This window comes from Streptomyces sp. NPDC048171 (assembly GCF_043202655.1).
Classification (GTDB): Bacteria; Actinomycetota; Actinomycetes; order Streptomycetales; family Streptomycetaceae; genus Streptomyces.
In genome coordinates this window covers 167,776-277,152 of record NZ_JBIDAU010000013.1, presented here as the reverse complement: position 1 = coordinate 277,152, position 109,377 = coordinate 167,776, and the positions used below count along the sequence as shown (strand labels likewise).

Annotated in this window: 113 protein-coding genes and 1 pseudogene (2 of these 114 cut by a window edge); 52 read left to right on the top strand and 62 right to left on the bottom strand. The window is 72.7% G+C overall.

Annotation, left to right across the window (positions count from 1 at the left end; genetic code table 11):
* Positions 1–364: the 3' portion of a hypothetical protein gene (locus ACGF3J_RS33190; RefSeq protein ID WP_393855499.1), read on the top strand. Its footprint begins 50 nt before the window's first position; only the last 364 of its 414 coding nucleotides appear in the window; its start codon lies beyond the left edge, outside the window; its stop codon occupies positions 362–364.
* Between the two features lie 24 nt (positions 365–388).
* Here the strand turns inward: ACGF3J_RS33190 and ACGF3J_RS33185 are convergent, their stop codons facing one another.
* Both ACGF3J_RS33185 and ACGF3J_RS33180 read right to left on the bottom strand, forming a co-directional pair.
* Positions 389–589 carry a ferredoxin gene (locus tag ACGF3J_RS33185; RefSeq protein WP_161331359.1) on the bottom strand — a complete coding sequence of 67 codons (201 nt, stop codon included), beginning with the start codon at positions 587–589 and terminating at the stop codon, positions 389–391.
* A gap of 10 nt (positions 590–599) precedes the next feature.
* Entirely contained in the window at positions 600–1,802 is a 1,203-nt protein-coding gene (locus ACGF3J_RS33180; RefSeq protein WP_393855498.1) for a cytochrome P450, read from the bottom strand.
* 363 nt (positions 1,803–2,165) lie between these two features.
* On the opposite strand from ACGF3J_RS33180, the gene ACGF3J_RS33175 reads away from it, so the two are divergent.
* Entirely contained in the window at positions 2,166–2,615 is a 450-nt protein-coding gene (locus tag ACGF3J_RS33175) for a nitroreductase family deazaflavin-dependent oxidoreductase (protein WP_122615218.1), read from the top strand.
* Positions 2,616–2,678: 63 nt separating this feature from the next.
* Here the strand turns inward: ACGF3J_RS33175 and ACGF3J_RS33170 are convergent, their stop codons facing one another.
* Positions 2,679–3,641 (bottom strand): cation diffusion facilitator family transporter, encoded by a 963-nt coding sequence (locus ACGF3J_RS33170; protein WP_346346268.1) that lies wholly within the window; start codon positions 3,639–3,641, stop codon positions 2,679–2,681.
* Between the two features lie 223 nt (positions 3,642–3,864).
* Here ACGF3J_RS33170 and ACGF3J_RS33165 point away from each other — a divergent pair, with 223 nt between their 5' ends.
* Positions 3,865–4,890: a glutathione S-transferase family protein gene (locus ACGF3J_RS33165; protein WP_161331351.1), complete on the top strand. Its 1,026-nt coding sequence runs from the start codon at positions 3,865–3,867 to the stop codon at positions 4,888–4,890.
* A gap of 44 nt (positions 4,891–4,934) precedes the next feature.
* Complete coding sequence (locus ACGF3J_RS33160) at positions 4,935–5,234, top strand: DUF4235 domain-containing protein (RefSeq protein ID WP_161331350.1); 300 nt, start codon at positions 4,935–4,937, stop codon at positions 5,232–5,234.
* A 66-nt stretch (positions 5,235–5,300) separates the two neighbouring features.
* Here ACGF3J_RS33160 and ACGF3J_RS33155 read toward each other — a convergent pair whose 3' ends face one another.
* Entirely contained in the window at positions 5,301–5,696 is a 396-nt protein-coding gene (locus ACGF3J_RS33155; protein WP_161331349.1) for a VOC family protein, read from the bottom strand.
* A 242-nt stretch (positions 5,697–5,938) separates the two neighbouring features.
* Here ACGF3J_RS33155 and ACGF3J_RS33150 point away from each other — a divergent pair, with 242 nt between their 5' ends.
* On the top strand, positions 5,939–6,880 hold the full coding sequence (locus ACGF3J_RS33150) for an NADP-dependent oxidoreductase (RefSeq protein ID WP_393855497.1): 942 nt from the start codon (positions 5,939–5,941) through the stop codon (positions 6,878–6,880).
* A gap of 146 nt (positions 6,881–7,026) precedes the next feature.
* Positions 7,027–7,413, top strand: a complete 387-nt coding sequence (locus ACGF3J_RS33145; protein ID WP_393855496.1) for an anti-sigma factor antagonist — start codon at positions 7,027–7,029, stop codon at positions 7,411–7,413.
* On the opposite strand, the gene ACGF3J_RS33140 is transcribed toward ACGF3J_RS33145, so the two are convergent.
* Positions 7,379–8,332, bottom strand: coding sequence for a ribose-phosphate pyrophosphokinase (locus tag ACGF3J_RS33140; RefSeq protein WP_161331346.1), 954 nt, complete (start codon positions 8,330–8,332; stop codon positions 7,379–7,381). The genes ACGF3J_RS33145 and ACGF3J_RS33140 overlap by 35 nt on opposite strands.
* Positions 8,333–8,539: 207 nt before the next feature.
* Between ACGF3J_RS33140 and otr(A) the strand changes: the two genes are divergently transcribed.
* From otr(A) to ACGF3J_RS33115, 5 genes are all read left to right on the top strand, one after another.
* On the top strand, positions 8,540–10,420 hold the full coding sequence (gene otr(A), locus ACGF3J_RS33135; protein WP_393855495.1) for a tetracycline resistance ribosomal protection protein Otr(A): 1,881 nt from the start codon (positions 8,540–8,542) through the stop codon (positions 10,418–10,420).
* Positions 10,421–10,529: 109 nt separating this feature from the next.
* A complete protein-coding gene (locus ACGF3J_RS33130; protein ID WP_161332450.1) occupies positions 10,530–11,213 on the top strand; it encodes a DUF4230 domain-containing protein in 684 nt (227 codons plus the stop codon).
* An 86-nt stretch (positions 11,214–11,299) separates the two neighbouring features.
* Positions 11,300–11,854, top strand: a complete 555-nt coding sequence (locus tag ACGF3J_RS33125) for a VanZ family protein (RefSeq protein WP_161332449.1) — start codon at positions 11,300–11,302, stop codon at positions 11,852–11,854.
* 1,355 nt (positions 11,855–13,209) lie between these two features.
* Positions 13,210–13,707, top strand: a complete 498-nt coding sequence (locus ACGF3J_RS33120) for an FBP domain-containing protein (RefSeq protein ID WP_393855494.1) — start codon at positions 13,210–13,212, stop codon at positions 13,705–13,707.
* 206 nt (positions 13,708–13,913) lie between these two features.
* Positions 13,914–15,158 carry a lectin gene (locus tag ACGF3J_RS33115; RefSeq protein ID WP_393855493.1) on the top strand — a complete coding sequence of 415 codons (1,245 nt, stop codon included), beginning with the start codon at positions 13,914–13,916 and terminating at the stop codon, positions 15,156–15,158.
* Between the two features lie 27 nt (positions 15,159–15,185).
* On the opposite strand, the gene ACGF3J_RS33110 is transcribed toward ACGF3J_RS33115, so the two are convergent.
* Positions 15,186–15,422: a hypothetical protein gene (locus ACGF3J_RS33110; RefSeq protein WP_161331518.1), complete on the bottom strand. Its 237-nt coding sequence runs from the start codon at positions 15,420–15,422 to the stop codon at positions 15,186–15,188.
* A gap of 113 nt (positions 15,423–15,535) precedes the next feature.
* On the opposite strand from ACGF3J_RS33110, the gene ACGF3J_RS33105 reads away from it, so the two are divergent.
* The 3 genes from ACGF3J_RS33105 (at position 15,536) to ACGF3J_RS33095 (ending at position 18,634) form a co-directional block, all read left to right on the top strand.
* Complete coding sequence (locus ACGF3J_RS33105; RefSeq protein WP_393855492.1) at positions 15,536–16,567, top strand: PHP domain-containing protein; 1,032 nt, start codon at positions 15,536–15,538, stop codon at positions 16,565–16,567.
* A gap of 53 nt (positions 16,568–16,620) precedes the next feature.
* Positions 16,621–17,277 carry an HAD family hydrolase gene (locus ACGF3J_RS33100; RefSeq protein WP_161331520.1) on the top strand — a complete coding sequence of 219 codons (657 nt, stop codon included), beginning with the start codon at positions 16,621–16,623 and terminating at the stop codon, positions 17,275–17,277.
* A 325-nt stretch (positions 17,278–17,602) separates the two neighbouring features.
* Positions 17,603–18,634 carry an SDR family oxidoreductase gene (locus ACGF3J_RS33095; protein ID WP_393855491.1) on the top strand — a complete coding sequence of 344 codons (1,032 nt, stop codon included), beginning with the start codon at positions 17,603–17,605 and terminating at the stop codon, positions 18,632–18,634.
* A gap of 84 nt (positions 18,635–18,718) precedes the next feature.
* Here the strand turns inward: ACGF3J_RS33095 and ACGF3J_RS33090 are convergent, their stop codons facing one another.
* Together ACGF3J_RS33090 and ACGF3J_RS33085 are read right to left on the bottom strand one after the other, a co-directional pair.
* On the bottom strand, positions 18,719–19,042 hold the full coding sequence (locus tag ACGF3J_RS33090) for a hypothetical protein (protein WP_393855490.1): 324 nt from the start codon (positions 19,040–19,042) through the stop codon (positions 18,719–18,721).
* Between the two features lie 70 nt (positions 19,043–19,112).
* Positions 19,113–20,402: an ROK family protein gene (locus ACGF3J_RS33085; RefSeq protein WP_393855489.1), complete on the bottom strand. Its 1,290-nt coding sequence runs from the start codon at positions 20,400–20,402 to the stop codon at positions 19,113–19,115.
* Positions 20,403–20,615: 213 nt separating this feature from the next.
* Here ACGF3J_RS33085 and ACGF3J_RS33080 point away from each other — a divergent pair, with 213 nt between their 5' ends.
* From ACGF3J_RS33080 to ACGF3J_RS33065, 4 genes are all read left to right on the top strand, one after another.
* Positions 20,616–21,110, top strand: coding sequence for an FBP domain-containing protein (locus ACGF3J_RS33080; protein WP_161331524.1), 495 nt, complete (start codon positions 20,616–20,618; stop codon positions 21,108–21,110).
* Between the two features lie 95 nt (positions 21,111–21,205).
* Positions 21,206–22,462 (top strand): FUSC family protein, encoded by a 1,257-nt coding sequence (locus tag ACGF3J_RS33075; protein ID WP_161331525.1) that lies wholly within the window; start codon positions 21,206–21,208, stop codon positions 22,460–22,462.
* Positions 22,463–22,494: 32 nt separating this feature from the next.
* Positions 22,495–23,541: a hypothetical protein gene (locus ACGF3J_RS33070; RefSeq protein WP_393855488.1), complete on the top strand. Its 1,047-nt coding sequence runs from the start codon at positions 22,495–22,497 to the stop codon at positions 23,539–23,541.
* A gap of 52 nt (positions 23,542–23,593) precedes the next feature.
* Complete coding sequence (locus ACGF3J_RS33065; protein ID WP_393855487.1) at positions 23,594–24,808, top strand: lactonase family protein; 1,215 nt, start codon at positions 23,594–23,596, stop codon at positions 24,806–24,808.
* On the opposite strand, the gene ACGF3J_RS33060 is transcribed toward ACGF3J_RS33065, so the two are convergent.
* Complete coding sequence (locus ACGF3J_RS33060) at positions 24,776–25,501, bottom strand: DUF2470 domain-containing protein (RefSeq protein WP_161329244.1); 726 nt, start codon at positions 25,499–25,501, stop codon at positions 24,776–24,778. The genes ACGF3J_RS33065 and ACGF3J_RS33060 overlap by 33 nt on opposite strands.
* A 161-nt stretch (positions 25,502–25,662) precedes the next feature.
* Positions 25,663–26,271, bottom strand: coding sequence for a TetR/AcrR family transcriptional regulator (locus ACGF3J_RS33055; protein ID WP_122615239.1), 609 nt, complete (start codon positions 26,269–26,271; stop codon positions 25,663–25,665).
* 120 nt (positions 26,272–26,391) lie between these two features.
* On the opposite strand from ACGF3J_RS33055, the gene ACGF3J_RS33050 reads away from it, so the two are divergent.
* Entirely contained in the window at positions 26,392–27,954 is a 1,563-nt protein-coding gene (locus tag ACGF3J_RS33050) for a cytochrome P450 (RefSeq protein WP_393855486.1), read from the top strand.
* Here ACGF3J_RS33050 and ACGF3J_RS33045 read toward each other — a convergent pair.
* The 10 genes from ACGF3J_RS33045 to ACGF3J_RS33000 form a co-directional block, all read right to left on the bottom strand.
* Positions 27,916–28,746: a pentapeptide repeat-containing protein gene (locus ACGF3J_RS33045; RefSeq protein ID WP_161329242.1), complete on the bottom strand. Its 831-nt coding sequence runs from the start codon at positions 28,744–28,746 to the stop codon at positions 27,916–27,918. The two genes, ACGF3J_RS33050 and ACGF3J_RS33045, sit on opposite strands and share 39 nt — an antisense overlap.
* 56 nt (positions 28,747–28,802) lie before the next feature.
* Entirely contained in the window at positions 28,803–29,723 is a 921-nt protein-coding gene (sigJ, locus tag ACGF3J_RS33040) for an RNA polymerase sigma factor SigJ (protein ID WP_393855485.1), read from the bottom strand.
* A gap of 4 nt (positions 29,724–29,727) precedes the next feature.
* Positions 29,728–30,471: a PIG-L deacetylase family protein gene (locus ACGF3J_RS33035; RefSeq protein ID WP_161328981.1), complete on the bottom strand. Its 744-nt coding sequence runs from the start codon at positions 30,469–30,471 to the stop codon at positions 29,728–29,730.
* A gap of 58 nt (positions 30,472–30,529) precedes the next feature.
* Positions 30,530–31,831 (bottom strand): alpha/beta fold hydrolase, encoded by a 1,302-nt coding sequence (locus tag ACGF3J_RS33030; RefSeq protein WP_161328982.1) that lies wholly within the window; start codon positions 31,829–31,831, stop codon positions 30,530–30,532.
* Positions 31,832–31,946: 115 nt separating this feature from the next.
* Complete coding sequence (locus ACGF3J_RS33025; protein ID WP_122615442.1) at positions 31,947–32,972, bottom strand: LacI family DNA-binding transcriptional regulator; 1,026 nt, start codon at positions 32,970–32,972, stop codon at positions 31,947–31,949.
* An 87-nt stretch (positions 32,973–33,059) separates the two neighbouring features.
* The gene (locus ACGF3J_RS33020) at positions 33,060–33,380 is read right to left on the bottom strand and encodes an L-rhamnose mutarotase (protein ID WP_122615244.1); all 321 of its coding nucleotides are present in this window, start codon (positions 33,378–33,380) and stop codon (positions 33,060–33,062) included.
* A 30-nt stretch (positions 33,381–33,410) separates the two neighbouring features.
* Positions 33,411–34,493 carry a rhamnose ABC transporter substrate-binding protein gene (gene rhaS, locus ACGF3J_RS33015; RefSeq protein WP_393855484.1) on the bottom strand — a complete coding sequence of 361 codons (1,083 nt, stop codon included), beginning with the start codon at positions 34,491–34,493 and terminating at the stop codon, positions 33,411–33,413.
* A gap of 125 nt (positions 34,494–34,618) precedes the next feature.
* Complete coding sequence (locus ACGF3J_RS33010; RefSeq protein ID WP_161328984.1) at positions 34,619–35,596, bottom strand: ABC transporter permease; 978 nt, start codon at positions 35,594–35,596, stop codon at positions 34,619–34,621.
* A complete protein-coding gene (locus ACGF3J_RS33005) occupies positions 35,589–36,629 on the bottom strand; it encodes an ABC transporter permease (protein ID WP_161328985.1) in 1,041 nt (346 codons plus the stop codon). The genes ACGF3J_RS33010 and ACGF3J_RS33005 overlap by 8 nt, the downstream gene beginning before the upstream one ends.
* Positions 36,626–38,143 carry a sugar ABC transporter ATP-binding protein gene (locus ACGF3J_RS33000; protein WP_393855483.1) on the bottom strand — a complete coding sequence of 506 codons (1,518 nt, stop codon included), beginning with the start codon at positions 38,141–38,143 and terminating at the stop codon, positions 36,626–36,628. Before ACGF3J_RS33000 ends, ACGF3J_RS33005 begins: the two co-directional genes overlap by 4 nt.
* Positions 38,144–38,419: 276 nt before the next feature.
* Here ACGF3J_RS33000 and rhaI point away from each other — a divergent pair, with 276 nt between their 5' ends.
* From rhaI to ACGF3J_RS32965, 7 genes are all read left to right on the top strand, one after another.
* Positions 38,420–39,580 carry an L-rhamnose isomerase gene (gene rhaI / locus ACGF3J_RS32995; protein WP_393855482.1) on the top strand — a complete coding sequence of 387 codons (1,161 nt, stop codon included), beginning with the start codon at positions 38,420–38,422 and terminating at the stop codon, positions 39,578–39,580.
* Positions 39,581–39,695: 115 nt separating this feature from the next.
* Positions 39,696–41,735 carry a bifunctional aldolase/short-chain dehydrogenase gene (locus ACGF3J_RS32990; RefSeq protein WP_393855481.1) on the top strand — a complete coding sequence of 680 codons (2,040 nt, stop codon included), beginning with the start codon at positions 39,696–39,698 and terminating at the stop codon, positions 41,733–41,735.
* On the top strand, positions 41,732–43,192 hold the full coding sequence (locus ACGF3J_RS32985) for a rhamnulokinase family protein (protein WP_161328989.1): 1,461 nt from the start codon (positions 41,732–41,734) through the stop codon (positions 43,190–43,192). Before ACGF3J_RS32990 ends, ACGF3J_RS32985 begins: the two co-directional genes overlap by 4 nt.
* Before the next feature lie 78 nt (positions 43,193–43,270).
* On the top strand, positions 43,271–44,026 hold the full coding sequence (locus ACGF3J_RS32980) for a (Fe-S)-binding protein (protein WP_161328990.1): 756 nt from the start codon (positions 43,271–43,273) through the stop codon (positions 44,024–44,026).
* Positions 44,023–45,516, top strand: a complete 1,494-nt coding sequence (locus ACGF3J_RS32975; RefSeq protein WP_393855480.1) for a LutB/LldF family L-lactate oxidation iron-sulfur protein — start codon at positions 44,023–44,025, stop codon at positions 45,514–45,516. Before ACGF3J_RS32980 ends, ACGF3J_RS32975 begins: the two co-directional genes overlap by 4 nt.
* Positions 45,513–46,169, top strand: a complete 657-nt coding sequence (locus ACGF3J_RS32970) for a lactate utilization protein C (RefSeq protein ID WP_393855479.1) — start codon at positions 45,513–45,515, stop codon at positions 46,167–46,169. The genes ACGF3J_RS32975 and ACGF3J_RS32970 overlap by 4 nt, the downstream gene beginning before the upstream one ends.
* Positions 46,170–46,395: 226 nt before the next feature.
* Positions 46,396–47,550: an ABC transporter ATP-binding protein gene (locus ACGF3J_RS32965; RefSeq protein ID WP_393855478.1), complete on the top strand. Its 1,155-nt coding sequence runs from the start codon at positions 46,396–46,398 to the stop codon at positions 47,548–47,550.
* Positions 47,551–47,569: 19 nt separating this feature from the next.
* Here the strand turns inward: ACGF3J_RS32965 and ACGF3J_RS32960 are convergent, their stop codons facing one another.
* Genes ACGF3J_RS32960 through ACGF3J_RS32950 form a run of 3 tightly spaced genes read right to left on the bottom strand, consistent with a single transcriptional unit; the run spans position 47,570 to position 49,880 of the window.
* Positions 47,570–48,535 carry an ABC transporter substrate-binding protein gene (locus tag ACGF3J_RS32960; RefSeq protein WP_393855477.1) on the bottom strand — a complete coding sequence of 322 codons (966 nt, stop codon included), beginning with the start codon at positions 48,533–48,535 and terminating at the stop codon, positions 47,570–47,572.
* Positions 48,532–49,203: an ABC transporter permease gene (locus tag ACGF3J_RS32955; RefSeq protein WP_393855476.1), complete on the bottom strand. Its 672-nt coding sequence runs from the start codon at positions 49,201–49,203 to the stop codon at positions 48,532–48,534. Before ACGF3J_RS32955 ends, ACGF3J_RS32960 begins: the two co-directional genes overlap by 4 nt.
* Positions 49,200–49,880: an ABC transporter permease gene (locus tag ACGF3J_RS32950; RefSeq protein WP_161329247.1), complete on the bottom strand. Its 681-nt coding sequence runs from the start codon at positions 49,878–49,880 to the stop codon at positions 49,200–49,202. Before ACGF3J_RS32950 ends, ACGF3J_RS32955 begins: the two co-directional genes overlap by 4 nt.
* 186 nt (positions 49,881–50,066) lie before the next feature.
* On the opposite strand from ACGF3J_RS32950, the gene ACGF3J_RS32945 reads away from it, so the two are divergent.
* The 4 genes from ACGF3J_RS32945 to ACGF3J_RS32930 all read left to right on the top strand — a co-directional run bounded on the left by ACGF3J_RS32945 (position 50,067) and on the right by ACGF3J_RS32930 (position 54,562).
* Positions 50,067–50,858: an ABC transporter ATP-binding protein gene (locus ACGF3J_RS32945; protein ID WP_161329248.1), complete on the top strand. Its 792-nt coding sequence runs from the start codon at positions 50,067–50,069 to the stop codon at positions 50,856–50,858.
* Between the two features lie 3 nt (positions 50,859–50,861).
* Positions 50,862–52,172: an FtsX-like permease family protein gene (locus tag ACGF3J_RS32940; protein ID WP_393855475.1), complete on the top strand. Its 1,311-nt coding sequence runs from the start codon at positions 50,862–50,864 to the stop codon at positions 52,170–52,172.
* A gap of 135 nt (positions 52,173–52,307) precedes the next feature.
* Positions 52,308–53,165: an AAA family ATPase gene (locus ACGF3J_RS32935; protein WP_393855519.1), complete on the top strand. Its 858-nt coding sequence runs from the start codon at positions 52,308–52,310 to the stop codon at positions 53,163–53,165.
* Positions 53,162–54,562 (top strand): VWA domain-containing protein, encoded by a 1,401-nt coding sequence (locus ACGF3J_RS32930; protein ID WP_393855474.1) that lies wholly within the window; start codon positions 53,162–53,164, stop codon positions 54,560–54,562. Before ACGF3J_RS32935 ends, ACGF3J_RS32930 begins: the two co-directional genes overlap by 4 nt.
* A gap of 97 nt (positions 54,563–54,659) precedes the next feature.
* Here ACGF3J_RS32930 and ACGF3J_RS32925 read toward each other — a convergent pair whose 3' ends face one another.
* Positions 54,660–55,250: a dihydrofolate reductase family protein gene (locus tag ACGF3J_RS32925; RefSeq protein WP_393855473.1), complete on the bottom strand. Its 591-nt coding sequence runs from the start codon at positions 55,248–55,250 to the stop codon at positions 54,660–54,662.
* A 41-nt stretch (positions 55,251–55,291) separates the two neighbouring features.
* The gene (locus tag ACGF3J_RS32920; RefSeq protein WP_393855472.1) at positions 55,292–55,417 is read right to left on the bottom strand and encodes a hypothetical protein; all 126 of its coding nucleotides are present in this window, start codon (positions 55,415–55,417) and stop codon (positions 55,292–55,294) included.
* Here ACGF3J_RS32920 and ACGF3J_RS32915 point away from each other — a divergent pair.
* Complete coding sequence (locus ACGF3J_RS32915; RefSeq protein ID WP_393855471.1) at positions 55,407–55,874, top strand: hypothetical protein; 468 nt, start codon at positions 55,407–55,409, stop codon at positions 55,872–55,874. The genes ACGF3J_RS32920 and ACGF3J_RS32915 overlap by 11 nt on opposite strands.
* Positions 55,875–55,916: 42 nt before the next feature.
* Here the strand turns inward: ACGF3J_RS32915 and ACGF3J_RS32910 are convergent, their stop codons facing one another.
* The 3 genes from ACGF3J_RS32910 to ACGF3J_RS32900 all read right to left on the bottom strand — a co-directional run bounded on the left by ACGF3J_RS32910 (position 55,917) and on the right by ACGF3J_RS32900 (position 58,033).
* Positions 55,917–56,276, bottom strand: a complete 360-nt coding sequence (locus ACGF3J_RS32910) for a cupin domain-containing protein (protein ID WP_122615267.1) — start codon at positions 56,274–56,276, stop codon at positions 55,917–55,919.
* Positions 56,277–56,366: 90 nt separating this feature from the next.
* Entirely contained in the window at positions 56,367–57,344 is a 978-nt protein-coding gene (locus tag ACGF3J_RS32905; RefSeq protein WP_393855470.1) for a pyridoxal-phosphate dependent enzyme, read from the bottom strand.
* Positions 57,341–58,033, bottom strand: coding sequence for a transcriptional regulator (locus tag ACGF3J_RS32900; RefSeq protein WP_393855469.1), 693 nt, complete (start codon positions 58,031–58,033; stop codon positions 57,341–57,343). The genes ACGF3J_RS32905 and ACGF3J_RS32900 overlap by 4 nt, the downstream gene beginning before the upstream one ends.
* 171 nt (positions 58,034–58,204) lie before the next feature.
* Here ACGF3J_RS32900 and ACGF3J_RS32895 point away from each other — a divergent pair, with 171 nt between their 5' ends.
* The 3 genes from ACGF3J_RS32895 (at position 58,205) to ACGF3J_RS32885 (ending at position 62,410) form a co-directional block, all read left to right on the top strand.
* Positions 58,205–59,005 (top strand): class I SAM-dependent methyltransferase, encoded by an 801-nt coding sequence (locus ACGF3J_RS32895; RefSeq protein WP_161329254.1) that lies wholly within the window; start codon positions 58,205–58,207, stop codon positions 59,003–59,005.
* 159 nt (positions 59,006–59,164) lie between these two features.
* Positions 59,165–60,829 carry an alkaline phosphatase D family protein gene (locus ACGF3J_RS32890; RefSeq protein ID WP_393855468.1) on the top strand — a complete coding sequence of 555 codons (1,665 nt, stop codon included), beginning with the start codon at positions 59,165–59,167 and terminating at the stop codon, positions 60,827–60,829.
* Positions 60,830–61,030: 201 nt separating this feature from the next.
* Complete coding sequence (locus ACGF3J_RS32885; RefSeq protein ID WP_393855467.1) at positions 61,031–62,410, top strand: alpha-lytic protease prodomain-containing protein; 1,380 nt, start codon at positions 61,031–61,033, stop codon at positions 62,408–62,410.
* Positions 62,411–62,473: 63 nt separating this feature from the next.
* Here the strand turns inward: ACGF3J_RS32885 and ACGF3J_RS32880 are convergent, their stop codons facing one another.
* The 7 genes from ACGF3J_RS32880 to ACGF3J_RS32850 form a co-directional block, all read right to left on the bottom strand.
* Positions 62,474–63,616 (bottom strand): serine hydrolase domain-containing protein, encoded by a 1,143-nt coding sequence (locus ACGF3J_RS32880; protein ID WP_393855466.1) that lies wholly within the window; start codon positions 63,614–63,616, stop codon positions 62,474–62,476.
* Complete coding sequence (locus ACGF3J_RS32875; RefSeq protein WP_386933414.1) at positions 63,613–64,533, bottom strand: DUF6895 family protein; 921 nt, start codon at positions 64,531–64,533, stop codon at positions 63,613–63,615. The genes ACGF3J_RS32880 and ACGF3J_RS32875 overlap by 4 nt, the downstream gene beginning before the upstream one ends.
* A complete protein-coding gene (locus ACGF3J_RS32870) occupies positions 64,530–65,474 on the bottom strand; it encodes a DUF6895 family protein (protein WP_393855465.1) in 945 nt (314 codons plus the stop codon). The genes ACGF3J_RS32875 and ACGF3J_RS32870 overlap by 4 nt, the downstream gene beginning before the upstream one ends.
* Positions 65,471–66,178, bottom strand: coding sequence for a hypothetical protein (locus ACGF3J_RS32865; protein WP_393855464.1), 708 nt, complete (start codon positions 66,176–66,178; stop codon positions 65,471–65,473). The genes ACGF3J_RS32870 and ACGF3J_RS32865 overlap by 4 nt, the downstream gene beginning before the upstream one ends.
* Before the next feature lie 21 nt (positions 66,179–66,199).
* Positions 66,200–66,388, bottom strand: coding sequence for a hypothetical protein (locus ACGF3J_RS32860; protein WP_161327945.1), 189 nt, complete (start codon positions 66,386–66,388; stop codon positions 66,200–66,202).
* Positions 66,389–66,525: 137 nt separating this feature from the next.
* Positions 66,526–67,161: a bifunctional 2-polyprenyl-6-hydroxyphenol methylase/3-demethylubiquinol 3-O-methyltransferase UbiG gene (locus ACGF3J_RS32855; RefSeq protein ID WP_161327944.1), complete on the bottom strand. Its 636-nt coding sequence runs from the start codon at positions 67,159–67,161 to the stop codon at positions 66,526–66,528.
* Positions 67,162–67,298: 137 nt separating this feature from the next.
* The gene (locus ACGF3J_RS32850; RefSeq protein ID WP_393855463.1) at positions 67,299–68,300 is read right to left on the bottom strand and encodes a mechanosensitive ion channel family protein; all 1,002 of its coding nucleotides are present in this window, start codon (positions 68,298–68,300) and stop codon (positions 67,299–67,301) included.
* Between the two features lie 227 nt (positions 68,301–68,527).
* Here ACGF3J_RS32850 and ACGF3J_RS32845 point away from each other — a divergent pair, with 227 nt between their 5' ends.
* Positions 68,528–68,743: a hypothetical protein gene (locus ACGF3J_RS32845; RefSeq protein ID WP_393855462.1), complete on the top strand. Its 216-nt coding sequence runs from the start codon at positions 68,528–68,530 to the stop codon at positions 68,741–68,743.
* 91 nt (positions 68,744–68,834) lie between these two features.
* A complete protein-coding gene (locus ACGF3J_RS32840) occupies positions 68,835–69,260 on the top strand; it encodes a TIGR03618 family F420-dependent PPOX class oxidoreductase (protein ID WP_161327942.1) in 426 nt (141 codons plus the stop codon).
* Between the two features lie 13 nt (positions 69,261–69,273).
* Here the strand turns inward: ACGF3J_RS32840 and ACGF3J_RS32835 are convergent, their stop codons facing one another.
* Positions 69,274–71,367: an MMPL family transporter gene (locus ACGF3J_RS32835; RefSeq protein WP_393855461.1), complete on the bottom strand. Its 2,094-nt coding sequence runs from the start codon at positions 71,365–71,367 to the stop codon at positions 69,274–69,276.
* A gap of 142 nt (positions 71,368–71,509) precedes the next feature.
* Positions 71,510–72,016: a MarR family winged helix-turn-helix transcriptional regulator gene (locus tag ACGF3J_RS32830; RefSeq protein WP_393855460.1), complete on the bottom strand. Its 507-nt coding sequence runs from the start codon at positions 72,014–72,016 to the stop codon at positions 71,510–71,512.
* 103 nt (positions 72,017–72,119) lie between these two features.
* On the opposite strand from ACGF3J_RS32830, the gene ACGF3J_RS32825 reads away from it, so the two are divergent.
* Together ACGF3J_RS32825 and ACGF3J_RS32820 are read left to right on the top strand one after the other, a co-directional pair.
* Positions 72,120–73,658 carry an SDR family oxidoreductase gene (locus ACGF3J_RS32825; RefSeq protein WP_393855459.1) on the top strand — a complete coding sequence of 513 codons (1,539 nt, stop codon included), beginning with the start codon at positions 72,120–72,122 and terminating at the stop codon, positions 73,656–73,658.
* Positions 73,659–73,716: 58 nt separating this feature from the next.
* Positions 73,717–75,093, top strand: a complete 1,377-nt coding sequence (locus ACGF3J_RS32820) for a cryptochrome/photolyase family protein (protein ID WP_393855458.1) — start codon at positions 73,717–73,719, stop codon at positions 75,091–75,093.
* A 24-nt stretch (positions 75,094–75,117) separates the two neighbouring features.
* Here ACGF3J_RS32820 and ACGF3J_RS32815 read toward each other — a convergent pair whose 3' ends face one another.
* Genes ACGF3J_RS32815 through ACGF3J_RS32805 form a run of 3 tightly spaced genes read right to left on the bottom strand, consistent with a single transcriptional unit; the run spans position 75,118 to position 76,152 of the window.
* On the bottom strand, positions 75,118–75,549 hold the full coding sequence (locus tag ACGF3J_RS32815) for a hypothetical protein (RefSeq protein ID WP_161328615.1): 432 nt from the start codon (positions 75,547–75,549) through the stop codon (positions 75,118–75,120).
* Between the two features lie 36 nt (positions 75,550–75,585).
* The gene (locus tag ACGF3J_RS32810) at positions 75,586–75,918 is read right to left on the bottom strand and encodes a DUF3140 domain-containing protein (RefSeq protein WP_161328616.1); all 333 of its coding nucleotides are present in this window, start codon (positions 75,916–75,918) and stop codon (positions 75,586–75,588) included.
* A gap of 6 nt (positions 75,919–75,924) precedes the next feature.
* On the bottom strand, positions 75,925–76,152 hold the full coding sequence (locus tag ACGF3J_RS32805; protein WP_161328617.1) for a DUF2945 domain-containing protein: 228 nt from the start codon (positions 76,150–76,152) through the stop codon (positions 75,925–75,927).
* 169 nt (positions 76,153–76,321) lie between these two features.
* Here ACGF3J_RS32805 and ACGF3J_RS32800 point away from each other — a divergent pair, with 169 nt between their 5' ends.
* A complete protein-coding gene (locus ACGF3J_RS32800) occupies positions 76,322–77,122 on the top strand; it encodes a thioesterase family protein (protein ID WP_161328618.1) in 801 nt (266 codons plus the stop codon).
* A gap of 21 nt (positions 77,123–77,143) precedes the next feature.
* On the opposite strand, the gene ACGF3J_RS32795 is transcribed toward ACGF3J_RS32800, so the two are convergent.
* Complete coding sequence (locus ACGF3J_RS32795; protein ID WP_393855457.1) at positions 77,144–78,145, bottom strand: zinc-binding dehydrogenase; 1,002 nt, start codon at positions 78,143–78,145, stop codon at positions 77,144–77,146.
* Complete coding sequence (locus tag ACGF3J_RS32790; RefSeq protein ID WP_346345931.1) at positions 78,142–78,681, bottom strand: DUF2269 family protein; 540 nt, start codon at positions 78,679–78,681, stop codon at positions 78,142–78,144. Before ACGF3J_RS32790 ends, ACGF3J_RS32795 begins: the two co-directional genes overlap by 4 nt.
* Positions 78,682–78,994: 313 nt before the next feature.
* Here ACGF3J_RS32790 and ACGF3J_RS32785 point away from each other — a divergent pair, with 313 nt between their 5' ends.
* Positions 78,995–79,669, top strand: coding sequence for a hypothetical protein (locus ACGF3J_RS32785; protein WP_393855456.1), 675 nt, complete (start codon positions 78,995–78,997; stop codon positions 79,667–79,669).
* Here the strand turns inward: ACGF3J_RS32785 and ACGF3J_RS32780 are convergent.
* The 4 genes from ACGF3J_RS32780 to ACGF3J_RS32765 all read right to left on the bottom strand — a co-directional run bounded on the left by ACGF3J_RS32780 (position 79,651) and on the right by ACGF3J_RS32765 (position 83,449).
* On the bottom strand, positions 79,651–80,649 hold the full coding sequence (locus ACGF3J_RS32780; protein WP_393855455.1) for a sugar kinase: 999 nt from the start codon (positions 80,647–80,649) through the stop codon (positions 79,651–79,653). The genes ACGF3J_RS32785 and ACGF3J_RS32780 overlap by 19 nt on opposite strands.
* Positions 80,650–80,773: 124 nt before the next feature.
* Positions 80,774–81,406, bottom strand: a complete 633-nt coding sequence (locus ACGF3J_RS32775; protein ID WP_393855454.1) for a bifunctional 4-hydroxy-2-oxoglutarate aldolase/2-dehydro-3-deoxy-phosphogluconate aldolase — start codon at positions 81,404–81,406, stop codon at positions 80,774–80,776.
* 117 nt (positions 81,407–81,523) lie between these two features.
* On the bottom strand, positions 81,524–82,669 hold the full coding sequence (gene dgoD / locus ACGF3J_RS32770; RefSeq protein ID WP_393855453.1) for a galactonate dehydratase: 1,146 nt from the start codon (positions 82,667–82,669) through the stop codon (positions 81,524–81,526).
* A complete protein-coding gene (locus ACGF3J_RS32765) occupies positions 82,670–83,449 on the bottom strand; it encodes a FadR/GntR family transcriptional regulator (RefSeq protein ID WP_393855452.1) in 780 nt (259 codons plus the stop codon).
* 181 nt (positions 83,450–83,630) lie between these two features.
* On the opposite strand from ACGF3J_RS32765, the gene ACGF3J_RS32760 reads away from it, so the two are divergent.
* Positions 83,631–84,029, top strand: a complete 399-nt coding sequence (locus ACGF3J_RS32760) for a hypothetical protein (protein ID WP_161327959.1) — start codon at positions 83,631–83,633, stop codon at positions 84,027–84,029.
* Positions 84,030–84,053: 24 nt separating this feature from the next.
* On the opposite strand, the gene ACGF3J_RS32755 is transcribed toward ACGF3J_RS32760, so the two are convergent.
* The 3 genes from ACGF3J_RS32755 to ACGF3J_RS32745 all read right to left on the bottom strand — a co-directional run bounded on the left by ACGF3J_RS32755 (position 84,054) and on the right by ACGF3J_RS32745 (position 85,360).
* Positions 84,054–84,632, bottom strand: coding sequence for a dihydrofolate reductase family protein (locus ACGF3J_RS32755; protein WP_161327958.1), 579 nt, complete (start codon positions 84,630–84,632; stop codon positions 84,054–84,056).
* 103 nt (positions 84,633–84,735) lie between these two features.
* Positions 84,736–84,984, bottom strand: coding sequence for a hypothetical protein (locus ACGF3J_RS32750; RefSeq protein WP_161327957.1), 249 nt, complete (start codon positions 84,982–84,984; stop codon positions 84,736–84,738).
* Positions 84,985–85,135: 151 nt separating this feature from the next.
* Entirely contained in the window at positions 85,136–85,360 is a 225-nt protein-coding gene (locus ACGF3J_RS32745) for a hypothetical protein (protein ID WP_393855451.1), read from the bottom strand.
* Positions 85,361–85,514: 154 nt separating this feature from the next.
* On the opposite strand from ACGF3J_RS32745, the gene ACGF3J_RS32740 reads away from it, so the two are divergent.
* From ACGF3J_RS32740 to ACGF3J_RS32730, 3 genes are all read left to right on the top strand, one after another.
* Positions 85,515–86,702 carry a serine hydrolase domain-containing protein gene (locus ACGF3J_RS32740; protein ID WP_393855450.1) on the top strand — a complete coding sequence of 396 codons (1,188 nt, stop codon included), beginning with the start codon at positions 85,515–85,517 and terminating at the stop codon, positions 86,700–86,702.
* A gap of 404 nt (positions 86,703–87,106) precedes the next feature.
* Positions 87,107–88,405, top strand: coding sequence for a globin domain-containing protein (locus ACGF3J_RS32735; protein ID WP_393855449.1), 1,299 nt, complete (start codon positions 87,107–87,109; stop codon positions 88,403–88,405).
* On the top strand, positions 88,402–89,055 hold the full coding sequence (locus tag ACGF3J_RS32730; RefSeq protein WP_161327954.1) for a pyridoxamine 5'-phosphate oxidase family protein: 654 nt from the start codon (positions 88,402–88,404) through the stop codon (positions 89,053–89,055). Before ACGF3J_RS32735 ends, ACGF3J_RS32730 begins: the two co-directional genes overlap by 4 nt.
* A 51-nt stretch (positions 89,056–89,106) precedes the next feature.
* Here the strand turns inward: ACGF3J_RS32730 and ACGF3J_RS32725 are convergent, their stop codons facing one another.
* Positions 89,107–90,213, bottom strand: a complete 1,107-nt coding sequence (locus ACGF3J_RS32725; RefSeq protein WP_393855448.1) for a PP2C family protein-serine/threonine phosphatase — start codon at positions 90,211–90,213, stop codon at positions 89,107–89,109.
* A gap of 201 nt (positions 90,214–90,414) precedes the next feature.
* Between ACGF3J_RS32725 and ACGF3J_RS32720 the strand changes: the two genes are divergently transcribed.
* Positions 90,415–91,557, top strand: a complete 1,143-nt coding sequence (locus tag ACGF3J_RS32720) for a PP2C family protein-serine/threonine phosphatase (RefSeq protein ID WP_161328936.1) — start codon at positions 90,415–90,417, stop codon at positions 91,555–91,557.
* Positions 91,558–91,588: 31 nt separating this feature from the next.
* Here the strand turns inward: ACGF3J_RS32720 and ACGF3J_RS32715 are convergent, their stop codons facing one another.
* The 3 genes from ACGF3J_RS32715 to ACGF3J_RS32705 form a co-directional block, all read right to left on the bottom strand.
* Positions 91,589–93,097 carry an FG-GAP repeat protein gene (locus ACGF3J_RS32715; protein WP_393855447.1) on the bottom strand — a complete coding sequence of 503 codons (1,509 nt, stop codon included), beginning with the start codon at positions 93,095–93,097 and terminating at the stop codon, positions 91,589–91,591.
* A 232-nt stretch (positions 93,098–93,329) separates the two neighbouring features.
* Positions 93,330–93,665: a GNAT family N-acetyltransferase gene (locus ACGF3J_RS32710; RefSeq protein ID WP_161328938.1), complete on the bottom strand. Its 336-nt coding sequence runs from the start codon at positions 93,663–93,665 to the stop codon at positions 93,330–93,332.
* Positions 93,666–93,687: 22 nt separating this feature from the next.
* The gene (locus ACGF3J_RS32705; protein ID WP_393855446.1) at positions 93,688–94,677 is read right to left on the bottom strand and encodes a pirin family protein; all 990 of its coding nucleotides are present in this window, start codon (positions 94,675–94,677) and stop codon (positions 93,688–93,690) included.
* A 123-nt stretch (positions 94,678–94,800) separates the two neighbouring features.
* Between ACGF3J_RS32705 and ACGF3J_RS32700 the strand changes: the two genes are divergently transcribed.
* Positions 94,801–95,289, top strand: coding sequence for a carboxymuconolactone decarboxylase family protein (locus ACGF3J_RS32700; RefSeq protein WP_161328940.1), 489 nt, complete (start codon positions 94,801–94,803; stop codon positions 95,287–95,289).
* An 11-nt stretch (positions 95,290–95,300) separates the two neighbouring features.
* Here ACGF3J_RS32700 and ACGF3J_RS32695 read toward each other — a convergent pair whose 3' ends face one another.
* Together ACGF3J_RS32695 and ACGF3J_RS32690 are read right to left on the bottom strand one after the other, a co-directional pair.
* Positions 95,301–95,546: a (4Fe-4S)-binding protein gene (locus ACGF3J_RS32695; protein WP_161328941.1), complete on the bottom strand. Its 246-nt coding sequence runs from the start codon at positions 95,544–95,546 to the stop codon at positions 95,301–95,303.
* Between the two features lie 28 nt (positions 95,547–95,574).
* Positions 95,575–95,883 carry a GNAT family N-acetyltransferase gene (locus tag ACGF3J_RS32690; protein ID WP_161328942.1) on the bottom strand — a complete coding sequence of 103 codons (309 nt, stop codon included), beginning with the start codon at positions 95,881–95,883 and terminating at the stop codon, positions 95,575–95,577.
* A gap of 178 nt (positions 95,884–96,061) precedes the next feature.
* On the opposite strand from ACGF3J_RS32690, the gene ACGF3J_RS32685 reads away from it, so the two are divergent.
* Positions 96,062–96,529 carry a MarR family winged helix-turn-helix transcriptional regulator gene (locus ACGF3J_RS32685; RefSeq protein ID WP_161328943.1) on the top strand — a complete coding sequence of 156 codons (468 nt, stop codon included), beginning with the start codon at positions 96,062–96,064 and terminating at the stop codon, positions 96,527–96,529.
* Between the two features lie 80 nt (positions 96,530–96,609).
* On the opposite strand, the gene ACGF3J_RS32680 is transcribed toward ACGF3J_RS32685, so the two are convergent.
* Positions 96,610–97,005, bottom strand: coding sequence for a nuclear transport factor 2 family protein (locus ACGF3J_RS32680; protein WP_161328944.1), 396 nt, complete (start codon positions 97,003–97,005; stop codon positions 96,610–96,612).
* A gap of 118 nt (positions 97,006–97,123) precedes the next feature.
* Between ACGF3J_RS32680 and ACGF3J_RS32675 the strand changes: the two genes are divergently transcribed.
* On the top strand, positions 97,124–98,431 hold the full coding sequence (locus ACGF3J_RS32675) for a glutaminase (RefSeq protein ID WP_161328945.1): 1,308 nt from the start codon (positions 97,124–97,126) through the stop codon (positions 98,429–98,431).
* 102 nt (positions 98,432–98,533) lie between these two features.
* Positions 98,534–98,929, top strand: a pseudogene (locus ACGF3J_RS32670) (alpha/beta fold hydrolase); the annotation flags it as partial.
* 134 nt (positions 98,930–99,063) lie between these two features.
* On the opposite strand, the gene ACGF3J_RS32665 reads toward ACGF3J_RS32670, so the two are convergent.
* Both ACGF3J_RS32665 and ACGF3J_RS32660 read right to left on the bottom strand, forming a co-directional pair.
* A complete protein-coding gene (locus tag ACGF3J_RS32665; RefSeq protein WP_161328946.1) occupies positions 99,064–99,720 on the bottom strand; it encodes a hydrolase in 657 nt (218 codons plus the stop codon).
* Between the two features lie 353 nt (positions 99,721–100,073).
* Entirely contained in the window at positions 100,074–100,874 is an 801-nt protein-coding gene (locus ACGF3J_RS32660) for an NADPH-dependent F420 reductase (RefSeq protein WP_161328947.1), read from the bottom strand.
* Between the two features lie 177 nt (positions 100,875–101,051).
* On the opposite strand from ACGF3J_RS32660, the gene ACGF3J_RS32655 reads away from it, so the two are divergent.
* Positions 101,052–101,903, top strand: a complete 852-nt coding sequence (locus ACGF3J_RS32655) for a helix-turn-helix transcriptional regulator (protein WP_161328948.1) — start codon at positions 101,052–101,054, stop codon at positions 101,901–101,903.
* A gap of 435 nt (positions 101,904–102,338) precedes the next feature.
* Here ACGF3J_RS32655 and ACGF3J_RS32650 read toward each other — a convergent pair whose 3' ends face one another.
* Both ACGF3J_RS32650 and ACGF3J_RS32645 read right to left on the bottom strand, forming a co-directional pair.
* Complete coding sequence (locus ACGF3J_RS32650; protein ID WP_393855445.1) at positions 102,339–103,856, bottom strand: SpoIIE family protein phosphatase; 1,518 nt, start codon at positions 103,854–103,856, stop codon at positions 102,339–102,341.
* 661 nt (positions 103,857–104,517) lie between these two features.
* Positions 104,518–105,483: a pirin family protein gene (locus tag ACGF3J_RS32645; RefSeq protein WP_161328950.1), complete on the bottom strand. Its 966-nt coding sequence runs from the start codon at positions 105,481–105,483 to the stop codon at positions 104,518–104,520.
* 141 nt (positions 105,484–105,624) lie between these two features.
* Here ACGF3J_RS32645 and ACGF3J_RS32640 point away from each other — a divergent pair, with 141 nt between their 5' ends.
* The gene (locus tag ACGF3J_RS32640; RefSeq protein WP_393855444.1) at positions 105,625–105,972 is read left to right on the top strand and encodes a tetratricopeptide repeat protein; all 348 of its coding nucleotides are present in this window, start codon (positions 105,625–105,627) and stop codon (positions 105,970–105,972) included.
* Between the two features lie 91 nt (positions 105,973–106,063).
* Here ACGF3J_RS32640 and ACGF3J_RS32635 read toward each other — a convergent pair whose 3' ends face one another.
* Positions 106,064–107,485 carry a PepSY-associated TM helix domain-containing protein gene (locus ACGF3J_RS32635; protein ID WP_393855443.1) on the bottom strand — a complete coding sequence of 474 codons (1,422 nt, stop codon included), beginning with the start codon at positions 107,483–107,485 and terminating at the stop codon, positions 106,064–106,066.
* 140 nt (positions 107,486–107,625) lie between these two features.
* On the opposite strand from ACGF3J_RS32635, the gene ACGF3J_RS32630 reads away from it, so the two are divergent.
* On the top strand, positions 107,626–108,282 hold the full coding sequence (locus ACGF3J_RS32630) for a peptide deformylase (RefSeq protein WP_393855442.1): 657 nt from the start codon (positions 107,626–107,628) through the stop codon (positions 108,280–108,282).
* A gap of 26 nt (positions 108,283–108,308) precedes the next feature.
* Here ACGF3J_RS32630 and ACGF3J_RS32625 read toward each other — a convergent pair whose 3' ends face one another.
* Positions 108,309–109,377, bottom strand: the 3' portion of a protein-coding gene (locus tag ACGF3J_RS32625) for a dihydrolipoyl dehydrogenase family protein (RefSeq protein ID WP_393855441.1). It continues 368 nt past the right edge of the window; only the last 1,069 of its 1,437 coding nucleotides appear in the window; the start codon falls outside the window, past its right edge — the gene reads right to left on this strand; the stop codon is at positions 108,309–108,311.

Sequence of the window (109,377 nt, the reverse complement as noted above, 5' to 3'; positions counted from 1 at the left end):
GTCCGTCGCCGCCGTGCCCGTGGCCTCGGCGGCCACCGCGCCGGGCGCCACCGCGTCGGCGGCGCCCGGCTGTGTCACCGAGACCAAGGAGGTGGACTGGGGGTACGGAACGATCACCGTGTGCGTCAACGAGGACGGCTCCGCCCGGGCCTACGGCGACCTCCATTGCACCGCGCCCGGCGCCGTCCACGTGCTGTGGGAGATCGGCTGGGAGACGACGTCCGGTGTCAAGGTCTCCACCGTGGCGATGGCCGGCCTCAGCGACGACGACGTCGAGTTCGACGTCGACCCCTCGGCCGGCGCCGACGGGATCGAGGGGATCACCGGAGTGGACGAGATCTACCTGACCGAGATCTTCATGTGATCCCCGGCCCGCGCGGGCACGGTCTCAGCCCACCCGCTCCGACACGGTGATGGCGCCGACGGGGCACGCGCGGGCGGCCTCCCGCACCAGGGCGCTGCCGCCCCCGTCCTCCCGGCCGGGGCGGAGCGCGCTGTAGCCGTCGTCGTCCTGGGTGAAGACCTCCGGGGCCGTCAGGGCGCACTGCCCCGCCCCGATGCAGGTGTTCTCGTCGATGGCGATGTGCATGTGGACCCTCCTACCAGGTCACGGGGAGTTCCAGCATCCCCTGGATCGTGTCGCCGGCCTTGAAGGGAATCTCCTCCGCCGGGGCGGCCAGGCGCAGTTCGGGCAGCCGCTCGAAGAGGCTGCGCAGGGCGATCTCCAGCTCGGCGCGCGCCAGGTTCTGGCCCAGGCACTGGTGGATGCCGAATCCGAAGGCGACGTGATGGCGGGCCGGACGGTGCCAGTCGAGGGTGTCCGGCTCGGGGTAGACCGTCTCGTCCCGGTTGATGACGGAGGTGGCGAAGACGACCCCGTCACCGGCCCGGATGGTCTGCCCCTCCACCTCGATGTCCTCGACGGCCGTCCGGAGCAGTCCGTCCGCGATCGAGAGCACCCGCATGAGTTCCTCGACGGCGCCCGGCAGAAGCCCGGGATCCGCGCGCAGTTCGGCCAGGCGCCCGGGGTTCCGCAGGAGCGTGAAGGTGCCCAGGGAGATCATGTTGGCGGTGGTCTCGTGGCCGGCGACCAGCAGGATGACCGCGAAGGCGATCAACTGGTCGCGGTCCAGGGTCCCTTCGCTCAGCTGCTGCCGGACCAGGTCGTCCAGCAGACCCTCGCCGGGATCCGCGCGCTTGCGGTCGACCAATTCCCCCAGGTACGACTCCAGTCGGTCGCGCGCCTCGAGGGTGTCTTCGGGCCGGGGGCCGCGCAGCAGCCGGCGGGACTGCTCCTCGAAGAAGTCGTGGTCGGCGTAGGGGACGCCGAGCAGCGCGCAGATCACCATCGAGGGCACCGGCAGCGCGAAGGCCGGCACCAGGTCGGCGGGCGGGCCCTGCGCGATCATCGCGTCGAGCCGTTCGTCGACGATCTCCTGGATGCGCGGGCGCATGGCGGCGGCGCGCTTGAGGGTGAACTCCGGGATCACCATCTTGCGTTGGTCGCGGTGTTCCGGGTCGTCGACGCCGAGCAGGGCGGGACTGCGGCCCCGTACCGCGGTGAGCCGGGCCGAGGTGGCGGGGAAGCCGTCGCGGGTGCGGTCGGTCGACAGCCGCTGGTCGGCCAGCAGCCGGCGGGCGGTGGTGTGCCCGCTGACGAGCCAGACGGGGCGGCCGTCGAAGAGGGTGACGCGGGCCAGCGGACGGGTGGCGCGCAGCGGGTCGTAGGCGGCGGGCGGGTGGTAGGGACAGGTCCGGTCCTGCGGGAAGGCGACGGGGTGCGTCGTGTCCGTGTCCGTCATGGGAGACCTCGCAGACGAAGAGTGCGTCGTGCCGATCTTCATTAGATGCCTCGGGCATCTATGCGGCGACGCCAAGTTCGGCCAGATCGGTGACGGGGACGGACTGGCCGGGGATCACCGGGTGCGGGGCGCCACCCGGGGCCCGCGGGGCCGGGCGCGCCGGGTTCGTGGCGCGATCGGGCCGTCCGGAGGCGCCGACCGCCCGCCGGATCTGGCCGGGCGGCACGGTGCCCGGTGGTTCGGGGGCAGGATGCGGTATGGATGGAACGGGTCCGCACCGGTCGGTGACGTACACCGGGCCGGTCGGCCCGACGGAGCGACTGAGCGACTGAGCGACTGAGCGACGACGGAACGGATGCACACATGCCTCTGGACGGCGAGTACGAACCCAGCCCGACGAAGTGGGTGCGCGAACAGGTCGAGCTGTACGAGAGCTCGGGCGGCACGAAGGGCACGACCCTGCAGAACACGGGCCTGCCCGTCATCGTGCTGACCACCCGGGGCGCCAAGAGCGGGAAGATCCGCAAGACGCCGCTGATGCGGGTCGAGCAGGACGGCACGTACGCCGTGGTGGCCTCCCTGGGCGGCGCCCCCAAGCACCCGGTCTGGTACTTCAACGTGAAGGCCGACCCCCACGTGGAACTGCAGGACGGCCCGGTGCGGCGCGACATGACGGCCCGTGAGGTCACCGGCGTGGAGAAGGCCGAGTGGTGGGAGCGTGCGGTCGCGGCCTATCCGCCGTACGCCGACTACCAGAAGAAGACGGACCGGGAGATCCCCGTCTTCGTGCTGGAGCCGGCCGACGGAAGCTGATCCGGGCGCACCGGATTCCCGGCGGCGGCACGCATGCGGCGCCGGGTTCCGGGCATGCGAAGGTCAGGCCCCGCCGCGTTCCCCCGTCGCGGCGGGGCTTTCCGCTGCCTCGCGCGCGGGGCGGTCGGTGACGTCGAGGAAGATCTCCCCCGCCTCGGGAACGGTGTGCGCGATCGAGCGCTTGATGCGCACCGCGGCCTCCTCCACCCGTTCGCTGTCCAGGCCCGGCACCAGGTCGACGCGCGCGGCGACCAGGGTGGAGTCGAGGCCGGTCTTCATGGTGAACAGCGCCTCGACGCTGTCGATCTCCGGCTGGGCCTCCAGCAGGGCGCAGATCCGGCCGCTGGCCTCGGGGTCGGCGGCCTCGCCGATCAGCTGGTCCCGGGCCTCGCGGCCGAGCCGGTAGGCGACGTACACGAGCAGCCCGCCGATCGCGAGCGAGGCAGAGGCCTCCCAGACCACCTGGCCGGTGACCATGTGCAGGACCATGCCGGTCATGGCGAGGGTCACCCCGAGCACCGCGGTGCCGTCCTCGGCGACGACCGTGCGCAGGGCCGGGTCGCGCAGCCCACTCTTGATGCCGCCCTGGCCCCGTACCTGGTGCAGGGCCCGCAGCAGGGAGCCGCCCTCGGCGAGCAGGGCGACGCCGAGCACGACCAGTCCGGCCACGTAGCCGCCCAGTTCCTCGTCGGCGCCGGTGCGCAGGGCCTCGATGCCCTGGTAGAAGGAGAAGCAGCCGCCCATCACGAAGATGCCGACGGCGGCGAGGAGCGACCAGAAGAAGCGTTCCTTGCCGTAGCCGAAGGGGTGCTTGCGGTCGGCGGGGCGGCGGCTGCGGCGCAGGGCGGCCAGCAGGAAGACCTCGTTCATGCTGTCCGCCACCGAGTGCGCGGCCTCCGACAGCAGCGCGGGCGATCCCGCGAGGAACCCGCCGATCGCCTTGGCGACGGCGATCACCAGATTGGCCGCGAGGGCGACCAGCACGGTCACCCGGGTCCTGCGGTCGGCCTTGGTCTCGGCGCTCACGTTCCTCCCCTCACGGTTCTCGTCACCGCTCCTGTCACCCTTCGCGCAGCCCGCCCCGTCGCTCTTCCGGCCTGCCTGCTCATGCGCGGCTGTCTCAGTCACGAAGGGCCGAATGCCCGTGGCGGCAGCACTCACACCCCGCCTTGTGGGTGGCCCACCAGTGCCGACGGCCGAAAACGGGGAACGCGTCCACCAGGGCACCCGGAAGACTGGAGGCAGGCCCATGAGCGGTGACGGCGGGACGGCGGGCAACAGCGGGTACGGCAGGAAGCCGTTCAAGCGGTCCAAGAGCCACTTCGCGGACCGGATCACCGCGGACGGCCGCGACGGCTGGCCGGTGGAGTCCGGCCGGTACCGGCTGGTGGTCAGCCGGGCCTGTCCGTGGGCGAGCCGGGCCCTGGTCTCGCGGCGGCTCCTCGGTCTCGAGGACGCCCTGTCGCTGGCCGTCGCCGATCCGATCCAGGACGACCGCAGCTGGCGGTTCACGCTGGACCCGGACGGCCGCGACCCGGTCCTCGGCATCCGCTACCTGGGCGAGGCCTACGACCGGCGGGAGACCGGCTATCCGGGCGGGGTGAGCGTTCCCGCGATCGTGGACGTGCCCACCGGGGCGCTGGTCACCAACGACTACCAGCGGATCACCCTCGACCTCGCCACCGAGTGGACCTCGCTGCACCGGCCGGGCGCGCCCGACCTGTATCCCGAGTCGCGGCGCGACGAGATCGACGAGGTGATGGCCGGCGTCTACGAGGACGTCAACAACGGCGTGTACCGGGCGGGCTTCGCGACCGGCCAGGAGGAGTACGAGGCCGCGTGCGCGGGCGTGTTCCGGCGGCTGGAGGAGTTGGCGCCCCGACTGGAGCGGCAGCGCTACCTCGTCGGTGACACCGTCACCGAGGCCGACATCCGGCTGTTCACGACGCTGGTCCGTTTCGACGCCGTCTACCACGGCCACTTCAAGTGCAACCGCTGGAAGCTGGCGGAGCACCCGGTGCTGTGGGGGTACGTCCGCGACCTGTTCCAGACGCCCGGGTTCGGGGACACCGTCGACTTCGACCACATCAAGCGCCACTACTACCAGGTGCACACCGGCATCAATCCGACGGCGATCGTGCCCCTGGGTCCGGACCTCGCCGGCTGGCTCACGCCCCACCACCGGGAGGAGCTGGGCGGGCGGCCGTTCGGTGACGGCACCGCGCCGGGGCCCGTCCGGGCCGACGAGGAGGTGCCGGTACCGGGCCGGCCCTGACCCTCCGCACGCACACCACGCACCCCACGCAAGGAGAGATACGCATGGCGAAGCCCAAGAAGAAGAAGCTCCCGCTCGCCTACAAGCCGGTCGGGTTCGCGCTCGGCTGGGTGGGCGGCACGCTGGCCGGGATGGCGTTCCAGAAGACCTGGAAGCTGATCCGGCACGAGGACGACGCGCCCGACGCGCTGGACCCGGACCGCGGATGGGGCGAGATCCTGCTGGCCGCCGCGATCCAGGGCGCCATCTTCGCGGCGGTGCGCAGCGTCGTGGACCGCACGGGCGCCAAGGCCATCGAGCGCTCGACCGGCGTGTGGCCGGTCGACAAGGGCGGACGGGACTGACCGCGTCGCGGTCCCCTCGACCGCGTCGCGGTCCCCTCCTCCCGCGACGGCACCCGGCAGGCTGTGTCAGCCCTGCTTGGGTGCCGTCGGCGCGGCGGCCAGGCGCACGGTGAAGGAGTGCCCCGCCGGATCGGAGAAGCCGCGCTCCTCGTGCGGGCCGGCCGGGTCCTTCGCCTCCACGGGGCGTCCGCCGAGCCCCACGATCGCGCGTTCGGCCTCGTCCAGCTCCGAAACCACGAAGTCCAGGTGGACCTGGAGGGAGTTCTCGGGACGGGGCCAGCTCGGCGGGGTCGCGTTGACGTCCCGCCGGAAGGCCATGCGGAAGCCGCGCGGACCCTCGATCTCGACCCGGTTGGCGGTCGCCTCCGTCTCTTCCGCCCCCAGCAGGCCCTTGTAGAACTCGGCGAGCTTCTCGGGCTCGGCGCAGTCGAGTACCACGACGCCCGCGTTGACCGTTGCCATGTCTCCTCCGAAGGATTCCGGGCGCGGGGCCGACCTGCTCCGTGCCCTCTACCTAGCAGATATCCCGGCGGGGCCGATTCAGTCGGCGGCGGGCTCCTGACGCGGCGTCACGGCTGTCCGCCGTCGCCGAATCCCCCTGCCGACCAGGGCATCCGGATGCCGTGCCGCCCCGGGAATGACACGATCTCGTCGGAGGTTGCAGACCGTGGCCCTGGAACCACTCCCTATTTGCGAGGTTCTCGATGAACACCATGCGCGCCATCGGCCAGGACGTCCTCGGCGGCCCCGAGGTCCTGAAGGAAGTACGGCCCCCGCGCCCCGAGCCGCGCCCGAACGAGGTGCTGGTGCGGGTGCGCGCCGCCGGAGTGAACCCGACCGACTGGAAGCACCGGGCGAACGGCGGCTTCCTCGGTGAGCCGCCGTTCGTACTGGGCTGGGACGTCTCGGGCACGGTGGAGGCGGTGGGGATCGGTGTTGCCGCCTTCGCGCCCGGCGACGAGGTCTTCGGCATGCTCTCGTACCCCTTCGGCCACGGCTCCCACGCGGAGTACGTCACCGCTCCGGCACGCGCCTTCACGCACAAGCCGGCCGGGATCGACCACGTCCAGGCCGGCGCGCTCCCCCTGGTCTCGCTGACGGCGTGGCAGGCGCTGGTGGAGCGGGCCGACGTCCAGCCGGGACAGCGGGTGCTGATCCACGCGGCGGCCGGCGGTGTGGGCCATGTGGCGGTACAGATCGCCAAGGCCCGGGGCGCCCATGTGATCGGCACCGCCAGCGCGGGCAAGCACGAGTTCCTGCGCTCCCTGGGCGCGGACGAGACCGTGGACTACCGGGAGACGGACTTCACCGAGGCGGTGAAGGACGTGGACGTCGTGCTGGACACGATCGGCGGCGACACGTCCCTGCGGTCGCTGCGCGTACTGCGCCCCGGCGGGGTGGTGGTCTCGATCCTGCCGGTCGGGTCGGACGAGTTCTTCGAGGAGGCCGGACGGCTCGGCGTGCGCGCGGTGCGGATGCTGGTGGACGCCGACCGGACCGGCATGGAGGCGGTCGCGGGTCTGGTCAAGGCGGGGAAGCTGAAGGCCACGATCGAGAAGACGTTCCCGCTGGCCGAGGCGGCCGAGGCGCACGCGCTCGGCGAGACCGGCCGCACCACGGGCAAGATCGTTCTCGTTGTCGACTGATCGACCCGGCTGTGAGATTTCGATGACATATGTCAATCGAACATGCTCACATTCGCTCGATCGGGGTAACTTTTCGTGCGGGCTGGCTGGTTGAGCCCTCCGGAAGCAAGCCGGAAGCAGGCCGGAACAACCTGGAGGCAAGTTTCGTGCGGCAGGAATCGGCGTCGCCCACCCGGCATCTGCGCGTGCGCCACGACCGGGGGCACACCGTGCTGGAGTTCCACGGCGAGATCGACATCGCGTCGGCCGCGGAGATCGTGCCCCACCTGGACCGGGAGACCGGGCGCCCCGGCGCCCGGGTCGTCCTGGACCTCGGCGGGATCGAGTTCTTCGACTGCTCCGGGCTGCGGCTGCTCCACCGGGCCCGCGGTCAGGTGCTCGACGGGGGCGGGCAGGTGCACCTGGTGTGCGCCCACCCGCTGACCCTGCGGATGCTGCGGATCACCGGCCTGACCCGGCTGCTGCCGCCCCGGCCGACGCTGGACGAGGTGCTGGGCGTCAGCCTGCCGGCCGCGCGTCGAACAGGGCGCTGACCGACTCGCCGTTGTGGATCCGGCGCACGGCCTCGGCGAGTGCCGGGGCGATGGACAGGATCCGTAGTTTGTCCGTGTGGTCGTCGACGGGCACCGGCACCGTGTTGGTGCACACGATCTCCAGCACGTCCGGCTGCTCGCTGAGCCGCCCCAGCGCACCGGCCGCGAAGAGCCCGTGCGTGCAGGCGAGGCGGATGGTGCGCGGACCCGACTCCCGGAGCCGGTCCAGGAGTTCCAGCACCGTGCTGCCCTTGGCGATCTCGTCGTCGAGCACGATGACGTCCCGCCCGGCGACGTCCCCGATCACGGCGCTGATGCTGACCCGGTCGTCGGCGTACCGCTGCTTGGCGCCGGCCGCCACCTGGGCGCCGAGCATCCGGGCGAACGCGGCGGCCTCCTTGGCGTTGCCCAGGTCCGGCGAGACGACGGTGGTGCGGGACAGGTCGTACTGCCGGAAGTGCGCGGCCAGTTCCCGCAGCGCGTGCAGGTGGTCGACCGGCACCGAGAAGAAGCCGTGCACCTGGGGCGAGTGCAGGGTCATCGCGAGGACCCGGCGCGCGCCGGCCGCCACCAGCAGATCGGCGACCAGGCGGCCGCCCAGGGAGATGCGCGGCGCGTCCTTCTTGTCGGAGCGGGCGTAGGAGTAGTGCGGCATGACGACGGTGATGCGGCCGGCCGACGCGCCGCGGGCCGCGTCGCACATCAGCAGCAGCTCGACCAGATGCTCCTGGACCGGCTTGACCAGCGGCTGGACCAGGAAGACGTCCCGCTCCCGGCAGTTGGCCAGGAGCTGCACCTCCAGGCAGTCGTTGGCGAACCGGCTGACCCGGGTGGGGCTGAGCGGCACCCCCAGCTGTGCGCAGACCTCCTCGGCCAGCTCGGGATGGGCACTACCGCTGAACACGGCGATGTCTCGCACGGACCGCTCCTCGCGTGATCCTGTCCGGCCGGGATCCTCAGCTTACGGAAAACCGGTTGCACCGGCCCGGGCGGCCGACGGCATGATGGCGCCGTCCGCTTCTCCCAGGTCCCTCGGACCTCTCAGGTCAGGATCCCCGCATGCGCCGACCCCTCGGAATCCCCCAGTGCCCCTTCCGGCCCACGGTTCCCGAGGACGCGACCACGCATGCACCCCACGCACACCCTGAACATCGGCATTCTGGCCCACGTCGACGCCGGTAAGACCAGCCTCACCGAACGGCTGCTCTTCGACCACGGCGCGGTCGACCACCTCGGCAGCGTCGACGCCGGTGACACCCGTACGGACGACGGCGGCATCGAGCGCCGCCGCGGCATCACCATCCGCTCCGCCGTAGCGGCCTTCACCGTCGGCGACACGCAGGTCAACCTGATCGACACCCCGGGACACTCCGACTTCGTCGCCGAGGTCGAGCGGGCCCTGGAGGTGCTCGACGGAGCGGTGCTGCTGCTCTCCGCCGTGGAGGGCGTGCAGGCGCGGACCCGCGTGCTGCTGCGCACCCTGCGGCGGCTGCGGCTGCCCACGCTCGTGTTCGTCAACAAGGTCGACCGGGCCGGGGCGCGGCCCGAAAGCCTGCTCGCCGACGTGCGGCGCCTGCTGACTCCGCACGTCGCGCCGCTGACGGTCGTGACGGGCGCGGGCACCTCGGGCGCCCGGGTCGTGGCCCGCACGCCGGACGAGCGGACCGCCGAGGCGCTCGCCGAGGTCGATCCGGACATCCTGGCGGCCCTGGTGGACGGCCCCCGGCCGACGCCGCGCGATCTCGCCACGGCCCTCGCCGCCCGCACCGCCGACGGCACCTTCCACCCGCTGTACCACGGCTCCGCGCTCGGCGGTCAGGGCGTCGCCGAGCTGGTCGAGGGCCTGGTCTCACTGGTCCCGGCGGCCACCGCACCGGCACCGGCCGCCTCCGCTGCGCCGCGCGGCACGGTCTTCGCCGTGCGCCCGGAGCCCGGCGGCGGGCGGACGGCGTACCTGCGGCTGTACGACGGTGAGGTGCGCCCGCGCGGGCGGCTGACGTTCCTGCGGCGCGAGGCCGACGGCCGGACCACCGAGGTCTCCGGCCGGGTGACCCGCCTCGACGTCGTCGGCGGGGGCGCCACGCTCACCGCCGGGAACATCGCCGCGCTCACCGTGCCGGGCGGCCTGCGCGTCGGCGACCGGCTCGGCGACCTCACCGACCGTGCGCCGCAGTTCGCGGCGCCGACACTGCAGACCCTGGTCCGGGCGCGGCGCCCGGAGCAGGCGGCGCCGCTGCGCTCCGCGCTGCTCGTGCTGGCCGACCAGGATCCGCTGCTGCACGCCCGCCCGGCGGCGTCCGGCGCGACGGCCCTGCTGCTGTACGGCGAGGTCCAGATGGAGGTGCTGGCGGCGACGCTGGCCGAGGACTTCGGTGTCGAGGCGGAGTTCACGCCCGGCCGGGTGCGGTTCCTGGAGCGCCCGGCCGGGACGGGTGAGGCGGCGGAGGAGATGCCGTGGCTCGACCACACCCGGTACTGGGCGACGGTCGGACTGCGGGTCGAGCCGGGTCCGCGCGGCTCCGGCGTGGTGTTCGGGTACGAGACGGAGCTGGGCGCGCTCCCCCGCGCCTTCCACCAGGCGGTGGAGGAGAGCGTCCACGCCACACTGCTGACCGGGCCGGCCGGGGCGTCGGTCACCGACTGCCGGGTGACGCTGATCCGCTCCGGTTTCAGCTCGCCGGTCAGCACCGCCGCCGATTTCCGCGGGCTGACACCGATCGTGCTGCGCCGCGCCCTGCGCCGGGCGGGGACCGTGCTCTACGAGCCGTACCACGCCTTCGAGGCGGAGATCCCGCCGGACGCGCTGGCCTCGGTGACGGCCCGGCTCGCCGCGCTGGGCGCCGACTTCACCGGCACGACGGGCGGCGACCCCGCCTGGATCCTCACCGGCGAGCTGCCGGCCCGGCGGGTCCGGGAGGCCGAACTCCGACTGCCGGGACTCACCCGCGGGGAGGCCGTGTGGTCGTCCCGCCCCTGCACGGACCGCCCGCTGAAGCGGCAGCACTGAGCCGTCGTACGCCCCGCCGTGCCCCCGTCGCCCGTCCACGTCCGCCAACTGTTCTGTCTGGCCGGGGAGATGGGGGGCATCAGGGTCAGTAGGAAGGAGGGCCGTCGCCATGACGACTCCCGTCAAGAATCCCACGCGTCCCGTCGAGAGGCCCGCGAGGCGCATGCCCGGCTGGGCGAAGGTGCTGACCGCGGTCGTGGTGGTCCTCGCCGTGCTGTTCGCGGGGCTCCGGCTGAGCGTCATACCGGGCCTGAACGACCTGTTCGGCACCGAGACCAAGGACCGCTCGGGCCCCGCGCTGCTCAAGTCCATCCAGGACATCAGCCGTTACGAGGCAGCCTCCGGCAACTTCCAGGTCGTCGTGGACCTGGAGAAGGACACCAAGTTCCTGCCCGACGCCGTCCGCGGCTCCCGCACCCTGTACGTCGGGGCGGGCACCGTCGACGCCTATGTCGACCTCGGGAAGGTGGGCGAGGACGGCGTGACGGTCAACGACGACCGGACGTCCGCCACGCTGCGGCTGCCGCACGCCGCGCTCGGCGAGCCGGCCCTGGACCCCGACCGCTCGTACGCGGTGTCCAAGCAGCGCGGGCTCCTCGACCGCCTCGGCGACCTGTTCTCGGACAACCCGAACAGCGAGCAGGCCGTGCAGAAGCTCGCGGCCCGGCACATCGGCGACGCCGCCAAGGACAGCGAGCTGAAGGCCCGCGCCGAGAGCAACACCACGGCGATGCTCCAGGGTCTGCTGCGCTCCCTCGGCTTCAAGGAGGTGCGGGTCACCTACGGGACCTGAGCGGTTCCCTGGACCGCCGGGCATCCCCGGCGGTCCAGGGGGTAATAGCTCCGCGACGCGGGGATGTTGACTACTGGAGGAACGAAATGGCTCGTGCCGCCTCAGGGCTGCGATTCCCTTCACGCCCCCGCCCCGCCAAGGCGGAGGCCAAGGCCGGTGACCAGCACGAACGCCGTCCGCTCCCGCTGCCGCTGCGCCTGCTTGCGACGCTCTGCGCGTTCGTCTTCATGGTGGCCTTCGCGGTGGTGCTGGCCCGGCTGACCCTGAACCCCTCCCCCGCGTCCGAGGCGCTGACGCACACCAACCTGCATCCCGGGCGCTCACTGCAGGCGTATCTGGACCAGCCGGCCCTGCGGGACGCCGTCAAGCAGGTCGGCGGGAACATCGTGCTGGGCGTGCCGTTCGGCGTGCTGGTCCCGGTCGTCGCCCCGCGCACGCGCGGGCTGCTGAAGGTGCTGCTGCTGACCGCGGTGGTGATGCTGCTGGTGGAGTTCGCGCAGGGCGCCCTGGTCACCGGGCGGGCCTTCGACGTCGACGACGTCATCCTCAACACCAGCGGTGCGCTGATCGGTTACCTGCTGCTGGGCCGGCGGATGAGCCGCGCGGTGCACGCGCGCAAGGTCCGGAAGGCGCGCACGTGAGGGTTCTCCCACCGCGCGAACAAGCCTGCGGTTCTCTGGTGTGCTCGTAGCTCTCGTCGCCGTAGCCGCGCCCGACGGCACTCACCAGGACGACCCGCGCATGCACCCGTCGAGACCTCCTTCCCCATGAGCGTCCCCGGCTGACCGGCCACCCCGACCACGTACGCGCGCACCGAGTCACCCTGCTCGCCGTCGAGGCGGCCGGCCTCGCCCACCTGTGTCCCGACGCGGGCCCGCCCTGGCAGCCGACCGCCCTGTACGCGGCCACGAGGCGCCGTGAGGGGAACGAGTATCGTGGGAAAGCGACTCTGAGTCCGCCCCGGCGGATGGTCAACAGGAAGGCCACCGCACTCGCGGGCGGCATGCGGGGCCTGGCACCACCCGGCCGACGAAGCAGCCCGAGGAGTAGCAGTGCGCCATCTCGCGGCGCCGGCGACGGCGATCTTCCTGCCCGACTCGGGGAGCCTGCCTCCGTGGGTGGGGATCGTCTTGGGCGCCGTGGTCCTCGCGGTGACCGGTCTGCGGGTGTACCGGCTTTGGCGGTCGTGGCGGCGACGCCGCTAGGGGCCGTATTCCGACACCCCTGCCTCCTGACTTGAAGCGCCGCCGACACGGCGCACGCCCTGGGAATGGGTCCGCCCCCGGCCCGGGGGGGGAGCCACGGGTTGGCAGTGAGCCGGGGGCGGTGAGGGCCACAGGGAGGAACCCTCACCCGGACTTCCCGGTGGCTGCCCGGGGCGGACGCAGGGCACAGCGGGATTCACCCGTGTGAGTGACTCATACGTACTTCCTGCTTGTCTTCCTGGGCGGTGTACCCTGTCAGGGTTCACATGCGGCGGGGCTCCCGCCGCCCCCATCGACGCGTTCGGCGTCGACGCGCACCGCGCGCCCCGGCCGGAAGGAGGCGAGAGACATGGACCGTTCTGAAGCTGTTGCGGCCATAGTTGCCCCCGGCCGTGTGCCCTCGTTCCTCTGCGGCGCGCGGTAAGAATTCTCAAGCCACTCTCTGCGGCATCTCCCTGAGCTGCCTTCACCCGTGCGGTCCTGCGTACGGGCCGCAGGGCTGCTGCATGCCCGTGGACGGGCCTCCTCGCCGGTCGCCAGGACGTCGGCCTGCTCCGAAGTCGCCTCAGCGGCACGCGGACGCCCCGTCCCTCGGCGGGCCCGTCGTCGACCAGTGGAACAGCGGCACTCACTCCTGACCCCACGCGAGCAGCCCACGCACGGGCCGGCCCGCTCGTCGGCGTGCCCTGCTGCCCGCAGCCGGGGCCGGCCCGGCACCGCCGTGGCTCACGTCCGCCGTATCCCCCTCTCCTCGACCCTCGACTCGTCCGGCAACCGAAGGGACCCACGTCATGAATCCCCTGACCGAGCACGACATCCGCACCTCGTTCGTCAACTGCTCCAAGGGAGAGGCCAAGCGACTCCCCCTGCCCAAGGACCTGGCCGACATCGGCCACTGGGGCGACCTGGACTTCCTGGGCTGGTGCGACCTGTCGGCGCCCGCCCGCAGCTACCTCGTCGCCGAACGGGAGGGCGTACCGGTCGGCGTGACCCTGCGCTCGTCGTCCACCACCCGCGGATTCCTGCGCCGCAGCATGTGCTCGCTCTGCCTGACGACCCACCCCGGCAGCGGCGTCGCCCTGATGAGCGCCCGCAAGGCGGGGCCGGCCGGGCGGGACGGAAACTCCGTCGGCCTCTACATCTGCACCGACCTCGACTGCCCGCTCTACGTACGGGGCAAGAAGCAGCCCGCACCCGGCGGACGCATGGAGGAGACCCTCACGGTCGAGCAGCAGATCGACCGCACCCGCGCCAACCTCGACGCGTTCCTGGACCGGCTCTTCAGCTGAGCCGACCCGTCGTGCCGGGCCACCTCTTGAGGCGGCCCGGCACCGTCCGGCCGCATCTCGGTGACGGGCCGCAGACTTTGGCGCGAATCTGGTCCGTACCAATGTATTGACCACCCCTTATCTCAATACTTGAATCAAGAGGCGACACCTCAACCCCCCACCTCGGTCGGCGCCCCCTCCCCGGGCGCCGTACGGAAGGGAGAGCCGTGGTCCGCCCACGCCTGCTCCGCAGATGTCTCCTCGCCGCCGCCCTGTCCGCAGGGCTCGCCGCGTCCCTCGTGTCGGGCCCCGCACAGGCGGAACCCGCTCCCCGGGCCGCCGCCTCCGCGGCGGCCGCCGTGACGTTCTCCGACACCTTCGACGGCCCGGCCGGTTCGGCCGTCGACTCCTCCAAGTGGCAGATCGAGACCGGCGACAACGTCAACAACCACGAACGGCAGTACTACACCGCGGGCAACCGGAACGCCTCGCTGAACGGCCAGGGCCAGCTGGTCATCACGGCCCGCAAGGAGAACCCCGCCAACTACCAGTGCTGGTACGGCACCTGCCAGTACACCTCGGCCCGCCTCAACACCTCGGGCAAGTTCACGGCGCAGTACGGACACGTCGAGGCCCGGATGAAGGTGCCGCGCGGACAGGGCATGTGGCCGGCCTTCTGGATGCTCGGCACCCCGGTGAACTGGCCGGACTCCGGTGAGATCGACATCATGGAGAACGTCGGTTTCGAACCCTCCACCGTGCACGGCACGATCCACGGCCCCGGCTACTCGGGCGCGGGCGGCATCGGCGCCGGCTACACCCTGCCGGGAGGCCAGGCCTTCGCGGACGGCTTCCACACCTTCGCGGTCGACTGGGCGCCGGACTCGATCACCTGGTCGGTGGACGGCAACGTCTACCAGCGGCGCACCCCGGCCGACCTGGGCGGTAAGCAGTGGGTGTTCAACCGGCCGTACTTCCTGATCCTCAACCTGGCGGTCGGCGGCTACTGGCCCGGCGACCCGGACGCCTCCACGGTCTTCCCGCAGTCGCTGGTGGTGGACCACGTGTCGGTGACGACGAGCGACTCCGGCACCGGCGGCGCGATCCGGGGCCTGGCCGGCAAGTGCGTGGACGTCGCCGCGGCGGGGACCGCCAACGGCACCCCCGTACAGCTCTACGACTGCAACGGCACCGCCGCGCAGCGGTGGACGGTGGGCTCCGACGGCACGATCCGGGCACTGGGCAAGTGCCTGGACGTCAACGCGGGCGGCACGGCGGACGGCACGGTGGTCCAGCTGTGGGACTGCAACGGAAGCGCCGCCCAGCGATGGGTCGTCACCGGCGCCCGGGACATCGTCAATCCGCAGGCCGACAAGTGCCTCGACGTCAGCGGCAACAACTCGGCCAACGGCACCCGGCTCCAGATCTGGACCTGCTCGGGCGGGGCGAACCAGAAGTGGACGGTGGGCTGAGCGGCCCGGAGCGTGCGGGGGCGGGTCCTAGTGCACGGTCCAGGTGAACTTGTCCCCGCCCACCCAGCGGACCACGTCCGGGTCGTCCAGGTCGTGGACCGTGATACCGAAGGCCGCCGCGGCCTCCAGTACGTCGGTGACGGCCCTGGCCTCACCGACGACCTGGCCGTCGATCTCCACGATCCGGAACGGAGGCGTGCCCGGCTGTACCCGGAGCACGAGGATCCGCGGAGCGCCGATGTGCGGGCTGTCGATTTCGGTCATGCCTAGAGGGTAGGCCGCAACACGCTGGAGCGAGGACCGGACCGGCCCGGGGTGCGGGCCCCGGGGCGCTGGGGAACCCTGGACGTGCACAGGAGGTCGCGGGAGGAGGTCCGATGGAGCCCGTCGAGGCACTGGAGCGGATCGCGTTCCTCCTGGAGCGGTCCCAGGCGCCCACCTACCGGGTCCGCGCCTTCCGCACCGCCGCCCGGGTGCTCGGCGGGCTGAGCGCCGACGAGCTGCGCGAGCGGGCCGGGTCGCTGGAGTCGATGAAAGGCATCGGCCCCAAGACGGCGCAGGTGGCGCGCGAGGCGCTGGCCGGGCGGACGCCCGGCTACCTGGAGAAGCTGGAGAACGAGCCGAAGACCCCGCGCGCGGAGGGCGGCGAGGCACTGCGTGAGCTGCTGCGCGGCGACTGCCATCTGCACTCCGACTGGTCCGACGGCGGCAGCCCGATCGAGGAGATGGGCCGCACCGCCGCCGCCCTCGGCCACGCGTGGGCGGCGCTGACGGACCACTCGCCGCGGCTGACCGTGGCGCGCGGACTCTCCCCCGAGCGGCTGCGTGAGCAGCTGGACGTGGTGGCCGGGCTGAACGAGACCTGGGCACCGTTCCGGCTGCTGACCGGCATCGAGTGCGACATCCTCGACGACGGTTCGCTGGACCAGGAGCCGGAGCTGCTGGAGCGGCTCGACGTGGTGGTGGTGTCCGTGCACTCCAAGCTGCGGATGGACGCCCGCGCCATGACCCGCCGCATGGTGAAGGCCGTGCGCGACCCGCACGCGGACGTCCTCGGGCACTGCACCGGGCGGCTGCTGAGCGGGCGGGGGCGGCCCGAGTCGGAGTTCGACGCGGACGAGGTGTTCGCCGCCTGCGCGGAGTCCGGCACCGCCGTGGAGATCAACAGCCGGCCCGAGCGCCTCGACCCCCCGCGGCGGCTGCTGCGCCGGGCGGTGGCGGCGGGCGTGCTGTTCTCGGTCGACACGGACGCGCACGCGCCCGGTCAGCTGGACTGGCAGATCAACGGGTGCGCGCGGGCGGAGGAGTGCGGGGTGCCGCCCGAACGAGTGGTCACCACCTGGTCCCTGGACGAGTTGCTGGCCTGGACCCGGGAGGGCCGTACACCGTCCGGCGTGGGCGGCGGATGACGTGGTACCCGCCGGACGGCCGGTGACCGCCGCCGGCCGGAGAGCGAGGGCGCATGGACCGCGCAGCGGTGTTCGACGTCGACGGGACCCTCGTCGACACCAATCATCTGCACGTCGTCTCCTGGTGGGAGGCGTTCCGGCAGGCAGGGCACGAGGTGTCGATGCACGCCCTGCACCGGGCCGTCGGCCTGCCCTCCTCGGACCTCGTGGGGCGGCTGCTGGGCGAGGACCGGGACAGGGACCGGGACGCGGAGCTGAGCGCCGCGCACAAGGCGCTCTACGGGCAGTACTTCGACCGCCTGCCCGCGCTGCCGGACGCCGGGAGGCTGCTGCGCCGCCTGGCCGGCGACGGCTGGACGGTGGTGCTCGCCACCTCGGCCGGCGGCCCGGAGCTGGGTGCGCTGCGGCGGGCGATCGACGCGGACGACGCGATCGCGGCCACCGCGAGCGCCGACGACGTTGCGGAGGGCAAACCGTCGCCGGAGCCGGTCGAGCACGCCCTGGAACTGGCCGGGGTGCCCGCGGAGCGGGCCGTCTTCGTGGGCGACACGGTGTGGGACATGCGCGCCGGCAGCCGCGCCGGGGTGCGCTGCGTAGCGGTGCTCTGCGGCGGTCTGCCCCGCGCCGACCTGGAGGAGGCCGGCGCCGGGGCCGTCTACGCCGATCCGGCCGATCTGCTGGCCTCCCTGGAGCGGAGCCCGCTCGCCTGAGGGAACGGCGTGACTCACCTCACCCCCGGGAGGGCCGGACGGAGGAACACCGGACGGCCCCGTCCCGTTGTAGAGGGCGTGGGTACGGATGGGACAGTGTCCCCGGGCCTCACCTTTTGCCCACAGGGACGATCGTTCGGCTGAAGCCCTGTGGAGCGTTTCGCCGAGAGGCGACCGCCATCCGTACCCCCCTCAGAGCCGCCCCGGCCGTGATTCCCCCGTCGCGGTCGGGGCTTCCTTCTGCCCGCGCCCGGGTCCCGCGTGCCTTTCCGGTGCGCTGGGTACCCGGTGGCCTCGTGCGGCGAACGGCCGAGAGGAGCGCAGGGTGAGCGGCGGAGCGGGCAGCAGGATCGTGGTCACGGGTGCCACCGGCAACGTGGGCACCAGCGTGGTGAGGCTTCTGTCGGAGGATCCGGAGGTGGGGTCCGTCCTGGGGCTGGCCCGGCGGATCCCCGGGTGGTCGCCGGAGCGGACGGAGTGGGCCGCCGTCGACCTGGCCTCGGACCGGGCCGACCTGAGCGCGCACTTCGCGGGCGCCGACGCGGTGGTGCACCTCGCCTGGGCCTTCCAGCCGACGCACGACCCGGCGACGACCTGGCGCACGAACGTCCTCGGCTCCATCCGGGTCTTCGAGGCGGTGGCCGCGGCCGGGGTGCCGGCGCTGGTGTACGCCTCGTCGGTGGGCGCGTACTCCCCGGGGCCGAAGGACCGCGCGGTGGACGAGTCGTGGCCGACGCACGGCTGGCCGGATGCCGCGTACTGCCGGGAGAAGGCCTATCTGGAGCGCACCCTGGACATCTTCGAGCGGGACCACCCGGGGATCAGGGTGGTGCGGATGCGTCCCGCGTTCCTGTTCAAGCGGGAGTCGGCCAGTGAGCAGCGCCGGATCTTCGGCGGCAGGTTCCTGCCGGGCCCGGCGGCCCGGCCCGGTGCGCTTCCCTTCCTGCCGGACGTCCCCGGTCTGCGGGTGCAGGCGCTGCACACCGACGACGCGGCCCACGCCTACCGGCTGGCGGTGCGCTCCGAGGACGCGCGGGGTCCCTACAACCTCGCGGCGGAGCCGGTCGTGGACGCGGAGGTGCTGGCCGAGATGTTCGGTGCGCGCCCGGTGCGGCTGCCCCGGACCGCGGCCCGGTCGGCGATCGCCGCCGCGTGGGGGCTGCGGCTGCTGCCCGCGTCGCCGCACCTGTTCGACGCGGTGCTGCGACTGCCGCTGATGGACTGCACGCGGGCGCGGGTGGAGCTGGGCTGGCGCGCGACGCGTTCGGCCACGGAGGTGCTGGAGGAGTTCCTGGGCGGCCTGCGCGAGGGCGCGGGCGCGGACACGGCACCGATGCGGGGGCGCAAGGTCGGCTGAGCGGCGCGCGCCCGCCCCGTGGGCGCGGCCGGCGTCAGGGGGCGGGCACCTGCCCCGCCCCCTGGCCCGCCTCCGTGCACGCCGTCAGCCGGAGGACTCGTCGGGCACCGGGTGCTCCGGGTGGACGGCGGCGGAGTGCGGCGCGCCCTGGCGGCCGGTTCCGGCCTCGTCCGTGTCGGGGACGTCGTCGGCGGGTTCGTCCGCGTCCCCGCCGGTCTCCTCGCCGGTCCCGGTGTCCTCGTCGCGGTCCGCCGAGTCCGCCGGGTCGCCCTGCAGCTGCTCGCGCTGCTCGCGGGTGGGCGCCGCGGCCTCCCACGGGTCGTCGCCGGTCCCGGCCTGCTGGTCCGGCAGGTCCCGGGGAACGGGGGCGTCGTTCTCGCCCGGAGCCTCCTGGCGGTGGTCGGTCACTGCGCGCTCCTTCCGGTGGTGCTCCTGCACGTCCGACCGCACCGGGTACCCCGCGCCACCTCGCGTAACCTCACTGCGGCGCCCGCTCCTCCAGCGCCGTACGCCAGGCGGGGACCGGGTATTCGGGTGCCGGCTCGGGGCGTCGGCCGCCGCGCGCGAAGAAGTCGGCCAGGGGCAGGATCGCGGCGCCCACGGTGACGGCGTCCGGGCCGAGCCGGCCCAGGTCGACCGTCACCTTCTGGGCCGGGTGGCGCAGCGCGTACGACACGGCGTGGCGGCGGACGGCGGGCAGGAAGCGGGTGCCGAGCTGGAGGCCGGCCCAGCCGCCGATGAGGATGCGCTCGGGCTGGAAGAGGTTGATCAGGTCGGACAGGCCGGCGCCCAGGTACTCGGCGGTCTCCTCCAGGACGGCGAGCGCGACCGGGTCGGCCGCCTCGCCCCCCGGCGGATAGGCGGCGGCGAGCATGGTGGTCAGGGCGGTCTCCTCGTCGGCGCCCCCGGGTACCGATCCGCCCTCCTCCCGCCAGCGGGCCAGCAGCGACTCGGCGCCCGCGTACGCCTCCAGGCAGCCGAGCGCGCCGCAGCGGCAGCGGCGTCCCCTGACCCGGACCGTCAGGTGCCCCCATTCGACCGCCCGGCCCTGCTCGACCTCGGGCGTGACGAGGCTGGCGCCGACGCCGGACCCGAAGAGGACGACGACGGCGTTGCGGGCGCCGCGTCCGGCGCCGAACCACATCTCGGCCTGGCCGAGGGTCTTGGCGCCGTTGTCGATGAAGTAGGGAACGGTGTCGGGCAGCGGGGACCCGGCGCGCAGCAGGGCCTCCAGCGGGACCGCGTCCCAGCCGATGGTCTGGCCGTGCACCACTGCGCCGCGGTCCTGGGTGTGCTCGACGATGCCGGGGACACCGATCCCGGCGCCGAGCAGCCGCTCGGGCGGGAGGCCGGCCGCGGCCAGCACCTCGGCGATGCCGTCGCGGATGTGGCCGACGATGACCTCGACGTCGTAGCCCTGCTGCGTCAGCGGGCGTTCGGCGCGGGCGAGTTCGGTCAGCGTCAGGTCGAACAGTTCGACGCGCACCCGGGTCTCGCCGACGTCCACGCCGATCATGTGGCCGCTGGCGGGGGACACCCGCAGCAGGGTGCGGGGCCTGCCGCCGTCGGAGTCGACACTGCCGGCCCCCTCCACCAGGCCGTCGGCGACCAGGTCGGCGACGACGTTGCTGACGGAGCCGGAGCTGAGTCCGGTCGCCGGGCCCAGTTCGAAGCGGCTGAGCGGTCCGTCGAAGTAGAGCCGCTGGAGTACGGCCGTACGGTTGGCCCTTCTCAGGTCGCGCACCGTGCGCCCGTTCCGCCCCGCCATGTGGCTCCTTCCGTACCGTGCCCGGTGTGCAACATACCTCTGACGTGCGGCAGCACGCGACTTCCCTCTGTCCTTAATTCATGCTATGAAATCCCGCTCGCCGAAATACGGTGGCTCTTCTCCTGTGAGCTATCTACGCTAGGCGAAAACCTAGGGTATCTAGGTTTTCGCCATCCAGGTTTTCCACTCCGGCACCCGAAGGGGAGGCTCCCCGTGAGAGCACTCGTCGAGCAGGACATCCGCACCTCTTTCATCAACTGCTCCAAGGGAGAGGCCAAGCGCCTGCCCCTCCCGCGCGACCTCGGCGAACGCCCCTGGGACGATCTCGACTTCCTCGGCTGGCGGGATCCCGGGGCACCCGACCGCAGCTATCTGGTCGCGGACCTGGACGGACGGCCGACCGGCCTGTCGCTGCGGTTCCAGCAGGCCCGGGCCGGTTACTTCCAGCGCAGCCTGTGCGCGCTGTGTCTGACCACCCATCCCCGGGGCGGCGTGTCGCTGATGACGGCGCGCAAGGCCGGGGCGGCCGGACGCGAGGGCAACTCGGTCGGTCTGTACATGTGCACCGACCTCGCCTGCTCGCTGTACCTGCGGGGGAGGAAGGTGTCGCAGAGCGGCGCCCGATTCGAGGAAAGCCTCACCCTCGAGGAACAGGTCGAGCGGACCCTGGGCAATCTGTCCGCCTTCCTCGCCAAGGTGACCGGCTGACGTACGGCGCGTGGGAACCACCCCCGCCCCCTTTGTCCGGTTACCGTCCTGTCCGGAACACGTTCGAGGCGCCCGGGGAAGGGAACAGCCCGAGGATGCGTGATGTACGGGAGGCCGCGAAGTCGGCTCTGCGGCGGGTGAAGTGGCTCAGGGACCCCGTGGTCGTGCAGGCCCTGCGTTCGGCCGCCGCGGCCTCGATCGCCTATGTCATCGCGGTGCGGCTGAGCCCGGACAAGTCGGCGGCACCGCTCACCGCGCCCCTGACCGCGCTCCTGGTCGTCCAGGTCACGCTGTACGCCACGCTCAAGATGAGCTTCCGCAGGGTGAACGCCGTGGTGGCCGGTGTGCTGATCGCCATCGCCTTCAGCCAGTTGGTCGGGCTGAGCTGGTGGAGCCTGGCCCTGCTGATCGTGGCGGCGCTGGGCGCCGGGCACCTGGTGCGGGCGCACGAGTTCACGGCCGAGGTGGCGATCAGCGCGATGCTGGTGCTCGGTGTGACCTCGCACGGCAGCCTGGCGTGGGCCCGGGTGGTGGAGACCCTGATCGGGGCGATCGTCGGACTGGCCTTCAACCTGGTCTTCGCCCCTCCGGTGTGGGTGGAGCAGGCGGGCGAGTCCATCGAGGAACTGGCCCGGCGGGTGCGCCAGCTGATGCTGCGTATGGGCGAGGAGGCCGCCGACAGTACGCCGTTCCACGAAGCGGCGGCCCGGCTGCACGAGGCCCGCCGGCTCGACCACGACATCGGGGAGGTGGACGAGGACCTGCGGCAGGCCGAGGACAGCCTGCGGTTCAACCCCCGGGTGCGGGAGGGGCTGCTGCACCGGGTGGTGCTGCGCACCGGTCTGGACACCCTGGAGATCTGCACGGTGGTCATGCGGGTCCTCGCGCGCAGCTTCACCGACCTCGCGAAGGAACGTGAACCCGAGCCCCTGTTCGCGCCGGAGACGGGCGCCACCATCCAGCAGTTGCTCTCCGAGATCGCCGACGCCGTGGTGAGCTTCGCGGTGCTGGTCACCACCAGCGCAAGCGAGAACGCCGAGTCCGCGGAGGAACGCCTCTCCAGCGAGCTGCGCCAGGCGGCGGCCACCCGCGACCGGCTGGCCGAACTGCTCCTGGAGGAGGTCAGGCGCGATTCCCGGCAGTGGCAGTTGCGGGGCGCGGTGCTGGCCGAGGTCGACCGGATCATCGACGAGATGGACACCGAGCACCGCTCCCGACGCCTCCTGGAGGAGCTGGACCGGCACACGCGCGAGCTGCGTGAACGCATGCCTCGGCTGACCCGCCTGCGGGACCGGGGACGGGCGGTGCTGCGGAAACGGAACCGCAGCGGGGCCGCGCGGCGTTCCCCTTGAGGAAGAGCGGACGACGATCAGGGGGCGTACGGATGACCCACACCAGCGTGCGGATCGACGGGAACCGGCTGCTGCTGCCGGGCGGGGCCGTGGTGCGGTTCATCCGCACCCTGCGGCTGCCCGAGCAGGGCACCCATCCGCTGCCGCCCGGGCTCGGCGAGTTCCCGGTCCGCCGCGTCGCCGACTACGCGGACACGGTCCCCGAGTCCTGGCGGGCCCGCGGCGGCGTGATGCTGCCGGTGTACCTGCGGGAGGCCATGTGGCTGAGTTTCGCGGGCACGAGGGAGCCCACCGCGCTCCAGGTCGGGGTGGGCAAGGTGTGCGCGGTCTCGGGCAGGCCCTGGAGCGGCCGGCTGTCCCGCGATCCGCAGAACTACGTGGTCCTGCCGCGCCAGCCCTGGCTGGACGGCATCAACTCCGGGACGGGCACGGTCCGGCAGTTCGTGGCGGTGCCGCTCGGCATGGGGGCGACCGTCGAGGGCCAGGTCACCGGGGAGGAGGTGTGGGGCGGAGTCCAGTTGCAGGACTTCCGTCTCAACGACCGGGAACTGGAGCGGTGGCGGGAGGCGGAGCGGCGGCGCGCCGAGTTCGCGCGCCGGGCGGCCCCTCCCGGTGGCGCCTTCGGGGCGGCCATGCCGGCTCCGGCCGCCCCCGGCGCGGCCGCCGCCTACGGGGGCGCGGCCAGGTCCCGGTCCGCGCCCGCGATGGGGCTGGGCGTCGGCGGGTCCATGCGCCAGGAGGTGTACCGGGACGAACGGCCGCTGGAGCACTGGGCCGACAGCCCGGCGGGCCGGGTCTTCGTGCACCTGGTCACGCCGCCGGAGTGGCGTCGGATCACGGGCGAGGAGCCGCCGCCGTCCCCGGTGGACCGGGCCGCGTACACACAGGCGGGCCTGCCCTGGTACGACTACTACGACCAGGACGCCCACGACCTCGCGCCCACCGAGCCGCTGCGGGACGTCCAACCGGTCGGCGAGTGGCTCGGGGACGACCACGAGCCGTGGCAGGCACCGGGGCAGCAGCAGGTGCGCCCGCTGAAGGACGCGCAGGGCAAGCCGGTGGAGGACGGGGACTGGTAAGAGGCGGCAGGCCGGTGGGAGAGCCACGGGGTACGAGGCGAGGAGCAGGTGCGTGAGCGGTGACGGCTGGAGCAGGCGGCGGTTCGTCGGGCTGCTCGCCCGGACGGCCGGCGCGGGGGCGGTGCTGCCCGTGGCGGCGGGGTGCGGCGGCGCGCCCGACCCGTCGTCACCGGCGCCCTCCCCGACGCCCACGGCGCCGGGCGCGAGCGCGGGCGCCTCGGGCAGGCAGGGCGACGCCACCGGCCCGCGCCCGCTGTACGTCGGCACGTACACCTCGGCCGAAGGCGGCGGCAAGGGCGTCGGCCTCGCCGAGTACGACCCCCGCACCGGGCGGATCACCGGGCGTGGCGTCCTCACCGGCGTCGGGGATCCCTCGTATCTCGCGGCGCATCCCGACGGGCGCACCCTGTACGCGGTGAGCGAGCGCGAGGACGGAGCGGTGACCGCCGTCCGGCTGTCCGACCGGACGGTCCTGGGCAGCCGGAGCACCGGTGGCGCCGCGCCCTGCCATCTGTCCGTGCATCCGGGCGGGCGCTGGCTGCTCAGCGCCAACTACGGTTCGGGCAGCGTCGCCGTGCACCCGATCGACGCCTCGGGCGCGCTCGGGGAGCGCACCGACCTGGTGACCCACTCCACTCCCCCGCCCGGCCCCGGACAACAGGGGCCGCACGCGCACCAGGTCGTCACCGCTCCCGACGGTGGCCATGTGCTCGCGGTGGACCTCGGCACGGACACCGTGTACACCTACCGGCTGGACGAGGCGTCGGGCAGGCTCACCGAGGTCGCGCGGGCCCGGACCCGGCCGGGTGCCGGACCCCGCCACCTCACCTTCCACCCCGGCGGCCGCCACGCCTACCTCGCCAACGAGGTCGACGACACGGTCGCGGTCTGCGCGTACGACCCCGGGACGGGCCGCCTGACCGTCGGCGAGGCGCAGTCCACGGGCACGGGGTCCGGCACCAGTCACCCGGCGCAGATCCTGGTGACGGCCGACGGCTCGCACGCCTTTCTCGCCAACCGGGGGCACAACAGCCTCACGCGCTACGCGGTGGAGGCGGACGGCGCCCGGCTGCGGCTGCTCGGCACGGTGCCGGTGGGCGGCGACTTCCCGCGGCAGATCGCCTTCTCCCCGGACGGCGGGCTGCTCTTCGCGGCGAACCAGAGGTCCGGCACCGTCAGCGTCTTCCACGTGTCCGAGGGCGGTGAACTGCGTTCCGCCGGGGAGCCGTTCGCCTCACCCGTCGCCGTCTGTGCGCTGCCGCTGTAGGGCCCGGGGGCAGGAGGCGGCGCTCGCCTGCGACAGCAGCACGTGCACCCGCTCCGTGAGCTGCCCGATGTCGTCGGCCGGCGCGTGGAAGGGCAGGCGTACGTCGCCGTGGGAGCGGGCGCGCTCGATGCGCAGGGTCAGCCCGTGCCGGTCGACGGCGAGCGGCCGCACCCGGACCGCGCCGTGCAGGCTGTCGGCCTCGACGAGCCGGGTCAACCGCTCCACCGCGTCGCCGTGGCAGTCGGCGAGGTGGGTCAGCAGCCGGGCCTCGGCCAGCGCCAGCGGGTCGGGCTCGGCGGCGGCGAACTCGTCGAGGTCGACCACCACCGCACCGGACGGCCGCCGCAGCACCACCCGCGTGGGCCGGAACGCCAAGTGCCCGTCCGCCACGGCGAACCACCCGGCGAGCCAGAGCCGCGCCCTGATCCGGCCCCGCACCGGGACGGGCGCCACGTCGGCGAACTCCAGCACGGCGGACGGCTCTCCGCGCGGTGCGCAGATCGCCGCCCCGAGCAGGGCGCTGTCCTCGGGCACGTGCAGGAACACCTGGCCGTCGTCGCCGACCGTGTGCGCGCCGACGAACTCCTCGCGGCCGCCTTCCGCGGTCACCGCGCAGGACCAGGCGGCGGCGAGTACGGAGCGGGCCTGCTCCGCCGCGGCAGGCGCGGCCGTCCAGGCGTGGCTGTCACCCATCCTCAACCTCCGTCATCAATTCATTAGGTAAGGCTCACCTAACCTATCGGAGTTCGCGGCGTGCGCCAACCAGGACGCGTGATCTTTGCGAGACCTTTTCAGCGCGCCGGACGGCGCACGTCGGCGGCCCGGGGGCGCGTTCCTAAGTGCAACGCGGGCGCTCAGGGGGCGATGGCGCCGAGCAGCGCCCGCGCACACAGGTCGCGCACCTGCTCCCGGGCGGGCTCCGGGTCCCGCAGCCACTCCAGGCAGACCGCGGTGGTGAACGCCAGCCAGCCGCGCACCGCGAGCCGCACGTCGCCGCGCTCCTCGAAGGCCGGGCCGAACTCCGGGTCGGCGGCCAGGGCCGCGAGGATCTGCCGCTCCTGCGCGGCGAGCGCCTGCCGGTAGACCCGGCGCACCGCCTGGTCGCCGGTCGCGTCGGCGCGGTGGAAGGCGCGGTAGCCGTGCGCGTGGGCCCGGACGTACTCCAGGTACGCGTCGAGCCCCGCGGTGAGCTGCTCGCGGACCGGGACCCCGGGCACGGCCGCCGTCATCCGCAGCATGCGCTCGCTCTCGCGCTCGACGACCGCGGCGAAGAAATCCCGTTTGTTCGGGAAGTAGTGGTACAGCAATCCGCGGGAGACCCCGGCGATCTCGGCGACCTGCTCGATCCAGACCTCGTCGTACGGGCTCTCCGAGAACAGCCGCGCCCCCACCGAGAGCAACTGCTCCCGGCGCTCGCCGGTGCTGAGCCGGCGGCGTGTGCGCTCGCCCTGTTTCGCGGCCATGTCCGCACCTTACTTGACGCCGGTTCAACAACGGGACGAGACTGGGAGCCGCTATTGAATCCATGTACAACACGCTTGCCCCAGGTGGGCAACACGCCGCCGCGTCAAGGGAGACCGCGCATGGCCCGGACGACGAACGAGGCGGCCCGGGACGGCCTGCCGAAAGGCTTCCGCAGCGCCGAGCTGGGCTGGCCCGAACTGCACCGCATACCCCGCCCGCCGTACCGCGTCCCCCTGCTGGGGGACGTGATCGGGGCGAGCCGGCGCACGCCGATGCAGGACTCGCTGCGGTACGCGCGGCAGTTGGGGCCGATCTTCCGGCGGCGGGCCTTCGGCAAGGAGTTCGTCTTCGTGTGGGGCGCCACGCTCGCCGCCGACCTGGCGGACGAGTCGCGCTTCGCCAAGCACGTGGGGCTCGGCGTGGCCAACCTGCGGCCGGTGGCCGGGGACGGCCTGTTCACCGCGTACAACCACGAACCCAACTGGCAGCTCGCGCACGACGTGCTGGCGCCCGGCTTCAGCCGCGAGGCCATGGCCGGGTACCACGTGATGATGCTGGACGTGGCCTCACGGCTCACCGACCACTGGGACCGGGCCCGGGCCGCGGGACGGGCGGTGGACGTGCCGGGCGACATGACCAAGCTGACGCTGGAGACCATCGCGCGCACCGGGTTCGGGCACGACTTCGGGTCCTTCGAGCGCTCCCGCCCGCACCCCTTCGTCTCCGCGATGGTGGGCACGCTCACCTACGCGCAGCGCCTCAACACGGTGCCCGCACCGCTCGCCCCCTGGCTGCTGCGCGAGGCGAGCCGCCGCAACGCCGCCGACATCGCCCACCTCAACCGCACCGTGGACGACCTCGTCCGCGAACGCCGGGCCGCGGCGGGCGGCGAGGGCGACCTGCTCGACCGGATGCTGGAGACGGCCCATCCCGTCACCGGTGAGCGGCTGTCACCGGAGAACGTCCGCAGGCAGGTCATCACGTTCCTGGTCGCCGGGCACGAGACCACCTCGGGCGCGCTCTCCTTCGCCCTGCACTACCTCGCCCAGCACCCCGTCGTCGCCGCCCGGGTCCGGGACGAGGTGGACCGCGTCTGGGGCGACACCGAGGCACCCGGCTACGAGCAGGTGGCCAGGCTGCGCTACACGCGCCGGGTGCTGGACGAGTCGCTGCGGCTGTGGCCGACCGCTCCCGCCTTCGCGCGGGAGGCCCGCGAGGACACGGTGCTGGGCGGGGCGCACCCGATGCGGCGCGGGGCCTGGGCACTGGTGCTCACCGGGATGCTGCACCGCGACCCCGACGTGTGGGGCCCGGACGCCGAGAGCTTCGACCCGGACCGCTTCGACGCGAAGGCCGTACGGTCGCGCGCCCCGCACACCTTCAAGCCGTTCGGGACGGGGGCGCGGGCCTGCATCGGACGGCAGTTCGCGCTGCACGAGGCGACGCTGGTGCTGGGTCTGCTGCTGCGCCGCTACGAGCTGCGGCCCGAGCCCGGCTACCGGCTGCGGGTGACCGAGCGGCTGACGCTGATGCCGGAGGGGCTGCGGCTGCGGCTGGAGCGGCGCACCGCGTCCGGCGGTCCCGGCCCGGCGCCGGAGGACGGCGCCCGCACCGCGGACACCGAGGACGCCGGGGACACCGCGTCAGCTGCCCGCTGTCCAGTGCACCGGGCGGGTGACTGAGCCGGGCAGCCGGGTACCGGCGCCGCCCCGGGCCGCGGTGAGCTGCGGCTGGGTGAGGAAGAAGGCTCCCGTCAGGTCCGCGTCCGTCAGGTCGGCGTCGCGCAGGTCCGCACCGATCAGGTCGGCGCCCCGCAGGTCCGCGCCGGTGAGGTCGGCGGCGATGAGGTAGGCGCCGCGCAGATCGGCCCCGGCGAGGTCGGCGCCCCTGAGGCGGGCGCCCATCAGGTCGGCGTTGCGGCGGTTCTTCCTGCGGCCGCGGGTGCCGGACCGCACCAGTTCGCTGGTGCGCAGCAGGAGCGCGTTGACCCGCTGCCGGTGCGCGGCCACGTCGAGGGCCGCGAGTTCCCCGGGGGTCCCCTCGGTGAGCTGCTCGGTGTCGGCCAGGGCGCGGCGCAGGTCGGGGTGGACCCGGGCGGCGGCGGGCAGGGTGAGCGCCTCGGTCAGGTACCAGAGCAGTTCGTGCAGTTGGCGGACGACCGGGAAGACGTCGAAGACGAGGCGGGCGCGCTCCGGCGGGCCGGTGCGCCAGTCCTGTCCGCCGAAGGTGACCTGCGAGACCTGCTGCCCGGCGCCGAAGCAGTCGTAGACCGTGCAGCCGGTGAAGCCGCGGTCCCGCAGCTCGGCGTGGATGCCGCAGCGGTGGTCGGTGCCGAGGTTCGGGCAGGGCTTACCCGCGTCCTTGTCGATGGCGAAGTCCGCCGAGCGGGCGAACGGGAGGGCCACGCAGCACAGACCGAAGCACTGCCCGCAGTCGGCGCGCAGCGCGGTCCGGTCCACCGTGTGTTCTCGCATGTCACCGAGGATACGGGCCCTCGGCACGCCCCCGTGCCGGCGGCTCCCGGCCCCGGTCAGTCCTCCAGCGCGGACAGGTCGAGGCGGGCCAGCCGCTCGGGGTCGGACAGGATGTACAGGCCGGTGATGAGTCCGTCGGCGACGGTGACGTAGGTGACCGACCGCGGACGTCCCTCGGTGACGGCGACGGTGCCCACCGCGCCGTTGACCAGGACGAGGCGTGCCGCCCCCGCGAGGTGGCGGAAGTGGAAGGCGCCGGTGGCGACCGTCCGGGCGCCGGCGACGACCTTGGACGCGGCCGGGCCCCGGCCCAGCGCACCGGCGTCCGCGCGCAGCACCACGTCCGGGTGGAGCACGGACACCAGCGCCTCGAAGTCCCCGGCGCGGCTCGCGGCGAGGAACGCCTCGACCGCCCGGCGCTGCCGGCCCAGGTCCGGGTCGGCGACGGGGGTGGCGTCCCGCACCCGGCGCCGGGCCCGGCTGGCCAGCTGCCGGGTGGCGGCCGGGCTGCGCTCGACGATCCGCGCGATGTCGTCGAAGGGCACGGCGAACATGTCGTGCAGGACGAACGCCAGGCGTTCGGCCGGTTCCAGGGTCTCCAGCACCACGAGCAGGGCGATGCCCACCGAGTCGGTGTGCAGGGCCTCCTGCTCCGGGTCGGCCTGCGGCAGCGCCCGCAACACCGGGTCAGGCACGAAGGTGTCGAAGCCCTCGGTCATCGGCTCCTCGCGGCGCGCGGTCCGGGAGCGCAGCAGGTCCAGGCAGACCCGCCCCGTCACCGTGGTCAGCCAGGCGCCCAGGTTGTCGATGCCGTCGGCGCCGGTGCGGTCGAGGCGCAGCCACGCCTCCTGCACGGCGTCCTCCGCCTCGGCCGCCGAACCGAGCATGCGGTAGGCGACCGCCTTCAGCTGCCCCCGGTGCTCCTCGAACCGCTCGGCGAGACGCCCCTGCCCCGGCTCGGCCCACTCCCCCGCCATGCCGCTACCGCCCGAAGACTTCGAAGGTCACCGCCGGCTTTCCGCCGAACCGCTCTCCCGCGGACCGGGCGAAGCCGGTGAGGAAGCCGCGCACGTACGTCTCGGGGTCCTCCTCGGTCAGCACCTCGATGTACGTCCGGTGTTCGAGCAGCGAGCGCACCGCGCGCTCCAGTCCCGGCGTGGCGTCCACGGCGTGGGTGGGCGAGGCGGAACCGGCGACCGCGACCCAGCGCACACCGTCCCAGGGTTCGAGGCCCTGTTCGGTCAGCTCGGGGAAGATCCACCGGTTGCCCGCGTCGGACGCGGCGTCCAGCGTCGCCCGGCCCACGGCGACGTGGTCCGGGGTGTTCCAGGCGACGCCGCCCCAGGTGTCCCGGTGGTTGAGGGTGATGACGAGCTCGGGCCGGTACCGGCGTATCGCGGCGGCGATGTCGCGGCGCAGCGGAACGCCGTACTCGATGACACCGTCCCGGTGGTCGAGGAACTCCACCTCGCTCACGCCGACGACCGCGGCGCTCGCCCGCTGCTCCCGTTCGCGCAGCGGGGCGCACTCGGCGGGGGCCATGGTGTCGATGCCCGCCTCGCCCCGGGTGGCGAGCACGTAGGCGACCTCCCGGCCCTCGTCGGTCCAGCCGGCGATCGCCGCGGAGCAGCCGTACTCCAGGTCGTCCGGGTGGGCGACGACGGCGAGGGCGCGGCTCCAGTCGCCGGGCATGGGCTCCAGTTGCGTGATCGTCGGCTCCGTCATGTCCGCACACTAACCCGCGCCACCGACATCCCACCCGGATATCCGACCGCGGCTCCGGTCAGGCCTCGTCGCGGGCCAGCGCGAGCAGCCGGTCCAGGACGCGGGGGCCGCCGGCCCGCACGCCGTCGTGCTCGAACTCGTCGGTCACCCAGGTGCGCAGTCCGCGGATCGCGCGGGCGGTGGTCAGGGCGTGGGCGGTGTCGACGTACATGTCGTCGTGGTAGACGGCCGCGGCGGCCGGTACCTCGTTGGCGGCGAGGCGGGAGGGGTCGTACAGGGGCGTCCAGTCGGTGCGGGCGGCGAGCAGGCCGGCGGTCTCGCGCAGCGGGCGCAGCGCCGGGTCGCAGTCGAACATCCAGGGGTGGACCGACTCGCCGGTGAACATCAGCGGTTCGTCGCCGGCGAGTGCCTTGGCGGCGTCGAAGCGGGGGAACTCGGCGCGGACCCGCTCGGCCGACCAGTCGGTGGGGCGGGCGTCCTGGCCGTAGATGGCCTCGTGGACGAGGGCGTACAGCGGGTGGCCGGCGTACGACAGCAGGCCCTGCACCTGTTCCTGGAAGTCGTCGGAGAGTTCGTGTCCGCCCGGGGTGCGGACGAACGCGTCCTCCAGGAGGAAGTGCAGGCGGTGGCTGCCCTCGCTGCCGCCGAGGAGGATGCCGAGGGACTGGAAGGCCTCGACGGTCAGCCGGTAGCCGCCCGGCAGGACCACGTCATGGGTGAGCAGGTGGTCGGCGATGCGGCGGGCTCGTTCGACGTCCTGCGGGTAGCGGGCGTAGTGCGCGGCGACCTTGCGTTCGATACGGGGGTAGGCGGCCCGGTAGATCTCGTCGGCGTGGGCGTCCAGGGAGGGCAGGCCGCCGGTGATCAGGGCGGTGCTCAGGCCCTCGGGGGCCAGGGACAGGTAGGCGACGGTGCAGAAGCCGCCGAAGCTCTGGCCGAGGACGGTCCAGGGGGCGCCGCCGGTGACCTGGGGGCGGATGGCCTCGCAGTCGCGGACGATGGCGTCGGCGCGGAAGTGGGTGAGGTAGTCGGCCTGCTCGGCCGGGCCGCCGCGCAGCGGGAGGGTCTGGCGGTTGGCGGGCGTGGAGGCGCCGGTGCCGCGCTGGTCGAGGAGCAGGACGCGAAACTCCTTGAGGGCTCGGCCGAGCCAGGCGGGACGGCCGATGAAACGGTTCGCCCCGAAGCCGGGACCACCCTGGAGGTAGACCAGCCACGGCAGGTCCTGGTGCGCCTTGTCGCTCGCGACGGCCTCGCGCGCGTACAGCTCGATCGTCTCCCCGGAGGGGTCGCGGTGGTCGAGGGGCACGGTGAAACGGCGGTCGGTGAGGACGACACCTGGCTGGCGGTAGCTGACGCTCAACGGGGCTCCCGGGACGGACGGATGTGACGGTCGGATTTCTCGGCCGTGTCCCAGTTCAGCACACGGTCTTGCGGCGGCGGACCCCCGGGATCATGAAATCGTTCCGGGCGGCCGGTCAGCGGGCGGCGAGGCTGGAGCGCCGCACCACCAGTTCGGGCTGGAGCACCACCCTGCGGTGCGGGTGGGTCCGGTCGGTGCCGTCCAGCTCCGTCTCCTCCAGGAGCAGCTCGGCCGCCATCGCGCCCATGGTGACGGCGGGCTGGCGCACGGAAGTGAGCGGGACGGCCGCCGCGGCGGCGAACTCGATGTCGTCGTAGCCGACGATCGCGAGGTCGTCGGGGACGCTCACCCCGGCCGCGTACAGGGCCTGGAGGACGCCCAGGGCGAGCAGGTCGTTGGCGCAGAAGACGGCGGTCGGCCGGTCGGCGAGCCCGAGCAGGCGGGCGCCGGCGTCGCGCCCCGCGGAGACGTCGAGGCGTTCGGTGGGCAGTTCGCGCAGCGCGTCGGGGCCGAGGCCGGCCTCGGCGAGCGCGGCGAGTGCGCCGGTACGGCGGTCGCGCACCTGGTTGAGTCCCGGCGGGCCGCTGACGTAGGCGATGGAGCGGTGTCCGGCGTCCACCAGGTGGCGCACGGCCAGCGCGCCGCCGGCGACGTCGTCGACGGAGACCGAGCACTCGGTGGTGCCCTCGGCGACCCGGTCGACGAGCACGAAGGGGATGTTGTGGCGCCGGAAGCCCTCGATGTTGCGGCCGGTGGCGTCGGCGGGGGTGAGCAGGACGCCCCGGACCCGCTGCTCGGCGAAGAGCGAGAGGTACTCGGCCTCCTCGCCGGGGCTCTGGGCACTGTTGCAGACCATCACGCCGAGCCCGGCGTCCCGCGCGGCCCGCTCGGCGCCGCGCGCGACGTCGACGAAGAAGGGGTTGCCCATGTCGAGGACGAGCAGCCCCATGATCCGGCTGCGGCCCGCGCGCAGCTGGCGCGCGGACTCGCTGCGGACGTAGCCGAGCCGGTCGATCGCGGACAGCACCCGCGCGCGGGTCTCGGTCGCGACGGTGTCGGGCCGGTTGATGACGTTGGAGACCGTGCCCACGGAAACTCCGGCGGCGCGGGCGACGTCCTTGATACCCACGGAATGGGCCATCGGGCAGGGACCTCCGAGGTCGGGCCGGGTACGGGTGGGCGGCCGCAGGGCCTTCACACTACCTGCGCCGCCCCGGGAAGATTCTCGTCAGGCGAGGTGGAACACCTCGGTCAGGGGCTTCATCGCCTCGTCGGGACGCGTCCCGTCCAGGGACTCGAAGAGCGGCCCCATCTCCGCCTGCCACCGGGCGTTCACCTCGGTGGCCTCCATCCCGGCCCGGGCGGCGGCGAAGTCCTCGGTCTCCAGGTAGCCGACGAGCAGGCCGTCGTCGCGCAGGAAGAGCGAGTAGTTGTGCCAGCCGGTGGCGGAGAGCGCCTCGCACATCTCCGGCCACACGGCTGCGTGGCGTTCGCGGTACTCCGCGATGCGGTCCCGGCGGACCTTGAGCAGGAAACAGACGCGTCGCATGAAGTACCGCTCCCGTACGCGAGGTGGAGGCTAGAAGTTGAACTGGTCGACGTTCTCGGCGGTGAAGACGGTGGGCTTGCCGAGGTTGATCACGCCGTCCTTGCCGATGGTGTACTCGCCCATGGCGCCGGCCTTGAAGGTCTCGCCCTCCTTGCCGGTGATCTGCCCGGAGGACAGGGCGACGGCGGTGTGCGCGGCCAGTTCACCGAGCTTGGCCGGGTCCCACAGCTCGAACGCCTCGACGGTGCCGTTCTTGACGTACTTGCGCATGTCGTTGGGCGTGCCGAGTCCGGTCAGCCTGACCTTGCCCTTGTACTTGGAGCCGGACAGGTACTGTGCGGCGGCCTTGATGCCGACGGTGGTTGGGGAGATGATCCCCTTCAGGTCGGGGTGCTCCTGGAGCAGGCCCTGGGTCTGCTGGAAGGACTTCTGCGCGTCGTCGTCACCGTAGGCGACCTTGACCAGCTTGATGTCCTTGTACTTCGGGTCCTTCAGCTCGTCCTTCATGATGTCGATCCAGGCGTTCTGGTTCGTCGCGGTCTGCGCGGCGGAGAGGATCGCGATCTCGCCCTTGTTGCCGATCTGCTCGGCGAGCAGCTGCACCTGGGTGCGGCCGAGGTCGTCGGCGGACGCCTGGGAGATGAAGGCGTTGCGGCACTCGGGGTTGGTGTCCGAGTCGTAGGTGACGACCTTGATGTCGTTCTTCATGGCCTGCTTGAGCGCGGTGCACAGGGCGCCCGGGTCCTGCGCGGAGACGGCCATGGCGTCGACCTGCTGCTGGGTGAGCGTGTTGACGTAGGAGACCTGCCCTGCGGTGTCGGTGCCGCTGGAGGTGCCGACCTCCTTGTAGCTGGAGCCGAGTTCCTTCAGCGCCTTCTCGCCGCCCTTGTCGGCGACGGTGAAGTAGGGGTTGTTGACCTGCTTGGGCAGGAAGCCGACGGTCAGCCCCTTCTTCGTCTCGGCGTTCGGATCGGCGTTCCCGGCGGTGGCGGCCTTGCCGCCCTCGTCCTTGACGTCCTCCTTGGTGGTGCCACCGCAGGCGGTGGCGGCGAGGCTGAGAGAGGTGACAGCGGCGAGAACTACGCAGCTACGGCGGAGGGAGCACTTGCGCATGGTGGGTTTCCTTCTGACGGAGGGTGAGCGGAGCGCGCCCCCTCAGGGGCGCGGGACTGTTTCGATATGCGGCTCCGCCGCGTGGCCGCGACCAGCCACATGCGGCCCGCAGCCGTCGTACATCGCTAGGAGGTCAACCTCTGCGCCCTCGCGACCGAGACCTGCCGAGCGACCCGAGGTCCCAGCACGGACAACACGAGCAGCACACCGGTCACGACGATCTGCGACTGCGCCGAGACATCTTGAAGACTCATCACGTTCTGCAACGCCCCGAGCAGGAACACCCCGGCGATCGCGCCGCCCAGCGTGCCCTTCCCTCCGTCGAAGTCGATGCCGCCCAGCAACACGGCGGCGACGACGGACAGTTCGAGCCCCATGGCGTTGTCGTACCGCGCGCTCGCGTAGTGCAGCGCCCAGAAGATCCCGGTCAGCGCGGACATCAGCCCGGTCAGCGTGAAGAGGATCAGCTTCTGCCGCCGGACCCTGATCCCGGCGAACCGCGCGGCCTCCTCGCCGGCGCCGACCGCGAACAGCGCCCGGCCGAACGGCATGGCGTGCAGGGCGACCACGGCGATGGCCAGCAGCACGAGGAACGGCAGGAAGGCGTACGGGATGAACGTGTCGCCGATCCGGCCGGCCGCGAAGTCCAGGTACTGCGAGGGGAAGTCGGTGACCGCGTCGGAGCCGAGCACGATCTGCGCGATGCCCCGGTAGGCCGCCAGGGTGCCGATCGTCACGGCGAGGGAGGGCAGGCCGAGCCGGGTGACGAGCAGCCCGTTGACCAGGCCGCAGACGACGCCGAGCAGCAGGCAGATCGGGATGATCGCCTCGATGGTCATGCCCTGGTTCCACAGGGCACCCATCACCGCGCCGGACAGACCGGCGGTCGAGGCGACCGACAGGTCGATCTCGCCGGAGACGACCAGCAGGGTCATCGGCAGGGCGATGAGCGCGATCGGCAGGGTGTTGCCGATCAGGAAGGACAGGTTGAGGGCGTTGCCGAAGCCGTCGACGAAGCCGAAGGAGAACAGCAGCACCACGATGAACAGGGCACCCACTACGGTGTCCCAGCGGATCGCTCGCGCGACGGAGCCGTCAGCCATGGCGTGCGTTCCTCTTCTTCAGGGCGTTGGCCACACGCAGCGCGACGATCCGGTCGACGGCGATGGCGAGGATGAGCAGGATGCCGTTGATGGCCAGCACCCACACGGAGCTGACCCCGAGCGCGGGCAGTACGCTGTTGATCGAGGTCAGCAGCAGCGCGCCGAGGGCCGCGCCGTAGACGCTGCCGGAGCCGCCGGTGAAGACGACGCCGCCGACCACCACCGCGCTGACGACGGTCAGTTCGTACCCGTTGCCGGTGCCGGAGTCGACGTTGCCGAAGCGCGCCAGGTACAGGGCGCCGGCGAGTCCGGCGAGGGCACCGCAGAAGGTGTACGCGGCGAGGATCCGCCTGCGCACGGGGATGCCGGCCAGCCGGGCGGCCTCCGGGTTGGAGCCGAGCGCGTACAGCTCGCGTCCGCCGCCGAAGTGCTTGAGGTAGTACGCCGTGGCGACCAGCACGGCGAGCGCGATCAGCGCCAGCCACGGCACGGCCCAGATGCCGCCGGAGCCGAAGTCGACGAAGCCGCCGGGCAGGTCGGCCGCGGTGATCTGGCGGGAGCCGACCCAGATGGAGTCGATGCCGCGGATGATGTAGAGGGTGCCGAGGGTGACGACCAGCGCGGGGACCTGGCCGAGGCTGACGAGCAGGCCGTTGAGGAGGCCGAAGCCGACGCCCATCAGCACCGCGAGGACCACGGCGACGAACGGGTTGCCGCCGCCCTGGAGGTACGTACCGGCGGCGAAGGCGCTGATGCCGAGGGTGGAGCCGACCGACAGGTCGACGTTGCGGGTGATGACGACCAGCGACTGGCCGGTGGCGACCAGTACCAGGATGGTCGCGTTGAGCAGCAGGTCCTTGATGCCCTGTTCGGACAGGAACGCGCTGTTGCCGGCCTGGGTGACGCCGATCATCACCAGGAAGACCAGCAGGATGGCCAGTTCGCGCATCTTGAAGATGCGGTCGACCAGCCGGGTGGCGCCGGCCTTGGGGATGTCGGCCACCGGGCTCCGGTCGGGTGCGGTCACCGTCATGCGGCGGCCCTCCCCGTGGCTGCGGCCATCACGGTCTCCTCGGTGGCGTCGGTGCGGGGTATCTCGGCGGTCAGCCGCCCCTCGTGCATCACGAGGACGCGGTCGGCCATGCCGAGGACCTCCGGCAGGTCGGAGGAGATCATCAGTACGGCCACGCCGTCGGCGGCCAGTTCGCTCAGCAGCCGGTGCACCTCGGCCTTGGTGCCGACGTCGATGCCCCGGGTCGGCTCGTCGACGATCAGCACCTTGGGTCCGGTGGCCAGCCACTTGGCCAGGACGACCTTCTGCTGGTTTCCGCCGGACAGGGTCGAGACGGTGTCGGCGATGCGGGCGTACTTGACCTGGAGCCTGACGGCCCAGTCGAGGGAGCGGCTGCGTTCGGCGCCCCGGTCCATGAACCCGGCCCGCGCCGTCCTGCGGAGCCCGGTGAGGCCGATGTTGCGCTCGATGGACATGCCCATCACCAGGCCCTGGGCGCGCCGGTCCTCCGGGACGAGGGCGAGGCCGGCGGCCATCGCGGTGGACGGGGCGCCGTTGACCAGCGGCCTGCCGTCGACCTCCACCGTCCCGGCGTCCCAGCGGTCGACGCCGAAGACGGCGCGGGCGACCTCGGTGCGCCCGGCGCCCACCAGTCCGGCGAGGGCGACGATCTCACCGCGGCGCACCTCGAAGGAGACGTCGGTGAACACGCCCTCGCGGGTCAGTCGGCGCACGCTCAGGGCGATTTCGCCGGCCCGGACCTCCTGCTTCGGGTACAGCTCGTCGAGGTCGCGGCCGACCATGCGGCGTACCAGGTCGTCCTCGGTCATGCCGTCCAGCGGCTCGCTGGAGATGCGGGCGCCGTCCCGCAGCGTGGTGACGCGGGCGCAGATGCGGAAGATCTCCTCCAGGCGGTGGGAGATGAACAGCACGGCGGCGCCCTGCTCGCGCAGACTGCGTACGACGCCGAAGAGCCGGGCGACCTCGCTGCCGGTGAGAGCGGCGGTCGGCTCGTCCATGATCAGGACGCGGGCGTCGAACGAGAGGGCCTTGGCGATCTCCACGATCTGCTGGTCCGCGATGGACAGGCCGCGCGCGGGGCGGTCGGGGTCCAGCTCGACGCCGAGGCGCCGCATCAGGTTCGCGGTGGCGTCGTGGGTCGCCCGGTGGTCGATGCGGCCGAGCGCGCGCCGGGGCCGGCGGCCCATGAAGATGTTCTCGGCGATCGACAGGTCGGGGAAGAGGGTGGGCTCCTGGTAGATCACGGCGATGCCGGCGTCGCGGGCGTCGCCGGGACCGTGGAAGACGACCGGCGCACCGTCGAGCAGCACCTGGCCGGCGTCCGGCCGGTGCACTCCGGCGAGCGTCTTGATGAGGGTCGACTTTCCGGCACCGTTCTCACCGGCGAGGGCGTGCACCTCGCCGGGGAACAGTTCCAGGGAGACGTCCCGCAGCGCGCGGACCGCGCCGAAGGACTTGGAGACGTCCCTGAGCGCCAGAACCGGGGCCGTACCCGTGTCGGACGGGTGGGTCATTGGGGGCTCCTCGACGACGCCGGCGGGACGGCCCTCACGGCGTCGTGAAAGGTTTCAACTCGGTTGCCGGGGACGTTAGGCAGCGAGGCCATGTCACGTCAATGGTTCCGGATCGAAAAACTTGCGATAGCCGAAGGTCACGACCGAGTCACGGACAGCGGGGTCGGCCGGAAGGCTTGACACCCCTTCGGGCGGCTCATAGCTTCGCGTTCTGAATCGTTTCACAGTTGGTCGTGCGCACAGCCGGCCACGACCCGACGTCACAGGAGCCCCGAAGTGACCGAACCAGCCGCGGTGAAGGCAGCGCTCAAGACCCAGGCCGTCGAGACGCCGTCGTGGGCGTACGGGAACTCGGGCACCCGGTTCAAGGTGTTCGCCCAGGCAGGTGTCCCGCGCGACCCGTTCGAGAAACTGGACGACGCGGCCAAGGTGCACGAGTTCACCGGCGTCGCCCCGACCGTGGCCCTGCACATCCCGTGGGACCGGGTCGAGAACTACGCCGCGCTGGCCGAGCACGCCGAGGACCGAGGGGTACGGGTCGGCGCCATCAACTCGAACACCTTCCAGGACGACGACTACAAGCTGGGCAGCATCTGCCACCCCGACGCGGCGGTGCGCAGGAAGGCCGTCGACCACCTGCTGGAGTGCGTCGACATCATGGACGCCAGCGGTTCCCGGGACCTGAAGCTGTGGTTCGCCGACGGCACGAACTATCCGGGGCAGGACGACATCCGGTCCCGGCAGGACCGGCTCGCCGAGGGACTGGCCGAGGTGTACGAGCGGCTCGGCGAGGGGCAGCGGATGCTGCTGGAGTACAAGCTCTTCGAGCCGGCGTTCTACACGACGGACGTGCCGGACTGGGGCACGGCGTACGCGCACTGCCTGAAGCTGGGCGAGAAGGCACAGGTCGTGGTCGACACGGGGCACCACGCGCCGGGCACGAACATCGAGTTCATCGTGGCGACGCTGCTGCGGGAGGGGAAGCTCGGCGGGTTCGACTTCAACTCGCGCTTCTACGCGGACGACGACCTGATGGTCGGCGCGGCCGATCCGTTCCAGCTGTTCCGGATCATGTACGAGGTGGTGCGCGGGGGCGGGTTCTCGTCGGACGTGGCGTTCATGCTCGACCAGTGCCACAACATCGAGGCGAAGATCCCGGCGATCATCCGGTCGGTGATGAACGTGCAGGAGGCCACGGCGAAGGCGCTGCTGGTCGACGGGGCGGCGCTGGCTGCTGCGCAGGCCGACGGGGATGTGCTGGAGGCCAATGCCGTGCTGATGGACGCGTACAACACGGACGTGCGTCCGCTGCTTCGTGAGGTGCGGGGGGAGATGGGGTTGGACCCCGAGCCCCTCCATGCCTACCGGGCGTCCGGGTGGGGCGAGAAGGTCGTCGCCGAGCGGGTGGGTGGGCAGCAGGCGGGGTGGGGGGCGTAGGCGTCTCCCGGGCTCGTGTTGTTCGCGGGCTGCGGGTTGTCCGTGGTTGATCGCGCAGTTCCCCGCGCCCCTTACGGGGCGCTTCTCCCTCCCTCTCTCGTAAGGACTGGAAGACATGGCTGTCCACCCCGAAGCCGCCGCGCTCCTCGCTCGTTCGCATCGGCTCGGTGCCGATGCGCGAAACACCAACTACGCCGGTGGCAACGCCTCCGCGAAGGGTGTCGAGACCGATCCCGTCACCGGAGGTGACGTCGAGCTGATGTGGGTCAAGGGGTCCGGTGGGGATCTCGGGACGCTCACCGAGGGCGGGCTCGCGGTGTTGCGGCTGGACCGGATGCGGGCGCTCAAGGACGTCTACCCGGGCGTCGGGCGGGAGGACGAGATGGTCGCCGCCTTCGACTACTGCCTGCACGGCAAGGGCGGCGCGGCGCCCTCCATCGACACGGCGATGCACGGGCTCGTCGAGGCCGCGCACGTGGACCACCTCCACCCCGACTCCGGGATCGCGCTGGCCTGCGCGGCCGACGGCGAGAAGCTGACCGCCGAGTGCTTCGGCGACACCGTGGTGTGGGTGCCGTGGCGGCGGCCCGGATTCCAGCTGGGGCTGGACATCGCGGCGGTCAAGGAGGCGAATCCGGGAGCGATCGGGTGCGTGCTCGGCGGGCACGGCATCACCGCCTGGGGCGACACCTCCGAGGAGTGCGAGCGCAATTCGCTGCACATCATCCGCACCGCGGAGCGGTTCCTCGAGGAGCGCGGGAAGGCCGAGCCGTTCGGGCCGGTGATCGAGGGCTACGAGGCGTTGGCCGAGGGCGACCGGCGGGAGCGGGCGGCGGCGCTGGCGCCGTACGTGCGTGCTCTCGCCTCCCGGGACCGGCCGCAGGTCGGCCACTTCACCGACGCGGACGTGGTGCTCGACTTCCTCGCGCGTGCCGGACACCCGCGGCTCGCCGCCCTCGGCACCTCCTGCCCCGACCACTTCCTGCGCACCAAGGTCCGCCCGCTGGTCCTGGACCTGCCCCCGAGCACCCCGCTGGACGAGACGGTGGCGCGGCTGAAGGAGCTGCACGCCGCCTACCGCGAGGAGTACGCCGCCTACTACCACCGGCACGCCGAACCCGGCTCGCCCGCGATGCGCGGCGCCGACCCGGCGATCGTGCTGGTGCCGGGCGTCGGCATGTTCAGCTTCGGCAAGGACAAGCAGACCGCCCGGGTGGCCGGCGAGTTCTACGTCAACGCGATCAACGTGATGCGCGGCGCGGAGTCCGTGTCGGCGTACGCGCCGATCGAGGAGTCGGAGAAGTTCCGCATCGAGTACTGGGCGCTGGAGGAGGCCAAACTCCGGCGGATGCCGAGGCCCAAGCCGCTGGCGACGCGGGTCGCGCTGGTCACCGGCGCGGGCAGCGGGATCGGGAAGGCGATCGCGCGACGGCTGGCCGACGAGGGCGCCTGCGTGGTGGTGGCCGACCTGAACGCGACGAACGCGGCGGAGGTGGCCGAGGAGCTGGGCGGGGCGGACCGGGCCGTCGCGGTGACCGTCGACGTCACCTCCGAGGAGCAGATCGCCGACGCCTTCAGGGCGGCGGTGCTCGCCTTCGGCGGCGTGGACCTGGTGGTCAACAACGCGGGGATCTCCATCTCCAAGCCGCTGCTGGAGACCTCGGCGAAGGACTGGGACCTCCAGCACGACATCATGGCCCGCGGCTCCTTCCTGGTCTCGCGCGAGGCGGCACGGGTGATGACCGCGCAGGAACTCGGCGGCGACATCGTCTACATCGCCTCGAAGAACGCGGTCTTCGCCGGGCCGAACAACATCGCCTACTCCGCGACCAAGGCCGACCAGGCCCACCAGGTGCGGCTGCTCGCCGCCGAGCTGGGCGAGCACGGCATCCGGGTCAACGGCGTCAACCCGGACGGTGTGGTGCGCGGTTCGGGGATCTTCGCGGGCGGGTGGGGCGCCCAGCGGGCGGCCGTGTACGGGGTGCCGGAGGAGAAGCTGGGCGAGTTCTACGCGCAGCGGACACTGCTCAAGCGCGAGGTGCTGCCCGAGCACGTCGCGAACGCCGTGTTCGCGCTGACCGGCGGCGACCTGACCCACACCACCGGCCTGCACGTCCCGGTGGACGCCGGCGTGGCCGCCGCGTTCCTGCGATGAGCGGTGCGAGGGACGCCGGCACGAAGGCGTACGCCGCGGTCGACCTCGGCGCGTCCAGCGGGCGCGTCATGGTCGGCCGCGTCGGCCCCGACCGGCTGGAGCTGACCGAGGCGCACCGCATCCCCAACCGTCCGGTCCGCACGCCCGAAGGGCTGCACTGGGACATCCTGGGGCTGTACGCGGGCGTGCTGGACGGCCTGCGCGCGGCGGGGCCGGTGGACTCGGTGGGCGTCGACAGCTGGGCCGTCGACCACGGCCTGCTCGACGCGGACGGAGCGCTCCTCGGCAACCCGGTGCACTACCGCGACCCCCGCACCGAGGGCGTCGCGGAGCGGGTGTGGGAGACGCTGCCCGCCCCGGAGCTGTACGCGGCGACCGGGTTGCAGTACGCCCCCTTCAACACCCTGTACCAGCTCGTCGCCGCCCGCGGCACGGCCCGGTTCGCGGCCGCCCGGCGGCTGTTGCTGGTGCCGGACCTGCTGACGTACTGGCTGACCGGGGAGCAGGGCACGGAGCTGACCAACGCCTCCACCACCCAGTTGATCGACCCCCGCACCCGGGACTGGTCGCGGGAGGTGGCGGACCGGGCGGGCATCGACCTCGGCCTGTTCGCGCCGCTGCGGCGGCCGGGGGACGCGGCGGGCCTGCTGCGGCCCGAGGTGCTGGAGGAGACGGGGCTCACCGGGCCGGTGCCGGTGACGGCGGTCGGCTCGCACGACACCGCGTCCGCGGTGGCCGCCGTACCGGCCGCGGACGAGCGGTTCGCCTACATCTGCACCGGCACCTGGTCGCTGGCGGGTCTGGAGCTCACCGCTCCGGTGCTGACCGAGGAGAGCCGCGCCGCCAACTTCACCAATGAGCTGGGGCTGGACGGCACGGTCCGCTACCTGCGCAACATCATGGGGCTGTGGCTGCTCCAGGAGTGCGTACGGGCGTGGGGCGGGCCCGATCTGGGCGGACTGCTGCGCGCGGCGGCACGGGTGCCCGCGCTGCGGTCGGTGGTGGACGCGGGTGACCCCGCGTTCCTGGCGCCGGGGAGGATGCCGGAGCGGATCGCCGAGGCGTGCCGCGCCTCCGGGCAGCCGGTGCCCACGTCGCCCCCCGAGGTGACCCGCTGCATCCTCGACTCGCTGGCGCTGGCCCATCGCAGGGCCGTCGAGGACGCCCAGCGGCTCGCCGGGCACCCGGTGGACGTCGTGCACGTCGTCGGCGGGGGCACCCGCAACGCGCTGCTGTGCCAGCTGACGGCCGACGCCTGCGGGCTGCCCGTGGTGGCGGGGCCGACGGAGGCCGCCGCGCTCGGCAACGTCCTCGTGCAGGCGCGCGCCCACGGCCTGGTGGACGATCTCGCCGGAACACGGCGGCTGCTGGCGCGCACACAGGCGCTGACCCGGTACGAGCCGCGCGGTGGCACGGCACGCTGGCGGGCGGCCGAGGCCCGACTCGCCGACCGGTGAACCGGGGCTCCCCCGGCACCGCCGTACGGACTACCCTGCACTCATCATTCATCCGATGATCGAACATGAGGAGTCGCGATGCGTGTCGCCCTGTTCCTGACCTGCGTCAACGACACGCTCTATCCGGACACCGGCCGGGCCGTGCTGAGGCTGCTCACCAGACTGGGCGTCGACGTCGACTTCCCGATGGCGCAGACCTGTTGCGGACAGGCGCACTACAACACCGGTTACCGGCACGAGGCCGAGCCGCTGGCCCGGCGCTTCGCCGACGTCTTCGCCGAGTACGACGCGGTCGTGACGCCGTCGGGTTCGTGCGGCGCGATGGTGCGGGAGCTGTATCCGCGCATGGGTGAGCGGGCGCGGGCGGAGGGGCGCGGGGACACGCTCGCGGCGACGCTGGCACCGGTGGTGCCGAAGACGTACGAGCTGACGGAGTTCCTCGTGGATGTGCTCGGGGTGACGGACGTCGGGGCGTACTACCCGCACACGGTGACCTACCACCCGACCTGCCACGGGCTGCGGAGCCTGGGCCTGGGCGATCGGCCCCGGCGGCTCCTTGAGGCGGTGAAGGGCCTGGAACTGGTGGAGTTGCCGGGGGCCGAGGAGTGCTGCGGCTTCGGCGGCACCTTCGCCGTGAAGAACTCCGACGTGTCGGCGGCGATGGGCGCGGACAAGGTGCGCAACGCCGAGTCGACGGGCGCCGAGGTCCTGTGCGCCGCGGACAACTCCTGTCTGATGCACATCGGCGGGACCATGACGCGGCTGCGCACGGGCATGCGCCCGGTGCACATCGCGGAGATCCTGGCGAACACGGAGGAGGAGGCGGCCGTATGAGCGGGACGTATCTGGGGATGCCGGCGTTTCCCGAGGCGGCGCGGGAGGCCGTGGCCGACACCACGCTGCGCGGCAATCTGCGCCACGCCACGCACACCATCCGGGACAAGCGGGCCCGCGCGGTCGCGGAACTGGACGACTGGGCGGAGCTGCGCGAGGCCGGGAAGCGCGTCAAGGACCACACCCTGCGCCATCTCGACCGGTACCTGGTGCAGCTGGAGGAGGCGGTCACGGCCGCGGGCGGGACGGTGCACTGGGCCGCCGACGCGGACGAGGCCAACGAGATCGTCGCCCGGCTGGTCGAGGAGACCGGTGAGAGCGAGGTCGTCAAGGTCAAGTCGATGGCGACGCAGGAGATCGGCCTCAACGAGGCGCTGGAGGCCCGGGGCATCCACGCCTACGAGACCGATCTGGCCGAGCTGATCGTGCAGTTGGGCAAGGACCGGCCCTCGCACATCCTGGTGCCGGCCATCCACCGCAACCGGGGCGAGATCCGGGACATCTTCCGCTCCGAGATGAGCGAGTGGGGCCGCCCGGCGCCCGAGGGCCTGACCGACACACCGGCCGAACTCGCGGAGGCGGCACGGCTGCACCTGCGGGAGAAGTTCCTGCGCGCCAAGGTCGGCATCTCCGGCGCCAACTTCATGGTCGCCGAGACCGGCACGCTCGTGGTCGTGGAGTCCGAGGGCAACGGACGGATGTGCCTGACCCTGCCGGAGACGCTGATCTCGGTCGTCGGCATCGAGAAGATCGTGCCTACCTGGCGAGACCTGGAGGTCTTCCTCCAGACCCTCCCCCGTTCCTCGACCGCAGAGCGCATGAACCCGTACACCTCCATGTGGACGGGCGCCGGCGACGGCCGGGCCGGGGAAGGGGACGGCCCGCGCACCTTCCACCTGGTCCTGCTGGACAACGGCCGCACCGACACCCTCGCCGACGAGGTCGGCCGCCAGGCGCTGCGCTGCATCCGCTGCTCGGCCTGCCTGAACGTGTGCCCGGTGTACGAGCGGGCCGGCGGCCACGCCTACGGCTCGGTCTATCCGGGCCCGATCGGCGCCATCCTCAGCCCTCAACTGCGGGGCACGGGAAGCGAGATCGACGCCTCCCTGCCGTACGCGTCCTCGCTGTGCGGTGCCTGCTACGAGGTGTGCCCGGTCGCCATCGACATCCCCGAGGTGCTGGTGCATCTGCGGGAGCGGGTGGTGCAGGGCGGGCCCGCGGTGCGCGAGGGCAACCGGGTGGTGCTGAAACCGGCGAAGGGCCACGCCGCCGAACGGGCGGCGATGCGGGCGGCGCGGTGGGCCTTCACCCGTCCGGGGGCGCTGCGGACCGGGCAGCGGCTGGCGTCGCGCAGCCGCCGTCTGCATCCGCGCACCCTGCCGGGCCCCGGACGGGCGTGGAGCGGCAGCCGGGATCTGCCGCCGGTGCCCCCGGAGCCGTTCCGGGACTGGTGGCAGCGCACGCACGGCGGAAGGGACGAGGCGAAGTGAGCAGCAGGGAACGCATCCTGGGCCGGGTGCGGCGCGCCCTCGCCAACGCGCCGGCCGACGAGGTGCCCGTCGCACGGGACTACCTGCGCGAGCACGGGTGGCGGACCACCGAACAGACGGTGGCGCTGCTGGCCGAGAACCTCGCGGACTACCGGGCGATCGTGCACCGGTGCACGGAGGGTGAGCTGCCCTCGCTGCTGGCCGGTCTGCTGTCGGCGCGCGGCTCGCGGAGCGTGCTGGTGCCGCCGGGGCTGGACCCGGGCTGGCTGGCGGAGGCGGGGGCGAGCCCGGTCCCGGACGACGCGGCGAGCACCCCGCAGGAACTCGACCGGGTGGACAGCGTGGTCACCGGCTGCGCGGTCGCCGTCGCCGAGACCGGCACGATCGTGCTGGACGGCTCGCCCGACCAGGGGCGCCGGCGCATCACCCTCGTCCCCGACCACCACATCTGCGTCGTGCGCGTGCCCGGCCAGGTGGTCTCCTCCGTCCCGCAGGCCCTCGAACGCCTCGACCCGGTCCGTCCGCTGACGTGGATCTCCGGTCCGTCGGCGACGAGCGACATCGAGCTGGACCGGGTCGAGGGGGTGCACGGTCCGCGCACCCTGGAGGTGGTGCTGGTGGGCGGTCAGCCGAGCGGGAACGTCACCTCGTAGCGCCCGGTGCGGCCGGCGGTGACGTCGCAGGTGAGGTGGCCGGACCGGGGGTGCGGACGGTGGAGCGCGGCCGCGCTCGGTCCAGACCGTCACCGTCCCGTGGTGGCGGGTGGCGGCCCGCGGCTGCCGTCGGATCCCCGAGGAGCCGTCGGGCGGACCGGCCCTTCGTCCTCCGACGGGACGTCACCGGTGAGCGGCGGGCCGCGCCCGCGTCTAGCGTGAGGTCATGATCCGGTTCGAGGACGTCACCAAGCGCTATCCGGACGGGACGACTGCCGTGGACGGCCTGAGTCTGGAGGTGGCCGAGGGCGAGCTGGTCACGCTCGTGGGCCCGTCGGGCTGCGGCAAGACGACCACGATGATGATGGTCAACCGGCTGATCGAGCCGACCTCGGGGCGCATCCTCGTGGACGGCGAGGACGTGGCGAGCGTCGATCCGGTGCGGCTGCGGCGGCGGATCGGGTACGTCATCCAGCAGGTGGGGCTCTTCCCGCACCGGACGGTGCTGGACAACACGGCGACGGTGCCGGCGCTGGTCGGCTGGAAACGGGCCAAGGCGCGGGAGCGCGCCGCCGAACTGCTGGACCTGGTGGGCCTGGACCCGGCCCAGTTCGGGCCGCGCTATCCGGACCAGCTCTCCGGCGGGCAGCGGCAGCGGGTCGGCGTGGCGCGCGCGCTGGCCGCCGATCCGCCGGTGCTGCTGATGGACGAACCGTTCGGGGCGGTCGACCCGGTGGTACGGGCGCAGTTGCAGGACGAGTTCCTGCGGATGCAGGCCGCGGTGCGCAAGACGGTGCTGCTGGTCACGCACGACATCGAGGAGGCGGTGCGGCTGGGCGACCGGATCGCCGTGTACGGGGAGGGACGCATCGAGCAGTACGACACGCCCGGCGCGGTGCTCGGCAGTCCCGCGACGCCGTACGTCGCCTCCTTCGTGGGCTCGGACCGCGGCCTGAAGCGGCTGTCCGTGACCGAGATCGAGCCCGGCGACCTGGAACAGCCCCCGGTGGCGCGGCTGGACGGGCCGGCGGGGCGGGCCGCCGCCGAACTGCGGGCGCAGGGCGCGCGATGGGCCGTCGTCCTGGACGACGAGGGCGAACTGCACGGCTGGGTCGGCGTCGACGACCTCGGCGCGGACGGGACGGTCGGCGCACACGCCCGCCGGATGAAGGCGTGGGTGCCGGTGGGCGCGCCGCTGAAGCAGGCGTTCGGGGTGATGCTCCAGCACGACGCGGGCTGGGTCGCGGTCCTGGACGGGGCCCGCTTCCTCGGCGTCCTGACGCCCGCCAAGCTGCACGAGGCGCTGCGCAGGTCGGTCGACGCGGACGCGCTCGGGGTACCGCGGGACGAGGTGCGGTTCGACTCGGTGGCGGACGCCTGAGGGGCGGTGCCGCGGGCCGTCAGCCCGTCAGCAGGCCCTTGTCCCGGAGGTAGGAACGGGCCACGTCCTCCGGCAGCCGGCGCCAGCTGTCCACCTGCTGGTTCAGGTCGGCCAGGTCGGCCGTGGTCAGCACCGCGTTGAGCTTGTCGAGCGTCTTGGCGACGCCCTCGCCGCCCGCCCGGGCCCGGTTGACGACCGGCACGATGTAGTCGGCGTTCTGGAGCTTCTTGTCGTCGGCGAGCAGCACCAGGCCGAAGGCGTCCAGGGTGGCGTCCGTGGTGGTGGTCAGCACGAGCTGGTCCTCGCCGTTCTGCACCGCCCGTTTCGCCTGCGTCGTGCCGACGCCCTTGGGGTCGACGGCCGTGATGTCGATGCCGTACCGCTCGCGCAGTCCCGGCGCGCAGTACGGCCGCTCCACGCACTCGTCGCCCGCCGCGAGCCGCACCTTCAGTCCCGACTCCCCGAGGTCGCCGAGGGTCTTCAGACCGTGCCGGCGGGCGTAGGACCGGCTCACCGCGAAGGCGTTCTGGTCCACCGCCCGGCCGGGATCCAGGACGGTGAGTCCGCGGGGCGCGGCCAGCCCGCGCAGCGCCCGCATCGTGGTGTCCAGGTCGGGCGAACCGACCGGGGGCGCGTCGGCGCCGCGGCTCTTGGCGTTCAGCCAGTCGGCGAAGGTGGCGGCGTACTCGGGGACGACGTCGATCTGCCCCGACTCCAGGGCGGGTTCGTACAGCTCGCGGTTGGCGACCGTGATCAGCGACGTCTCGTACCCGGCGTCGCTCAGCAGCAGGGCGTACATCTGGGCCAGCAGGTCGCTCTCGGTGAATCCGGCGGAGCCGACGGTCAGCCGTCGGCTGTCGCCGGGCGGCGCGGTGACCGACCCGCGGTCCTCCAGGGACGGGCCGGTGGCGCAGCCGGTGAGGACCAGGAGGACCAGGAGGACCGCGCGGGCCGGCCCCCGCCGGGTCGCGGTCGGCCGGGTCATCCCGCACCTCTCGCCCACCGCGGGGACAGCCGTTCGGCGAGTTCGAAGAGGCCCTCGACGACCAGCGCGAAGGCGGCGACGAGGACGGCACCGGCCACGACCTGCGGCGTGCTGGCGAGGTTGAACCCCGCGGTGATGATCCGGCCCAGCCCTCCGCCGCCCGCGAGGGCGGCGATGGTGGCGGTCGCGACGAGCTGGACGGCGGCGATGCGTACCCCGTTCATCACCATGGGGAGCGAAAGGGGCAGTTCCACGCGGAACAGCATCTGCCGCCCCGTCATCCCCATGCCGCGGGCCGCCTGGACCACGCCCCGGTCGACCTCGCGCATGCCGACATAGGCGTTGGTGAGCAGCGGCGGTACGGCGAACAGCACGAGGGCGACGACGGTCGGGCCCTCGCCCCAGCGGCCCACGGGGGTGAGGAGCAGCAGGACCAGCACGGCGAAGGTGGGGACGGCCCGGCCGATGTTGGAGACGTTGACGGCCAGGGCGCCGCCCCTGCCGAGGTGGCCGAGGACCAGGGCGACCGGCAGAGCGATCAGGCAGCTGACGACCAGGCAGACGACGGTGAGGACGAGGTGCTGCACGAGCCGGTGTGTGATGCCGTTCTCGCCCGGCCAGTGCGCGGGGTCGGTGAGCCAGTCCCAGGCCGCCGTCAGGGTGGTCATCCGCGGGCCGCCCTGGTCCAGGGGGTCATCAGCCGCTGGGCGCCGAGCAGCAGCAGGTCGGCGGCGACGGCGATCACCACGCACAGCACGGAGGCGGTCAGCACCTGTGCCTTGAAGTAGGTGTTCATCCCCGAGTAGATGAGGTTGCCGAGACCGCCGAAGCCGACGATCGCCCCCACCGTCAGCAGCGACACCGCGGAGACGGTCGCGATCCGCAGGCCGGCCATCGCGGCGGGCAGGGCCAGCGGCAGTTCGACGGCCAGCAGCTGCCGGACCGGGCCGTAGCCCATGCCGCGCGCCGCCTGCCGGATCTCCTCGGGCACCGCCCGCAGCCCGGCCAGGATGTTGCGGACCAGCAGCGTCAGCGAGTACAGCACCAGCCCGGCGACGACGAGGCTCGCCGACAGCCCGTACACCGGCAGGAGCAGGGAGAACATGGCCAGGGACGGGATCGTGTACAGGATCGTGGTCAGGGCCAGCACGGGCCCGGCCGCCCAGCGGCGGCGGCGCGCCAGCACCGCGAGCGGCAGGGCGACGACGAGCGCGATCAGCACCGAGGCGGCGGTCAGCTCCAGGTGCTGGAGCACGGCGTCGAGGAGGATCTCACGGCGGGTGCTCAGATACTCCCCGCAGATCCACTCGTTGCGCGCGAGACAGTCGTCCGGAGGTGCGGTCACCTTCCCATTGCACCGGTCCCGCGCGGGGGCGGGCGCGTTGTGGTGGCCCGTACGGGGCGCCGGCCACCGGACGGTGGTGTCGCTGAGTACACCCCCCGATACGGGTTCTGCGCCCAGTGTGGCCCGGGCCGCCGCTCCGTAGCGTCGTGGACGAGGCACCGCACAGGGCGTGCCACCCGGAAGGTGATGACGATGTTCCGTTCCCGCACCCGCGGCGGCCACGACCAGGGCCCCGCACCCGAGGCCCTCCGGCTCGTCAAGGTGACCCGGACCTACGGCTCCGAGGAGAACGCCGTGACCGCCCTGGACGGAGTCACCCTGAGCCTGGGGCGCGGCACGTTCACGGCGGTCATGGGACCGTCGGGCTCGGGCAAGTCCACGCTGCTGCAGTGCGCGGCCGGGCTCGACCGGCCGGACAGCGGCATCGTGTGGGTGGACGGCGCGGAGCTGACCGGGGGCACCGAGGCGGAGCTGACCAGGTTCCGGCGCGGCCGGGTCGGGTTCGTGTTCCAGCAGTACAACCTGCTGGACACGCTGACGGTCGCACAGAACACGGTGCTCCCGCTCAAGCTCGCCGGACGCCGCGTCGACCGCGGGCGAGCCCGCGAGATCCTGACCACCGTCGGCCTCGGGGACCGGCTGGGGCACCGCCCCGCCCAGCTCTCCGGCGGTCAGCGGCAGCGGGTGGCGATCGCCCGCGCCCTGGTCACCGAGCCCCGGGTGATCTTCGCCGACGAGCCGACGGGCGCGCTGGACACGCGCAGCGCCCGGCAGGTGATGCTGCTGCTCCAGGAGGCGGTACGGGTGCACGCGCGGACCGTGGTGATGGTGACGCACGACCCGGTCGCCGCCTCGTACGCGGACTCGGTGGTGTTCCTCGCCGACGGACGGCTGGCGGGGCGGATGGACGCGCCGACCCCGGACGCGGTCGCGGAGCGACTGGCGCACCTGGGCGACACCGTGACGGCGGGGGTGTGAGCGATGCTGGCACTGGCCCTTCGGTCGATCCGGCAGCGCCCCGGACGGTTCCTCGCGACGCTGCTGTCCGCCTTCCTGGGCGCGGCGGTCATCATGACGTTCAACTCGATGCACGACACGGCCGGGCAGGACGGCGTCGACGCGGTCAGCTCGGAGACGCTGGGCACGGCGGCGGGCGTCGTCGGCGGCTACGGCACCCTGCTGGTGTTCTTCGCGGTGGCGTCCACGCTGACGGTCAACGTGCGCCAGCGCGCCGCCGAACTGGAGCTGCTGCGCTGCTCGGGGGCGACCCCGGCGCAGATCAAGCGGATGGTCGTGGGTGAGGCGGTGGCCGTGGCGCTGGCGGGCGCCGCGCTCGCGGTCGGCCCGGCGATGCTCGGCGGGCGGGCGCTGCTGGAGATGTTCCAGGACAGCGGGCAGGTCGCGCGCTCCGTCGACTACTCCTTCGGCCCGATCGCGCTGGTGAGCGGCGTGGACATCACGCTGCTCGCCGCCGCGGGCGCCGCCTTCCTGGCGGTGCGGCGGGTGACGCGGGGCAGCAAGGAACGCGCGGGCGCCAAGCGGTTCCTGGCGTACGCCGCGCTGCTCACCGGCGCCGCGGGCGCCGGCTCCACCTTCCTGTTCTCCGCGACGGACGAGATGCTGATGGCGCCGCCGGCCTACGGGGCGATCCTGCTGTCGGTCGGGATGGCGCTGCTGTCGCCCGGGCTGCTGCGGGGCGTGCTGAACCGGCTGCCACTGAGCGGTCCGAGCGGCTGGCTGGCCGTGCGCAACCTGCGCGAGCGGTCCGAGCACCTCGCCGGGATCCTGGTGTCGCTGATCCTGTTCACGGCGGTGTCGGCGGCGACGCTCACCATGCAGGCGGTGGAGAGCGACGCGGTGGCGGCCTCGGGGCTGGTCAAGTCGGTCGACGCGAAGAACCTCGAGACGCTGAACCTGACGGTGGTCGGCATCATCGCGGTGTTCGTCTGCGTGATGCTGGTGAACTCGCTGTACGCGGCGACGACGTACCGCTCCCGTGAGTTCGGGCAGCAGCGGCTGGCGGGCGCGACTCCCGGGCAGGTGCTGCGCGTGGTGGCCACCGAGGGCGTCGTCCTGACGCTCACCGGGGTGTTCTTCGGCACGGTGGCCGCGCTGGCCGGGGTGGTGCCGTTCACCGTGGTCCGCACCGACGCGGTGCTGCCGGACCAGTTCCTCGGCGTCTGGCTCGCGATGGTCTCGGTGTCGGCGGCGGTGACGCTGGGGACGAGCGTGGGGACGGCCCGGCGGGTGCTGCGCACACCGGCGGTGGGGGCGGTGACGCTCGCCGCGTGAGCCGGGCGGGGAACGGGAGGGGCGACCGCGGTCGCCCCTCCCTTCGTTCTTCCCGTGACAGCGGCGGTGAACAAGCGCTTAGATAGGAGCTTGTACATAGAGGCTGTACGCACCGCACCCGAGCTGGAGGCCCCGGTGTTCACTTCCGTCGACGACGTCTCCGCACGCCTCGCCGAGACCGGCTACCTGGCGTCGCCCGCGGTCGCCACGACCGTCTTCCTCGCCGCCCGGCTCGGCAAGCCGCTGCTGGTGGAGGGCCCCGCGGGGGTCGGCAAGACCGAGCTGGCCAAGGCCGTGGCCCGGGTCACCGACGCCCGGCTGGTACGGCTCCAGTGCTACGAGGGCGTCGACGAGTCCCGGGCCCTGTACGAGTGGAACCACGCCAAGCAGTTGCTGCGCATCAGCGCGGGCCGCGACGAGAGCTGGGACGAGGCGCGGACCGACATCTTCGGCGAGGAGTTCCTGCTCACCCGGCCGCTGCTGACCGCGATCCGCGGGGACGACGCCAAGGTGCTGCTGATCGACGAGACCGACAAGGCGGACGTCGAGGTCGAGGGCCTGCTCCTGGAGGTGCTGAGCGACTTCCAGGTGACCGTGCCGGAGCTGGGCACCATCACGGCGACCCGCCGCCCCTTCACCGTCCTCACCTCGAACGCGAGCCGCGAGCTGTCCGAGGCGCTGCGCCGGCGCTGCCTGTTCCTGCACATCGACTTCCCGGAGGAGGAGCTGGAGCGGCGGATCGTGCGGCTGAAGGTGCCGGGGCTGGACGAGGCCCTGGCCGGTTCGCTGGTGCGGGTGGTGGGTGCGCTGCGCGCCATGGACCTGCGCAAGGTGCCGTCGGTCGCCGAGACCATCGACTGGGCCCGCACCCTGCTCGCGCTCGGCGCGGACACCCTGGACGAGACCGTCGTACGGGACACCCTCGGCGTCGTCCTCAAGCACCAGGAGGACGTCCTGCGGGCCGCCGCCAAGCTCGACCTGGACGCGCTGTGACCACGGGCGTGGCCACGGGCGTGGCCGGGCGGCTGACGTCGCTGGTGGCGGCGTTGCGGGCGCACGGTGTGCGGGTGGGGACCGGGGAGAGCGTGGACGCGGCGCGGGCGGTGGAGTCACTCGGTCTCGCGGACCGGGAGCTGCTGCGCGAGGGCCTGGCGGCGACGCTGCTGCACACCGCGGACCAGCGGCGGGTGTTCGACCCGGTCTTCGACGTGTACTTCCCGCGCGGCGTCGGCGGCCCGGGCACCGGCCTCGCCGACCGGGAGGCGCTGCGCGACCGGCTCGCCGCCGCGCTCGCCGACGACGACCGGGCACTGCTGGCCCGGCTGGCCGGGGAGGCGGTGGACGGGTTCGGCGCCTACGGTTCCTCCGGTGCGGGCGGTGGCCCGGGCGCCCCGGCCTCCTCCCCCGGTTCGGACGGCTGGTCCTCGCACCAGACGCTCGACCGGCTCCGTCCGCAGACGCTGCTCGCCCGGGTGAGGGACGACGTGCGGGCACGGGGCGGCGCCCCGGGGTTCACCGACCGGCTGCTCGAGGACGAGATCCGGCGCCGTATCGAGGTCTTCCGGCGGATGGTGGCCGCGGAGGCCCGGCGCCGGGTCGCGGAGCGGCGCGGACGCGACGAGATCGCCCGGCGGGCGGTGGCCCCCACGCCGGACCGCGTCGACTTCCTGCTCGCCGGGCAGGCCCAACTGGCCGACCTGCGGCGGACGGTGCGGCCGCTGGCCCGCAAGCTCGCCACCCGGCTGACGGCCCGTCGGCGCCGCGCGTCCCGTGGCAGCATCGACCTGCGGCGCACGCTGCGCGGGTCGCTGTCCACGGGCGGCGTGCCGATGAAGCCGGTACTGCGCCGACGCCGTCCGGTGCGGCCCGAACTGGTGCTGCTGTGCGACGTGTCGGGGTCGGTGGCGGGGTTCTCGGACTTCACGATGCTGCTGGTGCAGGCACTGCACGACCAGTTCGCCAAGGTACGGGTGTTCGCCTTCGTCAACCGGATCGACGAGGTGACCGGACTGCTGGCGCACGGCACCGCCGACCCGGAGGGGCTGGGCGCCCGGATCGGCGCGGAGGCGCGGCTCACCGGGTGGCACGGCAGCAGCGACTACGGCGTCGCCCTGGGCGAGTTCGCGGAGCGGTACGCCGACGCGGTCGGCCCGCGCACGACGGTCTTCGTCCTCGGTGACGCCCGTACGAACATGAGCGATCCGAACCTGCCCGCCCTGCGGCAGATCACCGAGCGCTCGCGACGCAGCTACTGGCTCAACCCCGAACAGCGCTCCCGCTGGGGCACCGGCGACTCGGCGGCCCCGGCGTACGCCGAGCTGATCGAGATGCACGAATGCCGCAACGTCCGTCAACTCGGCTCGCTGGTCACCCGGTTGCTGCCGGTGTGAGACCCGGGGGCGGTGCGGGCGATCACGTGGTCGGCCGTCTTCGTTCACCACATGGCTGTCGTAGGTGCCGCCGTGGGCGGTCCGACCGAGTGTGGTGTCAGTCGGTGCCCGCCGGGCCACCGGCCGCCGACCTGCGCTCGTACCTGGTCAGGACCACGCCGCCGGGAAACGTCCGGGTCTCCACCAGGTTCAGGGTCGCCCAGCTGTCCAGTGCGGTGAAGAACGGTGTGCCGCCGCCCACCAGGACCGGATGGGTGACGACCGTGTACTCGTCGATCAGCCCGGCCCGCATTGCCGCCCCGGCGAGCGCCGCGCCGCCGACCCTCATCGGCCCGCCGTCCCCGGCCTTGAGCCGGGCGATCTCCGCGACCGCGTCGCCGGTGACCAGGCGCGTGTTCCAGTCGACCGTGTCGAGCGTCGACGAGAACACCACCTTCGGCGTGTCCCGCCAGTTCCGAGCGAACTCGATCTCCGCCGGGGTGGCGCCCGGCTGCTGGTCGCCGGTCGGCCAGTAGACGCTCATGGTCTCCCAGAGCTTGCGCCCGTACAGCAGCAGGCTGATCGCCCGCTCCTCGTCGAGCCACCACTGGAACAACTCGTCGCTGGGATCGCTCCAGCCGATGTCGTCGCCGGGCGCGGCGATGTATCCGTCCAGGGACAGGTTCATGCCGTAGAGCAGTCTCCGCACGGCGCCGGCCTTCCGTCAGTCGGTCTCGGAAGTTCGGAAGTCTAGACGGGCCGAGGGCCCGGCGGGCGGCCTGAACGGGAGGCGCGGGCGATGGTGCCCGCGGTGAGCGTGGCCAGCATCTCCTGCAGGGCGGTCACGAACTCCAGCTTGTACGCGGTGAGCGCCATCGCGGCGCGGTGGCCCATGGGCAGGCTGGACGACCTGATGAGCGAGCGGAACTACCGCCCCATGGCCGCCTACGCCAAGTCCAAGCGCGCCAACGTCGTCTACACCCTCGAACTCGCCCGCCGCACCGCGAACGGCCCCGTCGAGGCGATCGCCGTCCACCCGGGGTCGGCGATGACCGGTCTGCAGCAGCACGGGAACGGCCCGCTGAGCCGCGTCGTCACCCCGATCGCCGCACGCCTGCTCATGGGTGCGGCCGAGGGTGCGGCCTGGCCCTCGCTGTACGCGGCGACCAGCCCTCACATCCCGTCGGGCAGGTTCGTCGGCCCCGCCGGACGGGATCAGACCTCCGGCACCCCCAAGCCCGCCAAGCTCCCCACAGGCGCCGACGACCCAGCGGAGGGCAGGCGCCTGTGGGCGGCGAGCGAGCAGCTCACAGGCGTCCCCTTCGACCTGTGAGCCCGGGCCGCCCTCCGGGGCCCGCCCACACAAGACGCGCGCTCAGTCCGCCTTGGCGTACTCCTTGGCCATGGCGCCGGCGAAGTCGTACACGACGCACTGTCCGTCGCCGACGACCCAGGCGTCGTGGCCCGGTGAGCAGACGAAGACGTCGCCCGGGCCCACCTCGCTCTCGGTACCGTCGTCCATGTGGATGTGCATGCGCCCCTCCACCACGTAGCAGTTGTGATGGATCATGCAGCTGTCGGTGCCCGCGATCGGCGCCACCGACTCCGACCAGCGCCACCCCGGCTCGAAGGTGGCGACGGCGAAGTCGAGTCCCTCCATGTGCACGGCCTCGATGTGGCCGCGCGGGAAGTCGCGGCGCTCGTCGGGCTTGTCGAGCGTCTTCGCCTGCAACATGACGCTCCTCCTTTTTCCTGGCCGTCCCTGGGCCCACCACTCCATCGTCCGCCTGTCAAGTCGGCGACGCCATCCGGGGGACGGATGCGGTCAGCCGCGCGCGCCGCAGAGTTCGGCGAAGCGGGCGGCGTCCACGTTGCCGCCGGAGAGGATCACGCCGACCCGGCGGGGCAGGCCGTCGATCCGGCCGTTCAGCAGGGCGGCCAGCGGGGTGGCGCCGCTCGGTTCGAGGACGGTCTTCAGCCGCTCGAAGGCGAACCGCATCGCGTCCCGGATCTCGTCGTCGGAGACCAGCACGACGCCGTCGAGCAGCCGCCGGTTCACGGAGAACGTCAGCTCGCCCGGGGTGGGCAGGGCCTGGCCGTCGGCGATGGTGCGCGGGACCGGCACGGTGACGCGCCGGCCGGCCGCCAGGGAGCGCCGGGTGTCGTCACCGGCCTCGGGCTCGACGCCGATCACCCGGGTGGCGGGGTGCAGGCCCTTGACGGCGGTGGCGCTTCCGGCGATGAGTCCGCCGCCGCCGACGGGTGCGATCAGTGCGTCCAGGTCTCCGGTCTCCTCGACGAGTTCGAGGGCGGCGGTGCCCTGTCCGGCGATGACGTCCGGGTGTTCGTACGGCGGGATCAGGGTGAGTCCCCGGTCGGCGGCCAGGGCCTCGGCGATGGCCACGCGGTCTCCGGTGTAGCGGTCGTAGGTGACGATCTCCGCGCCGTATCCCGCGGTGGCCGCGCGCTTGGAGGGCGGCGCGTCCTCCGGCATGACGATCACCGCCGTGGTGCCGAGCTCGCGGGCGGCGAGGGCTACCGCCTGGGCGTGGTTCCCGGAGGAGTAGGCGGCGATGCCCCGGGACAGCTGCTCCGGCGTGAGGCGGGAGGCCGCGTGATAGGCGCCGCGGAACTTGAAGGCGCCGACCCGCTGGTGGTTCTCGCACTTGAGGAAGACCTCGGCGCCGACGAGGGCGTCCAGGGTGCGGGAGCGCAGCACCGGGGTGCGGTGCGCGACACCCTCGATGCGGGCGGCGGCGGCCCGTACGTCGTCGAGGGTGACCGGCGGGGTGGTGGTCGTCACGGGTGTCCTCCGGCGGGGTCGGCGGCCGGGCCGGTCTCGGCGCGGGCCTGGGAGAGGTAGTGGTAGGCGGAGGCCCGGGAGATGCCGAGCCGGGCGGCGACGTGCTCGACCGAGCGGCGTACGGCGAACACGCCGCGCCCGTCCAGGTCGCGGAACAGCTCCAGGCGCTGGGCGCGGTCCAGCGCCGCCCAGCTGGTGCCGCGGCGCAGCGGGTGGGCGTCCACGATCGCCTCGACCACCGCGTCGATGTCGTCGCCGAAGGTGGTGGCCGGCGGATCGGCTGGGGTGCCCGCGGTCCCGGCCAGGGAACCGAGCAGGGCGTGCGCCCGGTCGACGGCGGTGACGTCCAGGTTGACGCACAGGGCGCCGAACACGGCGCCCGTGGAGTCGCGCAGCACCATCGTGGAGGACTTCAGCAGGGTGCCGCCGTCCGTGCGCGTGACGTAGTTCAGCTCGTCCCGGGCCTCGTCGCCGCGGGCCAGGACGCGCATGCCGATCTCGCTCATCGCCCCGCCGACCGTCCGTCCGGTCACCGAGCCGGCGACCGCGACCACCGACCGCTCGGGGTCCCGGTAGTCGTGCAGGACCGCCTCGCAGACCGGCCCGAACGTGGCGGCGATCCCGTCGACGACCGGGCGCAGGGTCGCGAGGACCGCGTCGCGCTCGGCGTCCAGCGCCGTTTCGCTCATCAGGGGCTCCTTGCTCGGACTTCAACGAGTTCCAGACTACACGTCCAGCCTCTGGACTGGCAGTCCAATTCCGACCCGCGTCACGGTGGTCCTGTCATTGCGCCGCCGGCTCTGGCACCCTTCCCGGCACCTCGCACTGTCCGAGCCCTTCGTACGGAGGTCGCTTCCGCCATGCCCCAGGACGCCAGGTCCCCGAAGAAGCTGCGCAGCAACCGCGCGGCGCTCACGCACAAGGTCGGGTACGCGCTGCGCCACCCCGAGCGGGTCGGCCCCTACGTCCGCCGGGCCGGGCGGGACGCGTGGCTGCGGCTCAGGCACCCCGGCCACGTCGGCTACTACCGGGCCGTGATGGCCTCCGACACCCGCCGCGACCCCGAGGCCGCGGTCGGCAGCCGGACCCACGACCGCTGGCTGGCGCTCGGACAGATGCAGTTCGACTACCTCGTCGAGCACGGACTCCGTCCGGAGCACCACATGCTCGACATCGGCTGCGGCAACCTGCGCGGCGGCTGGCGCTTCATCGACCACCTCGACGCCGGCCACTACTACGGCATCGACATCTCGCCGGACATCCTGATCGCCGCCAAGCGGACGCTGACCGAGCGCGGACTCCAGGCCAAGCTGCCCCACCTGACCCTCATCGGGGACCTCGGGCTGGAGTTCCTGCCCGACGGCCACTTCGACGTCGTCCACGCGCACAGCGTCTTCTCGCACTCCCCGCCGGGCGTCATCGACGAGTGCCTGCGCAACGTGGGCCGGGTCCTGACCGACACCGGGTTCTTCGACTTCACCTTCGACCGCACGGAGGGCACCGAACACCAGGTGCTGCGCGAGGACTTCTACTACCGCACGGACACCCTGCTCACGCTGGCCGCCCAGCACAACCTGCACGCGCGGTTCATGGAGGACTGGGAGAAGCGCCCGCACGGCCAGTCGAAGATCAGGGTGAGCCGCTCACCGCTGCCGTTCTAGGCGCCCGCCGCGTCGCCGTCGGAGCCGGGCACCGTGGGTCCCGCTCCGGCGTCCGCGCGTACCTCCTCCTGTGTGATCATTCCGCAAGCCCTGACCGTTTCAGGTGTTTTGTCTGCTTAGCATGCGGGGTCCGCCACGCCCCGTACGAGAGGACACCAGATGGCGCCCACGGGCCGTCACAGCGCACTGGCCGAGCACGCGTTCTCCCCGCACGACGCGGTGCTGCGTGCCGCCGCCCGGCACCTCGGCCGCAGGCGCTTCCTCACCGTGACCGCGGCAACCGCGGCACTCGCCTTCGCCACCAACCGCCCGGCCCGCGGCGCGGTCGCCGCCCCCGAGCGCGAGGCCGCCCGGATCACCAAGGACCCCTTCACCCTCGGCGTCGCCTCCGGAGATCCGATGCCGGACTCGGTGCTGCTGTGGACCCGGCTGGCGCCCGAGCCGTTCCTGGAGGACGGCGGGATGGGCACGGAACGGGTCACGGTCGAGTGGGAGGTGGCCTTCGACGAGTACTTCGCGGCGGTCCTGCTGCGGGGCACCGCCGAGGCGCACGCCGAGTACGCCCACAGCGTGCACGTCGACGTGAAGGGCCTGACCCCCGGCACGGTCTACTACTACCGCTTCCGCGCCGGCGCCTGGCTCAGCCCGGCCGGCCGCACCCGCACCGCGCCGCCGGCGGGCAGCGCCACGTCGGGTCTGAAAATCGCGACCGTCGCCTGTCAGGCGTACCAGGACGGGTATTACACGGTGCACCGGCACGTCGCGCAGGACGACGTCGACGTGGTCTTCCACCTCGGCGACTACCTCTACGAGTACGCGGTGAACTCGGCGGGCGGCGAGCGCAACTACACCGACGTCACGCTGCCCGACGTGTTCAACCGCGAGACGATGACCCTCGCGGACTACCGGCTGCGGTACTCGCTCTACAAGAGCGACGAGGACCTCCAGGCCGCGCACGCCGCGCACCCGTTCGTCGTGACCTGGGACGACCACGAGACCGAGAACAACTACGCCGGGAGCATCCCGGAGAACGACATCCCGCCGGAGGAGTTCCTGCTGCGGCGGGCCGCCGCCTACCGCGCGTACTGGGAGAACCAGCCGCTGCGCGCCGAGCAGCTGCCGCAGGGACCGGACGCCCGGCTGTACCGCCGGCTGCACTGGGGCACGCTCGCCCAGTTCGACTTCCTCGACACCCGCCAGTACCGCTCCGACCAGGCGTACGACGACCGGCCGCACGCCCCCGGGCCCGAGTCCGACGATCCGGCACGCACCATGACCGGGGCCGCGCAGGAGCAGTGGCTGCTGAACGGCTGGCAGGGCTCGACCGCGCTGTGGAACGTGATGCCCCAGCAGGTCTGCTTCTCGCAGCGCAAGTTCGACGACACCGCCGACGCCGCGCTCTCGATGGACGCCTGGGACGGCTACCGCGCCTCGCGCGACCGGATCGTCGCCGGGGCGAAGGCCGCCGGGGTCGACAACTGGCTGATCCTCACCGGGGACGTGCACGTGGGCTACGCCCTGGACGTCAAGGAGGACTTCGACGACCCGGCGTCCGCCACCGTCGGCACCGAGATCACCTGCACCTCGGTGGCCAGCGGCCGGGACGGCGTGGAGCAGCCCGCCAACTGGGACCTGTACCTGCGGGCCAACCCGCACATGAAGTTCTACAACGGCAAGCGCGGCTACGTCCGGGTGGAACTGGACCGTCAGGCCGCCCACCTGGACTTCCGGACCGTGTCCGCCGTCACCACGCCCGGCGCCGCGATCACCACGGCCGCGTCCTTCGTCACCGAGGCGGGCGCACCGGGTCTGAAGCCCGCCTGAGCCCCCGGGCCGGGGACGGACGGGTGCCGCGCCTACTGCACTTGGCACCCACCGCGTCCCCCATAGCGCGAAAGACGGCCGGGGCCGGTGTCGCCGCCGGCCTTTCCGGCAAGACCTGTGACTTCGTCGCAGTCGCACCGTGTCCCACGGTCGCGCACCGAACACCGCTGTCTCGCACAGCCCTCGAAGGAGGCACATCGCATGGTCGGCAGACACGCCGCGCGCAGCCGCCGCGCAGCCCTGACCGCGCTCGGCGCCCTGGTCCTGACCGCACTCCCCTCGGCCGCCTCGGCCGCGCCGCTCCCCGCTCCCGGTGCGCAGCCCGCCGCCGTCCGCACGCCCGCCCCGGCGGCGCCGTCGGCGCGCATGCTGCGCGCGATGGAGCGCGACCTCAGGCTGTCGCCCGGGCAGGCGGCGGCACGGCTGGCCAACGAGCAGGAGGCGGGTACGCGCGCGGGCATGCTGCGCAACACGCTGGGCGACCGCTTCGCGGGGGCCTGGGTGAGCGGCGCGACCTCCGCCGAACTGACCGTCGCCACCACGGACTCGGCCGACACCTCCGCCATCGAGGCGGGCGGCGCCAAGGCCGCGGTCGTCGAGCGGGGCCTGGCCGAACTCCGCTCGGTGAAGGAGAAGCTGGACGCGTCCGCCGTCCGGGTGCGGACCCGGCAGACGCCGGTCTGGTACGTCGACGTGAAGACCAACCGGGTCGTGGTCCAGGCCACCAGCCGGTCCGCGGCGGACGCCTTCGTCGAGACCGCCGGTCTGGCGGGCCGGGACGTGGGCGTCCGGATCTCCGCGAACCAGCCGCGGCTGCTGACGGACCTGGTCGGCGGCGACGCCTACTACATCAACGACCAGGCCCGCTGCTCCATCGGGTTCGGCGTCACCAAGGACGACCAGCAGGGCTTCGCCACGGCCGGGCACTGCGGCGACCCGGGCGCCACCACCACCGGGTTCAACGAGGCCGCCCAGGGCACCTTCCAGGCCTCGACCTTCCCCGGCAAGGACATGGCCTGGGTGGGCGTCAACTCGGACTGGACGGCGACGCCGGACGTGAAGGGCGAGGGCGGCGAGAAGGTGCAGATCGCCGGCTCGGTGGAGGCGCTCGTGGGCGCCTCGGTGTGCCGCTCGGGCTCCACCACGGGGTGGCACTGCGGCACCATCGAGCAGCACGACACGAGTGTCACGTACCCGGAGGGCACCGTGAACGGGCTCACCGAGACGACGGTGTGCGCCGAACCCGGCGACTCGGGCGGCCCCTACGTCTCGGGCACCCAGGGCCAGGGCACCACGTCCGGCGGCTCCGGTGACTGCACGAACGGCGGGACCACCTTCTACCAGCCGATCAACGCGCTGCTGAGCGACTTCGGCCTCACCCTGAAGACCACCTCGGCCGCGGCCGGGACCCCCGCGCCGCCGCAGGACAACGCGGCGGCTGACGCGTGGACCGCGGGCCGCGTGTACGAGACGGGCACCACGGTGTCCTACGCGGGCGCGCGCTACCGGTGCCTGCAGGGCCACCAGGCGCAGGGCGTGGGCTCGCCGGAGAGCACCCCGGCCCTGTGGCAGCGGGTCTGACGCACGGACGGCCGCCGCGAGGCGGGCCTGGGCGCGGGGCCGCCGCTGAACGCGGCCCCGCGCCTATCGCTGTCTCTGCCCTGTCTGCTGTGCCTGCAGGGTCTGCGGGGTCTGCGGGGTCTGCGCCAGGAAGGCGTAGGCCCCCGCGATGAAGGGGTCCGCGGGCCGGAAGCGTCTGCCGCACACCGCCGCCAGCGCCGTGCCCGTGTCGGGACGGAAGCCCAGGAACGCCTGCTGGCCCAGGGTGGCCCCGCTGTGGAAGTACATCGGCCCGCCGTCGGTGGGGTGCCGGAACCACGCCACCGTGTGCACGTGCCGGTGCCCCAGGCCCCGCCGCAGCACCGGTACGCGCACGGCGCCCAGCGCTCCGGCGGCGGGTGACCCGGCCGGGTCGAGGTGGGCCTCGAGGAAGGTGAGCAGGTCGTGCGGGGTGGACCGGACGGCCCCGGCCGCCTGGAAACCGCCCGCGTCGAAGGGCGGGACGGGGGTGCGGCCGTCCTTGCGGTGTCCCACGGCGTCGGTGCCGGGGCCCTTGGCGCGCAGGGCGGTGCCGCCGAGGCCGAGCGGTTCGAGGAGCTGACGGGTGAGCAGGTCCTCCCAGGGCGTCCCCAGGACCGCGGCGACCGCGTGTCCGAGTACGGAGACGCCGTAGTTGGAGTAGTGCCAGCGGGTTCCGGGACGGTGCCTGGGCCGGTGGCGCAGGAAGGTGTCCGTCAGCCGCTCGGCCGGGTAGCGCGCGTAGGGGTTGGTGCGCCAGGCGGGCAGTCCGGAGCGCAGGAAGCCGGCCGGGAGGGCGGGCAGTCCCGCCGTGTGGGTCAGGAGGTGGGCCAGCGTCACGGGGTGCGGGCCCGCCGGGCGTCCGGGGTCCAGGCAGGCGACGGCCGCCTCGCCGCCGGTGAGCGCGCCGCGCCGCACGAGCCGGGTCAGCAGCAGCCCGGTGAACGTCTTGGAGGCCGACCCGATCTCGTAGCGCAGGTCCTCGCGGGGGACGTCGGGGGGCGGGGCGGTGCCACCGCCGACCAGGGTGCGCCGGCCGTGCCGGGAGACGGCGAAGACGACGTCGGGGGCGTCGCAGGCGGCGACGGTCTCGGCCAGCCGCTCGCGCAGGGCGGCGTCGTCGGCGGGTGCGGGGGGCGCCGGCGGGCCCGCCGGGAAGTCGCCCGCGTCGTCGGGGTCGCCCGGCCAGGGCGTGGGACGGCCCGTCACGACGCCGTGTGCGCCAGCTCACTGAGCGCGCGGGAGGTGGCGAGCAGGGAGGCGAAGGCGGCGACCAGGGTCGGGTGGTAGACCAGGTCGAACAGCGTCTCGGGGTCGCCCTCGGGCATGGTGCGTACGGCGGGCATGGCGCCGTCGGGCTGCTGCGCGGCGGCGAAGCCCCGCCAGGCGGCCTCGTCGAGGGTGGGCCGGGGCAGGCAGGCGTCGACCACGAGGAGTTCGCCAAGCAGGTCCCAGCGTTCGAGGTCCAGCCAGTCGTCGATCCACACCGGCAGCCAGGTGGCGAGGTACTCGGCGACGGAGGGCGGCAGCCCGCCGGGGTTCTCGCCCCAGTCGGTCAGGTGGAAGACGGTGTGCGTGATGTCGTACGCGGTATGGCCCTCGACCGTCCAGGGCTCGGGGGTCCCGGCCAGCCAGGTGGTGGCGACCAGGTCGGCCTCGGGCGGCCGGGCGGCCAGGCCGAACCGGCGCTGGAACGCGGACAGGCCCAGGCGCCGGGTCGGCGTCACCGGGAACCGCGCCCAGCTGTCCAGCCGGTGGTTGAGTACCGTCGCCTCCTCCACCTCGGGCTGGCTGTAGCCCAGCTCCCTGAACGGCAGGTACACCTCGAAGGGGACGGGCGAGAAGGGCTCGATCCGCTGGCCGCGCACCAGCATCCGGCCGCCGTCCAGGGTCTCGCGCCAGGTGTGGTCGAGCAGTTGGCGCGCGAGCTGGGCCTGCCGGGAGCCGGCGACGCCCTCGCGGAAGAGCACCTTGCAGATCAGGGCGAGTTCGCCGATCGGCTTGAAGCGTTCCAGGAAGCCGGTCTCGGGGTCCACGTCCTGCTCGAGGCGGAAGCCGTCGCGGTGGGCCCAGAGCCACTCCAGCGCGCCTGCGCCGACGCCGTGGATCAGGCGGGTGTCCGTCATCCCGGCACTCCTTGTCCGGCGTGGTCCGCGTCCCGCAGCCGTGCGGTGGTGAGGGCGGCCGCGAACACGGCCATCAGGGTGGAGTGGTAACAGTCCGTGAAGTCATAGGGGTCGGTTCCCGTGTGCTCCCCGGCGGCGTCCTGCAGGGCGCCCTCCTCGGGGATCGCGCCGGACGTGTCCTGGGCGGCCGCGACGCGCGGCCAGGCGTCCTCCAGGACGGCCGGGTCCGGTGGGTGCGGCAGGCCGGCGGCGACCGCCAGCAGTTCGCAGCCCAGGTCCCACATCCGGGCCTCCAGACAGGAGTCGAGCCAGGGCGGCAGCCAGTGCGCCAGGTAGTCCGCGAGATCGGACGGCACGCCCTGGGGGCTGCGTCCCCAGTCGGTGAGGTGGAAGACGACGTGGGTGAGCGCGTAACCGGCCGCTCGTTCGAAGGTCCACGGCTCGGGCAGGCCGCCCAGCCAGGTCCGGCCCAGCGCCTGCGGGAGGTGCCCGTGCGGGTGGATGCCGCTGTGCCGCTCGGCCTCCAGCACGCCGAGCCGCCGGGTGGGGTACTGCTCGGTCAGCCGCCAGCCGCGGGTACGGGCCACCACCGCGGCGGACGCCTCGTAGCCCGGGTGGCGGAACCCGGCCGAGGCGAAGGCGGCGTACACCTCCAACGGGTAGGTGGCGAACGGCTCCAGCGACTGCATCAGCGGGAACAGCTCGCCCCGGTGGGTCTGCTGCCAGGCGAAGTCCAGCAGGTCGGAAACCCTGCCGTGCAGCGGATCCGCCGGCGGGGTGCACAGGGACACGGAAGCGCAGACCCGGGCCAGTTCGCCCAGGGGTTTCCAGGTCCGGTTGACCTGGCCCTCCGCCGCGAGGGCGTCCTCGCCGAGCGCGAAGCGGTCGCGGTGGTCCCACACCCAGTCCAGGGCCGCCTCCTCGACGCCCCGGACGCTCACAGGAGGACTCCGGCGGGCATCAGCCGCGCCGCCTCCAGCTGGAGCGCCACCCTGGGGTCCGAGCCGCCCATCAGGCGTACGAAGTCGAGTCCCGCCGCGAGGCCCAGGCTCTCCGGCACACCGTCCAGGAGGGTGAGCCAGCGTCCGGCTCCGGCCGCCTGCTGCCAGTCACGGCGGCGTACCGCCCGGACGAAGCCGCGGGCCACGTCCACCGGGCGGCGCTGGGCCAGGCGGGTCACCGCGCACTCCTCGCCGGGCAGCGCGAGCGGCGCGAGGACCGCGAGCTGATGGGTCAGCACCTGCCAGCCGGCCTCGTCGAGCCAGCCGGTGCCGGGTTCCGCACCCGGGTCGCCGGCGGTCCGACCTGGCGGCGGCTGGTCGAGCCGGCGCAGGGCACGGGCCATGGCCCAGTGGCTCCATACGACGGTGGGGGCCGCGTCGGGACGCGGCGGATGGGCCGTGACGGCCTCCTTGAACACCGCGAGTTGCCCGGGATCGGGCGGAACGCGCAGGAGGACGGCGGGCAACAGCGTGTCGGCGCCCAGAACGCGTACCGCCGCACGCGCGACGCCCTCACCGGCGCCGCCGGTCGTCAGGGTGCTGCCCGCTCGCACGTGGTCTCCGCTCCGAAGAGCGGAGACCACGTCGGAAGCGAGATCCAGCACCGCGCCCTGCAGGAGGGCCGACGTGCTCGACTGCTCCATTTCACTGCTCCCGTCGGTCCGTCAACCCTTCTTCGGGCGCGGGGCCGGCGGCGAAAGCAGCAGGCTGCCACCTCCGGACTGGAGGGCGAGCGCGGCGCACTCGCGGCTGTCACGGAAGACTCCGTCAGCCTCGGCGGGGTCGAGTACCGCGTCGATCTCGATGTTCTCGGTGCGGGTGACTTCCTTGAGCACCTTGTCCTTGGAAGGCATTTCACCATCTCCCTCTGGTAGCCAAATGGCCTTCACACCCAAGGGTGTCCGGTGAGTCCCAAAACATGCCTCTCTTCTCAAAATTCTCAGAAGATAACTTCTTCAACAAAAGCGACATACCAGGTACATCAGGGCTCTCACGCCCGTCGCAGGCGCCACACGTTGTCCTCGCGGAAGCCCTCCGCACCCTCCGGCGAGACGCTCGGACGGCGGACGGTCTCCGCGGTCCGGACGGTCCACTCGCCCTCCGGCAGGGCGAGTTCGCCGAGCACTCCGTCCAGGGTGGGGAAGACCGCGTCGAAGGGCGGCTCGGTCTGCCAGGAGGGCCAGCCGGCGTGCATCACGACCAGCAGCGTGCCGCCGTGCGCCACGGCCCGCGCCGCGGCGTCCAGTACCGCCCGCTGGTCGAAGGCGACCGGGGACTGCAGGTACTGCGCGTTGACCAGGTCGAACGCGCCCTCGGGGAAGGAGAGTCCCAGCTCGTGGCGTTCCCAGGCGACCCGGTCGCCCACCCCGGCCTCGGCCGCGTGCCCGGCGGCGCGTTCGAGGGCGGTGCCGGAGATGTCCACGCCGGTGACCCGCCAGCCGCGGGCGGCCAGCCACACGGCGTCCGCGCCTTCACCGCAGCCGAGGTCCAGCGCGGTCCCGGGTGCGAGGCCGCTCGCCTCGCGCACCAGCAGGCCGTTGGGGCGGCCGCTCCAGACGCGGTCGGTGTCGCGGTAGCGGGCCTCCCAGAACTCCGCGGCGGGAGCGGGGAGGGGCAGGTCGGTCATGGTGTCTCCTGGGCGGCGGTCGGACGCGTCTGCGGTACGGGACGCGCGCATGTGCGCGTCCCGTACCGCAGGCTGCACCGGCCGCACCGGCGACGCCAAAGGTGTTTGCCGGACCGGCAAATCCCGGCCCTCGCGTGTCAGCGGGTGAGCGCGTCCGCCTCGGCGTCCGCCGACTCGGTGCGCAGCCACACGGTCCGCCGCGGGAAGGGGGTCTCGATGCCCGCGTCGTCCAGCGCGTCCTTGACCCGGCGGCGCAGTTCGCGGGTGACGCCCCACTGCTGGAGCGGCACGGTCTTGACCGCGAGGCGCACCAGCACGCCCTCGGCGTCCAGGGACTGCACGCCCCACACGGCGGGGTCCTCCAGCAGGACGTCCGCGAATTCCGCCTCGTCGCGCAGCGCGCGGCCGGTGTCCTCCAGCACGCGGTAGACCGTGTCCAGGTTGGCGTCGTGGGCGACGGCGACGTCCAGGACGGCACGCGCCCACTCCTGGCTGTCGTTGCGGACCCGCAGGATCTCGCCGTTGCGGATGTGCCACAGGCCGCCGTTGAGGTCGCGCACGTGGGTCAGCCGCAGGCCGACGTGCTCCACCTCGCCGATGGCCTCCCCGAGGTCGACGGAGTCGCCGACGCCGTACTGGTCCTCGACCATGATGAGCAGGCCGGACAGGTAGTCGGCGACGAGGCTCTGCGCGCCGAAACCGATCGCCAGGCCGACCACTCCGGCGCTGGCGAGCAGCGGACCGAGCGCGATGCCGACCTGGTCGAGCACCATGGCCACGCCGACCATGAACAGCACGATGGTCACGACGCTGCTGAGCACCGAGCCGATGGTCCGGGCCCGCTGTTCGCGGCGTTGGCGCGCCCGGGACCGGTCACGGTGCAGGACCGCGGCACCACGGCCGGACCTGCGGGGCCTGCTCCGCTCGGCCTCGCCCGCCGGTGGTTCCAGGACCCGCTGGACGACCCGGGTGATGGCCCGCTTGGCCACCGCGCGCAGCACCAGGAGGACCACGACGATGAGCGCGATGCGCAGGGGTATCCCGATGAGCGCCTCGGTGTGGTCGCCGAACCAGTCCGACCAGGAGGCCGCCAACTGCGCGTTCGTGCCCTGGGCGGTGGATGGGAAGGTGTGCGACATCGGCTCGACTGCTCCGTTCTTCGGGGATGACGTGTCCGCCGTCGGGGCCGCCTACCCACCGGGGGCCCGAACATGACGCCCGGTGAGCCGCGACACACCCATGCCCCCTTCCCGCCACTTGCCCCTTATGTCCGACAGTTGCGTCATCTCCACTCGGTATCTGCTCATCACCGGCGTGCGCCGGGGCACCCGAAAGGGGTCGTCCACAGCGGAGGGGGACCCGCACCGTGGTTTACGTTGCCGTCCTGCTGCTGCCCGGAGTCGGGCTGCTGCTGTTCACCATGACGTATCTGGAGGACCGGCTCTTCGCCGATCCGGTCCCGGCCCGGCACGCCCGGCGCCGCCATCTGAGACTCCTCCCGGGCGGCCGCGGCCAGGACGCCCCGGCCCGCCTCCCCGAGCCGGCCGCGGCGCACTCCGCGGAACGGGACGCCGCCGCCTGATCCCGGTGCGCGCACCCCGCCGAGCGGCGTCGCGGCGCCCCGGGCGATGCTGTTCCCGACGGGACACACGCGGCTGGGACGAGGAGATCGGATGGACACCGGGGAACGGCACGACGCGGACGAGGAGTTCGTCGGGTTCTGGCGGGAGCGCCGGGTGTGCTTCCTGTCGACGCCGCGCGCGGACGGGAGCCCGCACCTGGTCCCGGTCGGAGTGACGTACGACCACACGACGCGCACGGCCCGGGTCATCACCGGCCGGGGCACGGCCAAGGCCCGCAACGTGCTGCGGGCCGGGTCCGCCGTCGTCGCCGTGGGACAGGTGGACGGCAGACGCTGGTCCACGCTGGAGGGCGTCGCGACCGTGCGCCAGGACGCCGGGTCGGTCCGCGACGCGGAGGTCCGGTACGCGGCCCGCTACAAGCAGCCCCGGGAGAACCCGGAGCGGGTCGTCATCGAGATCGAGGTGCGGCGCTTCCTCGGCACGGTGCGGCCCGTCGCGGGGACTCCCGGCGCGTGACGTCCCGCCCGGGTCACTCCGTCCCGGGCGGTGTGCGGTGGCCGAGCCGGCTCGGCCACCAGGCGACGGGGCCGATGTCGCGGGCGAGCGCGGGCACCAGCAGGGAGCGCACCACGAGGGTGTCCAGCAGGACGCCGAAGGCCACGATGAAGGCGATCTGCACCAGGAAGGCCAGCGGGATCACCCCGAGCGCGGCGAAGGTGGCGGCGAGGACGACACCGGCCGAGGTGATCACGCCGCCGGTGGCGGTCAGGCCCCGCAGGATGCCCTCCCGCACCCCGTGCTGGAGCGACTCCTGGCGCACCCGGGACATCAGGAAGATGTTGTAGTCCACGCCCAGGGCGACCAGGAACACGAACCCGTACAGCGGGACGGAGGCGTCCGTGCCGCTGAAGCCGAACACGTGGGTGAAGACGAGGGCCGAGACGCCCAGGGTGGCCACGAAGTTCAGCGCCACCGTCGCCACCAGCAGCAGCGGCATCAGCAGCGAGCGCAGCAGGGCGATCAGGATGACCAGGATGATGGCGAGGACCACGGGCACGATGAGCGTGCGGTCGTGTTCGGCGGTGCGCTGGGTGTCGTACTGCTGGGCGGTGTAGCCGCCGACGAGGGCATCCGCGTCGGGCACCTCGTGGACGGCGGACCTGAGCCGGGCCACCGCGCTCTTGGCGGCGTCGCTGTCGGCCGGCGCCTGGAGGGTCGCGTCGATCCGCACCCGCCCGTCGACGACCCTCGGCTCCCCGCCGCCGGGGCGGCCGGACGCGGTGACCGGGGCGGCGGAGGCGACGCCTCGGGTGTCGCGGGCGGCCGTGAGGACCGGGTCGAGACGGTCGGCGTCGGCGATGATCACGGCCGGGTTGCCGGAGCCGCCCGGGAAGTGCCGGGCCAGCGTCTGCTGGGCGGAGACCGAGGGCGCGTCGTTGACGAAGATCTCGTCCAGCGGGACACCCCGGGAGGTCAGGGTCGGCGCGAAGGCGGCGCAGGCGATCAGGGCGGCCAGCGAGATCGCCCAGATGCGGCGCGGGGCCCGGTCCACCCGTTCGGCGATGCGGTGCCACAGGCGGTGCCCGGCCTCGGGGTCGCCGGTCCGGACGGGCTTGGCCGGCCAGTAGGCGGCGCGGCCGAGCAGCACCAGCACGGCGGGCAGGAAGGTGAGCGTGCTCAGCACCGCGCAGACGATGCCGATGGCGCCGACGGGCCCGAGCGCGCGGTTGTTGGTCAGGTCGCTGAGCAGCAGCGCCAGCAGACCCAGGGCGACGGTCGCCGCACTGGCGACGACGGCGCTCCAGGAGGCCCGCAGCGCGGCGCGCACGGCGCCGAACCGGTCGGGGTGCCGGGCGAGTTCCTCGCGGAAGCGGGCGGTGAGCAGCAGCGCGTAGTCGGTGGCGGCGCCGATGACCAGGATGGAGAGGATGCCCTGGACCTGCCCGTCCACGCGGACGACGCCGCGGTCGGCGAGGGCGTACACGATCGCGCAGGCCAGGCCGAGGGCGAAGACCGCGCCGAGGATGATGACCAGGGGCAGCAGGACGCTGCGGTAGACGAGCAGCAGGATCACCAGCACGGTGATCAGGGCGACGCCGAGCAGCAGTCCGTCGATGCCGGAGAAGGCGTCGGAGAGGTCGGCCTGGGAGGCGGCCGGCCCCGCGAGCTGCGCCTCGGTGCCGGGCACCTTCCCGACGGCTGCCTGGACGCGTTCCAGGGCGTCGGGCAGCGCCTCGCCGAGGTCGGGCCTCAGCTGGACGACGGCCTGGAGCGCCTCGCCGTCCTCGGAGGGCAGCGCCGGTGACGGGGGTCCGACGACGCCGGGCTCGCCCTCGACGGAGGCGACCGAACGGGTGGCCGCCGCGCGGTGCTCGGTGACGGAGCCGCCGCCGTCCGCGGTCCACACGACGATCACCGGGAGCGTCTCGTCCTGCTGGAACGCCTTCTGGGCGTCGACGACCTTGGTGGACTCCGCGCTGCGGGGCAGGAAGGCGGCCTGGTCGTTGGTGGCGACCTCGCCGAGCTTCCCGGCGTACGGGCCGAGCACTCCGCCGATGCCGAGCCAGGCCAGGAGCAGGACGACGGGGACGAGCCAGCGGGCGCGTCGGGTGGGGATGGACATCGGTCTTCAGGTCTCCTGGTCTCCGGCGGCGAGGAAAGTAGCTCGATCATAAACAATCTCAATGATTGAACTAGATGTGCCCCTCGTGACACACCGCACTTCTGCCCCGAGGCGTCCTCCGGATGCGGGGGACGGCGGTCGATCAGTCGGCGTCGGACCGTACGAGACCCAGTTCCTGGTTCATCGCCGCCAGGAAACGCACCACGACCGCCAGTTCGTCCTCGTCGAAGCGCGAGCCGGCCGACGCGGCGGCCTCGGCCAGCGGCCTGAAGTACGTCCGGGCCGCCGCCCGCGCGTCCGGCACGTAGTGCAGATGGACGACCCTGCGGTCGGCGCTCTCCCGGACCCGGCGCACGTGCCCCGCGCGCTCCAGCCGGTCCACACACGCGGTCACCGCGCCCGAGGTGAGCCCGAGGTGCTCGCGCAGCCGGCCCGGCGTCATGGGCTCGGGCGAGTCGAGAATCGCCGCGAGCGCCTGCACGTCGGTGGCGTGCAGACCCTGGCTGCCGGCGAACCCGTGCACCAGGCGGTTGATCTCGCCGTTCATCCGCCTCAGGTGCGAGGCGAGGACGTGCAGGTCACTCGCCTCCGGACCGGCCCCGGTCCCCCGTTCGTGCGCGTGCTGCCCGCGCTGGTTCGCTGTCGCCACGCGATCAGCGTATAGAAGGGTCAACCTGGGAACCCGCGCATCCGCCACCGTGCGCCCGCGGGAAGTGATCACGTGACGACCGACCCGTGAGAGACGGAGCCCCATGAGTGCAGAACGCGACCGCGCGAGCGGCGAAGGCCCGGGTGAGGGCGGCGGAACCAACCTGCGCTGCCTCGTCACCGGCGCCACCGGCTACGTCGGCGGCCGGCTCGTGCCGGAACTGCTCGGCGCCGGGCACCGGGTGCGGTGCCTGGCCCGCTCCCCGCACAAGCTGCGCGACCACCCGTGGGCCGGGGAGGCCGAGGTGGTTCAGGGAGACGTCCTGGACGCCGACTCGGTGGCGCGGGCGATGGAGGGCGTCGACGTCGCCTACTACCTGGTGCACGCGCTGGGCAGCGGCGACGACTTCGAGGAGACGGACCGGCGCGCGGCGCGCACCTTCGCCGAGCGGGCCGAGGCGGCCGGGGTCCGGCGCATCGTCTACCTCGGCGGACTGACCCCGTCGGACGTGCCGGAACGGGAACTCTCCCCCCACCTGCGCTCCCGTGCCGAGGTCGGCCGCATCCTCCTGGCCTCGGGGGTGCCCACGACCGTGCTGCGCGCCGCGATCGTCATCGGATCCGGGTCGGCCTCCTTCGAGATGCTGCGCTACCTCACCGAGCGGCTGCCGGTGATGGTCACGCCCAGCTGGGTGCACACCCGCATCCAGCCGATCGCCGTCCGGGACGTGCTGCGCGCGCTCGTCGGCAGCGCGACGATGCCGGCGGAGGTGTCCCGCGCCTTCGACGTGGGCGGGCCGGACGTCCTGACCTACCGCGAGATGATGGTCCGCTACGCCGAGGTGGCACAGCTGCCCAAGCGGCTGATCGTCTCGGTGCCGATGCTGTCACCGGGCCTGTCCAGCCACTGGGTCGGCCTGATCACGCCCGTCCCCGCCTCGATCGCCCGCCCGCTCACCGAGTCGCTGCGGCACGAGGTGGTGTGCCGGGAGAACGACATCCTGAAGTACGTGCCCGCGCCGCCGGGTTATCCGCTCGGCTTCGACGGCGCGCTGCGGCTGGCCCTGCAACGCGTGCGGGACGCCCAGGTCACCACCCGCTGGTCGTCCGCGTCGGTGCCGGGGGCGCCCAGCGACCCGCTGCCCACCGACCCGGACTGGGCGGGCGGCAGCCTCTACACCGACCACCGCACGCTGACCGTCGACGCCTCGCCCGCCGCGCTGTGGCGGGTCATCGAGGGGATCGGCGGCGACAACGGCTGGTACTCCTTCCCGCTGGCCTGGGCGGTACGGGGCTGGCTCGACCGGCTGGTCGGCGGGGTCGGCCTGCGCCGCGGCCGCCGGGACGCCGCCCGGCTGCGGGCCGGCGACTCGCTCGACTTCTGGCGGGTGGAGGAGATCGTCCCCGGCCGGCTGCTGCGGCTGCGCGCCGAGATGCGGCTGCCGGGCCTGGCCTGGCTGGAGATGTACGCCGACACCGACGGCGCGGGCCGGACGCGGTACCGCCAGCGGGCGCTGTTCCATCCGCACGGGCTGGCCGGGCACGCCTACTGGTGGAGCGTGTGGGCGTTCCACGCCGCGGTGTTCGGCGGCATGGCCCGCAACATCGCCCGGGCCGCCACCCGGGACCCGGCGGCCCCGTGAGGCCGCCGCGCTCCGCCCCCGCCCGGTCCGGCGGCCCGACCCCCCTGCGAGGAGCGTCATGACCACGTCGGTCGTCCTGTTCACCCGGGACCTGCGGCTGCACGACCATCCGCCCCTGCGCGCGGCCCTCGACGGGTCCGCGTCCGTCGTACCGCTGTTCGTGCGCGACCGGGCCGTCGACGCGGCCGGTTTCGCCGCGCCCAACCGGCTCGCCTTCCTCGCCGACTGCCTGCGCGACCTGGACGCGGGGCTGCGGGACCGGGGCGGGCGGCTGATCGTCCGCTCCGGCGACCTGGTCGAGGAGGTGTGCGCGGTGGCCGGCGAGGCGGGGGCCGACGAGCTGCACATGGCGGCCGACGTCAGCGGGCACGCCCACCGGCGCGAGGAGCTGCTCCGGGACGCCCTCGAGGCGCGGGGCTGCCGACTGCACGTGCACGACGCCGTGACGACCGTGCTGGCGCCGGGGGCGGTCACCCCGGCCTCCTCCGACCACTTCGCCGTCTTCACGCCGTACTTCCGGCGCTGGAGCGAGTGCTCCGTCCGCGACGCGCTCGCCGCGCCCCGCAAGGTCCGGGTCCCGGACGGCGTCGAATCGGAGCCGCTGCCGAGCCGAAGCGACCTCACGGGACTGTCCCCGGGGCTGGCGGCCGGCGGCGAGGAGGAGGCCAGGAAACGTCTGACGGCTTGGCTGCGCGACGGCATCACCGGCTACGCGGACCAGCACGACGACCTGGCCGGCGACGACACCTCGCGCCTCTCCCCGCACCTGCACTTCGGTGCCCTCTCCCCCGTCGAGCTGGTGCACCGCGCCCGAGACAAGGGCGGTGCCGGCGCCGAGGCGTTCGTGCGGCAGGTCGCCTGGCGGGACTTCCACGCCCAGGTGCTGTCCGCGCGGCCGCAGGCCTCGACGGCCGACTACCGCACCAGGCACGACCACTGGCGCACCGGAGCCCGGGCGGACGAGGAGATCGCCGCCTGGAAGGACGGGCGAACCGGCTACCCGGTCGTCGACGCTGCCATGCGCCAGTTGCGGCACGAGGGCTGGATGCACAACCGGGCCCGGCTGCTGACCGCCAGCTTCCTCACCAAGACGCTCTACATCGACTGGCGGGTGGGCGCCCGGCACTTCCTGGACCTGCTCGTGGACGGCGACGTGGCCAACAACCAGCTCAACTGGCAGTGGACCGCCGGTACCGGCACGGACACCCGCCCGCACCGCGTCCTCAACCCCACGGCCCAGGCACGGCGCTTCGACCCCGACGGGACGTACGTGCGCCGCTGGGTGCCCGAACTGGAGGGCCTGGAGGGGCGGTTGGTGCATGAGCCGTGGCGGCTGACGGGCCGGGAGCGCGCGAAGTACGACGCCTACCCGGACCCGATCGTCGACCTCGCCGAGGGCCTGGACCGCTTCAAACGGGCCCGCGGGCGCGACTGAACGGAAGCGCCGGGCACTCCGCCGTCAGGTGGGAGGGCCGTCGGGGCCGGCCGTGTGGTCCGGGTGGTTCCGGGTGCGGCGGGCCTCCTTCAACTCCGCCTCGTACAGGTGGCCGCGGCCCTCGGCGAGCCGGTCCACGGCCTCGCGCTCCAGGTCCCTGAACGGCTCGTAGTAGGTCCGGTCGTACGCCTCGACGACCTGGAACGTCCAGTGGCCGGGGATGACGTTGCGGCCCAGGATCTCCGTGCGGACCCGTTCCGCCCACTCCGGGTGCCCGGCGGCGCGCAGCAGTTCGACGGCGCGGTCCAGCTCGAAGTCCGCCGAGCCGGTCAGCTGGTGGAAGGCGAACAGGTGCCCGCGGGCGCACTCGGTCGTCTCCAGGGCCTTGGACAGGGAGCCCAGGGCCGCCACGGTCTCGTCGCTGACGCCCTCGGGGCGCCGGTGCGGGTCTCCCATCGGGTGCGTCTCCTTCCGGCGGGCGCGACGGCGGTGTCACGCGAGGGGGTCATGGCCCCAGTTCATGAGCGAGTAACGCCACCTGGACTCCTCGACGTCGCCCGACGGGCGCTGGGCCAGGTGCCGGCGGACGTAGCCGACGACCTTGCGCATGTGCTCGTAGTCGTCGTCCGAGAGGTCCTCCTTCTTGGTCCGCTGGATCCGCACGATCCGGCGGCCGGACGCGTGCCCGGTGGACTCGCCCCCGTCCTGGTGGTGACCGGCGTCCTGGGACTCGTCCGTCTCCAGCCACGCCTCCAGATCGGCCGGCGCCATGTTCACCAGTTCACGGAAGCCGTCCCGGATCTCCTGCAGCTCGTCACCGTCCATGTCGCCTCATTTCTTCTTCAGCGCCGACGGCTTGTGCACCGCGGAGCCGCCCGACTTGTCACTGCGGACCTTGTACTGCGGATCGTCGGGCGAAGCCTCCACCGTGCGGCCCCCGGCCTCCGTGCGCTTGGTGATCTTCTTCTCCACCTCGCCCTCGGCCCGGGAGCCGTGGCTGCTCCAGGTGACCTTGTCGCCCTTCTCCAGGTCCTCGCCCTTGCCCCGGTTCCTCGCCATGGCGCCGCTCCTTCGCCTGCAGGCCCCCCTGTGCTTCCCACCTGGGTTCCCAGCCGCGGGCGGGCCACTCGGGAGATGACCCGTTCAGCGGCGGAACTATCCTGGTCGCGGCCCGGGCTCCGCCGTCCGGGGCCCCTCTCCTCGCCGCCGTCGTTCCAGGAGCAGCCCGTTGAACACCAGCACCGCGACCCCGGACAGCTACTACGAGCGGATCGACGAGCACCGCTACAAGCCCACCCCGCACGCCGGCGGGGCGTGGAGCGCGGACGAGCAGCACTTCAGTCCGCTCGGCGGACTGATCGTGCACGCCGTCGACCGCCACCTGGCCGGGCGGGAGGGCGCCGCCATGTCCCTGAGCAGGATCAGCTTCGACATCCTCGGCCGCCCGGCCCTCGACGAGTGCGAGATCCGGGTGGCGACCGTCCGTCCCGGACGCACCATAGAACTGGTCGAGGCGACCGTGCTCATCGCGGGCCGGTCCGTGACCCGGGCCAGGGCCTGGCTGCTGGCCGACGTGGACACCGGCGCCGTGGCGGGCGGCGGCGCGGACCGGCTCGCCGCGCCTGAGACCCTCGCCCCCTGGCCCATGGACACCGCCTGGCCCGGCGGCTACATCGCCTCCCTGGACGTGCGCCCGGTGGCACCGCCGCTCCCGGGCCGCACCACCGCCTGGATCTCCACCGGCCTCGACCTGGTCGCCGGGGAGACGGCGAGCCCGCTGGCCTCCTACGTCACCCTGGTGGACACCGCCAACGGCATCGCCGTACGGCAGTCGCCGACGGAGTGGATGTTCCCGAACGTCGACCTGACCCTGCACCTGCACCGCGCGCCCCGCGGGCCCTGGACCGGCCTGGACACCACCGTCGTCTTCGGCCCCACCGGCCAGGGCGTCACCAGCACCGTGCTGCACGACGTCGACGGCCCCGTGGGCCACGCGCAGCAGATGCTGACCGTCCGCCCACTGGGGTGATCCGCCGGCGGCGGAGCGCGGTCACGAAGGTGTGAGGACCAGCCGTCCCCGCACCTCCCCGGCCTCCAGCCGGCGGTGGGCCTCCGCCGTCGCCGACAACGGCAGCCGGTCGGCGATGCGCGGCCGCCACGGCGTCTGGGTGAGTACGCCGACCACGCCCTCGGCCGCCTCGGCGAGGTCGGCGGTCGTGGCGTTGCTGATGGCGAAGCCCACGATGCTCGCGTCCCTCGTGTAGAGCCGGCTCACCGGCAGCGGGGAGGGCCCGCCACCCAGCCCCACCATCGCGACCAGCCGTCCGCCCATGGCCAGCGACTCCACGGCGTCGGCGAGCACTCCGTGCCCCGACGTGTCGAGGTGGACGTCGTAGCCGTCGGGCGCCGCCCGGCGCACCCGCTCGGCGAGGTCGGGCGACCGGTGGTCGAGGACCTCGGCGGCGCCCAGCTCCCGGACCGCCGCCGCGTCCTCGGCACGTGCCGTGGCGACCACCCGGGCCCCGGCGCGGGCGGCCAGCGCCACCGCCGCGCCGCCGACGTTCCCGGCGCCGCCGCCGACGTACACGGTCTCGCCCGCCCGGAGCCGTCCGTGCCTGAACAGCGCCAGCCAGGCGGAGGCCGCCGGGTGGGCGGCGGCCACAAGGTGTTCGGCGTTGATGCCGGGCGGCGCCGGGTAGAGGCGTTCGGCGGCGACCGCCGCGTACTCGGCGAAGGCCCCCTGCCGGCCCGCGTGGCCCAGGCTGTTGCACCACACCCGCTGCCCGGGGGTGAAGCCCGACGCGCCGGCACCCGCCAGGGCGACCTCTCCCACCAGGTCGCGGCCTACGACGAAGGGCATCGGCAGCGGTGTGGCGTAGGCGCCGGACCGTACGAAGGTGTCGACGGGGTCGACCGCCACGGCCGACACCCGCACGAGCACGTCGGTGGGTCCCACCGGCGGCACCGGGAGGCGGCCGTGGCGGATGGCGTCGGCCGGACCGACGGCGTCGATGTACGCCGCCCGCATCACGTCGGGGACTGTGCCGTTCATGACGTCATGCTACGAACCGTCCCCTCCCGTCGCAGCCCGCCGGGGCGGCGGCGAAGCCCGCGTCCGCGGCGCGTCGGCCCCCACGGCTTGAGGACCGAGATCACCGTCATGAAGACATAGGCCGCCAGCGAGACGACCGGCCCGAACAGGACGTCCCCGCTGTCCGGCAGCGGCTCCCCCGCGGCCACGGCGGTGAACGCCGCGTTCACGCCGGGGCGCAGGGCGAGGACGGTGGCGGTCGTGGTGGCGAGGGTCAGCCAGAACTTGGTGAACACCCAGCGGTGCCGGGCCAGCCCCCACGCCGTCCCCAGGGCCAGCACCACTCCGCTGACCAGGGTGAGGACGGCGAGCGGCAGCAGCAGCCAGTCGGCGAACAGCTTCATGCCGCGGACACCGGCCTCCACCGTGGCGGGGGACGCGGTGGCGGCCGCGGTTAGGCCGAGGGCCAGCAGCCCGAGGGTGAGCCCGAGCCAGCAGGCGGAGGCGACGACGTGGACGACGAGGAGGGCCCGGCGTGCGGGTCGGCTGAGTTTCACCCCACCCACGCTGCCGGGACCCGGGCGCGAAGACGTCCGGCGGCGGGAGTAACCCCGGCTACTGAGCCGGGCGTACACGGCGGGGTCCGCGGTGCCCCGGGCGGAGCAGCCGGAAACGCGGGGTGGCCTTCGAATTAACGGCAGACCGCGGAATCCGGAATGCCGCGATATCCCGATCGAATTCCGTCGGAATACCACTCCGTCCGTACCTGACCTCACATCTTCATCCCTATGCTGATCACGCTTCGCCGAAAGGGTGCGGAGAAATTCGGGGGGGATCACGTATCCCTGTGACGAAAACCGAGGAATTCCTGTGAGACGTACGACCTCTGTCCTGCTGTCCCTGAGCGCCCTGGTGGCGGCCTCCGCCCTGGCCGCCCCCGCGGCGGCCGCCGCACCGGTGGCCGACCGGCCGGCCGCCGCGCCCGCCGGCTGGGAGGCGGTGGACGCGTCCGCGCTGGCGCGCATCACCGACGACGCGGACGCCCGGCGGGCCCCGCTCGCCGCCGGAGACAGCGCCTCGGCGGCCGCCGCGGAGGCCGAGCTGCTGGCCCTGCAGTCGGTCCGCAACAACCGCTTCGTGGCGACCGAGGTGAACTACCCGGCCCCCACCACCGGTGTGCAGCGTGCCCGTTCCGCCGAGTTCGGCGGCTCCTGGGAGGGCTTCGCCTTCGAGTGGGACGAGCCCACCCAGACCTACGCGCTGCGCTCCCTCGCGAACAACCGCTACGTGGCCGTGGAGAAGAACTACACCGGCAGCGCGCAGAATGTTCTGCGCGCCCGTTCCACGAGCGTGGGCGGCTGGGAGCGGTTCGTCCTGTACTACAACGAGGGCTTGGACCGCTACGCGCTCCAGTCCACACTGAACGGGCTCTTCGTCACCATGGAGAACGGCTACACCGGTTCGCTCCAGTACGCGCTGCGCGCCCGCTCCGCCGAGATCACGGGTTCGTGGGAGGAATTCGTCCTCTACGACATCGGCGCCTGACCCCGCTCCCGCCATTCCTCGTCGGTGAGGCCCAGCAGCGCCTCGATCACGGCCGCGTCGGGCAGCGGCCCGTGGTCCCCGACCACCCGCAGCGCGGACGCCGCCGTGATGTGGCCGAGTCGCAGGGCCCGGGTGAGGCCGGCGCCCCGGCACAGTCCGGCGAGGAATCCGGCGGCGAACGCGTCGCCCGCGCCCACCGGTTCGACGACATCCGTCCGCAGCGCGGGCACCGTGCACGCGCCGTCCTCGGTGAACGCGGTCGCGCCCCGCCCGCCGTCCTTGACGACGAGGATGCGGGGGCCGCTCAGCAGCCCGCGGACGTCGGCGGCGGTCAGCCCGGCACCCCACAGGTCCTGTGCCTCGTCGAGGCCGACGAAGGTGATGTCGGCGCGGTCGGCCAGGTCGCCGAGTACCGAGGGGGCGGTGTCCGGCGGCCACAGCGCGGCGCGGTGGTTGACGTCGAAACCGACCGCGTGAGGACGCTCCTCCGGCGGCGCGTGCAGCGCCCGTTCCACCAGGGCCCGGCAGGACCCGGACAGTGCCGGGGTGACGCCGGTCAGGTGCAGGAGAGCGGCCCCGCCGAGCCGGTCGTCGTCCAGGACGCCGGGGCCCAGGGCGGAGGCCGCCGAGCCCTTCCGGTAGTAGTGCACACGGGTGCCCTCGGCGCCCGGGTCCTTCAGCAGCAGGCCGGTCGGCCGGTCGGGGTCGGTCCGCACGCCCGTGACGTCCACGCCCGCCTCCCCCACGGCCTCCCGCACTCGTCGGCCGAGCGCGTCGTCGCCGACGGCCGACAGCCAGGAGACGGGCAGCCCGTGGTCGGCGAGGTACATGGCGACGTTCGACTCGGCACCCGCCACCGAGAGGCGCACCGACTCGGCGCTGTCCAGGGTGTCGGGCGGGGCGGGCGACATGGCCGCCATGGTCTCCCCCACGCAGACCACGGGACCCGGTGCGGGACGCCAGGGGCTCGCGGCGCTCACGTCCGCGCCCCCGACGCCGTGTCCCGGGTTCCAGGACGGTCGGCGACCGGTGCCACCGCGCCGGGGGCGAGGGGCGGCCGGGCCGGTGTCCGCGTCTCCGCGCCGCCCGGGCCGGGTGCGCCGGTCACGGCCGGGCCTCCCGGACGGCGGCGCGGAAGGCGCGGGCGCGGGTGCGGAGGTCGTCGAGGCTGCCGCCGTCCGCGGCGTCGCCGATGAGCGGGGAGCCGACGCCGACGGCGGTGGCGCCGGCCGCCAGATGGGCGCGGGCGGCCGCCTCGTCGACCCCGCCGACGGGCACGAGCGGTTCGTGCGGGAAGGGTCCGCGCAGCGCCTTGACGTAGTCGGGACCGCCGGCCTGGGCGGCCGGGAAGATCTTCAGTGCCGTGGCGCCGAGGGTGCGTGCCGTGAGGATGTCGGTGGGCGTCATGACACCGGCCAGTACGGGCATGCCCAGCTCGCGGGCGGCGGGGACGCCCTCGCCCAGGCCGGGGGTGACGGCGAAGTCGGCGCCGGCCCGGTGGGCGGCGCGCGCGTCGTCGGCGGTCAGGACCGTGCCGGCGCCCAGCGGCCGGTCGGGGCCGAGGGCCTCCCTGGCGCGCTCGATGACCCGGAGGGCGTTCTCACCGGTCAGTGACACCTCGATGAGGTCCACGCCCTCCTCGGCCAGGGTCAGTACGGTGCGCAGCGCGGCGTCGGCGTCGGCGCCGCGCACGATGGCGACGAGTCGGTGGGCGGCCAGGGCCGCTCGCAGATCCACAGGAGGTCTCCTTCTCAGAGTGTTGCAGGTCGGGCGTCGCACAGCGGCGGCCGTCGGCCAGGGTAGGACGCCACCGGGACGCGCCGCGGGCCGGGACCCCGGTCGCGCGACCGGGCCTCACCACTCGGCGAACGATCCGTCGCCGTGCCGCCACACCGGGTTGCGCCAGGCGTGCCCGTCGCGGTCGGCGGCGCGCACGGCCTTCTCGTCGATGTCGATGCCCAGGCCGGGCGCGTCGCTGCGGGGCGCGTGTCCGTCCACGAAGCGGAAGGGCTCGGTGTCCACGAGGTAGGTCAGCAGGTCGGCGCTCTTGTTGTAGTGGATGCCGCGGCTCTGCTCCTGGATGAGGAAGTTCGGCGTCGCGAAGGCGACCTGGAGGCTGGCGGCGAGCGCGATCGGGCCGAGCGGGCAGTGCGGGGCGAGCAGGGCGCCGTAGGTGTCGGCGAGCGAGGCGATGCGGGTCACCTCGGAGATGCCTCCGGCGTGGGAGAGGTCGGGCTGGGCGACCGCGACTCCCGCGGCGAGCACGGGCAGGAACTCGCCCCGGCCGTAGAGCCGTTCGCCGGTGGCGAGGGGAATGTCGGTGGCCGCGGCGAGCCGGGACAGGAGGTGGCTCTGCTCGGGGACGACCGGTTCCTCGACGAACAGCGGGTGCAGCGGCGCGAGTTCGGCCAGGACCCGGCGGGAGCTCGCGGCGGTGAAGCGGCCGTGGAAGTCGACGGCGACGTCGCGGTCCGGTCCGAGGGCCTCGCGGGCGGCGGCCACCCGGTCGACGACGGCCGCGGTCTCGGCGGGCGTCGTCAGGGGGGAGACGGCTCCGGCGCCGTTCATCTTCACCGCGGTGAAGCCGGCCTCGACCTGGGCGGCGATCTGCTCGGCGAGCGCGGCGGGCTCGTCGCCGCCGACCCAGGCGTAGACCCGGACGCGCTCGCGCACGGGGCCGCCCAGCAGGGCGTGCACGGGTGCCCCGTAGGTCTTGCCCGCGATGTCCCACAGGGCCTGGTCGAGGCCGGCGACGGCGCTGGACAGGACGGGGCCGCCGCGGTAGAAGCCGCCCTTGGTGAGGATCTGCCAGTGGTCCTGGATGCGCAGGGGGTCCTTGCCCATCAGCTGCTCGGCGAGGACGTCGACTGCGGCGCGGACGACTTCGGCGCGGCCCTCGACGACGGGTTCGCCCCAGCCGACCACCCCGTCGTCGGTTTCGACGCGGCAGAACAGCCAGCGCGGCGGGACCAGGAACGTTTCGATGCGGGTGATCTTCACTTAGTGGGGCTGCCTTTCCGTGTGGTCGGCATTGCCGGTCTTGCCTTTGCTGGTGTGGTCGCCCTTGCCATCGGGGTTGCCGATGCGCTCCTGGTCGCGGCCGGCCTGATCGAGCAGGGCTCGCATGGCCGCCTCCGCCGCCCGCGGGTCGCGGTCGCGGACGGCGTCCAGGACCGCCCGGTGGGCCGGTACGGGGTCACCGCTGTGCGGGGAGCTGTGCACGATGTGGTCGCGGTGGGCGAGCCCGGACGAGATCACCATCTCCATGCGTTCGAGGAGTTCGTTGTGGGTGGCGGCGAGCAGGGCGCGGTGGAACGCGAGGTCGGCCGCCACGGCGCGGGCCGGGTCGGGGTCCTCCTCACCCATCGCGGCCAGCGCGGCGTCCAGCGCGGCGAGGTCGTCGCCGGTGCGGCGGTCGGCGGCGAGGCGTACGGCGGCCGGCTCGACGATGGCCCGCACCTCGGCGAGGTCGCGCAGCAGTGCGAGGTCGGAGCCCGCACTGCCGCCGCCCTCGAACTGCCAGCGCAGGACGTCGGCGTCGAGGAGGTTCCAGTCGGCGCGGGAGCGGACAAAGGTGCCGCGCTTCTGCCGGGCGTCGACCATGCCCTTGGCGGCCAGCACCTTCAGCGACTCACGCAGCGCGGTCAGGCTCACGTCCAGCTCGCTCTGGAGCGCGACCAGATCGAGCGTGGCCCCCTCGGGGATCCGTCCGCCCAGGATGCGGCGGGCGAGGGCTTCCACGGTCTGGCCGTGCACGCCGCGGCGGGCGTAGGGCGTCATGTCGTACGGCCTTTCCGGTACCGGGCGGGGTCGGGTGCCCGTCCACGTCGGCCTCGATTATTACTAATTTACCCAGAGAGCGGTAGTGGCGGCTCCACCCTGTTGACGGGCACGTTACGTTTTGCCCGATTCCTCCCGGTAACCCGTCTGGAGGACATCCAGATGCGACGAGGTGAGAACCATGCTGGTGCTGGGTCTCCTGCTGATGGCGGGCGCCGCCGCCTTCACAGGTTTGCTGATCGCGGACAACCTGTCCGGCGGTCCGGACTACACGGTGACCCTGATGGGGACCGAGCCCTTCACGATCAGCACGCTGGGGGCGTTCCTCGGGGGTATCGCGCTGACTCTGATCTTCGGCCTGGGCATGTGGATGCTGATGGCCGGGACGGTGCTGGCCCGCCATCGCAGCAAGAAGCGCCGCACCGACCGGCTGGCCGCCCGGCAGGCCTACGCGGAGCGCGACGAACTCGCAGGCCGGCTGGCCGGCCAGGACACCCCCGCCGCCTCCACGGCCGAGCCCGCGGGGCATCGCAGGCCGTCCCTTCACCGGCCGGGGTGGCTCCGGCCGCACGGCCACTGACCTCCGTGCGCCGCGGCGACCGATTCACGCGTGCGGCGTCGGCCGGTAGACCAGCTCCTGGATGTGGCCGTCGAGCGTTCGCCGGTCGATCAGTTCGAGATCGAAGTCGTCCGCGCCCTTGAAGACCGGGTCGAGCCCGCTCTTCCCCGTGATCACCGGGAACAGTGTCACCTGGACGCGGTCGACCAGGCCGGCGGCCATCAGGGCCCGGTTCATCGACAGGCTGCCGTGGGAGCGCAACGGCACCTCGGACTCCTCCTTGAGCCGGGCGACGACGTCGACGGCGTCACCGTTCGCGATGGTCGCGTCCGGCCAGTCGAGGGGGCCTTCCAGCGTGGTCGACACCACGGTCGTCGGCAGGTTGCGCATCCGGGTGACCCAGGGGTCACGCACATCGGACCCCTCGGTGCTCTCGGCCAGCATCTGGGCGAACGCCCGGTACGTGTTGGCACCGAAGACCATCCGCTGCTCCTCGTCGTACAGCGCGAGGCGGTGGTCGAGCAGCTCGGGGCCCTGTTTGCCCCAGTAGCCGGTCCAGTCGCCACCGGCGGCACCGAAGCCGTCGAGGCTGGAGAATACGTCGAACGTGTAGGTGGTGGTCATGATCGGCTCCTGGACTGCGATTGCGGATTGACGGCGTCCTGGAGATGAAGACCGGCGATCGGGGCGTAAGTCATCGGCCGGGAGCGCACCGGACGACGGCGGGTCACGAGGCGGGCCGGGTCCAGAGCCGGTCGCCGCGCCGTTCGTCGTACCCCGCGCCGCCGCGATCGAGGTGGTCGGCGACGGCTCTCTCCAGCGCGCGGAACAGGAGGAGGGCGAGCGACAGGCCCGCCGCGCAGCCGATCGCGAGCCGGCCCGCGACGGCCACCGGATGGTCGAGTACCGTCCCCACCCAGGCGCCGCCTCCCGCGCCCGCCGTGGTGAGCAGGCCGGGCAGTGCGGGTGGCGGCATCTCCACCCGCACCAGGCGGGGCGACCGCCAGTCCGACGACGAGACTGCCGAGGGCGAGCCCGGCGAAACAGCCGGCCATCGGCGGCAGGCGGTCGACGCCCATCGTGCCGAGCCAGAGGCCGAGCAGGGCACCGAGGGCGGCACCGGCGCACTAGCCGAGCCTGCCAATCCCCGCACGGCGCTGCTCGTCGTCGGCACCGGCCGTCACCGAGCGGGCCGGTCCGCTGCCCAGGGTGGTCCCGCTGACGAAGCCGTCGTAGGCGCCGACGGGGGCCTCGGTCCAGGAGCCGATCGCGGCACCGGTACAGCAGCCCGCGGCGGCACCGCACGCGGCACCCAGGATCCGTCCGGCATGCAACTGCCAGTTGTGTCCCATCAGTTCACTGCATGCGGGGTGCCGTCGGCGTGGTACCCGGTCGGGGGTTAACCCCACCCCGCATCCTGCCGGTCTCCCCATCGCACCGGCTCGCCCGCCGTGGACATCCTGGTACGGCGCCGGCATCGGTGACCTCGACGACCAAGGAGTCCACGTGATCAAAGGCAGGCGAGCGCGAGGCGGCTTACTCACCCTGGCCATGGCCATGGCGGTCGGGGCCGTGGGGAGCGCGTCGACAGGCAGCGCCCTCTCGGCCTCCTCCACATCGGACCATGCCCGGACAACGGACCACGCCCGGCTGCGCGCCGTCCTGCAGCGCATCACCACGGTCGACGGTGCGCCCGGAGCGCTCGCCGAAGTACGCACCGGGCGCGGCGGCAGTACGGTGCTCACCAGCGGAGTCGCCGATGTGCGGAGTGGCACGCCGGTCCGCGGTGACAGCAGGTTCCGGCTCGGCAGCATGACCAAGCCGTTCGTGGCGACGGTCCTGCTGCAGTTGGTGGGCGAGCGACGCGTGCGCCTCGACGCGCCGGTGGAGCGCTACCTGCCCGGCGTCGTCCGCGGGCACGGCAACGACGGACGGGCGATCACCGTCCGGCAGCTGCTCCAGCACACCAGCGGGGTACCCGACTTCCTCCAGTACCTCCGCCCGCAGGAGATCGTCGCGGACCCGCTGGCCCACCGCGACACCCGCGAACTCCTCGACATCGCGCTCGCCCACCCCCCGACCTTCGAACCGGGGACCGGCTGGCGCTACTCCAACACGGGTTACCTCCTCATAGGCATGATCATCGAGAAGGTCACCGGGCGCTCCTACGGCGACGAGATCCGGCGACGCGTCATCAAACCGCTGCACCTGCACGACACCTTCGCGCCCGGCGGCGCCTCCGGCATCCCCGGACCGCACCCCCGCGGGTATGCCCGGCCCGGCCCGGACGCGCCGCTCGTGGACGTCACCGCGGTCAGCCCGACGATCGGCGGCGCGGCCGGTGAGCTGATCTCCAGCGCCTCCGACGTCAACCGGTTCATGGCGGCGCTCCTGCACGGCGCGCTCCTGCGCCCGGCGCAGCAGCGGGAGATGATGCGGACCCGTCCCACGGGCGCCTCGGACGGCCGTGCCTACGGGCTCGGTCTGGAGAGCTCGCCGCTCCCCTGCGGCGGTCTCTACTGGGGACACACCGGTGACTTCCTCGGCTACGAGACGGCCACGGGCATCGCCGGCGGCCGGCAGGTGACCGTCATGGCGAACCTCGGCCCGGGCGCCTCCGACGCACAGAGCGACGACATCGAAGCGGCCGTCGAGACCGCCCTGTGCGAAGTCCGCCACACCTCAAGCCAGTAGTTCCGCTTTCTGCCCGGCGCGACCCGGTCGGGCAGATTCCGGTGACCTGTTCGCCTCCCACGGCTGCCCCTTCGAACCTCCGCCCGCACGGCCGGTCGTCCCGCAACACCGCAGCCAGCGGCGCTACGCGCGGGTAACCGCGACTCGGCCCGGGCCGCCCCCGAACTCTCCATCATCCGCTCACAACCCCTCTACCCGGTCGACACGCCGAGGTGCGTAGCCTCTGAGCGCGTCGTCCGCTTGCGAGGGATGACGTCACTGAGTTAAGTCTTGCCCAAAGATTGATGTTCAGTTGTGAGGCACCCGGGCACTCTGGGGCACGTGGAAGAAGACAGCAGCGTGGAAGGCCGGCCCAAGGACATGACGTTCAGAACACCGTCGTCAGCCCCCGCGCGAGGCGCCGCGTGACGCTCGGCACCCATCGTGCCCACCTCGACGGGTATGACAGTCCCCCCACTCCGCAGGCCGCGAACGAGCCGTTCCACCAGCCGCAGCAGGGCGCCCTCCCCCTTCCCCAGCCGCTGGGCCCGCACGAGTGCGACCTCGTCCGCCGCAGCGTCGCGGTGGTCGAGCCGCAGGCCGGGGAACTGGCCGTGTACTTCTACGCCATCCTCTTCGTGCGCTACCCCGAGGTCCGTCCCCTCTTCCCGGAGAACATGGACGTCCAGCGGGACCGCCTGCTGCGCGCCCTCCTGCGGATCGTGGACCTGGTCGACTCGCCCGAGCACCTGGCCCAGTTCTGCTCCCGCCTGGGGCGCGACCACCGCAAGTTCGGTGCCGTGACGGCGCACTACGCCGCGGTGGGCGAATGCCTGCTGGAGACGCTCGCCCGGTTCGCCGGCCCCGCGTGGACCCCGGAGATCGCACTGGCCTGGGAGCGGGCCTACGGCATCGCCGCAGAGACGATGATCCTGGCCGCGGACAGCGACTCCCGGCTCCGGCCCGCCGTGTGGAACGCCCAGATCGTCGGCCACCGCCACCTCGGCAACGCGCTGGCCGAGGTCACGGTGGCCACCGACCCCGTGTATCCGTACCGGGCCGGCCAGTTCGTCAGCATGGAGACGCCGTGGCGTCCCCGGGTGTGGCGGCACTACTCACCGGCCAACGCCCCCCGGCCCGACTCGACCCTGACCTTCCACGTCCGGCACGTCGCCGGCGGCCACGTGAGTCACGCCCTGGTGTACCGGGCGCGGATCGGCGACATGGTGCGTCTGGGGCCGCCCGAGGGCGACATGGTGCTGTCCGCGCCCTCCGGCCGGGATCTGCTGCTCGCCGCGGGAGGCACCGGACTCGCCCCCATCAGGGCCCTGATCGAGGAGATCGCGAACGACCCGCACCGGCTCCAGGGCCGGCACGTGAACCTGTTCGTGGGCGCGCGCACCGGCAACGAGCTCTACGGGCTCGACGAGATGCTGCGCCTGTCCCAGCGGCACCACTGGCTGACGGTCCGGGCCGCCGTTTCCCACGAGCACATTCCCGGCGCCGAGGGCTCCCTGCCGGACGTCATCGCCGCCTCGGGCACCGGAGCTCACGCGGAGGCGTACCTCAGCGGGCCGCCCGGCATGGTCGCCGCCGCGCGGCAGGTGCTCCTGCGGTGCGGGCTGCCTCCCGCCCAGATCCACCACGACCCGCTGGGCGTTCCGGTACTGGACGCCCCTCTGGATCCAGGCCACCCGGAGAAGGAAGAGGACAACCGCATATGAACGACCGGCCCGCAGGCCGCCCCGGCTCCGCCGGCGAACGCCTCCTGCAGAGCCACCTGGGTACGGCCGACCGGGCCGCCACCTTCTACGACCGGCAGGTCCAGTCCCATCTCACCGATCAGATGCGCGACTTCGTCCGGCGTCAGACCATGGTCTTCCTGTCGACCGCCGACGCCGGCGGCAACTGCGACACCGGTTTCCGGGCGGGGCCGCCCGGGTTCGTCACGGTCCTCGACGAACACACCCTGACCTACCCCGAGTACCGGGGCAACGGGGTCCATGCGGGCAACGGGAACATCCTCGAGAACCCGCACATGGGCATGCTCTTCATCGACTTCACCCACCATCACATAGGGCTGCACGTCAACGGGGCGGCCCAGCTGGTGGGTGACGCCGAGCAGCGTCGCGTGTACCCGCATCTCCCCGTCGACTCGGCGCACGGCCGGCAGCCCGCCGTATGGGTGCACTTGAGGGTGGACGAAGCCTACGTGCAGTGCTCGAAGTACATCCCCCACCTCGAACCGGCTCCCCGGCCCCGCGGACTGGCGGCGGACCGGCCCAAGGACAGCGACTACTTCGTCCCCCCGGTGGCCGGTCGCGGGGAGTCCCGGCACTTCCGTCCGGCGCCCACGCTGCCGATGGGACACTAGGCCGCCGCGTGCCGGAGCGTCCCGACCCGTGCGGTTCGTGGGCGCGGCCGGTCACACCCCGGACTGGGTGTGGCGCCCTACGACGATCATGGCGGCGTCGTCGTCCAGGTGGCCGTCGACGTGGTGCAGCAGGTCTCGCCGGAAGCGGCCGAGGAAGGCGTCGGGGTCGTTCTCGGGCCAGCCGGTGATGCGCTCGGCCAGCGGATAGAAGGTGCCGGCGGAGTCGCGTGCCTCGGTGACACCGTCCGTGTACAGGAGCAGCAGGTCGCCCGGCTCGAACGGGAAGCTCTCGACGTGGTAGCGGGGATTCACCAGGTGACCCAGGCCGAGCGGGGGCGCGGGGTGCAGGACGCTCATCGTCGCCGGCCGCCCGTCGCGGACGACGACGGGCGGTGGATGGCCGCAGGAGACCATCCGGACCCGCCCGTCCCGGTCGGGGATGTCCAGCACGGTGGCGGTGATGAACGCCTCCCCGTGGCGGGCCGGATCCGCGAGGTCCCCGCACACGCTCCGGTCCAGGTGCCGCACCAGCTCCCCCAGCCCCGCCCGGTGGCCGGCCATGACGCGGAACGCCCCCAGCAGCAGGGCGGCGTCGTTGACGGCGGTCAGTCCCTTGCCCCGTACGTCTCCGACGATCAGCCGGGTGCCCGAGGTGGTGCGGACCGCCGCGTACAGATCTCCGCCGATCTGGGCCTCGGCCTCCGCGGCGAGGTAGAGCGAGGCGGTGCGCAAGGGTCCCAGCCGGCTGGGCAGCGGCGGCAGGACGACGCGCTGGGCGGTCTCGGAGACGTACCGGACCTGTCTCAGCTCCTTGGCCCGGCGCTCCCGCACGACGCAGAAGACGACGAGGCTGGCGCCTACCAGGATCAGGGCGACGATCTGTGCCTCGTGATTGGCCGAGAACAACTCGTCGGGGTCGCGCAGCACCCCGATGGCCGTCTGCGCGATCACCGCCAGCGCGGCCACCAGGGCCACCGTCCAGGGCCCGCCGAACAGGGGCGTGATCGCCGGGGCCGCGACGAGCAGCGGCCCCAGATGGATGTGGGGCGGCGCGAGCACGTCGACCACGGACACCGCGACGATCCACGCGATCGGGACGGCGACCATCGGCCGCCGCGCGCGCACCGGCCGGCGAGGCTCTCCGAGGCGCTGCGACATGCCTCCTCTCTACACCGTTCCCGGTCCTCCCGCACCGGCAGAGAGGGCCGGAGCGACCACCCACCCGTACGGCCGCACTTCGGCGCGGGTACGGCCAGCCTCTCCCCGCCGTGCCGACCGGACTGGATGATCGATGCCGCCCGCCCGCCGCCGCGTGCCGCACACGCCCGGCCCGACACATCGCCGTTGGAGGATGCCCGCATGTTCCGTTCGACGCGCACGGCGTCGGCCTCCGTGGAGGACGGCCTCCCGGACCGGGACGACGGCGTCCGCACACCCCCCACGCGCACCGTCGTCCTGGTGACGGTGGCGGCGACGGTGGTGACGATCGTCCTCGGGGTGCTGACCGGGACCGCCGTCCTCCTGCTCGGGCTGCTGGTGTTCCTGCCCGCCTTCGCCTCCGCGCTGTGCACCCCGCGCCAGACGGCGATGGTCTCCACCTGGGTGAGCGTCGTCGTGGTCGTGCCCGTGGCCCTGTCCGGGGAACGGATCGCCGACCGGGTGGTGCTGGCGCTGTTCGCCGTCGGCTTCGGTGTGCTGGCCGTCTACGCGTCCCGGCTGCGGGTCTCGCGCGAGGGGGCGCTGGTGCGGCTGCGGTCGACCGCCGCCGCGATGCAGCGGCAGATCCTGCGTCCGCTGCCGCTGCTCACCGACGACGTGCTCGTGGACGGCGTCTACGAGCCGGTGCAGCAGGACAAACTCGTCGGGGGCGACATCTACGACGTGGCGGCCACCCCGTGGGGTACCCGGGTGCTGATCGGCGACGTCCAGGGCAAGGGGCTCGCAGCCGTCGGCATGGCCATCGATGTGGTCGGCGCCTTCCGTGAAGCGGCCCACCGCGAACCGACGGTGACGGCCCTCGTCGACTCGCTCGAGGCGGCGGTGGTCCGCCACAACGACTACGCGGAACAGCGCGGCGAACCGCAGCGATTCGTCACCGCCGCCGTCCTGGGAGTGGACGCGGGCACCGACACCCAGCTCGTCACCTGCGGCCACGTCCCGCCGTACCTGCTGCACGACGGGACCGTCACCGCGGTGGGCGCGGGGACCGAGCACACCCCTCTCGGCCTGGCGGACCTGGTCGAGGAGGCGCGCACGGTGGCCTGGTTCCCGTTCCCGGCCGGAGCGACCCTGCTGCTGTGCACCGACGGCCTGACCGAGGCCCGATCGGCCGGGGGCGCCTTCTATCCGCTGGAGTCGCGCCTCTCCGACCGGGCCGACATCACCGCGGGCCGGCTCACCGAGTCACTCGTCGACGATGTGCACGCCTTCACCGCGGGCGCCCCGCAGGACGACCTGGCGGTGCTCGCCGTCCGCCGCTCCCCGCGCCGGGTACCGGGGTAGCCCGGTACCCGGGCCCGTGACCGCACGAGGTCTACTCGTCGATCGCCGCCCCGAACCGCGCGTTCGCCGTCGGCGCCCCGAGACGTGCCCCGTCGTAGGTCCATGTGCCCTGGGCGACCAGACCCGACGACGACGCGGGCAGGACCCATGTGAAGCCGTCGTCGGTGTTCTCGCCCGGTGCCGCCGCCAGGAGCCCGAAGAGGCGGTCCTTGTTGGCGTCGATGAGCCGGACCTGGCCGCCCCAGCGGTCCGACTTCTCGGCCGCGCCGGGGATGGCGTCGAGCTGCTGGTCGAAGCTCTTCACCCCTGTGCTGCTGAAACCGGTCGGGTCGCCGCGCAGCACCCACACGGCACCCGCGTCGGACACGCTGCCGATGTCCTCGCCGGGCGCACCGACGGCGAGGTCCGGGTGGCCGTCGCCATCGGTGTCCCCGGCCGACAGATCGGCGCCCCACTGGTCGCCCGCCTCCGCGGTACCGGGCACGCCGGGCGAGTCCTGGGTCCAGTACTGCGCCGGCTCCGGTTCGAGCCCCGACAGGTCGCCGCGGCCCAGGTAGAGGGTGATCCCGCCACCCTTCGGTGCGCCGGCCCCCGTGTCACCGATGACGAGGTCGTCCTGCCCGGTGCCGTCCCAGTCGCCGGAGACGACGGCCGGACCGCCGGGGAAGGTACCCCCGTCGCCGAGAGCGCCGATGTCCGGCGCGCCGTGCAGCACGTGCACCGTGCCGGCGCCCGGTTGCTGCCCGGTGGTGACGCCGGAGACGGCCAGGTCGGCCCAGGAGTCCTCGTTGTAGTTGCCGTGGCTGAGGCTGCGGAACTCGAAGCCGCTGCTGCGCGGTGCGAAGTCCGCCGCCCTCACGCCGCGGTCCGACATCGTGGGTCGCTGCGCCTCCTGGCCGGGTGTGAGGGTGAAGAACAGCAGGGCGTCGTCCTCCAGGACGGCGATCGAGTCGCGCGGGTCGGCGTTCGGGTCCCCCGGGTCGGGGGCGGAGTACCGGGCCGCTTCGACGGCCCGCCCGAAGTGGGCACCCGCCCGCGGGTCGTCGTTCTCCAGCCACGTGCTGTCGGATCCGTGCAGTCCGGTCGGCGATCCCCAGAAGATGACGGCGCCGCCCGCGTCGGACAGGCCGGTGAGATCCTCGCCCGGGATGCCGACGACGGCGTCGTCGTACCCGTCGTTGTCCAGGTCGCCGGAGGCGACGGCCCCGCCGAAGCCGTCACCGGCCTCCGCACCGCCGGGAACGCCGGACACGTTCTGGTGGAGCACGCTCTTCTTCGTCGTGCTGAGACCGCCCGACGAGCTGTACTGCACGGTGACGTAGCCGGCGCCCGAGGCACCGCTCACCGTCGCACCGGGGGCGCCGGTCAGCACGTCGTCGAAACCGTTGCCGTCGTAGTCGCAGTTGCGCTGCTGCCACCCGATGGACGGGAAGGGCACGGCAGCCGGGGCGGCCTGGGCCGCGGGGGCGGCGGCGACCACGCCGCCGCCGAGGGTGAGGAGTGCGGTGGCCGTGACGACCGCTTGTCCGAGGTGACGCACAGGAAATCTCCCTGGTCTCCGATACTGCCCACGGCCACGGGCCGGCCGTGTCGCGGGCGAGGACGTGCAACCCCTCGCCTCCGGCACGGAGGTGGGGGTGCGACCGTGTGCGTCTCCCGCCGTCGGGCGGTACGGAGAGGCACGGACCTTGCTGCGTACACCAAGGAGACATCCGCAGTTCGTCAAAGGTTGTGCACGAGGCTTCGGCCAGGGTTGACCGGTCAACGCCGCTTCAGCCGAGCCGGCCCTCCAGCCACCTCAGGACATCGGGTGTGACCGGGTCGGTGATGTCCGCGAACTCGCCGTGCCGCTCGAGGAACTTGGCGACATAGGGGCAGACGGGAACGATACGCATGCCGGACGCGCGCACGTCGGCCAGTGCCTGCTGGACCAGCTGTGTGCCCAGCCCTTGACCGGCGAAGGCCTCGTCGATCTCCGTGTGGAAGAAGACACGCTGCTTGCCCAGGTCCCGGTACGCCGTCAGTCCGGCACGTCGGTCGCCGACCAGGATCTCGTACCGGCTGTCGTCGTCCGCGCGCTCGACGGTGGTGGTGGAGGACTCGCTCACGGTGGGCCTTTCAGCGGGAGGTTCAGCGGGTCGGCGGGTTCCTGCGGGGTGTGATGACGGCGTTCGGCAGGGCCGGTGCGGGAAGTCTGCCGCCGGGCGAGCCCTCGACGACGCCGAAGCGGTCCGAGGAAGCCTCCCAGTCCTCGCGGGCCTTCGCGATGTCCTGGTGGCTGCGCCCCACGAAGTTCCACCACATGACGATCTCCTCCCCGAAGGGATGACCTCCGAGCAGGACGGCCCGCGCCGGGGCGTCGGTCTCGTTCACCATCGTCAGGGTGTCCTCGCCGTGGGGGACGTAGCCGAGTTCGGCAGGCCGCAGCACCGTGTCGATGAGGCGGATGTCCCCGCTGTCCACGAGGAGGCCGTGCTCGAACGCCGCGTCGACGGCGAGTGAAAGCGTCATCCGGGGTTCGATGACGATCTCGGCTCCGAGCAGCGGTGTGAAGGCCCGCACCGGGGAGGTCCGGCCGGCGAGCGAGCCCAGGAAGACCCTGATCGCGGCCCCGCCGACCTGCGTGAGTCCGGGCGCGTAGTGCTGGAAGTCCCGGGCGGTGTGGCGGTGCTCCTCGGGCAGCGCGATCCACAACTGGACGCCGTGGAGGACCGCGGTGTCCGGCGTGGACTTCTCCGAGTGGGCGATGCCGTGTCCCCCGGTCATCAGGTTCATCTCGCCGGGCCGTATCAGGGAGTGGGTGCCGAGGGTGTCGCGATGCTCGACCTCTCCGCTGAACAGCCAGGTGACCGTCTGAAGTCCGGTGTGGGGATGCGGAGGCAGGTCCATGCCGCCCGCCTCCGCGACCTGGTGCGGTCCGTAGTGGTCGGCGAAGCACCAGGCTCCGATGAGTGTGCGCTCGCGCTGGGGCAACGTCCGGCGCACCCGCATCGCGCGCGGGCCGCCGAGGGGGACTTCGCGCGCCGACAGGACGTCGACCCGGGAGGACCCCGCGGGCCGGTCGTCTTCGGCGGACGCACCGCAGCGCAGCGCCTTGGCGTCGACTTCCGGGTTGCTCACCGAGAGAGCACCTCCCACCAGATCTGGTTGTTACATCAACTATAATGCCATGGAGGCAGAGCGATCACCACAACGCCCGTACGACCCCGGGCCACCCGAGCACGCCCCGAAGGAGACCCCGACGTGAGCAACCAGCCCCACGGCTCCGCACCCCGCAGGATCTTCATCGACAAACAGAGCCCCAAGGCCTTCCACTCCCTGGTGCAGGTGTCGGAGGCGGTCCGGGCCACGGCCTCCGAAGCCGGACTCGACCGCATCGCCGTGGAACTGATCAACGTACGTGTGTCACAGCTCAACGGCTGCGCCTACTGCCTCGACGTACACACCAAGGCGGCCCTGCGCGTCGGCGAGTCGCCGCGGAGACTCGGACTCCTCAACGCATGGCGGGACGCCGGCCTCTTCACCCCCTCGGAACGCGCCCTCCTGGCGCTGGCCGAGGCGACGACCGATCCCGCGAACGCGACGATCCAGGCGTCCGCCTACGAGGCCGCCCGGCAGGTCCTCTCCGACGACCAGATATCGGCCGCGATCTGGGTGGCGGTCACCATCAACGCGTTCAACCGCGTTTCGATCATGAGCAAGCACCCCGTAGCGCACTCCGAGGACAAGTAGAGGAGGCGCCGTCACTGCCCGCGAGGCCCCGCGCCCTCCGCCAACTCATACTGGAGCGCACCCGAGGGACAGCGCCGCACCACCTCCGCGAGGCGCTCGGCAGTGGCCCTCTCGGGCTGGATCCACGGCCGCCTCTCCGGGTCGAACACCTCGGGCAGGCCGCCGACACATTCAGCGGCGTGGAGACAGCGCCCGGCCTCGAAGGTCACCGTGATGGACTCCGTCCGGTACGTCTTCCGCGCGGATTCGCCACTCATGGCCACTCCCCCTCCTCCGTGCCCGCCCTCAGTCACTGACCTTGCTGCGGGACTGGTACAGCAGGTCCTGGTACTCGGGGTGCCTGCTGATCCAGCCCGCGAAGAAGGGGCAGGTGGCCAGTACCCGCAAGTTCGCGGCACGCGCCTCGTCGAGGGCGGTGCGGACGAGCGCGGACCCGACGCCCGCACCCTCGTACTCCGGTTCGACCTCGGTGTGCACGAACGCCACGAGCTCCGGCGTACGGATGTACTCCGCGACGCCCGCCACCTTGGACTCTCCACCGACACGGGCCTCGTAGCGCTTCGCCTCGGGCACATCGCTCACTTCGACGGTCATGCGTCCTCCTCATGCGGGTGCTGCCGCGCGGCTCGACCGAATCGCGCCGGCCAGGGCATCACCCTAACCCCAACAGGTTGACACATCAACTTCACCTGGAAGGGAGCGCCCGCGACGAGGGCCACATCGCCCTCACTGCCGGTAGATGAGCTGTCAACGATTTCGTTAGACTGGGTCCATGGACGCACCGCCGCGATGGCTCGACCCGGAACAGAAGGTCGCCTGGGACAACTTCATCCGCATGCAGGAGACACTCATCGGGCGGCTGTCCCGCCGCGTCCAGGCCGACTCCGGCATGTCGGCCTCCGACTACATCGTGCTCGCCAGCCTCACCGAGCGAGGCAACGGGCGGATGCGTCTGCTGGACCTGGCCAAGACCGTGGAGTGGGAGAAGAGCCGGATGTCCCACCAGGTCACGAGGATGACCAAGCGCGGACTCGTGGCCAGGGAGGAATGCCCCGACGACGGACGCGGAGCGTTCATCGTGGCCACACCGGCCGGCTACGAGGCGATCGAGGAGGCGGCGCCCCAGCACGTCGAGCACGTCCGCCGCCTCTTCGTCGAGGCCCTGACCCCGCATCAGCTCAGTACGCTCGGCCGACTCTCCAAGCGCGTCCTGGACCACATGGAGAAGCTGCCGGACTGACCGGTGGGAGCGGCCCGATCGCCTGGATCACGCGGCGGCAGGCCACCACACCGGACATGACGGGCCGCCGCGCTCCATGCCTACACCATGGGGTTGCCGTTGACGGACTCCTCGGGAGCGACGATGTCCTGGACGACGTCCCAGTGTTCCACGATGCGCCCGTCGTCCAGCCGGAAGATGTCGACGATGGCCACGGGCCCAGGGGCCCAGCCGTGCACGATGCTGTGGGTGAAGACCAGATCGCCCTGGGCCGCGATCCGTTGCGGCTCCCAGGAGAAGCCTTCCAGGCCGGGAACGACGTCACGCAGGGCGTCGAGCCCGTTGGGCATCCGCGGGCTGTGCTGAATGTAGGGCTCGGCCCAGTAGCGGTCTATCGCGGTCAGATCCTTCTCGGCGAACAACTCCCGCATGGCGGTGAGCACGATGCCGACGTTCCCCTCGGCGTGATCGTCCTGTGCGATGGCATCCCGGGTCATGGTCAGACGTCCTTGTCGGTTCCGGTGAAATGGTGGAGTGGCGAATCGAAGGTGAGTGTTGATTGACGTCTCAACCATAGAAATGTCATGGTTGATACGTCAACTAGATGGAGGACGGATGCAGCCCATCATTCGTGACTATCTGACCGAGGTGCTGAACGAGGTGGAGTCGGACACGTCCGGAGAGAGAGCGGGGTACATTCCCGAGCTCGCGGCGGCGGATCCCGAGCGCCTCGGTGCGGCCTTCGCCATGACCGACGGAGAAGTCCACGGCGCCGGCGACATCGACGTCGAGTTCACCATCCAGTCGATCTCCAAGCCGTTCGTCTATGCGTTGGCCCTGTCCGACCGCGGGTTTGACCCCGTGCTCGCCAGAGTCGGTGTCGAGCCGTCCGGAGAGGCCTTCAACGAGATCTCCTTGGAGAGCGACACGGGGCGCCCTCGCAATCCCATGATCAACGCCGGTGCGATCACCGTCCACTCGCTGGCCGGCGCGGACGGCCTGGGTCCGGCGGCGCGTGTGGAACGCGTCCTGCACGGTCTCTCGGCGTTCGCGGGTCGTCCGCTGGCGATGGACGAGGCCGTGTGCGCGTCGGAGATGGAGCACGCGCACCGCAACCTCGCCATCGCCCACATGCTCCGTAGCCACGACATCCTCACCGAGGATCCAAGGGCGGTCGTGGACGGGTACGTCCGCCAGTGTTCCGTGCTCGTCACCACCCGCGACCTCGCGATGATGGCGGCGACGTTGGCCAACCGTGGCAGGAACCCCCTGACGGGTCGGCAGGTGGTGCCGGAACCGGTCGTGCGTCATGTGCTGAGCGTGATGTTCAGCTGCGGTATGTACGACGCGGCGGGCGACTGGGCGACCCAGGTCGGCATTCCGGCAAAGAGCGGGGTGGCCGGAGGCCTGATCGGCGCGCTGCCCGGGCAGATCGGCATCGCCACGTTCTCACCACGCCTGGATGCGCACGGCAACAGCGTGCGCGGGGTGTCCCTGTTCGAACGATTCTCTTCGGACATGGGTCTGCACCTGATGGAAATCCCCGCCGCCGCACAAGCCGTCGTGCGTTCCAACCATGCCGTTGGCGACGGGGCGAACACGCTTCGGGTCCTGCAACTGCAAGGCGGTGTCGGCTTCGCCGGAGCCGAGAGGATCGTCCAGGAAGCCATGGACATCTCCCCTGCGGAAGTCAGGGTGGCTCTCGACCTGACCAGGGTCAACTCGATCGACGACGTGGCACGACGCGTACTGCTGGAGGTCGCGCGCCGCCTGACGCTGGACGGTCACGAGGTCTACCTCGTCGACCCGGAATCGATCATGCCCGATCCCGATCCCGGCGATGGCGGCCGCATCACGGTCGTGAACCACGTGGACCACGCTCGCCCGCACGCCGCGACCACGGAAGGAGGCCGGAGCAGTTGACCGCGCGGGAGGATCCACGGCTATCCGCAGAACGGCCAAGTTGCTATCGGCAGACGCGCGAGCTGCTGGCCCGCGGCCATCGGGTCATCACTTACGACCGCCGCGACGGCGAAGGCGGACCGGTACGCCTGGTACCGGCAGTTCTACGCGGACTTCTACAACCTCGACGAGAACCTCGGCACGCGTATCAGCGAGGAGGCCGTGACCGGGAGCTGGAACGTCGCCATCGGCAGCGCTCCCGTGGCCGCGTACGCAGTGGCGCCGGCATGGATCGAGGAATTCCGCGCCGACGTCGAGGCGGTCCGCGCGAGCGGGAAGCCCGCCCTGATCCTGCACGGAACGAAGGACAACATCCTCCCGATCGACGCCACGGGGCGCCGGTTCCACAAGGCCCTTCCCGAGGCCGACTACGTCGAGGTCGAAGGAGCACCGCACGGTCTGCTCTGGACCCACGCCGACGAGGTCAACGCCGCGCTCCGGGATTTCCTCTCGAAGTGAGGGTCGGCGACCGACCGTTCCTCCCGCTGCCGCGGGGGGGGACACGACAGGCCGTGATGCCTCCGCCGGTTCGGTGAGCCGGCGGAGGCATCCGTGAGCACCGACCGCAGTCAGCCGGCGCCATCGCGGCGGACTCAGACCTCGTTTCCGGCGGGCGTGGCCAGGAGTTGCATCTCCCAGGCGAAGGCGACTCCGCTGGCACCGCCGTGCTGCGCCTGGATCTCCGCGACGCCCGGCACGGTCTTCTCCCGGGCCCAGTCGCGCTGCCACTCGCCCAGCACCGCCATCCAGGTGACCGGGGCCACACCGGCCTGGATCATGCGATGCACCGCCATGTCGTGCGCCTCCTTGGAGACACCGCCGGACGCGTCGGTGACGACGACGACTTCGAAGCCCTCACCCGCCGCCTGTATCGCCGGCATGGCCACGCAGATCTCCGTCCAGAGTCCGGCGATGATCAGCTTCTTGCGGCCGGTCGCCTTGACGGCGTCCACGACACGCTCGTCCTGCCAGGTGTTGATGAAGGTCCTGTTGATCGGCCTCTGCTCCGGGAACACGTCCTGTATCCCCTGGACGAGGAGGCCCCCGCGCTCCTCCAGAACGGTCGTCAGAATGGTCGGAACGTCGAAGACCTTGGCAGCCTTGGCAAGCCCGACGGCGTTGTTGATGACCATGGTCGGTTCGTGGCTGTGCAGGTTGGCGACCTGGAACGGCTGGTGGTCGATGAGGACGAGCACGCTCTCCTCGGGCGTCAGGAGCGCGCCGAGTCCGGCCTTGTTCTGAGTGCTCACGAGATTCCCCTTCACGAACATCGCGTCCGCGAGTCTCCGGAAGTGCACCGACATCCCGATCCTCCGCAGTGATGCGGATTCGAGCTGCCCGGACCGGTGCCCCCGCCCCATTTGGTTGACGCGTCACCTACGCTAGGTGTGGATGGTTGATGCGTCAACTCACTCTCCCCTCGGGCGCATCCGAGGGCCGGCCGGATATGGCGAACTGCGTCCGCGGAACGAACCGATGTCCCGCCGACTCCCGCAGCGAGGCCAACTCCGGTTCTCCCAAAACGGGGTGGTGCCGGTCCAACACGACCGACCACGGTCGGTTGGTGGCCACCTGATTCCATCTGACTCGGCGCACCCGCGTATTACTTGTTGACGGTGTTGGCGCTCGCCTGGTCCATGAAGATGGCGACGTGGGCGGGAGGCATCCCCGCCAGCGTGCCGCCGACGGGTGACGGTCGTCGCGCACTGTCGATCATCGTGCGGGCGGCTTCGGGCGAGACGGGCGGGACCGGGTGTTCGAGGTAGTAGCGCTTCTCCTCATCCCCGGTGACCCCGTCGGGGATGGCAGGGGCATACGGCCAGAAGTAGACGGGCGTCTCGGGCTCGATCCGCCAGCTCTCCGCAAGCGGGCCGGCGTCGACCACGTCGTAGCCGACCGCTTCCAGGAACCGCGTCACCGCCTTCTTGGCCGCCAGGTCGTCGCCCGCGATCGGCAGGGTCGTCCGTTCGGCGTCGCCCTTCGGGCGGGCGTTGGAGTACATGTGGTTCCAGTCCAGATTGTGCAGGCCCTTCACGACCAGGGAGTCCTTGAGGTGCCGCTGCACGAGTTCACTCGAGGTGAGCTTCCCGGCATCGAGCTCGGCGTTCCGCCAGAACTCCGGGTAGTAGTTCGTCTGGTCCAGGACGACCTTCCCGGCCAGTTTGCCGGCGGGCAGCGCCTCGAAGCTCGCGAGCGGGACGGGAAGGGCGATGATGTCGCCGGCCTCGATCGCTTCGTCGACCGATGCGGCGCGCGCCGACGGACCGAGCTCCTCAACCAGTTCCGCGATCGATTCCGGGCCTCGTGAATTGCTGAGCACGACGCTGTAGCCGGCGTCGACAGCCAGCCGGGCGACAGAGCCGCCGACCAGACCAGAGCCGATGATTCCGATGGTGGGTGCCATCTTGGTATCTCCTTCTGCAAAGAGGCGCCGCCAGTCGGCGGCAGGTTCCGCCGTGCCTCTGAGGCGCTGGGACCGACACGTCGATACTCGGCCTGGCCACAGGGGTGCACCAGGCGCTGTCGTCCCTGGTAGCGCCAGTACCACCCAGCCCCTCGCCGGCAGATTCATACTGGATCCATGACCACCCACACGGAGCTCGGCCCGGCACTGCGGGCGTGGAGAGAGCGCATCGGCCCGGCCGCGGTCGGTCTGCCGGTGGCAGGCAACCGACGAGTTCCGGGCCTGCGCCGTGAGGAGCTGGCGGTCTTGGCCGGCATCTCCGTCGACTACCTCGTACAGCTCGAACAGGGCCGCGCGAAGAACCCCTCCCCCCAGGTGCTCGCGGCGGTCGCACAGACGCTGCGGCTCAACGCCGTGGATCGCGAACTGCTCTACCGGCTGGCAGGCGCGGTCGTCCCGCCGTCCGGGACGGTGCCGCGCGAGGTGCCACCCGGCGTGCAGCGCATGATCGACCGGATGAGCGACACCCCGCTGGCCGTCTTCACCGCCTCCTGGGACATCGTGCAGAGCAACCCGCTCTGGACGGAGCTGTTCGGCAGCCCGGTCGAGGCCGATGCCCGGTCGAGCAATCTGATCTGGGGGCACTTCGCCGCACCGCCCGCGCCCGGCACCTCCCGCATCGAGCGCGGCGCCGCACACGCCGACGCCTTCGAGCGCATGATGGTGTCCGACCTGCGCCGGGCCGCCGACCGGTACCCCGACGACCGCGCTGTCATCGAGCTGATCGACGCACTGCGGGAGAGCAACCGACGCTTCGCCGATCTCTGGACCCGCTACGAAACCCTGCCGATCGGGCGTTCGCACAAGACAGTCGTCCACCCCGAACTCGGTGAGATCGTCCTCGACTGCGACATCATGACCATCGAACGCGCCGACCTGCACATCGTGTTGAACTGGGCCGCTCCGGACACCGGCGCGACCCAGAAGCTGGCCCTGCTCCGCGAGCGCGTTGCCACGGCAGCACACTGAGCATCGGCACCGCGCCGGGTGCAGCCATGGAACGCGCCGAGGAGTCCGGCCTGGCCAAGCGTCGGGGCGACGCGACCGACAAGCGGGTCACAGGGCAGCCCCCGGGTCCAGAAGGGGGGGAGGTCGGGCGGCCGCTCTCGAGCCCGGGCTTGCCACGCTTCGCCGGTACTCCGGCCGCTTCCCCCACCTGGACGACAGTCCCGGGGGACCTCCCAGTAAGTGTCGTACCTGCGTGCCGCAGTGGCGGCGTTGTCTCCAAGCGCTCCCAGTTGGAGTGGCTGGGCAGGCCCCCGGTGCGGCAGTCACGTCCGGCCCGGGGGGCCTGACGTCCTCTGGCCCGCCCAGATCAGCGGCTCCCGTCGGCCTGTCGTACGGCAGTCGCTGCCGCTGATGCCGCAGGGGCCCGCCGTGCCGCTCGGCCTGCAACTGGACTTTCTACCGACTGATGGCCTCGTCCGCGGAGTTGCCCCCGGCCTGGGCGATGAGCAGGGCCACGTCGTCGTGGTCTCCGCTGTGGCGCAGGCTGTTCAGGAGGAGGTCGCAGGTGGCGTCCAGGGCGTGGCCGGGGAGGACGGCGAGGACGTCGAGGAGCGCTGCCAGGCGGGCGTCGATGGGCTGGTCGCGGGTCTCGACGAGGCCGTCGGTGTAGAGGACGAGCTGGTCCCCCGGCCGGAAGCCGATCGAGGTGGAGGAGAAGGGGATGCCGCAGCCGCCCAGGGGGGCGCCGGTGGGCAGGTCGAGCAGTTCATGGACGCCGTCCGCGTGGCAGTGGACCGGGGGCAGGTGGCCGGCCAGGGAGATGTGGCACTGCGCGGTGTGGGGGTCGAAGACGGCGTAGACGCAGGTCGCGAGGGTGTCCAGACCGTCCGTGATGTGGTCGAGGTGGTTCATGACCTGGGCGGGGGGCAGATCGAGATCGGCCAGCGTTCTGGTGGCGGTGCGCAGCTGCCCCATGGATGCCGCGGCCCCGACACCGCTGCCCATGACGTCGCCGACGACGAGGGCGGTCTTGTCACTGCTCAAGGGGATGACGTCGAACCAGTCGCCGCCGATCTCGATGGTGGCCTGGGCGGGACGGTAGCGGTAGGCGAGGTCGAGGCCCGGCCGTTGCGGAGGGGGGTGGGGCAGGAGGCTGCGTTGGAGCGTGAGGGCGGTACGGCGCTGTTCCTCCACGGCGCGGTACCGGTCGGTGACGTCGACGCTGGAGGTGGCCACGCCCAGCACCTTCCCGTTGGGGGACTCGAGCCGGTAGAAGGAGACCGACCAGGCGTGGTCGTTGTCCGGGTCGGCCGCGGTGCGGCCCACGGTGTACTGGTCCAGGACCGGGGTCCCGGTGGCCAGTACGTCACGCATGGCCGCCTCGAAGGACTCGTCGAGGAAGGGCACGACCTCGTGGACGTGACGTCCGAGGTGCTCTGCGGCCGGCTTGCCGTTCATCCGCGCCTCCGCGGGATTCACGGAGATGTACCGCAGATCGGTGTCCAGCATGCCCAGCCCGATCGGTGACTGGGACACCAGCTGTGCGGACAGCGACAGGTCCCGCTCCATCTGCCGGACCGTCGCCTGGTCCGCGGCCAGCCCCAGGGCCCAGTAGTCGCTCTGGTCGTCCTGCAGCCGCATGTTGCGGAACTCCACCGGGCGCACGCTGCCGTCCTTGTGCCGGACGGGAAAGACCCCTGCCCAGCTCTCGCCGTCCTCCATGACCTGGGCGAACAGCGACAGGACGGTGTCCAGCTGCTCCTTGTCGATCAGCAGGTCGGCCGCGTACCGGCCCAGGGCCTCCTCCGCGCTGTAGCCGAAGAGGATCTCGGCCTGCGGGCTCCACAGATCGACCTTGCCCTCGGCGTTGAGCAGGATCGCGGCGACGTTGAGTACGTCCAGCAGACCCCCCGGCCTCAACGCCACCACACCCCTCGTCCCAGGGTCCTCCGGGGACGGTTCGGTCGTACCCATGCCCAGAACTCCTTCCGGCCAGTGACCGGACGGTCGGGTAGCGGCTACCGGAGCGGACCGCACGCCGGTGTCAGTGGCCCCGCCTCTCCATCGTCCTCCCTCCGCCACGGACTCGCGCTCCCAGACTTCTGCCGCCTGTCGTCGCCTCTCGAAGCAGTGCCGAGGTCATGATCGTCGTCCAGGCATGACATGCGAGCAGCACTCATCACCACCAACCTTCGAATTTTGAATCCGGACCACACCTGGACCAGCCGTCCGCCGCGTGTGGCGATCCGTGCCGATCTCGCTGGTCAACCTGCGTCTGAGCTGCGTATCACCAGCAGACGACAACCTGCTGTGAGCGCTCCGACACGGCAGGTTCATACAGAAAGCAGCGCCACGACAGCGGTCGCACGTCCTGTAGATCCCCCACAAGGCTATAGGCCGAGCAGCAAGCCCGCCCAGCAGAGCGTGCGAAGGTCCGCCGTAGAGTCCGCGTCGGGCCAGTGGCCACCCATGGCAACGCCGCTCCATGGACGAGCTCCGCAACCGCGACCGCTGCCTGACGTCGCGTCAGTAGAGTTAGCAATGGGTCAGCAAGTGTCCTGCCACGGCCCAGTGAAGGACAACGCAGGACGGCCGGCGAACTGACCGCCACCAGCCCGTCAGAACGTCGCGCAGGTCAGCGTTGCCTTCCGCGCGGCTTCAGGGGCACCGCCGGCAGCGCGGGAGCAGGCAACGGGGCGCCGTCGTAGCCCTTCACCTCGCCGAACCGTGTCCCTTCCATCCAGTCCCGCCGCGCCTGCTCGATCTCCTCCTGCGACCGTCCGATCCAGTTCCAGAACATGATCAGCTCTTCCTCGAACGGCTCGCCGCCCAGCAGCATCAGGCCCGCGTCCGAGTCGGCGCGCAGGGGGAGTTCGTCGCGTCCGCAGCCGAGGTAGAGCATCGAGCCCGGGACCAGGGGCACGCCGTCGACGTGGGCCTCGCCGGACATGGACAGGACGGCGTACTCGAAATCCCGCTCCAGGGGGAGGCGTACGTCCGTGCCGCCGGTGAGGGTCAGGTCGGCGCCGACGAGTGGGGTGTACGTCGTGCCCGGGGACGTCGTGCCGTCGAGGGTTCCCAGGAGCAGGGTGGCCGACAGGCCGGGGGCGGTGACCAGGGGCAGTTCGGCGTGGTACTCGAAGTGCGGGTCGGTGTGGCGGTGGGCGTCCGGGAGGGCGACCCACAGCTGCGCGCCGTGCAGGCGGCGGGCGTGGGGGCGGGGGCTCTCCTCGGAGTGGCTGATCGCGCGGCCGGAGGTCATCAGGCCCAGCTGCCGCGGGTGGATGGTCTGGAGGCTGCCGGTGGAGTCGCGGTGCAGGACCTCGCCCTCGTGCAGCCAGCTGACCGTCTGGAGGCCCATGTGCGGGTGCGGGGGCACCTGCATGCCGGGCTCGTCGGCGATGTCGTCGGGACCGTAGTGGTCGACGAAGCACCAGGCTCCGACCATGCGGCGGCCGAGGTTGGGCAGCAGTCGGCGGACCTCGGTGGACTCGCCGAGCTTGACGTTCCGGGGGCTGAGGAGTTCGCGCACGGGTTCCGTCACGACGAAGCCGCGGCCGCCGCACAGGCTGGGTACCGCCGCGCGATCAAGATTGCTCATGGCGCCCAACCTAGCCCCGGAGGACCCCGCGCGTCAGACGGTCGCCGGGGCGTCACCTTCGCGGGGCGGCGGCCGGCCCGCACCGAAGTGGTGGAATGTTCAACCACCTGTCGTGGTTGCAGGTGTCGAAGGAGGTCACGAGTGGACATGACGTACTACGACCACGGAACGCCGGACGAGCGCTGGGAGCGCGCGCGGATGTTCTTCGACGCCAAGGACTACGCCGCCGCCGCGCGCGTCCTGGACGGCCTGGTCGGGGAGGTGCCCGAGCAGACCGGACCGCGCCTGCTGCTGGCGCGCTCCTACTACCACTCGGCGCAGCTGCGGCGGGCCGAGTCCGAGCTGCGGACCCTCGTCGAGCGCGATCCCGTCGAGCAGTACGCGCGGCTGATGCTGGGCCGGACCCTCGAACGGCAGGGGCGGCAGGAGGAGGCCGACGCCCAGCTGCGGATCGCCGCGGCCCTGGCGGGTGACTTCGCGGGGCGCTGAGCGGCGGCCGGGCAGTGGACGCGGCTGATGGGTCGGATGCGGCCGAGGGCGGCGGAGCGCGGTGCGGGGCATCGGCGCTCCGCCGCCCCCGTCAGACGCCCGCCGCCGCGTCTTCCGTCCGCGACCGGCGTTCCCGCCGGTGGGCGATCTCGCCGAGTACGACGTCCAGCGCGACGAAGGCGACCAGGGGGATGCCCAGCAGCGGGACGAAGTAGCCGAGCACGGCGACCGCCGCCAGCAGCGGGACGAGGAGCAGGGGCGGGACCTGCTGCCACGCGCCGCGCGGGATCGGACGGCCGAAGGCGGAGCCCCGGCCGCGCCGCCACCACATGCGGTAGCCCCAGACGATCAGCAGGATCAGGGACGCGGCGAGGAGCATCAGGCCGATCTGGTTGGGCAGCCCGAACAGGCTGCCGGTGTGCAGGTCGATGCCCCAGCGGCTGAGCTTGGCGAGCACCGGGTAGTCGGCGAAGCGGAGAACGTCGGTCACCTCGCCCGTCGCCGGGTCCACGGCGACCGAGTCCTGCTTCTCGGGCCAGCTGCGCTGCACCTGCTTGACGACGTATGCGGAGGACGCGTCGGCGGGCGGCACGATCTCGACGGGGTCGCCGAGGCCCTTCGCGCGCGCGGCGGCGAGGACCTTGTCGAGGCCGACACCGTGAGCCGCGTCCCCGCCCGCGCCGGCCGCCGCGCCGTGGCCCGAGTGCTCGCCGCCCCCGGTGGCCGACGCCGACACGGACGGCGTGGTCTGGTCGAGGGAGACGCGCAGGTCCTCGATGTTCGCGCCGGCGTACGTCGACCAGGTGAGGCCGGTCGCGGAGAGGAAGATGAACCCGGCCGCGGCCCAGGCGCCGACCGTGCCGTGCAGGCCCAGAGTGCGGCGCCGGCCGGTGGTGCCACGCACCTTGCGCCGGGCCCGGCGGCGGGAGAACCACAGCACCAGACCGGCGCTCGCGATCACCCACAGCCAGCTCGCGGCGAACTCGCTGTACAGCCGCCCGGTCTCCCCCAGGTGCAGGTCGCGGTGGAACTCGTCGATCCAGGTGCGCAGGGGCAACGCCCCGCTGGAACCGTACTGTTCGAGGGCGCCGCGCACCTTCGCCGTGTACGGGTCGACGAAGACCGCGAGCGTGTGGCCGGGGTCGACACCCTCGACGCCGGACAGCATCACCCTGGTGGTGGCGTCGTCCTCGGGCGAGGGGCGTACAGCCGACACGGCGCCCTCGGGGTGGGCCTGCCGGGCGGCGGAGACCTGCTCGGATATCGGCAGCTTGCGCTCGCCCACGTCGTCGACGGTCAGTTCGTGGGCGTAGACCAGCTTCTCGGCCTGGAACGAGGCGGCGTAGAGCAGGCCGGTGGTCGCCGCGACCAGCAGGAAGGGGGCCACGAAGACACCGGCGTAGAAGTGCAGCCGCAGGATCAGGGGGCGCAGGGTGGACCATCTGCCGCGGGTGGGCGGTGGCGCGGCCGTGGCCGGGGACTCGTCCGTCGAGGCCGGGGAGGTGGTGGTCATCGGTGGGCGCTCCGGGGACGTCGTGGGGAGGGGACGGTCGCAGTAGTCGGTCCGGACGCGTGTCGGGTTCCCGGCCAGTGAAGTGGCGTGCGTCACACGGCTGGAGCCGGTGGGGCCGGCGGCCGTGGCATGCTGGCGCGATGGGAACTCCGCGTGAACACTCCCCTCTTGCCGAGCGGGTCGAGGAACTGCTCGCCCCCGGCGGTCCGTTGCCGATCGCCGAGGCGGGTGATCCGGTGTTGCGCCGCGCGGCCGAGCCGTTCGACGGGCAGTTGTCCCCCGCGCTGCTGGCGCGGTTCGTCGAGGCGCTGCGGCTGACCATGCACGCGGCGCCGGGCGTCGGACTGGCCGCGCCGCAGGTGGGGGTGGGGCTGCGGATCGCGGTGATCGAGGACCCGGCGCCGGTGCCGGAGGAGGTGCGGGTGGCGCGCGGGCGGGTGCCGCAGCCGTTCCGGGTGCTGGTCAATCCCTCGTACGAGCCCGTCGGCGACGCGCGGGCCGCGTTCTTCGAGGGCTGTCTGAGCATGCCGGGCTGGCAGGCCGTGGTGGCCCGCCCCGCGCAGGTGCGGCTGCGGGCCACGGACGAGCACGGGATCGCGGTGGACGAGGTGTTCTCGGGGTGGCCGGCCCGGATCGTGCAGCACGAGACGGATCATCTGGACGGCGTGCTGTACCTGGACCGGGCCGAGTCGCGGTCGCTGTCGTCGAGCCGGGCGGTGGCGGAGCTGTGGGCGCAGCCGACGCCGGAGCGGGCCGCGGCGGCGCTGGGGTTCGAGCTGCCGGGTCCGGCGGCCTGACCGGCCGCCGGACCCGGCGGGCACCGTCAGTTGTCGCGGTAGGCCTCCAGGAGCCGCAGCCACACCTCGCTGACCGTCGGGTACGACGGGACCGCGTGCCACAGGCGGCTGAGCGGCACCTGGCCGACGACGGCGACGGTCGCGGAGTGGATCATCTCGCCGACGCCGGGGCCCACGAAGGTGACGCCGCGGATGATCTCGTCCTCCAGGTCGACGACCATGCGGGCGCGGCCCTTGTAGTGGTCGCCGTAGAGGCTCGCGCCGGCCACGGTGGCCAGGTCGACGTCGACGGCGCGGACCCGGTGCCCGGCCTGTTCCGCCTCGGCGAGGCTCAGGCCGACGGAGGCCGCCTCGGGGTCGGTGAACACGACCTGGGGTACGGCGGCGTGGTCGGCGGTCGCGGCGTGCGCGCCCCACGGGTCGGATTCCGGGATCGGCACCCCGGAGGCGCGGGCGGCGATGGCGGCGCCCGCGACGCGCGCCTGGTACTTGCCCTGGTGGGTGAGGAGGGCGCGGTGGTTGACGTCCCCGACGGCGTACAGCCAGTCGTGGCCGTCCACCCGGAGGCTGTCGTCGACGGACAGCCAGGAGCCCGGTTCCAGGCCGACCGTCTCCAGGCCGATGTCGGTGGTGCGGGGCACCCGGCCGGTGGCGAAGAGGATCTCGTCGGCCTCGATGCGGTCACCCGTGTCGGTGACGGCGACGACGGTGCCGTCCTCGCGGGTGACCGACCGGACGGAGGTGCCGGTACGCACGTCCACGCCGGCCCCGGTGAGCCCCTCGGCGACCAGTTCTCCGGCGAAGGGCTCCATCCGGGCGAGCAGCCCGGCCTCGCCGCGCACCAGAAGCGTCACCCGGGAGCCGAGGGCCTGCCAGGCGGTGGCCATCTCGACGGCGACCACCCCGCCGCCGACCACGATGAGCCGGCCGGGCGCGCTCTCGGCGCTGGTGGCCTCGCGGCTCGTCCAGGGGCGCACGTCGGCGAGCCCGGGCAGGTCGGGCAGGGCGGCGGCGCTGCCGGTGCAGACGGCGACGGCGTGCCGGGCGGTCAGCACCCGGCGGGTGCCGTCGGGGGCGGTCACCTCCACGGTGCGC

Excerpts from the sequence above, each read along its gene's own strand:
- ACGF3J_RS33185 (WP_161331359.1), bottom strand. The coding sequence starts at position 589 with ATGCACATCGCCATCGACGAGAACACCTGCATCGGGGCGGGGCAGTGC.
- ACGF3J_RS33180 (WP_393855498.1), bottom strand. The coding sequence starts at position 1,802 with ATGACGGACACGGACACGACGCACCCCGTCGCCTTCCCGCAGGACCGG.
- ACGF3J_RS33175 (WP_122615218.1), top strand. The coding sequence starts at position 2,166 with ATGCCTCTGGACGGCGAGTACGAACCCAGCCCGACGAAGTGGGTGCGC.
- ACGF3J_RS33165 (WP_161331351.1), top strand. The coding sequence starts at position 3,865 with ATGAGCGGTGACGGCGGGACGGCGGGCAACAGCGGGTACGGCAGGAAG.
- ACGF3J_RS33160 (WP_161331350.1), top strand. The coding sequence starts at position 4,935 with ATGGCGAAGCCCAAGAAGAAGAAGCTCCCGCTCGCCTACAAGCCGGTC.
- ACGF3J_RS33155 (WP_161331349.1), bottom strand. The coding sequence starts at position 5,696 with ATGGCAACGGTCAACGCGGGCGTCGTGGTACTCGACTGCGCCGAGCCC.
- ACGF3J_RS33150 (WP_393855497.1), top strand. The coding sequence starts at position 5,939 with ATGAACACCATGCGCGCCATCGGCCAGGACGTCCTCGGCGGCCCCGAG.
- ACGF3J_RS33130 (WP_161332450.1), top strand. The coding sequence starts at position 10,530 with ATGACGACTCCCGTCAAGAATCCCACGCGTCCCGTCGAGAGGCCCGCG.
- ACGF3J_RS33125 (WP_161332449.1), top strand. The coding sequence starts at position 11,300 with ATGGCTCGTGCCGCCTCAGGGCTGCGATTCCCTTCACGCCCCCGCCCC.
- ACGF3J_RS33120 (WP_393855494.1), top strand. The coding sequence starts at position 13,210 with ATGAATCCCCTGACCGAGCACGACATCCGCACCTCGTTCGTCAACTGC.
- ACGF3J_RS33110 (WP_161331518.1), bottom strand. The coding sequence starts at position 15,422 with ATGACCGAAATCGACAGCCCGCACATCGGCGCTCCGCGGATCCTCGTG.
- ACGF3J_RS33105 (WP_393855492.1), top strand. The coding sequence starts at position 15,536 with ATGGAGCCCGTCGAGGCACTGGAGCGGATCGCGTTCCTCCTGGAGCGG.
- ACGF3J_RS33100 (WP_161331520.1), top strand. The coding sequence starts at position 16,621 with ATGGACCGCGCAGCGGTGTTCGACGTCGACGGGACCCTCGTCGACACC.
- ACGF3J_RS33085 (WP_393855489.1), bottom strand. The coding sequence starts at position 20,402 with ATGGCGGGGCGGAACGGGCGCACGGTGCGCGACCTGAGAAGGGCCAAC.
- ACGF3J_RS33075 (WP_161331525.1), top strand. The coding sequence starts at position 21,206 with ATGCGTGATGTACGGGAGGCCGCGAAGTCGGCTCTGCGGCGGGTGAAG.
- ACGF3J_RS33070 (WP_393855488.1), top strand. The coding sequence starts at position 22,495 with ATGACCCACACCAGCGTGCGGATCGACGGGAACCGGCTGCTGCTGCCG.
- ACGF3J_RS33060 (WP_161329244.1), bottom strand. The coding sequence starts at position 25,501 with ATGGGTGACAGCCACGCCTGGACGGCCGCGCCTGCCGCGGCGGAGCAG.
- ACGF3J_RS33055 (WP_122615239.1), bottom strand. The coding sequence starts at position 26,271 with ATGGCCGCGAAACAGGGCGAGCGCACACGCCGCCGGCTCAGCACCGGC.
- ACGF3J_RS33050 (WP_393855486.1), top strand. The coding sequence starts at position 26,392 with ATGGCCCGGACGACGAACGAGGCGGCCCGGGACGGCCTGCCGAAAGGC.
- ACGF3J_RS33045 (WP_161329242.1), bottom strand. The coding sequence starts at position 28,746 with ATGCGAGAACACACGGTGGACCGGACCGCGCTGCGCGCCGACTGCGGG.
- sigJ (WP_393855485.1), bottom strand. The coding sequence starts at position 29,723 with ATGGCGGGGGAGTGGGCCGAGCCGGGGCAGGGGCGTCTCGCCGAGCGG.
- ACGF3J_RS33035 (WP_161328981.1), bottom strand. The coding sequence starts at position 30,471 with ATGACGGAGCCGACGATCACGCAACTGGAGCCCATGCCCGGCGACTGG.
- ACGF3J_RS33025 (WP_122615442.1), bottom strand. The coding sequence starts at position 32,972 with ATGGCCCATTCCGTGGGTATCAAGGACGTCGCCCGCGCCGCCGGAGTT.
- ACGF3J_RS33020 (WP_122615244.1), bottom strand. The coding sequence starts at position 33,380 with ATGCGACGCGTCTGTTTCCTGCTCAAGGTCCGCCGGGACCGCATCGCG.
- rhaS (WP_393855484.1), bottom strand. The coding sequence starts at position 34,493 with ATGCGCAAGTGCTCCCTCCGCCGTAGCTGCGTAGTTCTCGCCGCTGTC.
- ACGF3J_RS33010 (WP_161328984.1), bottom strand. The coding sequence starts at position 35,596 with ATGGCTGACGGCTCCGTCGCGCGAGCGATCCGCTGGGACACCGTAGTG.
- ACGF3J_RS33005 (WP_161328985.1), bottom strand. The coding sequence starts at position 36,629 with ATGACGGTGACCGCACCCGACCGGAGCCCGGTGGCCGACATCCCCAAG.
- ACGF3J_RS33000 (WP_393855483.1), bottom strand. The coding sequence starts at position 38,143 with ATGACCCACCCGTCCGACACGGGTACGGCCCCGGTTCTGGCGCTCAGG.
- ACGF3J_RS32990 (WP_393855481.1), top strand. The coding sequence starts at position 39,696 with ATGGCTGTCCACCCCGAAGCCGCCGCGCTCCTCGCTCGTTCGCATCGG.
- ACGF3J_RS32985 (WP_161328989.1), top strand. The coding sequence starts at position 41,732 with ATGAGCGGTGCGAGGGACGCCGGCACGAAGGCGTACGCCGCGGTCGAC.
- ACGF3J_RS32980 (WP_161328990.1), top strand. The coding sequence starts at position 43,271 with ATGCGTGTCGCCCTGTTCCTGACCTGCGTCAACGACACGCTCTATCCG.
- ACGF3J_RS32975 (WP_393855480.1), top strand. The coding sequence starts at position 44,023 with ATGAGCGGGACGTATCTGGGGATGCCGGCGTTTCCCGAGGCGGCGCGG.
- ACGF3J_RS32965 (WP_393855478.1), top strand. The coding sequence starts at position 46,396 with ATGATCCGGTTCGAGGACGTCACCAAGCGCTATCCGGACGGGACGACT.
- ACGF3J_RS32960 (WP_393855477.1), bottom strand. The coding sequence starts at position 48,535 with ATGACCCGGCCGACCGCGACCCGGCGGGGGCCGGCCCGCGCGGTCCTC.
- ACGF3J_RS32955 (WP_393855476.1), bottom strand. The coding sequence starts at position 49,203 with ATGACCACCCTGACGGCGGCCTGGGACTGGCTCACCGACCCCGCGCAC.
- ACGF3J_RS32945 (WP_161329248.1), top strand. The coding sequence starts at position 50,067 with ATGACGATGTTCCGTTCCCGCACCCGCGGCGGCCACGACCAGGGCCCC.
- ACGF3J_RS32940 (WP_393855475.1), top strand. The coding sequence starts at position 50,862 with ATGCTGGCACTGGCCCTTCGGTCGATCCGGCAGCGCCCCGGACGGTTC.
- ACGF3J_RS32920 (WP_393855472.1), bottom strand. The coding sequence starts at position 55,417 with ATGGCGCTCACCGCGTACAAGCTGGAGTTCGTGACCGCCCTGCAGGAG.
- ACGF3J_RS32910 (WP_122615267.1), bottom strand. The coding sequence starts at position 56,276 with ATGTTGCAGGCGAAGACGCTCGACAAGCCCGACGAGCGCCGCGACTTC.
- ACGF3J_RS32900 (WP_393855469.1), bottom strand. The coding sequence starts at position 58,033 with ATGAGCGAAACGGCGCTGGACGCCGAGCGCGACGCGGTCCTCGCGACC.
- ACGF3J_RS32895 (WP_161329254.1), top strand. The coding sequence starts at position 58,205 with ATGCCCCAGGACGCCAGGTCCCCGAAGAAGCTGCGCAGCAACCGCGCG.
- ACGF3J_RS32890 (WP_393855468.1), top strand. The coding sequence starts at position 59,165 with ATGGCGCCCACGGGCCGTCACAGCGCACTGGCCGAGCACGCGTTCTCC.
- ACGF3J_RS32885 (WP_393855467.1), top strand. The coding sequence starts at position 61,031 with ATGGTCGGCAGACACGCCGCGCGCAGCCGCCGCGCAGCCCTGACCGCG.
- ACGF3J_RS32875 (WP_386933414.1), bottom strand. The coding sequence starts at position 64,533 with ATGACGGACACCCGCCTGATCCACGGCGTCGGCGCAGGCGCGCTGGAG.
- ACGF3J_RS32865 (WP_393855464.1), bottom strand. The coding sequence starts at position 66,178 with ATGGAGCAGTCGAGCACGTCGGCCCTCCTGCAGGGCGCGGTGCTGGAT.
- ACGF3J_RS32860 (WP_161327945.1), bottom strand. The coding sequence starts at position 66,388 with ATGCCTTCCAAGGACAAGGTGCTCAAGGAAGTCACCCGCACCGAGAAC.
- ACGF3J_RS32855 (WP_161327944.1), bottom strand. The coding sequence starts at position 67,161 with ATGACCGACCTGCCCCTCCCCGCTCCCGCCGCGGAGTTCTGGGAGGCC.
- ACGF3J_RS32850 (WP_393855463.1), bottom strand. The coding sequence starts at position 68,300 with ATGTCGCACACCTTCCCATCCACCGCCCAGGGCACGAACGCGCAGTTG.
- ACGF3J_RS32840 (WP_161327942.1), top strand. The coding sequence starts at position 68,835 with ATGGACACCGGGGAACGGCACGACGCGGACGAGGAGTTCGTCGGGTTC.
- ACGF3J_RS32835 (WP_393855461.1), bottom strand. The coding sequence starts at position 71,367 with ATGTCCATCCCCACCCGACGCGCCCGCTGGCTCGTCCCCGTCGTCCTG.
- ACGF3J_RS32825 (WP_393855459.1), top strand. The coding sequence starts at position 72,120 with ATGAGTGCAGAACGCGACCGCGCGAGCGGCGAAGGCCCGGGTGAGGGC.
- ACGF3J_RS32820 (WP_393855458.1), top strand. The coding sequence starts at position 73,717 with ATGACCACGTCGGTCGTCCTGTTCACCCGGGACCTGCGGCTGCACGAC.
- ACGF3J_RS32815 (WP_161328615.1), bottom strand. The coding sequence starts at position 75,549 with ATGGGAGACCCGCACCGGCGCCCCGAGGGCGTCAGCGACGAGACCGTG.
- ACGF3J_RS32810 (WP_161328616.1), bottom strand. The coding sequence starts at position 75,918 with ATGGACGGTGACGAGCTGCAGGAGATCCGGGACGGCTTCCGTGAACTG.
- ACGF3J_RS32805 (WP_161328617.1), bottom strand. The coding sequence starts at position 76,152 with ATGGCGAGGAACCGGGGCAAGGGCGAGGACCTGGAGAAGGGCGACAAG.
- ACGF3J_RS32795 (WP_393855457.1), bottom strand. The coding sequence starts at position 78,145 with ATGAACGGCACAGTCCCCGACGTGATGCGGGCGGCGTACATCGACGCC.
- ACGF3J_RS32765 (WP_393855452.1), bottom strand. The coding sequence starts at position 83,449 with ATGACGCCCTACGCCCGCCGCGGCGTGCACGGCCAGACCGTGGAAGCC.
- ACGF3J_RS32760 (WP_161327959.1), top strand. The coding sequence starts at position 83,631 with ATGCTGGTGCTGGGTCTCCTGCTGATGGCGGGCGCCGCCGCCTTCACA.
- ACGF3J_RS32755 (WP_161327958.1), bottom strand. The coding sequence starts at position 84,632 with ATGACCACCACCTACACGTTCGACGTATTCTCCAGCCTCGACGGCTTC.
- ACGF3J_RS32750 (WP_161327957.1), bottom strand. The coding sequence starts at position 84,984 with ATGCCGCCACCCGCACTGCCCGGCCTGCTCACCACGGCGGGCGCGGGA.
- ACGF3J_RS32745 (WP_393855451.1), bottom strand. The coding sequence starts at position 85,360 with ATGGGACACAACTGGCAGTTGCATGCCGGACGGATCCTGGGTGCCGCG.
- ACGF3J_RS32730 (WP_161327954.1), top strand. The coding sequence starts at position 88,402 with ATGAACGACCGGCCCGCAGGCCGCCCCGGCTCCGCCGGCGAACGCCTC.
- ACGF3J_RS32725 (WP_393855448.1), bottom strand. The coding sequence starts at position 90,213 with ATGTCGCAGCGCCTCGGAGAGCCTCGCCGGCCGGTGCGCGCGCGGCGG.
- ACGF3J_RS32720 (WP_161328936.1), top strand. The coding sequence starts at position 90,415 with ATGTTCCGTTCGACGCGCACGGCGTCGGCCTCCGTGGAGGACGGCCTC.
- ACGF3J_RS32695 (WP_161328941.1), bottom strand. The coding sequence starts at position 95,546 with ATGAGTGGCGAATCCGCGCGGAAGACGTACCGGACGGAGTCCATCACG.
- ACGF3J_RS32690 (WP_161328942.1), bottom strand. The coding sequence starts at position 95,883 with ATGACCGTCGAAGTGAGCGATGTGCCCGAGGCGAAGCGCTACGAGGCC.
- ACGF3J_RS32685 (WP_161328943.1), top strand. The coding sequence starts at position 96,062 with ATGGACGCACCGCCGCGATGGCTCGACCCGGAACAGAAGGTCGCCTGG.
- ACGF3J_RS32680 (WP_161328944.1), bottom strand. The coding sequence starts at position 97,005 with ATGACCCGGGATGCCATCGCACAGGACGATCACGCCGAGGGGAACGTC.
- ACGF3J_RS32675 (WP_161328945.1), top strand. The coding sequence starts at position 97,124 with ATGCAGCCCATCATTCGTGACTATCTGACCGAGGTGCTGAACGAGGTG.
- ACGF3J_RS32660 (WP_161328947.1), bottom strand. The coding sequence starts at position 100,874 with ATGGCACCCACCATCGGAATCATCGGCTCTGGTCTGGTCGGCGGCTCT.
- ACGF3J_RS32655 (WP_161328948.1), top strand. The coding sequence starts at position 101,052 with ATGACCACCCACACGGAGCTCGGCCCGGCACTGCGGGCGTGGAGAGAG.
- ACGF3J_RS32650 (WP_393855445.1), bottom strand. The coding sequence starts at position 103,856 with ATGGGTACGACCGAACCGTCCCCGGAGGACCCTGGGACGAGGGGTGTG.
- ACGF3J_RS32645 (WP_161328950.1), bottom strand. The coding sequence starts at position 105,483 with ATGAGCAATCTTGATCGCGCGGCGGTACCCAGCCTGTGCGGCGGCCGC.
- ACGF3J_RS32635 (WP_393855443.1), bottom strand. The coding sequence starts at position 107,485 with ATGACCACCACCTCCCCGGCCTCGACGGACGAGTCCCCGGCCACGGCC.
- ACGF3J_RS32630 (WP_393855442.1), top strand. The coding sequence starts at position 107,626 with ATGGGAACTCCGCGTGAACACTCCCCTCTTGCCGAGCGGGTCGAGGAA.